The organism is Bradyrhizobium sp. in8p8, assembly GCF_000426845.1.
GTDB classification, from domain to species: Bacteria; Pseudomonadota; Alphaproteobacteria; order Rhizobiales; family Xanthobacteraceae; genus Bradyrhizobium; species Bradyrhizobium japonicum_C.
Window position 1 is genome coordinate 114,959 of record NZ_AUGD01000011.1, and the last position, 113,650, is coordinate 228,608.

Consider the following 113,650-nt stretch of genomic DNA (forward strand, 5'->3'; position numbering starts at 1 on the left):
CAATGTCGCCATCGGCGAGCGTTTCTTGCCGCATGAAGCGCCGGAACGGCGCGCCCTGATCCTCGATGAGAAGGAAGAGGTCTTCCGAACGCTGGTGGCCGGGCAGATTGCACCGCTGCCAGGTCTGATGGCGCTGCTCGATCGTGCCGACAGCGCCGGCATTCCCATGGTGGCCGTGACCAACGCGCCGCGTCTCAATGCCGAGCTGCTGCTCGCCGGCCTCGGCATCACGCATCGCTTCAAGGCCATCGTGATCGGCGCCGAGCTGCCGCACGGCAAGCCGCATCCGCTGCCCTATCAGGAAGGGTTGCGTTTCGTCGGCGCGAGGCCGGAAACCTCGATCGCATTCGAGGATTCCCGCACCGGCGTGCAGTCCGCTGCGGCAGCTGGCATCCCGACCATCGGCATCCGCACCAGCCTCAGCCATGCTGACCTGATTGCAGCAGGCGCCGTCACCTCCGCCGGCGCCTTCGACGATCCGGCGCTGCTCACGCGTCTTGCCGACGCCATGGCCTGGTGAGCACCCATCATCCGTTAACCGTGATCGACGCGCGCATTGACCGAAGGCGCGAACCGCCGCACCATGCATCATTCTGATTTGAGGCCGTTGCCGTGACCGGACTGACCCATCGCCAAGCCGAAATCCTCAACATTGCGCGCGCCTCCGGCCGCGTCATGGTCGAGGAGCTCGCGCGTCGCTTCGAAGTCTCGGCGCAGACCATCCGCAAGGATCTCAATGACCTCTGCGAACGGAGGTCGCTGACCCGCATCCACGGCGGCGCCATCATCGCCTCGGGCGTGGAAAACCTCGCCTATGAGGCGCGCCGCTTCGTCGCCGCCGACGAGAAGAAGGCGATCGGCGCGGCGGCCGCTTCGCTGATCCCGAACGGCTGCTCGCTGTTCATCAACATCGGCACCACGACCGAGGAGGTCGCGAGCGCGCTGACCTCGCACGAGGATCTGCTCGTCATCACCAACAATCTCAACGTCGCGATGTTGCTTTATCGCCATCCCCGCATCGAGGTGGTGGTCGCGGGCGGCACGGTACGGCGTGCCGATGGCGCGGTGGTCGGCTCGACTGCGACGCAGCTGATCGGCCAGTTCAAGGTCGACTATGCCATCATCGGCGCGTCCGCCATCGACGAGGAGGGCGCGCTGCTCGACTTCGACTATCGCGAGGTGCAGGTGGCGCAGGCCATCATCGCCAACGCCCGCAGCGTCATGCTGGTGGCCGATTCGACGAAACTCCGCCGCAGCGCGCCGGTGCGCATCGCCCACATCACCCAGATCCAGACCTTCGTCACCGACCAGGAACTGCCCGAGCGTCTCGCCACCATCTGCCACAGCAAGGGCATCGAAGTGGTGGAGGCGTTGCCGAAAGGGTTGGGCGAGAATGATGAGCCCCAGGCCGATGCGCAGGACGCCGCGCCTGAGGCAGCGCCGGTGGTGCGGCTGCGATAGAGGCATAGTCTGCTTCAGGCCGCAGCGCCGTCGTCCCCGCCGCCAGCATTGGGGGCAAGAGCTTCCGGCATGACCTGATCCCACGCCTGGTTCGACAGGACAGAGAACGCGGGGCCCGGACGCCCCCGGCGTGGCGAGTTCGGCTGGCCCGCTGGCTTCCAAGCGCCCGCGCGCTGCCTTCGCTTTCGCCCCTTCGCCCCAGGAAATACCACTTTCATTTTCTTTCGCTTCTCTTTCGTCTTGCTTTCGTTTCTGGGTGTGATGTAATTAAAAACGAAAGTTGCCGCCCAATGAACGGGCGGTCGCCGGGGGATGCGTCTGTTGGAGCGTATTTTCGATCTCGCCATCATCGGAGGCGGTGTTAACGGCTGCGGCATCGCGCGCGACGCGGTGGGCCGGGGCAACACGGTTTTCCTGTGCGAAATGAATGATCTGGCGAGCGGGACGTCGTCCTGGTCGACCAAGCTGGTGCATGGCGGCCTGCGCTACCTCGAATATTACGAGTTTCGGCTGGTTCGCGAGGCGCTGATCGAGCGCGAGGTTCTCTGGGGCATCGCGCCCCATATCATCCGCCCCCTGCGTTTCGTTTTGCCGCACCATGCCGGCCTGCGTCCGGCCTGGCTGCTGCGCCTCGGCCTCTTCCTCTATGACCACATCGGCGGCCGTCATTTGCTGCCGGCCACGCGCTCGGTCGATCTTCGGCGCGACGAGGTCGGCAAGCCGCTGATACCCAATCGCTACGCCCGCGCGTTCGAATATTCCGACTGCTTCGTCGATGACGCCCGGCTCGTCGTGCTCAACGCGCGCGATGCCGCCGACAAGGGCGCCGAGATCCGCACGCGCACCCGCGCCACCGAGATACGCCAGTCCGACGGGTTGTGGACTGTCGGCATGGTCAACACGCTGACCGGTGAGCGCTCGCAGATCCAGGCGCGCGCGCTGGTCAATGCCGGCGGTCCCTGGGTTGAGGACGTGCTCGGCCGCGGCGCCGGCGTCAACGCCAAGGCAAAAGTCCGCCTGGTGCAGGGCTCACATATCGTCGTGAGAAAACTCTACGACCACGACCGCGCCTACATGTTCCAGAACGCCGACGGCCGCATCATTTTCGTCATCCCGTATCAGGACGACTTCACGCTGATCGGCACGACCGACCGCGACTATGACGGCGATCCGGCCAAGGTGAAGGCAACGGCCGAGGAGATCCAGTATCTCTGCGCCGCGGCGAGCGAATATCTCGCCAAGCCGGTGAGGCCGGAGGACGTGGTCTGGACCTATTCCGGCGTGCGTCCGCTCTATGACGACGGTGCCAGCGAAGCCAAGGCCGCCACGCGTGACTACGTGTTCGAGCTCGACACGCCCGGCGGCGTACCGCTGCTGTCGATCTATGGCGGCAAGATCACGACCTATCGCAGGCTCGCCGAGGAGGCGCTGGAGCGGCTCGCGCCCTATCTCCGCAGCGCGAAAGCGAGGGAGGGCTGGACCGGAAAATGGCCGTTGCCCGGCGGCGACATGAACGTGTCCGACATCGACGGGCTGATAGCCGAGCTCCAGCGCGGCTATCCGTTCCTCAGCCACGAGCATGCGCGACGTCTTGCCCGCGCCTATGGCACACGGGCGATCAAGCTGCTCGGCGATGCGAAATCGGCCGCCGATCTCGGCCTGGCCTTCGGTGCGACACTGACCGAGCGCGAGGTCCGCTACCTCATGGCCAATGAATGGGCCGTCACCGCCGAGGACGTGGTCTGGCGCCGGTCCAAGCTCGGCCTGCGACTATCTGCCGACGAGATTGCGGCGCTCGACGACTGGATCAGGACCCACGCCGTGCAGCAAAGTCCCCTGCTGGAAGCAGGAGGACGCTCATGACGGTGACACTCGATCACGTGACCCGGACCGTCGAGGGTGTCCCGCATATCCGCGACGTCTCGCTGACGCTCGAGAGCGGAACCCTCAACGTGCTGCTCGGCCCGACATTGTCGGGCAAGACCTCGATCATGCGGCTGCTCGCAGGCCTCGACAAGCCGACCACGGGCAAGGTGGTGGTCAACGGCAAGGACGTCACCGGTGCGGACGTGCGCCAGCGTTCGGTCGCCATGGTCTATCAGCAGTTCATCAACTACCCCTCGCTGACGGTCTACGAGAACATCGCCTCGCCCCTGCGCGTGCAGCGCAAGCCGCGCGACGAGATCGAGGCGCGCGTCGCCGAGGCGGCCAAGCTGCTGCGGCTCGAACCGTTCCTGAGGCGCACGCCGCTCCAGCTTTCCGGCGGCCAGCAGCAGCGCACCGCGATCGCGCGTGCGCTGGTCAAGGGCGCCGACCTCGTGCTGCTCGACGAGCCGCTCGCCAATCTCGACTACAAGCTGCGCGAAGAGCTGCGCGCCGAATTGCCGCGCATCTTCGAGGCCTCCGGCGCGATCTTCGTCTATGCCACCACCGAGCCGACCGAAGCACTTCTGCTCGGCGGCAACACGGTCTGCATGTGGGAGGGCCAGGCGCTGCAGATCGGCGAGACGACAAACGTGTACCGCCGTCCACAGACCTTGCGCGTCGCGCAGGTGTTCTCCGATCCGCCGCTCAACCTCGTCGGCATCGAGAAGAAGAACGGGCAGGTCGCCTATGCAGGCGGCACGGCTTCATCGCCGGCCTCAGGTCTTTACGCGGGCCTCGCCGACGGCGCCTATCGCGTGGGCTTCCGCGCCCACCAGCTCGGGCTCGCCAATGGCCAGACCGACCGCCACGCCTTCCACGCCACGGTGACGGTGACCGAGATCACCGGTTCGGAGAGCTTCGTGCACTTGACCCGCGACGGATCGAACTGGGTGGCGGTGCTGCACGGCGTGCACGAGTTCGAGCCCGGCCAGACGCTCGATGCCGTGCTCGATCCCAATGATGTTTTTGTCTTCGATGCGGCCGACCGTCTGGTCGCCGCTCCAGGCTCGTAAGGGGAAGGTGCGCCATGGCCCGCATTGACCTCGTCGATCTCGCGCACTCCTACGGCGGTAATGATGCCGCGCCGGAAAGCTTTGCGCTCAAGCCCGTTACCATGACCTGGCGCCAGGGCGGCGCCTACGCGCTGCTCGGCCCGAGCGGCTGCGGCAAGACCACGCTGCTCAACGTCATCTCCGGCATCATCACGCCATCGCGCGGGAAGATCCTGTTCGACGGCGTGGACATCACGCCGCTGTCAACCCAGAAGCGCAACATCGCCCAGGTGTTCCAGTTTCCGGTGATCTACGACACCATGACGGTCGGCCAGAACCTGGCGTTTCCGCTGAAGAACCGCGGCGTGCCGAAGGCCGAGATCGACAAGCGCGTCGCCGAGATCGGCCGCCTGCTCGACCTCGAACCCTACCTCCATCGCAAGGCGACGCGGCTCACGGCCGATGCCAAGCAGAAGATCTCGCTCGGCCGCGGCCTGGTCCGCTCCGACGTGGCCGCCGTGCTGTTCGACGAGCCGCTGACGGTGATCGATCCCGAGCTGAAATGGCAGCTCCGCTCCAAGCTCAAGGCGCTGCATCGCGAGCTCGACCTCACGATGATCTACGTCACCCACGACCAGACCGAGGCGCTGACCTTTGCCGATACGGTCGTGGTCATGCATGACGGCCGCGTCGTGCAGAGCGGCACGCCGGCCGAGCTGTTCGACAAGCCGGCTCACACCTTCGTCGGCTACTTCATCGGCTCGCCCGGCATGAACATCCTGCCGGCGGAGGTGAGGGGACGCGAGGCGCGAATCGACGGCCACGTCATCTCGCTCAACCGCGCCTACGACAATCTGCCTGCGGGCGCCAAAATCGAGATCGGAGTCCGTCCCGAATTCGTCGAGGCCGTCGCGCCGGCGCCGGGCCTGCTCACGGCGAAGATCGAGCGCATCGACGATCTCGGCCGGATCCGTTTCGCTCGGACGCGTCTGGGCGACGCCAAACTGGCGGCGCGGGCCCCTAGCGGCTTCACCAGCGCGGACGGCACGGCCGGGCTGAAACTCGATCCGTCGCACGTTCACGTCTATGCCGACAGCCTTCTGGTGGAGGGAGCCGCCTGATGGACAAGACCGTCAACCAAAAGGCCTGGTTCCTGGTGCTGCCGGTGTTCCTGGTCGTCGCCTTCTCGGCGGTGCTGCCGCTGATGACGGTGGTGAACTATTCGATGCAAGACACCTTCGGGAACAACCAGTTCTTCTGGAACGGCGTCGGCTGGTTCAAGGAGCTGCTCGATCCCTCGACCGATCTCGGCGGCCGCTTCCTGGCTTCGCTCGGGCGCAACCTGTTCTTCTCGCTTGTGATCCTCGCAATCGAGGTGCCGCTCGGCATCGTCGTCGCGCTGTCTATGCCGCGCGAAGGCTGGACCGTCGCGGCCTGCCTCGTGATCCTGGCGCTGCCGTTGCTGATTCCGTGGAACGTGGTCGGCACGATCTGGCAGATCTTCGGCCGGCCGGATATCGGCCTGCTGGGCTATGCCCTCAACGCCATTGGTTTCGACTACAATTACGTCTCCAACGACGTCGACGCCTGGGTCACCGTCATCGTGATGGACGTCTGGCACTGGACCAGCCTCGTTGCGCTGCTGTGTTACGCCGGCCTGAAGTCGATTCCCGAAGCCTATTACCAGGCCGCCCAGATCGATGGCGCTTCGCGCTGGGCCGTGTTCAAGGCGATCCAGCTGCCGAAGATGAACCGCGTGCTCCTGATCGCGGTGCTGCTGCGCTTCATGGACAGCTTCATGATCTACACCGAGCCGTTCGTCGTCACCGGCGGCGGGCCGGGCAACTCCACCACCTTCGTGTCGATCGAGCTGGTCAAGATCGCGCTCGGCCAGTTCGACCTCGGCAAGGCCGCGGCGCTGTCGCTGGTCTACAACCTCATCATCCTGATCGTCTGCTGGATCTTCTACACCGTGATGACCAATGCCGGCGCCGAGCGCGCCGTGAAGGAAGGAGCCGCGTGATGCATTCGATCCCCGGCCGCCGCCTCATCATGGGGCTGTTCCTGGTTTTCCTGCTGCTGCCGATCTACTGGCTCGTCAACATGAGCTTCAAGACCAACAGCGAAATCGTCTCGACGATGACGCTGTGGCCGCACACCCCGACGCTCCAGCACTACAAGCGCATCTTCACGGACGAGAGTTGGTATTCGGGCTACATCAACTCGCTGACATATGTGGTCCTCAACACCATCATCTCGATCTCGGTGGCGTTGCCGGCGGCTTACGCCTTCTCGCGCTATCGCTTCCTCGGCGACAAGCACCTGTTCTTCTGGCTGTTGTCGAACCGCATGGCGCCGGCGGCGGTCTACGCATTGCCGTTCTTCAACCTCTATTCGGCGATCGGCCTGTTCGATACGCCCTGGGCCGTCGCGCTCGCGCACTGCATCTTCAACGTCCCGCTGGCGGTGTGGATCCTGGAAGGCTTCGTCTCCGGCGTGCCGCGCGAAATCGACGAGACCGCCTTCCTCGACGGCTATTCCTTTCCGCGCTTCTTCATCAAGATCCTGGTGCCGCTGATCGCGAGCGGGATCGGCGTCGCCGCCTTCTTCTGCTTCATGTTCTCCTGGGTCGAGCTCTTGCTCGCGCGCACGCTGACCTCGGTGCATGCAAAGCCGATCGCAGCGATCATGACGCGCACCGTGTCGGCGGCCGGCATGGATTGGGGCCTGCTCGCGGCCGCCGGCGTGCTCACCATCATCCCGGGTGCGCTGGTGATCTGGTTCGTCCGCAACTACATCGCGCGCGGCTTCGCGCTCGGTCGCGTCTGAGGGGGCATCAATGGAATCCATCGCATGGATGGCCTGGACGCTGCCGACCGCGATCTTCTTCGCCGCGCTCGCCTGCACGCTCGCCGTGATGACCTGGCTCGCAGCGGTCTATCCCGAGGCCGAGCGGGTCGGCGTGCTGCGCATCCCGACCACGCGCGGCGATCGCCTGTTCATCTCGCTGATCGCGGCCGCCGTCATCCACCTGGTGTGGATCGGCCTCGTCGGCACCGACCCCATCGCCACGCTCCCGATCGGCGAGGAGGGCTTGGAAATCTCGAGCCTGTGGCTCGCAAGTGGAATTTCGCTGCTGACGGCCGTGCTCATTTTCCGCACGGTCTGAAGCTCGCGAAGGGACGGCCAGATCCGGGCGCAATCCGGGTCTGTATAAAAGTTTGTCGCTGCAACGGAGGAACAACATGCGACAGTTTAGGAGAAGGAAAGGTCCATTGACCAAGAGCAGTTTTCTGACCATGTCGAGCGCTGCCGCGATTGTTGCGGTTTCGTTCGCCCTCTCGGCTCCGGTTCGCGCCGCCGACGAGGCCACGATCCAGAAGTGGATCGCGGAATTCCAGCCCTCGACTCTGTCGAAGGAAGACCAGAAGAAGGAGCTGGAGTGGTTCGCCAAGGCCGCCGAGCCCTTCAAGGGGATGGAGATCAACGTCGTCTCGGAGACCATCACCACCCACGAATACGAGGCGCAGACCCTCGCCAAGGCGTTCTCGGAGCTGACCGGCATCAAGCTCAAGCATGACCTCATCCAGGAAGGTGACGTCGTCGAGAAGCTGCAGACGCAGATGCAGTCGGGCAAGAACGTCTATGACGGTTGGATCAACGATTCCGACCTGATCGGCACCCACTTCCGCTACGGCCAGACCATCGCGCTGTCGGATTACATGACCGGCGAGGGCAAGGACGTCACCAATCCGATGCTCGACGTCAACGACTTCATCGGCAAGTCGTTCGGCACGGGTCCGGACGGCAAGCTCTATCAGCTGCCGGACCAGCAGTTCGCCAACCTATACTGGTTCCGCTACGACTGGTTCACCAACCCAGACTACAAGGCCAAGTTCAAGGCCAAGTATGGCTACGAGCTCGGCGTGCCCGTGAACTGGTCCGCCTATGAAGATATCGCCGAGTTCTTCACCAACGACATCAAGGAGATCAACGGCGTCAAGGTCTACGGCCATATGGACTATGGCAAGAAGGACCCCTCGCTGGGCTGGCGTTTCACCGACGCATGGCTGTCGATGGCCGGCAACGGCGACAAGGGTATCCCGAACGGCCTGCCGGTCGACGAATGGGGCATCCGCATGGAAGGCTGCCGTCCGGTCGGCTCCTCCGTCGAGCGCGGCGGCGACACCAACGGGCCGGCGGCGGTCTACTCGATCACCAAATACCTCGATTGGATGAAAAAGTACGCGCCTCCGCAGGCCCAGGGCATGACCTTCTCCGAGTCCGGTCCGGTGCCGGCGCAGGGCAACATCGCCCAGCAGATGTTCTGGTACACCGCCTTCACCGCCGACATGGTGAAGCCGGGCATCGCCGTGATGAACGCCGACGGTACGCCGAAATGGCGTATGGCTCCCTCGCCGCACGGCGCTTACTGGAAGGAAGGCATGAAACTCGGCTACCAGGACGCGGGCTCGCTCACGCTCCTGAAGTCCACTCCGCCGGATCGCCGCAAGGCGGCATGGCTGTATCTCCAGTTCATCGTCTCCAAGTCGGTGTCGCTGAAGAAGAGCCATGTCGGTCTCACCTTCGTCCGTGAATCCGACATCTGGGACAAGTCGTTCACCGAACGTGCGCCGAAGCTCGGCGGCCTGGTCGAGTTCTACCGCTCGCCTGCCCGCGTGCAGTGGACCCCGACCGGCAACAACGTGCCGGACTATCCAAAGCTCGCCCAGCTCTGGTGGCAGAACATCGGCGATGCGTCGTCCGGTGCGAAGACGCCGCAGCAGGCGATGGATGCGCTGGCCGCTGCCCAGGACTCCGTGATGGAGCGTCTGGAGAAGTCCGGCGTGCAGGGCGCCTGCGGTCCGAAGCTGCACAAGAAGGAGAAGCCCGAGTACTGGTTCGCGAAGGCCGAGAAGGACGGCACCATCGCGCCCCAGCGCAAGCTCGCCAACGAGAAGCCGAAGGGCGAGACGGTCGATTACGACACGCTGATCAAGTCGTGGCCGGCGCAGCCTCCGAAGCGCGCCGAAGCGAAGTGATGTCGTAGATGTCGTGGCCGGACCTGACCCGGCCATCCATCCAAACACGAAAGGCCGGGAGCGATCCCGGCCTTTTGGTTTTGTCTTTGCCTCTCCCATCAACCGGAGAGAGGGATAAGACATCACTCCGCCGGTTCGGCCGCCAGCGTCGGATAGTCGGTATAACCCTTGGCGCCGCCGCCGTAGAACGTGGTCTTGTCCCATTCGTTCAGAGGCGCGCCCTGCTTCAGCCGCTCGACGAGATCGGGGTTGGAGATGAACGGCTTGCCGAAGGCGATGAGGTCGGCCGCGTTAGCGTCCAGGATCTTGGTGGCGAGATCGAAATCATAGCCGTTGTTGGCGACGTAGGCGCCCGAGAAGCGCTTGCGCAAGGATGCATAATCGAACGGCGCGAAGTCGCGCGGGCCGCCGGTGGCGCCTTCGACGACGTGGAGATAGACCAGCTTCAGCGCGCTGAGGCCGTCGACAATGTGCTCGAACAGCGGCTGCGGGTTGCTGTCGGAAATGTCGTTGGCCGGCGTCACGGGCGAGATGCGGATGCCGGTGCGGTCGGCGCCGGCCTCGGCGGCGACGGCCTTGGACACTTCGAGCATCAGACGCGCGCGGTTCTCGATCGAGCCGCCATAGGCATCCGTGCGCTTGTTGGCGCCGTCCTTGGCGAACTGGTCGAGCAGATAGCCGTTGGCGCCGTGGATCTCGACGCCGTCGAAGCCGGCCTCCAGCGCGTTCTTCGTGGCGCGCTTGAAGTCGTCGATGATCCCTGGAATCTCGGAAAGCTCGAGCGCGCGTGGTTCGGAGACATCGGCAAAGCCGCCGTTCACAAACGTCTTGCCCTTGGCGCGGATTGCGCTCGGTGCAACCGGGGCTGCTCCATTGGCTTGGAGATCGACATGCGAGATGCGGCCGACATGCCAGAGCTGGATGAAGATCTTGCCGCCGCGTCCATGCACCTTGTCGGTGACCTTGCGCCAGCCGGCGACCTGGTCCTTGCTGTAGATGCCGGGCGTGTCCTGGTAGCCCTGGCCCTGCTGCGAGACCTGGCTTGCTTCGGTGATCAGGAGACCCGCGGAGGCGCGCTGGCCATAATAATCGGCCGCGAGCGGGCCGGGCACGAAGGTGCCTGGTACGGCGCGGTTGCGCGTCAGCGGCGCCATCACCAGGCGATTGGCCAGCGTGATCGGGCCGAGCTTGTAGGTTTCGAACAATTTGGTCGGGCGGCTCATGGGAGATGCTTCCGGGCAATGAGAGGTCACGAACACTTGTGCATCGTGACTGCGGGCGCAAGGGCGGAGCCATACGCAGCGCGCAGGCATGCTACGCGGCAGGGCCGCGTAGCATGATTCATGCGCAATTCCGGCCGCTGCAGCAGAGTTTCGCTACGCGGCCGTGCGTTTCGGCAAATCAGTTCGCGCCCATGAAATCGCGCTTGCCGATCTCGACGCCGTTATGGCGCAAAATGCCGTGGGCAGTCGCGGCGTGGAAATAGAAGTTCGGCAGCGAGAACGAACTCAGGAATTGCTGGCCCTTCATGGTGGTGGTCTTGTTGGGGCCGGACGGGAAGGTGACGTCTCTGGCTTCAGCCCCTTCGAACTGCTCGGGCTTGAACGACTTCACATAGTCGATGGTCTTGGCCAGGCGTTGCTTCAGCTCCGCGAAGGTCGTCTCGGTATCGGGGGTCGAGGGCACCTCGCTGTGCGTGAGCCGGGCGCAGCCCTTGGCGGCGAAATCGCTGACGAGCTGGACCTGTCTCGACAGCGGCAGCATGTCCGGGAAGAGGCGTGCACCGAGCAAGACGCCGGGGTCGATCTTCTTGGCCGCGCAATGCGCCTCGGCTTTGGTGAGCAGCCCGGTCACGCTGTTCAGCATTTGCAAGTACGCGGGGACGACGGCGTCGTAGAAGGACATGTGATGCTCGCTTCAATGGTGGGAAATCTCAGGAGAAAACCTGAGCCCCTCACATGGGAACCTCATGGAAAAATGCAATCGCGGAAAGAGGCCTCTGCGATACGAAGATTCCACTCTGTCACCCTTCGCGATCCAGTACTCCGAGACGGTCGTGATTGGAGCCGACAGGCTGCGGCGTACTGGATGGCTCCCAATGCGCAATTGCGCACAGCGACGGGAAATGACCACGGATGGATTGTTCAGCGGATAGTCGCGGCCGGCTGCGCCTGCGCCGTGCTGCCGCGCATGCGGGCGAGCAACTCGGCGGTCGGCCAGGAATCGGCGGGCAGCCCGAACTTGATCTGCATCGCCTTCACCGCCGTGCGGCTCTGCTGACCTAGAATGCCGTCGACCTTGCCGACATTGTGTCCGGCGCGCACCAGGAGCTGCTGCAATTCCTTGATCTCGCTGAACGGCAGCTGCGCCACCGGCTGCGCCGGCTTGCGCATCGGCGCGGCACCGGCAATGCGCGAGGCGAGATAGCCCGCCGTGGTCGAGTAGATCAGCGAGTTGTTCCACTCGGTATAGGCCGCGAAATTCGCATAGGCCAGGAAGGCGGGACCATTTCGTCCCATCGGCAGTAGCACGGAGGCCGCGAGATTGTCGTTCGGCAGGGGCCGTCCGTCGGGATAGGTGACGCCCAGCTGCGCCCATGTCGAGCGCGGCTCGCGCACTGTCAGATCGGTCTTCTCCCACGGCAGGTTCGGCGGCACCTTGATCTCTTCCAGCCAGGGTTCGCCGCGGCGCCACTTCAAGCCATTGGCAATGTAGTTTGCGGTGGATCCGATCACATCGGCTGGCGACCGCAACAGGTCGCGCCGCCCGTCGCCGTCATAGTCGACAGCGTAGTTCACGTAGTGCACGGGCAGGAACTGCGTCTGCCCGAGCTCGCCGGCCCAGGAGCCGATCATCTCGTCGGGATGCAGATCGCCGCGGTCGATGATCTTCAGCGCGGCGATGGTCTCGCCCACGAACATCTCCGAACGGCGGCAATCATAGGCGAGCGATACCAGCGATTTCAGCGTCGGCAGATTGCCCATGTTGGCGCCGAAATCGCTCTCCAGGCCCCAGAAGGCTGCGATCACCGCCGGCGGCACGCCATATTCCTTCTCGGCGCGCGCGAACGCGGCGGCGTATTGCTTGATGTGCTGCTGCCCGTTCTGCATGCGGTAGGGCGCGGCCATGCGGCCGGCAAATTCGGTGAAGAGCTGGCCGAACACGCGTTGGCCGCGGTCGCGATTGACGATGCCCTGGTCGTAGACGAGATACGGCGAAGCCTCCGCGATTGTCCGCTGCGACACGCCGGCGGCCACGGCCTGTTGCTTCACGTCGGCCAGGAAGCGGTCGAAGCTCGCCCCGTTGTGGCATGAGGCGGCACGGGGCAGGGCCGCGGTGGGTCTGGGCGCGGCAGTCTTGGCAGGCGGCGGAGCGAGCTGGGCGGAGGCGGGAGCGGAGAGGGCGAAAAGAGCGGTGGCCGCGATCGCAAATCGGGTCAGGAGCATGAGGTTTCCGCTGAGGGAGGGAGACGCTGGGGAGTCTTGCTGAAGCTTAATGGAGCGGTGGCGCTCAGACCAGTGCCGCGGCTCCGCGACGCACCCGGAAACCTTGAATCCCGGCCGGGGTCATCCCTACCTGATGTTTGCCGGCCTGCAGGCGCTTCCAGCGGCCGCGGCCGGCTCCAGGAGACGGCCATGAACTATTTTCGTACCGCAATGCTGCTCGCAGGCCTTACCGCCCTGTTCATGGGCGTCGGCTACCTGATCGGCGGCGCCTCCGGCGCCATGATCGCGCTCGTCGTTGCCGCCGCGACCAATCTCTTCACCTACTGGAACTCCGACCGCATGGTGCTGTCGATGTACGGCGCCCATGAGGTCGACCGTTCGACCGCACCGGAGCTGGTCGGGCTCGTCGCGGAGCTTGCGGGCCGCGCCGGCTTGCCGATGCCGCGCGTGTTCGTGATGGACGAGGTCCAGCCCAACGCGTTCGCGACCGGCCGTAACCCCGAGAACGCCGCAGTCGCCGTCACCACCGGCCTGATGAACCAGCTGAGCCGCGAGGAGCTTGCCGGGGTGATCGCGCACGAGCTCGCCCACATCAAGAACCACGACACGCTGCTGATGACGATCACCGCGACCATCGCGGGCGCGATCTCCATGCTCGCGCAGTTCGGGATGTTCTTCGGCGGCAACCGCGAGAACAACAATGGTCTCGGCATCGTCGGCTCGATCCTGATGATGATTCTCGCCCCGCTCGGCGCCATGCTGGTGCAGATGGCGATCAGCCGCACCCGCGAATATGCCGCGGATAATCTCGGTGCGCGCATCGTGGGACAGCCGATGTGGCTGGCTTCCGCGCTGGTGAGGATCGAGGGCGCGGCACATCAGGTGCCGAACTACGAGGCGGAGCGAAATCCAGCGACCGCGCACATGTTCATCATCAATCCGCTGTCGGGCCATGGTGTGGACAACCTTTTCGCCACCCATCCTTCGACGCAGAACCGTGTTGCCGCCCTCCAGCAACTCGCGGCCGAGCTCGGCGCGCGGGCGATGCCATCGGTCGGCGCCAACGAGAACTATCCGCCGCGCAGCCCTTGGGGCCGCTCCTCCTCGCGCGGTCCTTCGCGAGGTCCTTGGGGCTGACGGAACCGGCAAGCATTTGTGCCCGGCTTTGTGACCTGGCGCACACAGGATGGTCACGGCAGGTGTTAACACCCTGCCGTGACCATTTCTTCGAAAGGGGATGCGCGGCCGGACCTCTGCCGGTCGCCGTCGAAGATGACCCGAGCTGCCGTACTATTTCTGATCGTTCTTTGCGTGCTCGCCGGCCTGTCCACGCACATGGTCGTCAATTGCGGCGACGAGGACGATCCCGACATCTGCTCGGCCGTGATCGGTTTCTCGCCGCTCCGCGGCTCGCTGATTGCCTTCGCCTATGAGGGGCGTGGACGGATCGCGCTGCGCCACGGCGACTTCAAGCGTGCGATTGCCGATTTCGACGAAGCGATCCATCTCAATCCGAACCGCGGCTCGCTCTATCGCGACCGGGCGCTGGCGCGCCGTCTGAACGGCGATCTGGAGCTTGCGATTGCAGACTACGACGAGGCGATCGCGCACGATCCCAAGCGCGCCGCACCCTATCACCAGCGCGGTCTCGCGCTCGCCGCCATGGGCGACCTCGACCGCGCCATCCTGAGCTACAGCACCGCTGTCCGCCTCGATCCTTCCGATGCGCAGGCCCGTCTCGACCGGGGCCTTGCGTTCCTCGCCCGCGGCCAGGCCGATGATGCCCGCGCCGACTTCGAAGCCGCGCTGGCGCTGCCCGCGGGCAAAGAGAGCGGCATGCGCGATCTTGCGCGCGCCAAGCTCGCCGAGCTGGCCAGTGCCGAGCCGACGCAGGTTGCCACGCCACGACGGTGAGGGAGTTGTCGCTGGAGGCTTTCCCCTTCGCCGGCCGGAGAGGGCGGCCGCTTGATTCGCCTACTTCGCCTACTTCGCCTTCTTGGCTTTCGCCTTCGCCTTGGCAGCCTTCTTCGCCGGCTTGTCTTCCTTGGCCTTCTTCTCTGCCTTTACCGCAACCGGCGCGCTGGCAGCCAGGCGCATCGACCGCGCGTAGCTGTCGGCGACGTTGTCGGCGGACATCTGGAGGCGCTTGGCGGCGGCGGTGGCCTGCTCCATCGTGGCCTTGGCCATCATCTTGAAGCGTTCGCCGGTCTCCTTGCCCTTGGCCTTGGCCGCAAGGCCGTTCAAGCGATCCCGCCGCTCCTTGGCGCGGGTCATCAGGCCCGTATGCAGCTGTCTGGCCAGTTGCCGGATCACGACATCCAGGTCGGCGTCCGCCATGTTCTCTCATCCCCTTCAAAAAAAACGCAGTTGATGCGGCGGGACTATGCAGATCGGGCTCCGCCTTGGCAATTGCTGCCAGCCGGTCATCCGCAGCTTCCGGCCTGCGAAACAAAAAAGCCGCGCTGTTGGCGCGGCTCTGATGCGGTCTGGCGCAGGGAGGGCGCCTTCGGCCTCATTTCAGCGAGGCCACCGGTCCGTTCGACGCTGCCGGGGCCGGGTCGAAGCCGAATACGCCGACCAAGTATTTGTAGTAGTCCGGCATCTTCTCCTTGAGCGCCTCGCGCGACTTCGGATCGTGGAATTCGCTCTTTCCGGCTAGGAAGATGCTCGCGGTCACGGCGAAGAACTCCATGGGATTCTTCAGCGCATAGGATTCCTTGGGCAGCATGTCCTTGGACTTGGCCAGCGCGTAATAGGATATCACGCCCTTGTTGGCGTAGCCGTCCGGCAGGAGGCGTGCGTGATAGGCGTGGAGGAGCTCGTGCAGCAGCACGGCCTCCTTCTCGTAACGCATCATGTCCGGCCGCAGCATGATCACGCCAAGGCCCGAATCCACAGCGAGGTCGATGGCGTTCGGATTGGTCCAGCGCTGCTTGTCGTGGTCCCACACCGTCAGCGTCCGCGGCACGCGGCGCTCGACGTTGGGAGCGACGCGGCCGTAGCAGGCCGTCGCGGCACCTTCGTCGAGGCAGGCGAGCTCGCTCGCGATGATGGGCACGGTGCGGAAGAAGCGCAGGACACGCGGCGACAGGCCGGCGGATTCCACGACGTCGATCTGCTGCTTCAGATTGTCGGTGAGCTTGTCGACATCCTTGCGGTCGGAGTTCTCCGACAGGTCGAACATGTAGCCGCGGTAGCTCTGGAAGCCGGGCGGCAACGTCTGCACTGCGTCAGCATCCAGCGACCCGGCATGAGACGGACCGGCGAAGAACGCGCCGACGATGGTTGCGGTCAGCAGCAACGCAATGCGCATGAGTGAGCCCCCTGATGTCACTTTCACCGGCAGAATAGGCCGCCGTCGTTTGCGAAACGTGAGTGGGGCGAGACTAAGGCATCGATGTTGAAGCGTGATTAATCCCGCGTGGCAGATCGTGCGCGAGGATTAGTGCCGAGTTAACCACGACGACTGCCTTCGCCGGAGAGGCGCACTTGCGCAACGGCCGCGGATCCCCGCGGCCGTTCTGCCCCCAGCCGGCTCAATAGTCGTAGCCTGGACGACCGGGATAATGCGCGCGATTGCAGGCCCGTCGTCCCCGGTCAAGGCCGGCTGCGCTTTTGGCGAGCGCGCTGACATATTTCAGGCAACGCACGTAGTTTTCATTGCCGAGCCAGTCGAAACTGCCGGCGGTCGCCGGTTTGAGCTGCGCGGAGCCGGCAAGCGCCACGACGGCGATCAAGGCGGAGCAGGCAAAGGTTGTGATGATCTTCATGGTCCGTATTCCCCTCCGGCCGCCCGATGCAGCCGGTGTGGCCGCAACCATGCCCAAACCCGACTGACAGAACTGTGCTGGCCGTCACGCATGGCATGGCCTGCCACTGCTGCGGCGGACGCGGCGCGCGTGTTCGTCCAGTTCCGGGCGCGCCGCGATCCTCACAGCTCTCGTGCGTTCGAAAAGGCGAAGCTCGAGACCCGCCGCGTCGTCTCGTCCAGGATCAGCGTGCGCGTGATCGGCGGCTCGGCGCGCTGGGCGCAGTTTTCGCGCTCGCAGAGGCGGCAGTTGACGCCGATCGGCGTGCCCTCGGCCTTCTCCAGGTCCATGCCGGTGGCATAGGTCAGGCGTGCGGCGTGGCGGATCTCGCAGCCGAGGCCGATGGCGAACCGGGGCTGCGGCAGCGGGTGCGGCGCAACGGGACGGCGCACCATCTGCGCGATCGAGAAGTAGCGCGTGCCGTCGGGGAGCTCGATCACCTGCTTGAGCAGGCGGTCCGGGGTGTCGAAGGTCGAGTGCACGTTCCAGAGAGGACAGGTGCCGCCGAATTTCGAGAACGGGAAGGTGCCGGAGGAGAAGCGCTTGGAGACGTTGCCCGCATTGTCGACGCGCAACAGGAAGAACGGAATGCCGCGCGCGTTCGGCCGCTGCAGCGTGGTGAGGCGGTGGCAGACCTGCTCGAAGCCGGAATTGAAGCGCTGCGCCAGCACGTGGATGTCGTAATTGAGCGCTTCGGCAGCGGCGAGAAAGGCGGGATAGGGCATCATCACCGCCGCCGCAAAGTAGTTGCCGAGCGTGATGCGGAACAGGCGACGCGGCGCATCGTCGAGTGGACCCGCGCGGCCGATGATGGTCTCCAGGGCTTGCGCGCATTCGCCTAACCCCAGCTGGAAGGCGAGCTGGAACGCGCGGCCGGGCGGGTCGACCAGCTCCGAGATCAGAAGCTGGCGGCGGTGGCGGTCGAAACGCCGCAGCGTTTCGCGCATCACGTCCACGGGCATGATGCGGGTCTGGATCGAATGTTTCTCGCGCAGGCGTGCGGCCAGCGCCGCGTAGAGCCCCTCCGCCGGCACGTTCAGTTCATCGCGAAGGTTCTCCGCGGCCTGTTCCAGCTCCGGAAAGTAGTTGCGGTTGGCCTCGATCAGCTCGCGCACACGCTCGACCGGATTGGCCTCGTAGCGCGTGCCGACGTCGCGGTCGGCCATCTGCGCCGCCGCCAGCGTCTCGCCCTGGCGCGCCTCGGTATAGGCCGCATAGAGCCGTTGCAGCGCATGGGTGACCCCGGGGCAGAGCTCGGCGAGGTCGCGCAGCTCCTGCTTGGGAACGTCGATCTGGCGGAACAGGGGATCCGAGAAGATCTCGTTGAGCTCGGCGAAGAACCGATCCTCGTCGGCGGTGGCGAGGTCGCGCAGATCGAGGTCGTAGCTTTCGGCCAGCCGCAGCAGAATTTGCGCGGTCACGGGGCGCTGGTTGCGCTCGATCAGGTTGACATAGCTCGGCGAGATCCCGAGCCCCTCGGCGATCTGGGTCTGGGACAGCCCCAATTGCTGCCGGATGCGCCGGAAGCGCGGGCCGACGAAGAGCTTCTTGCCGGAAGCGGCGGGCATTCCACGGATCTCCTGAATTCCACATTAGGTCAGTTCAGCTGACCTAATCGTTACAAGATTTACAAAATAACATCTATTACAGGTTCAGATGTTACATGACATCACCAATAAGAAACAAGCCAGCTATACGAAGTTTCCGTTTTCGCGTTTAGCTTCTGACACGCATATCGCAATGCACTGTCAAGAATGTCGATGGCCATGCCATCGTCAGCGAAAGGATCAGGCACATGAACTACCAGCCCCGCGGCATCAGCACCCTCCAGGGCCCGTCTTCGTACCTGGACGAGGTCAAGGCGGCTCAGGCGCTCATCGAGACCCAGCCGACCTGGAACGGGGTGACGGCCGAGGCCGTCGCCCGCATGCGCCTGCAGAACCGATTCAAGACCGGCCTCGACGTCGCCCGCTACACCGCGGCGGTGATGCGCGCCGACATGGCCGCCTATGACAACGACCCCACCAAGTACACGCAGTCGCTGGGCTGCTGGCACGGCTTCATCGCCCAGCAGAAGCTGATCTCGGTCAAGAAGCACTTCGGCAAGACCGACCGCACCTACCTCTATCTCTCCGGCTGGATGATCGCGGCGCTGCGCTCCGAGTTCGGTCCGCTGCCCGACCAGTCGATGCACGAGAAGACCTCGGTGCCGGCGCTGATCCAGGAGCTCTACACCTTCCTGCGGCAGGCCGATGCGCGCGAGCTGAACGACATCTTCCGCCTGCTCGACAAGGCGCGCAAGGAAGGCGACAAGACGCGCGAGAAGGAGCTGATCGAGAAGATCGACAACTTCCAGACCCATGTCGTGCCCGTCATCGCCGACATCGACGCGGGCTTCGGCAATGCCGAGGCGACCTATCTGCTTGCCAAGAAGATGATCGAAGCAGGCGCCTGCGCGCTGCAGATCGAGAACCAGGTCTCGGACGAGAAGCAGTGCGGTCACCAGGACGGCAAGGTCACCGTGCCGCATGACGTCTTCCTCGCGAAGATCCGCGCCTGCCGCCACGCCTTCCTCGAGCTCGGCGTCGAAGACGGCGTCGTCGTGACCCGCACCGACTCGCTCGGCGCCGGCCTGACGCAGCAGATCGCCGTCAGCCACAAGCCCGGCGACATCGGCGACCAGTACAACAGCTTCCTGGATTGCGAGGAAGTCACGCCGGAGAACGCCCGCAACGGCGACGTCATCATCAACCGCAACGGCAAGATGATGCGTCCGAAGCGGCTGCCCTCCAACCTCTACCAGTTCCGTCCCGGCACCGGTGCGGACCGCTGCGTGCTCGATTGCATCACCTCGCTCCAGAACGGCGCCGACCTGCTCTGGATCGAGACCGAGAAGCCGCATATCGAGCAGATCGCCAGCATGGTCGACCGCATCCGCAAGGTGGTTCCGAACGCCAAGCTCGCCTACAACAACTCGCCGTCGTTCAACTGGACGCTCAACTTCCGTTGGCAGGTCTACGACGCCTGGAAGGAGGCGGGCAAGGATGTCAGCAAGTACAACCGTGCCGATCTGATGAAGGCGGAATATGACGAGACGCCGCTGGCGCAGGAGGCCGACGAGCGCATCCGCACCTTCCAGGCGGATTCGGCCAAGCGTGCCGGCATCTTCCACCACCTGATCACGTTGCCGACCTACCACACGGCGGCGCTGTCGACGGACAACCTGGCACGCGAGTATTTCGGCGAGCAGGGCATGCTCGGCTATGTCAAGAACGTCCAGCGCGCCGAGATCCGTCAGGGCATCGCCTGCGTGAAGCATCAGAACATGGCCGGCTCCGACATCGGCGACGACCACAAGGAGTACTTCGCGGGCGAAGCGGCCCTCAAGGCGGGCGGCGTCCACAACACGATGAACCAGTTCGGCTAACGAACCACGCTACTCTCGACAGGAGACTGACAATGACCAAAGGCAGCAATTTCTGGGTGATCGGCGGCGAGTTCGGTTCGATGAACTTCCACAAGCTCGTGGAAGGCTCGGCCCAGGTCAAAGGTCCGTTCAAGACCCGCAAGGAAGCCGAGGACTGCTGGCGCGAGGTGTCGGAAGAGAGCCGCCACAAGGCCGGCGTCCGCTTCTCGATCGTGGAAGAGCCGCAGCGCGCCCCGGCAGCCTGATCAGGCGGCTGCCGAGTTCATCTGAGAAGACGTCCAAGGATGGATGGTCCCATCCAGGCCCTGCCTGGGTGGGATCGTCTGTTTTTGGCAGGGCGAAAGCTCTGTGGGCGCCGTAAGTCTCTGGAATTGTGGGCCTTTGCGGAGGGTGTGGTTGCTGATAGGTTAATGACGGAAAGTCGAGGACGAGGCCGACAATGTCAGAGCCCGAGACCAGCGGGATTCCCGGCCAGCCGCGCCCGGTGCGGCTGCGTGATGCGCTGCTGCGCGCGCGGATCGAGGCTGCTGACCGGACCGGCGTCGTTGTCGATCTCAGGGATGCCGAGGTGGCGCGGCTCGAGATCCTCAACGACGCGCTCGATCCCCTGTTCGCGCAGGTGCCTGATCAGATCGACCTGTTCGACCGCGGGATCAGCCAGGGCGATACGCCGAGACTCTGGATCGACGTCGTCGCCCACATCGTGATGGGGCGCGACAAGCGGATGTACCGCTTCGTCCAGGACACCCGCTTCGGCCGCATCGTGCTCGCCGAATCGCACGACACCGCCGTGATCGTCGAGGCCGTCACGGACTACGTCGCGCGCCGCATGGTCGAGCGCGAACGTGCGATGGTGGTCACGCCCGCACCGCAAGCACCGGTCGCCGAGCCGCCGCGCCGCTCGCGCTTCTGGCCGTTCGTGTTCGGGTTTGTGCTCGGTGCGGCCGCGCTGTTCGGCGTCGCTCTGCTTGCGGTCTTGCGGAACTGGTGAGGCGTCCTCCGCCGTCCTTCCGCGGCGCGCGAGGCGCGAGCCCGCAATCCATCCATCAGCACGTATTGTCGCCCGATGGATTCCGGGCTCATGCTCCGCATGCCGCGGAATGACGGTGAACTAGATCAACCTTACATGCTTGATCTGCCCGACCTGAAACCCCGCCCCGAGGCTCCGCACCGTCTGCTCGCAGCGCCAGCCGGCATTGTCCTTCTCGATGGTGAACAGATTGTACGCCGCCGCCGGATAGCGTCCGTGCGCGAGCGCGGAAGCCGAGGGCACGCCGAGCACGGGAATATTGCCGTTGGGGCCTTCGACCCATATCGTCGAATGAACGTGGTCATGCCCGTGCAGGACCAGCTCGACGCCGTGGCGCTTCAACAGCGCCAGCAATTCCGGCGCGTCCGTCATCCGCTTCTGGCGTGCGTCGGATTTCAGCGGATGATGCACCAGCAGCACGCGGAAGACGTCCTCTTTCGCGAGCCGTTCGAGCACCTCTGCGAGAGCGGCGAGCTGATCGCGCCCCAGCGTACCCGTCGCCATCAGCGGCAGGGTCGGCACCGCCGTGGACAGGCTGATCAGCGCCAGCGGACCGCGCCGGCGTACGGCCGGAAAAGCCGCAGCGCCAGGCGCATCTGCGGCGATGTAGGCCAGGAACGTCTCGCCGAAGCGATGACGCGTCGCGCTGACATAGGCGTCGTGATTGCCGGGAATCGCGGTCACGCGGTCCGGCGGGCCGACGCTTTCGAGCCAGGCCAGGGCCGGCGCGAATTCCGCCTCCAGCGCCAGATTGACGAGGTCGCCCGTCACTGCAATGTGGTCGGGCGCCTGCGCCTTCATGTCGGCGACGAGCGCGTCGAGAACCTCGCGGCGCTGGTATTTGTGGCGGTTGCGCGTCCAGTTGACGTAGCCGAGCGCGCGCTTGCCCGCGAGCTCGATCAGCCGCGGCTTCGGCAAGGGCGCTAGATGCGGGTCGGAGAGATGGGCGAGCGTGAAGGGAGCCATGGCGCGCGATTGCCTCGCTATTGCTCCGCTGTAATGGCAAGCTCGCAAGGAGCACGCAAGCAAAGCCTGCAAGGGTCCGTCGAGGAAGGCTGATGGGTGAACGTCTGAACCGGGTCCGACGGAAAGCCGAGCCGCTGCTGCGGCGAGTCTTCCACGCGTATTTCCTGGTGGTCCGCGGCATGACGCTCGGCGTCCGTGCCGTGGTGCTGGATGCCGACAACCGGGTCTTCCTGGTCAGGCACAGCTACGTCAGCGGCTGGTACCTGCCGGGCGGCGGCGTCGATTTCGGCGAGACCATGGAAGAGGCATTGCGACGCGAACTCAAGGAGGAGGGCGATATCGATCTTACCGGCGAGGCGGTCCTGCATGGCATCTTCCTCAACAGCCACGTCTCCCGCCGCGACCACGTCGCGGTCTACGTGGTCAGGCAGTTCAGGCAGGATCGCCTGCCCGGGCCCAACCGCGAGATCGTCGAGTGCGGGTTCTTCGACAACACCGCATTGCCCGAGGGGACCACGCCCGGCACGCGCCTGCGGCTTGCCGAAGTGCTCGATGGCCGGCCCCCGATTGCGACGTGGCGCTGAGGGTAGCCTGTGCTAGTAACCGGCTCGACGGGTGCCACGGGAAACCGGATGAAGACTGCCAAACTCGCCTTCGGCCTGATCTGTCTTGCGATCCTCGCCAGCAACATCGCCACGATGTCTCGCTGGAGTGAGGCGCGCGGGGTCTATGACGACATCTGCTATCTCCGGCAGGCGCACCTCTTCCAGCGCATGGGTCTCGGTGGGCTCAACACCAATGCTGCCCTGGATGACGATCGCTATTTCGAAGGCAAGCTGAAGCAGATCGCGTTCGCCGAGTGGCGGGACCCGATCCGCTGGCCGTGCCACAACCCGATGCCGAACGGCAAGATCGTGATGCAATACCCGCCGGGCACCGGATTCCTGCTTGCGCTGTTTCCCGAAGGCAACCAGGTGGTGCCGCTCTACATCGCGGCGAGCCTGATCGTATGCGGTCTTGCGCTAGCGGGCATCGCCATGGCGCGCACGCTGTCTTCGGTCGCCGGTGCGGGTCTGTTCGGCGCGCTTGCCGTCTATCTCATGATCAATCCGGCCAAGGCGAGCTATTCCATCGCGCCGACGATGGCGGTGTGCGCCGTCGCAGGCTGTCTGACGGCGTTGTGGCTGACCAGGGACAAGCGCAACGTGCTGCTGATTGCGCTGATTGGCCTGCTGCTAGGCGCGTCCGTCAATTTCAGGCTGCCGAATGCGCTGCTCGTGGCCGGCTACGTCATCTATCTCGGCGTTGCGTTCCTGCGGGTGCGGACGCTGTCAGCCTTCGCGCAGGGGCTCGGCTTCGGCCTCGCTGTCCTCCTCGGCATGGCCCCGACCCTGATCGCGCAGGCGATCAATGCCGGCAGCCCGCTGGCCACGACCTATGGCAGTGCCGACGTGGTCGCGCCAGCCTTCGATCTTGCCGTGCTCGGCCAGTATCTGCGCGACATGCAATTCGTGCTGATCGTGCTCGCGATCGGCTCCACGGCCTGGCTGTTGCGCGTAGGGAAGGGGAGCGTACGGCAGGTGGCCCTGGTCGTCGCCGGCAATCTCACGGTCAACCTCGTCTTCTTCCTGAGTCACCCGGTCTTCACGCCCTATTACATCGTGCCGATCGCGATGCTGTCCCTGTGGAGCGCCTCGTTCGCCTGGCTGATTCAGCCGGGGCAGGCATCGCAGGCTGTGCCGTTCGGGCGCGAGCCGACGGGCCTCGGAGCGACGTCGCGATGACCTCAACGCAACTCCGCATCGCCGTGCTGGTGCCCTGCTACAACGAGGAGGGGACGGTTGCGGCCGTCGTTGCCGGCTTCCGCAAGGCGCTGCCATCGGCGGAGATCTACGTCTACGACAACAACTCGCGCGACCGGACCGCCGCGGTCGCGCGCGAAGCCGGCGCGATCGTGCGCAGCGAGGGACGGCAGGGCAAGGGCCACGTCGTGCGCCGCATGTTCGCGGACGTCGAGGCCGACGTCTATGTGCTGGTCGACGGCGATGCCACCTACGATGCGCCGAGCGCACCACGCATGATCGACAGGCTGCTCGATGATCATCTCGACATGGTGGTCGGCCTTCGCATCGATCAGGTCCAGTCCGCCTACCGGTTCGGCCACCGTGCCGGAAACCGCATGCTGACCGGATTCCTGTCCTCGACCTTCGGTCACGCCTTCAAGGACATCCTGTCCGGGTACCGGGTGTTCTCGCGCCGCTTCGTCAAATCCTTCCCCGTGCTCTCCGACGGTTTCGAAATCGAGACTGAGCTCGCGGTCTATGCGCTGGAATTGTCGCTGCCGGTCGCCGAGCTCGAGACGCCTTACTACGCTCGTCCTGAAGGCTCGTTCTCGAAGCTCAACACCTGGCGCGACGGCTTTCGCATCCTCGGCACCATGCTGAAGCTCTACCGTTCGGAGCGGCCGTTGCGCTTCTTCACGGCGATCGGAATCCTGCTGGCCCTGGCCTCGGTGATTCTCGCAATCCCCATCGTGATCACCTTCATCGAAACCGGCCTCGTCCCGCGCCTGCCGACTGCCGTGCTGTCGATGGGCCTGATGATCATGGCCCTGCTGTCGGCATCGTCGGGGCTCGTGCTGGACACCGTCACGCGCGGGCGGCGGGAGATGAAGATGCTCGCCTACCTGTCCCAACCGGCAGCGAAAAGCAACTGAGCGCCCTCGCTGGCCGATGGACCGCGGTGCGTTCAGGTGCTATCCCGCAATCGACATGAACGATCTCTCACTGACCATCCTTCCCGAAGCCGCCGGAGACGCTCAGGCCATCGAGCGGCTGCACGAACGTACCTTCGGTCCGGGCCGCTTCGTGCTGAGCGCCTACCGGATTCGCGAGCACGTCGATCATCTGCTCGAACTCTCCTTCACCGCCCGCATCGCGACCCTGCTGGTGGGCTCCGTCAGGCAATTGCCGATCCTGATCGGCGACACGCCCGCACTGCTGCTCGGGCCGCTCACCGTCGAGCCGCCGTTCCGCGGCCGCGGGGTCGGTCGTCTCCTGATGGAGCGGGCCTTGAACGACGCCAGGTTGAAAGGTCATCGGCTGGTGCTGCTCGTCGGTGACGAGCCTTATTACGGCCGTATCGGATTCAAGCAGGTCGAAAAAGGCCGCGTCACCATGCCGGGCCCGGTCGACGCCGCCCGCATCCTGGTCTTCGAGCTCGTCGACGGCGCCTTTGAGGGCGTGTCGGGACGAGTGGGGCCTGACTGGAGCAAGGCGCGGAGATAAGAGCCTTGGCCCAGCGTGCGTCTGCCGCGCTTCGTCTCCGCTGGAGCGCCAATTTACGGTTCATGGAGCGGCCATGGCAAAGCACCGCATCTGCACCACCAGCTTCGCGAGCGTGTATCCGCTTTACATTGCGAAGGCGGAGAAGAAAGGACGCACCAAGGCGGAGGTCGATGAGATCATCTCCTGGTTGACCGGTTACGATCGGAGCCAGCTGGAAGCACAACTTGCCAAGCGGACCGATTTCGAAACCTTCTTTGCTCAGGCCCCGCGCGCCAATCCTGCGCGCACCCTCATCACCGGTGTGGTTTGCGGCGTCCGCGTCGAGACCGTCGCAGAGCCGACGATGCGTGAGATTCGCTACCTGGACAAGCTGATCGACGAACTGGCGCGCGGCAAGGCGATGGACAAGATCCTGCGGGAGGCCTGATCCGCATCTGCGGTCGCGTTCCGCCGATGCGCAGCAACGTGACGCTGCCGGATGGCTTGCGAAGGTTCAGCGCCCCTGCGGAGTGTATTGGTTGAGCTCGTGGATACCCATCTGCTGCTCCAACTGAGCGACACGGGCAGCCATCTTCTCGAAGCCATCCTCTCCAAACAGGTCGTGCTCGGTCTTCTCGAAGTCCTCGGCCATGGCGTCGTATTCATGGGCCGAGACCAGATCCTTCAGCTTCGGGAAGAGGTCTGTGTCCTCACGGGCGGCGTGTGGACGGTACATGGTGATGAACGACTGGATCGTGTCGACCAGCCGCGTACGGTCGGCGCCGCTGCTCCTGCTGGTCGGTGCCAGCCTGATGATGGTCTCGGTCAGCTTCCGGCCCGCCTCGTGCTGGCGTTCCAGGGTATCCACCAGTGCGACCATTTTCCCGGCGGTCCTGAAGCGCGGAAAGAGGTGCTTCTCCTCCGTCTTCTCATGGTAGTTGTTGATGAAGTCGCGGATGATCTCGGCTGACCGGGTGATCAGGGCGGGATCGAAGTCCTCGTTCGACGCGTATTTGCGGACCCCCGCTTCGTAGACCAGCAACACTCGATCGAGCACGCCGTGCTCGCGCATGAGATCCTCGGGCGGAGTGACTTCCTTGCCCGTTTTGCCTGTGACCGCCTCCTTCAGTTTCTCGCCGATGCCCTTCTCTTCTGCGAAGGCCCGTCGGGTGAAAACGGCTGGGGCCGCGACGGCGGCCAGCGTGCCAAACAGAAATAGGCGGCGCTTTGCTGGTGTGACGGCTTCCATGATGGACGCTCCCGTGAATGGAAACGCCGTGGATGTCTCTGTCTGAAACGGGGCGATACACGTCCGCGTGCCGACGTGGTCCTTCTTCCCTGGACATCGTGGGCGCTTTCCGCAGCAACGGCCGGTGGAAAGGCTCGTTCCAATTGCGACAGATGGAACTGGTGGCGACCGGTGACCGTCCCCGGCTGTTTCAGTTGAGCCGCGCTGTTCTTGTGCGGATGAGCGACGCAAGGCTTGTTGCGGCGCAACGGTGCTCCGGTATCTCTATGCATCGCCAGGCCGGATCGCTCCAAGCTGCGAGGCAGACTCCAGCGGCTGATGGAGGCATGGCGGCTTCGAGGCGCTCAGGAGCGCACATGGAAGCCGGCAAGGCCCATCCACCATGTGGCCCGCCGGTTTGCTGCTTGAGGCTAGAACTTGAAATTCGCGAACGCCCTGACTCCGATGCCTGGCAACAGCACCTGGTCCTTGTTGAAGGAGACGGCATTGCGGATGTTCTCGTTCAGTAGGTTGTTGCCGACCAAGCCCACATGCATCTCGCGCGCGCCGAACCAGCTTTGATGGAGCTTCGTCCTGTAGCTGACCTCGGCCCTTAGCAGGTTGTAGCCGGGCGTCGGCGTCTCCGCGATAGGTGCGATGTCGTTTTGCGCGAACGCGTGCAGCAGGTTGATCCGGGCAAACCAGTCGGCGTCGCGATAGTACACACCACCGCCCAGCCGCTGGGGCGGAATGCGTGGCACGTTGGTGCCGTCGTCGAAGGTCGCGCGCACGATGTCGTATTGACCCTCGATGCCCCAGATCCCGTTCCAGACCGGCATCACGTCGTACTGGAACTGGAATTCGCCGCCACGAAATGTCGCGTCGCGCTGCGAATAGATCGCCTGATTCAGTTCGAGCCCCGCGCCAAGCTGGCAAACGCCGTCCTCGCACGTGTTGCCGGTCAGGCGCCGGTAGATAAATCCGTTGAACTTGGTGTAGTAGCCGGTGATTTCGAAGCGAAGCGGCCCTACCGCCCGTCGCAGTCCCGCCTCGACCGACTTGGCCGTCTCGATGCCGAGATTGGGATTGCCTATGTCGAATGTGATGGTGGCATCGTGGCCGCCGCGCGAAAACAATTCCGCCGGTTTCGGCGCACGCTCGACATATTGACCGGTGATGCTCGCGACCAGATCCCAAGGAAGGTCGTGGATCAAGCCGATGCTCCCGCTCACGGGCGTGAAGTTGCGGTTGACCGCCGTTGCGGGGCCGATCGCGGCCGGATCGACGGCGAGGTCGAACACATCGGGGACGAAGGCTGGCGCCGTGCCGCTCAACCTTGCGCTCTCGACGCGCCCGGCGATCTGAGCCTTGGCAGCTTCGCTGAACTTGAACTCGTTGAAGATGTACCCGGCGACCTTTGTGTTCTTGTTCGGATCGAACAGTCCGTTGATCGGGTTGCCCGGATCGTCTGGACTCGGCGCGGTCAGCTTCTGGTGCGACGCCTGAACGCCCACGGCAGTGGTCAGCGCAGCAAAGCGGACGTCGAACGGCGCAAGCTGCACCTCGACGCGGCCTTCCTGTTCCTTGCTGGTGAAGGTTTGTCTCACGCCGAGGGAGGTGAGATCTGCAGCGTCGGCGAGCCCGACCTCATCGTGTTTATAGTCGGTGGCCCCCGCCCAGAACCGTATCGCATCGATCGCCGCAGCGTCCGGCCGATATTCACCTTTTGTCGTGAATTTTGTTTGCCGTCCGTCGATCCGCGTGAGGAACTCGCTGCCCTCGATACCAGGAATATGATAGAGCGCGTTGTGCTGCGTGATCGCCGCGCCAACATAGCCGCCATCGAAGATGTAGGAGCCGCCGACAGACCCGCCGTAGCCCTGCGATGCCGAATTCGGCTGGCGTCCGTTGAACGGCAGCGTCGGGTCGGTCAAGAACGGGTAGCTCGGGATGTTGTAATCGCCGGCCTTGCGGCCAAAGGCATCGGCATGGACGGCAAAGTTACCGCCGCCGGCGTCGAGCAGCATGGCACCTTCGACCCCGCGATCGACAGACGTCACCGCCGTCCGTGTTTCCGCGGTGATGCAGCCCGGTGATCCGACGTTCGCCAGCGGCGCCTTGGTCGGGAGTCCGTAAGTCGGAAAGGGCGCCGTGCAGGACGGCAAGGCATCCGGAATTCGATTGTTCGTTGCGCTGACCACGCCGCCGATCGCGGTGGAGCCGTAGCGCAGCGTCGCCGGTCCGCGGATGACCTCGACCTGGTTGGTTGCCAGCGGATCAATCGGCACGAAGTGATCCTCGCCGAGATCGGACGCGCCATTGCTGCCTGTTCCGTTCTCGACGATGCCGACACGGTTGGTGTCGAGGCCGCGAATGATCGGGCGGCTGGATGCGCCGGGTGCGAATTCGGAGCCGGTGATGCCAGGCTTCGAGAACAGGAGATCGCCGAGCGTGCCGCCGCCGTTGCGCCGAATTTCCTCGTTCGGCACCACGGTGACGGTCGCGAACTGATCGGTCACGATCGGCAGCACGCCTTGCTGAGGTGCGGCAGGCACCGGGGCTGCCGGCGCTGGTTCAGCCGCTTGCTCGCGGCTGCGCACCCGCGCGGTCCGCGTGCCGCCGCGCCCTGCGTTGCGGGAGGGCACCACCGCTCTGCGCACGATCGGGCTCGGCGCCGTGACGGTCACGGCCGGGATCTCCGTCGATGATTTGTCCTGGGCCGGATCTTGAGCGAAGACCGGCGTGGCGGCGGCACCGAGCAGGAGCAGGCTTGCTCCGCCGAGACGCTGGGCGCGTCGCAATTGAAATGACATGGTCCTGATTCCAGTCAGGCGCGATCCGCATGTGATTGTTGATCGGAGGCGGCCTGCCGTCGGGGCGCGACGGAATTCGACTTCAACTCTTCCCGGGCATTCGCCGATGCGCGGCGACGCTGGGCGTGATCAAGCGCTGGAAGTCAGGAGGCGGGAGGGGCGCGGGGCTGGAATGCCGTGCCGGCCGACCTCAGATGGATGAATTCGGCGTCCGTGGTGCGGCGGAGCAGATCGATGGCCTGCGGTAGCAGCAGCACGGGCGGCGTTGACGATACGACAGCACCGGCCATCGCGATGATGGCGCAGATCCCGCAATTGTCCTCGCCGTGGTGGTCGCGGTCGGGCCCCGAGGGCGATTGCTTCTGGACCGCGACGCTGTCGATGGACGCAAGGCTCTTGCCGCTGTCCTTGCCGCCCTCGGCCTGATGCAGCGAGGATTGAGCGAGGGGCGCGGCCTGCGCGAACCAATGGCTGTGGCCGAACGTCAGCGCGAGCTGCACCAGCATCGCGAACAACGCGAGCCGGGCGCCGTGCCTGATATTCGACCGGAACCACTTCATCTGGAAACGCCACCCCTACATCGGAGCGTCGATCCCAGGACGCTGCGATGTTATAGTGTAACATCGCCGCATCGGTCCGCCGATGTCAACGGCAGGGGGATCAGCGCGTGCAGACCGAGGAGCCGATGTGTCGTTTGGGCAACTAGCGCCCCTCGCGGACCCAGGTGGCGGCGAAAGCGCCGAGCAGCAGCAACAGGCCGATCAGGCCGGAGAAGATCGGCAACACGCCGACGCCCTTCACGACACTGGCGTCGCGCATCCGCACCCCCATCCAGCCGTCGCCGGCAAAGACGCTGGCCGAACGCACCGGCAGGATACGCGGCAGCTCGACGCTGGAGCCGTCGGCCACGCGCACGGCGTTGCCGCCGGTTGCCTGCGCCAGCGGTCTCAAGGTATCGACCGTGGAGGTGACTTCCGAAAACTCCTTCGGATTGGTCGGGCCGACATTGATCAGCGCTTTCAGCGTGCCGTCGGTCGCCTGCCAAAGGCCGAGCTCGTTCGCCGGCAGGCTGGCGCGCCACTCGCCGGGATCGCCGGGCGAGAGCGTCAAATCCTGCGACACGCCAGACGGTGAGGTCACGCTCACCGGCTGGACGCTGTCCGCCATGGTCTGGCGCACCACGACCAAGTCCTTGCCCTGCACCTGCAGGCGCAGCGCCTCCTCGTCCAGATCAGGCTGCTTCATCAGCCAGTGCGATGTCCGCCTGAGCAGGTCGAGATGCGGGCCGCCGCCTTCATAGCCGCGCGCCCACAGCCAGATGTGGTCGGACAGCAGGAGCGCGACGCGTCCCTCCCCGAAGCGCGACAGGAACAGCAGCGGCTTGCCGTCGACGCCGGTCATGACAGGCGGGTTGACCGCGTTGCGCGTGTCGACCGTGCGGAAGAATCGACTCCAGCGCGGCGGCTCGGATCCCGAGCCCTCCAGCCCGCGCGTGACGGGATGGCGTTTGCCGACGTCGGACAGATGCGCATAGAACGGCTTTTCGGTCACGCCGACCGGCTCTGCCGGCAGCACCGAATCCAGCGGCGTGCGCCAGATGCTGGTGTTGGAGGCGTAGTCGGGACCGGCGGACACCAGCACGGCGCCGCCGCCGCGCACATAGCGCGCGATGTTGTCGAAATAGGCGATCGGCAGCACGCCCTGGCGGGCGTAGCGGTCGAAGATGATCAGCTGGAATTCGTTGATCTTCTGCTGGAACAATTCGCGGGTCGGAAACGCGATCAGCGACAATTCGTTGATCGGCGTGCCGTCCTGCTTCTCCGGCGGCCGCAAAATGGTGAAGTGCACGAGGTCGACGCTGGCGTCGGATTTCAAGAGATTGCGCCAGGTGCGCTCGCCCGAATGCGGCTCGCCGGAGACCAGCAGCACGCGCAGCTTGTCGCGCACGCCGTCGATGGCGACGACGGCGCGGTTGTTCACCGGCGTCAATTCTCGCTCCAGCGGCGAAGCCTCGATCTCGACGATGTTCGGGCCGGCGTGCTTGATGTCGACGTCGACGCTTGCGGCCTGGCCACTTGATAGGGTGCGCTCGTTGATGACCTCGCCGTCGCGGCGGATCGTGACCCTGGCGCGCTCACCCGAGACGCCCTGGTCGTCGAGGCGATAGGAGATTGTCTGGGTCTGCCCAACGATGCCGAAGCGCGGCGCCGCCGTGATCGCGATGCGGCGGTCGCGCTCGTCCTTCTGGCCGGTGACCAGCGCGTGCACCGGCGCCTGGAAGCCGAGCGCGGTGGCGTTCGCGGGAATGTCATGGACGCGGCCGTCGGTGATCAGGAAGGCGCCGGCGACACGGTCGACCGGCACGTCCGACAAGGCCGAGGCGAGGGCGCCGAACAGCTTGGTGCCGTCGGTCTCGCCGTCGGCCTGGCCGGCATCGACGACGCGGACCTCCAGTCCCTTGATCTTCTTCAGGCTGTCGACCAGCCCTTCCTGCGCAGCTGCGGCCTCGCGGTTGCGGCTGCCGAAATTCTGGCTCGGGCTCTTGTCGACGACGACGGCCGCGACCGAAGTGAGGGGATCGCGGTCCTCGCGGGTGAAGGAGGGATTGGCGAGCGCCAGCAGGATCAGCGCGAGCGCAGCCACGCGCACCGCGGCGCCGCGCGCACGCGCCGCCAGCAGCACGATGGCGATGACGACGATCGCGGCGAACGCGAGCCACAGAACGATGGCGGGAACAAGCGGCGTGAACGCGATGCCGTAATTCATGTCGATCCTATTGCCCCAGCCGTTCGATCAGCGCCGGAGCGTGCACCTGGTCGGCCTTGTAGTTGCCGGTCAGCGTGTACATCACGATGTTGGCGCCGGCGCGGTAGGCGAATTCGCGCTGGCGGGGATCATCGCCGGTCACCGGCAGCATGGCCTGCCCGTCGGGCCGCACCGCCCAGGCGCCGGCAAGATCGTTCGAGGTGATGATGATCGGCGAGACGCCGTCGCCGCCGCGCGCAGGCCGCTGCGCGCTGTCCTCGTCGTCGTCTTCGCGCGGCAGCGTCTCGACCCAGGTCTGGCCGGCGGTGAAGCGGCCCGGGAAGTCGCGCAGCAGATAGAACGTCTTGGTCAGCACGTGCTCGCGCGGCACCGGCTCGAGCCCGGGCACGTCGAGCGAGGAAAGAATGTCGCGCAGCGTCTGCATGCCCGGCGTTTGCGACGCGCCGTTCGCGCCAGGCGGTGCCTCGATCGCGTCGCGGGTATCGAACAGCACGGTGCCGCCCTGCTTCATGTAGGCGTCGATCTTGTTGATGGCGTCCTGCGGCGGCTTCGGCGCGCCAGGCACGATCGGCCAATAGATCAGCGGGAAGAAGGCGAGTTCGTCCCGTGCAGGATCGATGCCGATGGGATCGCCGGCCTCCAGCGCGGTGCGCTGGGCGAGGAACAGCGTGAGCCCGTTCATTCCCGCCTTGACGATGGAATCGACGTCGGCATTGCCCGTCACGACATAGGCGAGACGGGTCTGCGACACTGCCTTCATCGCGAACTCGTCCGCTGCGCTGTCGGCACGTGCCGCCGTCGGCGCAAACGATATCAGGCCTGCCAGCGCCAGGGCGAGCACGATCGTTGCGGGCGCGGCGCGGCGCCTCAGCAGCGCGGCGAGGCCGCCGCCGAGCAGCGCGACGATGATGGCGTCGATCAGGAACAGCGCAAGCGCCGTCGACAGCAGCCAGCCGCGTAAGTCGCGCGGCTCCGCATTGGTGTAGGTCGCGTGCCGGGCGCGCAGGCTCGCGGTGTTCAAAGCGGCGATGCGGTCGGCGGCGGCAAGCGTGTTCACGGCGAGCGGTCCTTCTGCCGGACCGTAGAAGCCGGGCGGATGATCGGGGGTGGCGCGGTCGCGATAATCCGCGGGCAGCGGCTTTGCTGTCGCCGGCGGCGGACCGAAGGCGCCGAAGCCGTCGAGAATGTGCAGCGGGGCCACCGTCTCGGCACTCGCTTCGCCGGCAACCCCGGCGCCGGGCTTGGACGTGTAGCCGGACATGTCGACGACCCGCCGCAGCATTTCGACGAAGGTGCCCGACATCGGAAGGTCCGACCAGCGCATGTCGGCGCTGACATGGAACAGGCTGACGAGGCCCTTGCCGCGATGCTCGCCGGTCACCAGCGGCGTGCCGTCTTCGAGCGAGGCCCAGCTCCTGGTGGCGAGAACCGCGTCGGGCTCGGCCAGCACCTGCCGGCTCACGGTGACGTCCTTCGGGACGGCGATGCCTGCGAACGGGCCCTCGCCCGCGAAAGAGGCGAGATGCTGCGGCTTCTCCCAGGTCAGGCTGCCGCCGAGCGTGCGGCCGCCCTTGCGCAGCTTGACCGGCACGAGATCGTCTTCGGCCTGCGCCAGCCGGGGGCCTGCGAACCGCACCAGGACGCCACCCTGGTCGACCCAGGCGTTGAGACGCTCGCGGAGCTCGGGCGATATGGTTCCGACATCGGCGAGGATGATCATCGGCAGCTTCTGGTCCAGAAACTGCGTGATGCCCTGCTGCGGCGAGCCCTTGTCGGCGAGCCGCACGTCGGCGAATGGCGCCAGCGCGCGGGTGAGATAGAAGGTCGGCGCCAGCAGCGGCTGTGCGGTTTCGCTGGTCGAACCCGAGACGATGCCGATGGCGCGGCGGCGCCAGCGCTTGTCGAGCAGCTGCACGGCGCCGGCGGAGCGCTCACCCGAGATCTCGAGCCGGGTGATGTCGTTGCGCAGCTCGACCGGCAGATCGAACGCCGCTTCGGTCTCCTTGTCCTGCGATCCGAACGAATAGCGGGCTTCGCCGATCGGCGCGGCCTTCTGGTCGAGTGCGCGCACGGTGCCGACCGCGATGCCGCTGTCGGTGCGCAGCACCTTCACCGTCATCTTCGCCGCGGCGTTCTCGGCTGCGACCAGGGCCAGCGGGGAAGAGGTGCCGCCTTCGAACACGGTCAGGCTGCGATCGCCGATGGTCTTGCCGAGGCCCTGCACGAAGTCCTCGCCGCGGCCGGTGTCGACGCCGTCCGACAGCCAGGCGATCTCGCAGTCGCCGGTGACCTTGAGGAAACGGTCGACCGCAGTCAGCGTCTCGACGCGGTCGATCGAGTACGGCTTCGGCGCGAGTTGCCGCAGCGCGACGCGCGCTGCGCCCGCCGGCATGAGGGTGATGTCGCGGTTCGGCTCGGACAGCGGCACCAGCGCGATGGCGCGGCCGTCATTGTCGGCATTTGCGATCAGCTCGTCGGCGGTCCTGATCCTGATGTCCCAATGCGAAGCGGCGCTCCAGCCGTCGTCGAACATGATCATCAGCGGCGCCTTGCTGCCGGCCGCGCCGGTTTGCGGATTCCAGATCGGGCCGGCGGCGGCGAAGATCACCAGCGCGGCGGCGAGCAGGCGCAGCGCGGTCAGCCACCACGGCGTCCGTGAGGGCGTTTCCTCCCGCGGCGTGATGTCGAACAACAGCCGCGTCGGCGGAAACTCGATGCGCCGCGGCCGCGGCGGCATCACGCGGAGCAGCCACCACAGCACCGGTAGGCTCACGAGACCGATCAGCAGCAGCGGTTGAGTGAAGGCGAGCGGCAATCCCATCATGCGGCCGGCCCCGCCTTGATCGTCGTGGTGCGGGCGCCCGACTTGCTGACCTGCATGCCGGCATGCAGGAACAGCAGCAGCTCCGCGGCCGAGCGGTCGGTCGCGTGGGTCGTGAACAGCCAGTCGAGCTTGTTGGTCTCGGCGCGGATCTGGTCGCGGTGCAGCGCGAGGCGCGCGGTGTAATCCTGCGCCCAGCTCTCGGCGCGGCCCGCGGTAATGACGCCGAAGCCTTCCGGCTCGACGAATTCGACGCGGCCCGAATAGGGGAACGACTCTTCGGCGGGATCGACCACCTGCACCAGCGCGCCATGCGCGCCCGTGCCGGAGAGCCCTGCGAGCGTCGTCCTGATCTCGGCGATCGGCGACCAGAAATCCGACAGCACGACGATCTCGGCCAGCGCCGCCGGCACGAAGGACGGCGGCAGGCTCAGCCGGTCGGCACCGTCATGCAGCATGGCCTGCGCCATCCTGTCGATGACGCTGCGGCTTGCCGTCGGCGCCATCAGCCCGGGGATGCCGACGCGCTCGCCGCCGGCGACGAGCAGCTCGGCCAGCGCGAAGGCGACGATCAGCGTCCGTTCGAGCTTGGACTCGCGCGCGGTCCTGGAGGCGAACGCCATCGAGGGCGAGCGATCCGGCCAGATCCAGACCGTGTGGGAGGCTTCCCATTCAAGCTCGCGGACATAGAGATGGTCGTCGCGCGCCGATCGGCGCCAATCGACATTCTGCGACGGCTCGCCCGAGACGAAGCGGCGGTACTGCCAGAAATTCTCGCCGGAGCCGGCGCGCCGCCTTCCGTGCAAACCGTGAATCACGTTGGCCGCGATGCGGCGAGCCTCGAGCACCAGGCGCGGCAGCGAAGCGGCGAGCGTGCGGCTTTCGCCATCGGCACGTCGGATCGCCAGTGTCTCCTTCGCCGCGTGCCCGTTCTCTGCTGCCATCAACCGATCCGTGTCTTCAATTGCCGGATCACGTCCGGAATGGTGCGGCCTTCGGCGCGCGCCTGGAACGTCAGGGCCATGCGGTGCTTCAGCACGGGCTCGGCAAGGTCGAGCACGTCGTCGATAGACGGTGCGAGGCGCCCGTCGATCAGCGCGCGCGCGCGCACGGCCAGCATCAGGGATTGACTGGCGCGCGGACCCGGGCCCCAGGCAATGAATTTGCCGGCTTCACCCGCGTCCGGACCCGGGCGGGCCGAGCGCACCAGCGACAGGATCGCCTCAACGACGGAATCGCCGACCGGCAGGCGGCGGATCAGCCGCTGGGCGGTGATCAGTGCATCGGGGCTCATCGCGCCTTTGGCCAGCGTCTCCTCGACGCCGGTGGTCTCGAACAGGATGCGGCGCTCGGCGTCGCGATCGGGATAGTCGACGTCGATCTCCATGAGGAAACGGTCGAGCTGGGCTTCGGGCAGCGGGTAGGTGCCTTCCTGCTCCAGCGGGTTCTGCGTCGCGAGCACGTGGAACGGCTTCGGCAAATCATGGCGGGCACCGGCAACCGTGATGTGCTGCTCCTGCATCGCCTGCAAGAGCGCCGACTGCGTGCGCGGGCTGGCGCGGTTGATCTCGTCCGCCATCAACAGCTGCGCGAACACCGGTCCTGAAATGAAGCGGAAGGCGCGCTTGCCCGCGGTGCTCTCATCCAGCACTTCGGCGCCGAGAATGTCCGACGGCATCAAGTCGGGCGTGAACTGGATGCGCTTGGCATCGAGACCGAGCGTGACGCCGAGCGTCTCGACCAGCTTGGTCTTGGCGAGACCCGGCACGCCGATCAAGAGCGCGTGGCCGCCGGAGAGGATCGTGACGAGCGTATTCTCGATCACGCGATCCTGGCCGAAGATGACGGAGGCGATCGCGTCCTTCGCCGCGCGAATCTGGCTCGACACCTGCTCGGCCGAACGGACGATCCCGTCCTCGAGTTTCTCGACACTCTCCGCCATTCGCTCGCTCCTTCAGCCTGCCACGCGGCTTGCTTGCATCGTCCCGTCACTACGTCGCGTGAGGTCATCACGCCGGATCATGGGCCCCATGCTAGACTTGCAGGGAAGGCCATGTATTCGTTGAATTAACCTATCCCCACCTTATCGGCTTCGGGTTATGTACGGCATCACGAAGTGGCGACCTCCACACCGGACTATCCCGGATGGAACCGCACACGTGAGTACAACGTAGACCTGCACCAATCGTGCCAATCACAAAGTCAGGGCAAACCATGGCGAACCAAGGGCAGAGCGCCGATCGCGGTCTCGAGGGGCTGACGGCTGCCGCCAAGAGCGCTGCCGATGCAGAAGGCGCCACGAAGGGCCTGCCTCCGGTGCATCTGTGGAATCCGCCGTTTTGCGGCGATCTCGACATCCGAATCGCCTCCGATGGTACTTGGTTCTATCTGGGGACGCCAATCGGGCGTCCCGCTTTGGTGCGGCTGTTCTCGACCATATTGAAGCGCGAGGGCGACAAGTATTTCCTGGTCACGCCGGTCGAGAAGGTCGGCATCCGCGTCGATGACGCGCCGTTCATGGCGGTCGAGATGCAGAAACAGGACGAGGGTGATCGTCGCGTGCTGCGGTTCCGCACCAATGTCGACGACTGGGTCACCTGCGACGCCGAACACCGGCTCCGCTTCGAGCAGGCCAGGGATGGCGGCCTGACGCCATATCTGCATGTCCGCGCCGACCTATGGGCCAAGGTTACAAGGGCGCTCTATTACGATCTGGTTGACATGGGCGAGGAGCGGGTGGTCGATGGCCAGCCGATGTTCGGTGTCGAATCGGCCGGCGAGTTCTTCGTCATGGCCGATGCTGAGCAGGTGAGGGCCGCGCTTTGAACATGAACAAGCCTATCCTGACGAACGAGCCCGTCGCGATGGGAGCTGCGGATTTCTTCGCCCGCTCGAAGGCGAAGCTTGGCTTCGACGTGCCGCCGGGCCTTTACGATCCCAACATCATCCCTGCCTCGGGCGATCCCGGCACCGACAAGATGCTCGAGATCATCGCGCGGGAGCAGCCGGTGCGCCCCGCAGCGGTGCTGATCGCGGTGGTCGACCATCCCGAGCCGACCATCCTGCTGACGCAGCGCTCGGCGCATCTCAACGACCATGCCGGTCAGATCGCCTTTCCCGGCGGCAAGATCGACGCGACCGATTCCTCGCCGCTCGATGCCGCGCTGCGCGAGGCCGAGGAGGAGGTCGGGCTGTCCCGAGAGTTCGTGGAGCCGCTCGGCTATCTCGATCTCTACGGCACCGCCTTTGGCTTTCGCATCCTGCCGACGGTGGCCAGGGTGCGGCCAGGCTTCGAGCTCGCCATCAACCATTCCGAGGTCGATGACGCCTTCGAGGTGCCGCTATCCTTTCTCATGAACCCGGTGAACCACCAGGTGCACAGCAAGGAATTCCGTGGCCTGGAGCGATCCTATTACGCGATGCCCTTCGCCGAACGCTACATCTGGGGGGCGACGGCCGGAATGCTGCGTGTGCTCTATGAGCGGATCTATTCATCATGATCCGGACGATTCTGACCGAGATCGGAATCTTCCTCGTTCCCTTTGCCGTCTATGCGCTGTTTCTGGCTGCTGCGCGCTCCGGCGTGTTCGCGCGGTCGTCCTGGCCGGTCACCGTCGTTGCGCGCCTCGCTCTGGTCGCGATCGTGCTGGTGATTGCGGGGCTGATCGGCCTCGCGCATTTCTCCGGCGCGCCGCCGGATTCGACCTACGTTCCCGCCCATATCGAGAACGGCAAGCTCGTGCCGGGCGCGGAAAAGTAGGGGCCTCCCGATGAGTGCGGAGCCGTTACTCGCCCATGCGCCCTGGCTGACCGCAGGCGGGACCGCGCGCGTCCTGGAACTGCTCAGCACCGATGGCGAGGAGGCGCGGGTGGTGGGTGGTGCCGTGCGCAACGCGCTGCTCGGCCTCCTGCCTGGTGACATCGACATCGCGACCACGGCGCTGCCGGACGAGGTGATGCGGCGCGCCAAGGCCGCCGGCATCAAGGGCGTGCCGACCGGCATCGACCATGGCACCGTCACGCTCGTGATCGACGGGCATCCCTATGAAGTCACGACGCTGCGCCAGGATACCGAGACCTTCGGCCGCAAGGCCAAGGTTGCGTTCGGCCGCGACTGGGTGAAGGACGCCGAGCGGCGCGATTTCACCATGAACGGCCTCTCGGCCGATGCGCACGGTGTCGTCTACGACTATGTCGGCGGCATCGGCGATGCCCAAGCGCGCCGCGTGCGCTTCATCGGCGATCCCGACCAGCGCATCGCCGAGGATTACTTGCGCATCCTGCGCTTCTTCCGCATCCACGCCGCCTTCGGTGCCGGCGAGCCCGACCGCGACGGCTATCTCGCCTGCATCCGGGGACGCGCGGGCCTGGCCAACCTGTCGGCCGAGCGGGTGCGCATGGAGATGCTGAAATTGCTGGTGGCCGGCGGTGCAGCTGCGGCCGTCCTCGCCATGGCCGAGGGCGGATTGCTGCAGCCGCTGGTCGGCGGCGTCGCCTATACGGGTCCCTTCGCGGCGATGATCGCGACCGAGCGCGCGCTCGGCCTTGCTCCAAACAGCACGCGACGTCTCGCCGCGCTTTCGGTCGCCGTCACCGAGGACGCCAAGCGCGTCGCCGTGCGCTTGCGGCTCTCCAACGCCGAGACCAAGGCGCTGGATTCGATGGGCCATCGCTGGTGGCGCCTCGCCACCAAGGACGAGGCCAATGCACGGCGGCTGCTCTACCGGCTCGGCGTGGAGCGCTATCGCGATCGCGTGCTGCTGGCCTGGGCGAGGAACGGCGGCGACGTGCATTCGCCGCGCTGGCGCTCGCTCGCCGAGCTGCCGCAGCGCTGGACCGCGCCGAAATTTCCGTTGAAGGCCGCCGATTTCATCGCGCGCGGCATGACGGAAGGGCCCGGGCTCGGACACGTGCTGACGCTCGCCGAGGACGCCTGGCTCGCCGCGGATTTTCCCCTGGACGAGGCTGCGCTCGCTTCGATCGCCGACCAGGCTGCGGCCCGCGTCGGCCGCGATGAGAAAACCTAGGCTCGATGGCGATGATCGCGGCGCCCCGGGATCGCCCCGAGCATCGGACTTTCGCCTGTCTCAGCTAGGCCAACCGGCTTCCCGCGAGCATGATGCGGCGCTCCTCCATCCGTGGCGCCCACGGGTCACCCGAGGGATCGTCACCCAGTCTCTCTGCAAGAAAGTCGATAAAGAGACGAAGCCGGCTCGGCGAGAAACGCCGATGCGGGTAGAGGACATGAACGCCGAGGCTGCCCCAGTCGCAATCCTCCAGGATCGGGACCAGCAGGCCCGCCTCGATGTCCTTGCCGCAGACAAATGACGGAAGCCAGGAGACGCCAAGGCCCGCAACGGCCGCCTTGCGCAACGTATCGGCGCTCGTCGAGGCGAGCCGGGCGGTCATCCTGACCCTGCCGTGCATCTCACGCCGGCGCCAGGACCAGTCCAGACGAGGCGCGGGCTGCGAGAAGGTCAGCGCGGGCAGGGCTGCGAGCATCTCGGGCGTCTCGGGCACGCCGTGCCTGGCCAGGAATTCCGCGCTTGCCACGACGCGAAAGTGGGTTGTCGCGAGCTTGCGTCCGATCAGTGCGGTGTCGAGCGACGGTGCGACCCGGATCGCCATGTCGAAGCCTTCTTGCACGAGATCCACCGGGCGGTTCGTCAGGTCGGCGACGACGGCGATCCCGGGATGCTGCGACATGAAATCGACGAGCAGCGGCGCGAGGTGGTCCTGGCCCAGTTCGACCGGCGCCGTCACGCGGAGCGTCCCGCGCGCCAGCCGTTTCTCCGCTCCGACGGTGCCCTCCGCCTCGTCGACGGCTTCGAGGATTGCGAGCACCTTCTCGAGGTAGAGCTGTCCCTCCGGAGTCGGTCGGACCGAGCGCGTGGTTCTGTCGAGAAGCCGGGCTCCGGTGCGCTCCTCGAGATGACCGACATGCTTGGCCACCATTGCGGCTGACATCGCGCAGGCGCGGGCCGCCGCGTTGAATCCGCCGAGCTCAACCACCCGCACGAAGACACGCATGCTGCTCAGCGTATCCATGGCCTATCGCACACTCCCAGTCATCATCGTTCCTACCACGCGGTGAATTCCCGCAAGCGCCTCGGCGGCGTAGATCGCGCGAGCCCGCTCGGGCCGTTGCGAACAAGAGGTACCACATGACGACATTGCTGCAATTCGACTTCGCGTTTGATGGGCCGTGGGGAGAAGATCTCCAGATCGCCTGCCGCGATCTTGCGGACGACATCGCGGCCCAGCCCGGGCTCATCTGGAAGCTCTGGGGCGAGAACCGCGACGCTGGCCGCGCGGCAGGCATCTACCTGTTCGAAACGCCGGCAGCTGCCGCTGCGTATGTCGCCAAACATCGGCCCCGTCTCGCCGCCCTTGGCGTGACCGACCCCGCCATTTCGTCCTTCAGCCTCAACCTGCCGCTGTCTCGCATGACGCGGGCGCCATTCTGAGAGGGTAGGCGATGTACACGACCATTGCCGAAGTCGAGATCGAGGATCTTGCGCGCTTTCTGTCCGTCTTTGCAACGGATGGCCGCAACAAGCGGGAGGCGCATGGAAGCCTCGGCGCCGAGGTGCTGTTCGCATCGGATGGCTCGGACCGGGTCATCGTCCTGATCGACTGGCGGGACGAAGCGGCCTGCGACGCCTTTCGATCCGATGCCTCGGTGCCGCCGACCATGGCCAAAGGCGGCGCCAAGGGCCGGCCGCGATTCACACCCGTCATCAGGGCGGGCCGGTTCGTCGCATGACGTCGGACGCGGCGGCCAAGCCGGCTGCCGCGTGCCTCGCTGACATCGAGAAGCGTTGAACCTGTGATTGATCAACGATACCCTTGCAAGTGCCCGGCTGGCAGGAAATCAAAGGGGGAGCGTGATGGTCCGCAAGTTGACGGCATGTGCAATCGTTGCGACTGGCATGTGTTTCGCCGGCGTGACAAACGCTGAGGCGCAGCAGCCGGACTTCAACGCGCCTGACCTGATCCTTGTCAATGGAAAGGTTCTGACGCTGGACGAACGATCGACCGTCACGGAGGCCGTCGCCGTTGCAGATGGAAAGATCCTCGCAACCGGAACCAGTGCTTCGATGAGGTTGCTTGCCGGCGCCCGCACCCGCGTGATCGATGTGTCTGGCAAGACCGTCATTCCTGGATTGATCGATACCCACGCTCACTTCAAGGCGGCTGGGCTGGGCGACTATGTCGTAAGCCTGGGCCGGGCCAGGACCGTCGCGGAAGCGCTCGAGGCCATCAAGTCATTCGTTGCGAAGAGGAAGCCGGGCGAGTGGATCGTGGGTGGCGCGTGGCATCCGCCGTCCCAGCTTGCCGAGAAACGTTATCTGACGAGGCAGGAGATCGACAGCGTTGCTCCCAACAACCCGGTCTATCTTCGCACCGTCGGGCATTTCTCCATGGCGAACACCATGGCTCTACAATTGGTCGGCGTCGACAAGTCCACCGCGGATCCGAGTGGTGGAAAGTTCGAGCGCGACGCGGCCGGTGACTTCACAGGCCTGCTCGTGGAATCGGCGATCGATCGGGTCGAGAAGGCCGTGCCGCCCTGGACGGAGGCTGACGAAATACGGCAATTTACCATCGCCCAGGGCGTGCTGAACAGCTTCGGTATCACGAGCGCGGTCGAAGGAGCGACGGAGGCACGCGACATCCGCACGCTGCAGAAGCTCGTCGCATCCGGGAAAGCGACCCTGCGCACCGGCGTGATGTTTCGACCGGAGCCACCTGCCGATCTGACCGCATGGGAAGCGATCATGGCGGGCAATGGGGCCTCCTCGGGGTTTGGCAACGATTGGCTCAAGTTTGCCGGCATCAAGATCTTCTACGACGGCGGCATGACTCTGAAGACGGCGCTCATGCGCGACGTGTATCCCGATTCACATGACAACTACCATGGCATTGCGCAGCAGACGCCGGAGCGGCTGAAGCAGCTCGTCTCCATCTGCAACCGTTATGACTGGCGTGTCGGCGTTCACGTGGTGGGTGACCTTGGTATCGACCATGTGCTCGATGCGTTCGAGTCGGCAGACAAGGAAAAATCGATCCGCGACCGTCGCTTCGTCCTCATTCACGCCAGCCTGATCCGGCCGGAACAGATGGAGCGTGCGCAAAGGATCGGAGTCCGTATCGATTTCCAGAACGCCTTCATGTGGGACAAGGCCGCGACCGTCGAGCGATTTCTCGGGCGAGCGACCGCTGACCGCGCCGTACCGACCAGGACGATGATCGAGAAAATGGGAATCGATAGCCTCGGCGCCGGCACGGACTTTCCCGTAAACCCGATCAACCCCTTCCTCAACATGTATGTCATGGTGACCAGGAAGGATCCCAACGGAAACGCCTACGGCGCGGCAGAGGCCATAACGCGCGAGCAGGCCCTGCGCCTCTACAGCAGCGCGGCTTCGCGCTCAACGTTCGACGAAGCGCGTAAAGGGACCATCGAGCCCGGAAAGCTCGCGGACATCGTGGTGCTCTCCGCGGATTACACGGCCGTGCCCGAGGACCAGATCAAGGACATCAAGGCGGACCTGACGATCGCCGGCGGCAAAGTCGTCTTTCAGCGCTGAATCGACACCGACAGACAAATGCCGCGCGAGGTCCGCACGCTGGGCGTTGACCCGAACAGCGTCGCAACGTCGACGCTTGCCGAACAGGAGTTCGGCGTTAACCAACGCCAACGGTTCCGGTCTGCGCGCGATCGCTTCGAAGTTTCTTAAATTTTGCTGGGTACCTCTTCCAGGCACGGTGACCTGGAGAAAATGATGGGCAAGCGCGCCAAACGTGGAAAGGCAGAGCCGCTCGCCCTGCCAATGGTCGCGAGAGTCGCAATTGGCGCTGTGGCCGTCGCCGCGCTGGGCTACGGTTTGCTGTCTCGCCCGGCGGGGGTGCAGCGCAAACCGTCCGCGCCGCAAGCCATGGCTTCGTCAACTCCGGTTTATGTGGCAGCACCAGTTCGTGCATCAGCGCCAGCTCCGGCTCCAGTCGCGCCCCCGGCGCCGCCGGCGGAACCACCGAAAGCTGCCGACGGTCCCGAAGCTCTTGTCCGGCAGGTGGTGGATTATGCCAGCCGCCAGCCGCCGGGCACCGTGATCATCGATACCAAGAACACATTCCTGTACTTCGTCCTGAACGACACGCAGGCGTTGCGCTACGGCATCGGTGTTGGCCGCGAAGGTTTCACATGGTCGGGTGAGCAGACCGTGGCCCGCAAGGCAGAATGGCCGGATTGGCGCCCGCCCGACGAGATGGTCTCGCGTCAACCTTACCTGCCGCGGTTCATGGCAGGTGGTCCCGGCAACCCGCTCGGCGCTCGTGCGATGTACCTGGGCGAAACCGAATATCGAATTCACGGCACCAACAAGCCCGATACGATCGGCAAGCGCGTGTCGTCCGGCTGTATTCGGCTGACCAATGAAGACGTCGTGGATCTCTATGACCGGGTGAAGGTCGGCGCGAAGGTAATCGTGCTTCCGGCAACCGCTTCCCGCCGGCCATCCCAGGGAGCGCCGTCCGATGCCGCCTCGCGGTCGCCGGACCCGGCATCGCCGTCGAACCGCCCTTCGGCAACCAACGCGCAGATGCTGTCATCCGAACCGAAGATTGCCGAGGTCCGGTAACACCGAAATGCCGCGATCCAAGCCGGAACGCGCCCCTGGGCGTGACTAGTCCCCGTCCTCCTCCTCGTCTTCCTCGTCCTCCTCCTCCTCGTCGTCTTCCTCGACCTGAACGAGCACGGCGAGCGGCAGAGTCTCGCGGAACAAATCGCCCTCCATGCCCATCCACAGGCACAGCACTTCGTCCTGCTTGACCTCCGCGACGGTCAGCGGCTGGCCGCCGGACTTCAGCATCACGACATCGCCGGCTTTCAGATCCATGGATTTTCCTTTCGGTTGATCGACGCAATGACGACGCTAGCAGGCCGTCATGACAGGTCGATCACGCCTGCTGCGCCCGCCGGGAAATTCTGCAGGGCGCGCGTTGCGGCATGGGCTCAGGCGCGCTCGATCGCACTCGCGTGGTTCGGCAGGCGCTGGTTTGGTGATGTGCCCACGCAGAGCATGTCCCGCGCAAGCCTGCGACGGTGACACTATGCCCCTGTTTTGCCCGACGAGTCAAAGCCGCTTCGTATAATCCGTAGGCCCCTGATCTTGCGGCGGCCGGCTACTGTGCATGGGGTTGTTTTCAGTTTTTTGTTTGGGGTCCGGCTGCGCCTGGTCCGGCAGCAGTTCGCCGAGCGAGCGGATGATCCGATCTGGCTTGACGGTCGAGCCTTCGGGCAGGCCGTCGCCATGGACGTCCATCCAGATCGAATAGATGCCGAGGCGCTGCGGCGTCACGACTTCCCATTCCAGATTGTCGCCGATCATCCAGGTGTCCTCGGCGCTGACGCCGAGCGCGTCCATGGCGTGCAGATAGGCGCGCTCCTCGGGCTTGCCGAAGCCGTGCTCGCCTTCGATCTGGATATGGTCGAAGCGGTGCGCCAGCTCGAAGCGCTCGACCTTGGCGCGCTGCATGTCCGCGGCGCCGTTGGTGACCAGCGCCAGCCTGATGCCGAGCGCCTTGAACCGGTCGATCGCATCATGCGCGCCGGGGAAGACGAACATCTCCTCCTCGCGATAGGCCGTGAAGCGGTCGGCGAGACGGACGGCGAGGTCGTCGGGCAGGGCGCGATGGCCGGCCGCCGCAAGCGCGGCAAAGCCGCCCTTGACGGTGAGGTGGCGCGCCTCGGCGAGCCTCAGCCGCCATGCGGCTTCCGCGCTCGCCCAGAAGTTTCGCGCGAATGCCAGCACCGCCGTGGCGACCATCGGCGGCGGCAGCGGCGCCAGTTCGTCGGCGAATTCGGCCGTGATCGTATTCCAGGCGATCTCGGGACGGCCATAGGCCGACAGGATGGTGTCGTCCATGTCGATCAGCATGGCGCGCGGCAGCGGCTTTGATGCGGGCTTCATCGTCGTCACGGCCACTTTACCTCCGGCGGCATCGACGACAGGATCGAATCCACATTGCCGCCGGTCTTGAGCCCAAAGATGGTGCCGCGGTCGTACAGCAGGTTGAACTCGACATAGCGCCCGCGCCGTATCAATTGCTCCTCGCGATCCACCGCGGTCCAGGCGCTCGCGAAATTGCGCCGCACGATCTCAGGATAGATCTTCAGGAAGGCGCGGCCGACGTCCTGGGTGAAGACGAGGTCGGCGTCCCAGTCACCGCTGTCGTGCCAGTCGTAAAAGATGCCGCCGATGCCGCGCGGCTCCTTGCGGTGCGGCAGATAGAAATACTCGTCGCACCATTTCTTGTACTTGTCGTAGTCGGCAACGCCGTTCGGCTGCGCACAGGCCTGCTTCATTGCGGCGTGGAACGAGATGGTGTCGGGATCGTCCTGTGTCCGCCTGCGGTCCAGCACCGGTGTGAGGTCGGCGCCGCCGCCGAACCATGCCTTGGTGGTGACGACGAAACGCGTGTTCATGTGCACGGCGGGCACGTTCGGATTGCGCATGTGCGCGATCAGCGAGATGCCCGAGGCCCAGAACTTTGGATCCTCCGCAGCGCCGGGGATCTGAGCGCGAAATTCAGGTGCGAATTCGCCGTGCACGGTCGAGCAGTGCACGCCGACCTTCTCGAACAGCCGGCCATGCATCATCGACATCACCCCGCCGCCACCCGGCGTGCCGCTGTGGTCGGTGCGCTGCCAGGGCGTGCGCTTGAAGCGGCCCGCCTCGCCGGGATAGAGCGCTTCGGGTGCGTCGTCCTCGAGCCGCTCGAAGCTTGCGCAGATGTCGTCGCGCAAGCGTTCGAACCAGGCGCGGGCGCGGGCCTTGCGATCGTCCATCAAGTTCGGGTTCATTGGGATTTGCGACTCCGTCAACCTTCCGGACCGTAATGGGTGCAGCTCTCGTTGCAACAGTCACGGGTTCTATCTGATGCCCAGCGATTTGTGTGTCTGCACGCTGAGCCGCCATTGCGGATGATGCAGGCAGTACTCGATCGCCCGCGCGGTGTTCTCGGCCACCTCGGGCCCGTCCATCGGCTGCAGCGAGAAGCGCTCGAAGGCGAGATGCTCGAACGTCTCGGGCGCGGCGAGCGGCTGGGGATAGACCAGCTTCAGCTCGTGGCCTTCGCGCAGGACCAATTCGCTGCCGCCCTTGGGGCTGACGCAGATCCAGTCGAGCCCTTCCGGGGCCGCGATCGTGCCGTTGGTCTCGACGCCGATCTCGAAGCCTCTGGCGTGGAGCGCGTCGATCAGCGCGGCGTCGACTTGCAGCAGCGGCTCGCCGCCGGTGAGCACCACGTAGCGGTTGGCAGCCGTGGCGCGCCATTGCCCGGCGATGGTGTCGGCGAGTTCCGCCGCCGAGGCGTAGCGGCCGCCGAGGGTGCCATCGGTCCCCACGAAATCCGTGTCGCAGAACCTGCAGACGGCGTCCGCGCGGTCGGCCTCGCGCCCGCTCCAGAGATTGCAGCCGGCGAAGCGGCAGAACACCGACGCGCGCCCGGCATGGGCGCCTTCGCCTTGCAGGGTCAGGAAGATTTCCTTGACCGCGTAACTCAAGCCTCTCTCCTCGATCTCCTGGTCAGGCCTCGGGGCCTTCATGGTTCCGGATCTGGCGCAGCGCCTCGCCGGCGGCCATCGCCGCGGTCATGGCCACGTTGAGCGACCGCAGCCCCGCCTTGATCGGGATCACCAGCCGCGCATCCGCGGCCTCGATCACCGCGTCGGTGACGCCGGCGCTCTCGCGCCCGAATAGCAGGATGTCCGACGTCTGGTAATGAAAATCGCGGTAGTCGGTGGCCGCCTTGGTGGTGAACAGCAGCAGCCGGTAGCTTCGTGCCGCACGCCATTCCTCGAATTTCGTCCAGGAGTCGTGGCGGGTGAGGCTGACATGGTCGAGGTAATCCATTCCCGCCCGGCGGAACAGGCGGTCGGATACGGGGAAGCCCGCAGGTTCGATGATATGGGCGGCCAGGCCCAAGCAGGCGCAAAGCCTGAGAATCGTGCCGGTGTTCTGAGCGATGTCGGGTTGGAAAAGCGCGATCTGCATGGGCGGTGCGAGGGCTTTGACGGGGCAACGGCGAGCCCGGAATGTCTCAATAAAACATCGCTCGCTCGGGAATTCGTGCATGGCACGCCTCCACGCCGTTAGCGGGCTTGCGCTCGCCGGGCAAGGGTGCCAATAGAACGATTCTGGACTGCTATTTCACCCATTTTGAGGTGGACGGCCAAGTTCTGCCGCCGCGGGGGGCCGCGGGTGCCGGCAGCCATTCCGGGGACCTCTTGGGCGCCCCTCGGAGCGGTTCCACCGGTAGCGCAAGAAGAAAGGGTTGGAATCGTGACGACAGCGTCTTCGGCGGACCATCCGACACGCCGTGATTTCTTATTCGTTGCAACAGGGGCAGCTGCAGCAGTAGGGGGCGCGGCTGCGCTCTGGCCCTTCATCTCCCAGATGAATCCTGACGCCTCGACCATTGCCGCAGGTGCGCCGATCGAGGTCGATCTCAGCCCGATCGCCGAGGGCCAGGACATCAAGGTGTTCTGGCGCGGCAAGCCGATCTACATCAGCCACCGCACCAAGAAGCAGATCGACGAGGCGCGCGCCGTCAACGTGGCGAGCCTGCCCGATCCGCAGGCCGATGATGCCCGCGTCAAATCCGGTCACGAGCAGTGGCTGGTCGTCATCGGCATCTGCACCCATCTGGGCTGCATCCCGATCGCTCATGAAGGCAGCTACGACGGCTTCTTCTGCCCCTGCCATGGTTCGGTGTACGATACGTCCGGCCGCATCCGCCAGGGCCCTGCACCCACGAACCTGGTCGTGCCGCCGTACCAGTTCGTTTCCGACACCAAAATCCAGATCGGCTGAGCCTCGGACCTTCTCCGAAGCTTTGCGCCGACTCGTCGCATTATTTCCTCAGGATCGCATCATGAGCGGACCATCCGACTACCAGCCGAGCAATCCGGCCCTGCAATGGATCGAGCGGCGCCTGCCGATCTTTGGTCTCATCCATTCCTCCTTCGTCGCCTACCCCACCCCGCGCAACCTGAACTATTGGTGGACCTTCGGCGCCATCCTTTCCTTCATGCTGGCGATCCAGATCCTGACCGGCGTGGTCCTGGCGATGCACTACACGCCGAACGCCGATCTCGCCTTCAAGTCGGTCGAGCTGATCGTCCGCGACGTGAACTACGGCTGGCTGCTGCGCAACATGCACGCGGTCGGCGCCTCGATGTTCTTCGTCGCCGTCTACGTCCATATGTTCCGCGGCCTTTACTACGGGTCGTACAAGGAGCCGCGCGAGGTGCTGTGGATCCTCGGCGTCATCATCTACCTGCTGATGATGGCGACCGGCTTCATGGGCTACGTGCTGCCGTGGGGCCAGATGAGCTTCTGGGGCGCCACCGTCATCACCAACCTGTTCTCCGCCGTGCCCTATGTCGGCGAGAGCATCGTGACGCTGCTGTGGGGCGGCTATGCGGTCGGCAATCCCACGCTGAACCGCTTCTTCTCGCTGCACTATCTGTTGCCGTTCGTGATCGCGGGCGTCGTCGTGCTCCACGTCTGGGCGCTGCACGTCGCAGGCCAGAACAATCCTGATGGCGTCGAGCCGAAGACGGAAAAGGACACCGTTCCGTTCACGCCGCATGCCACCATCAAGGACATGTTCGGCGTCGCTTGCTTCATGCTGCTGTATGCCTGGTTCATCTTCTACATGCCGAACTATCTCGGCGACGCCGACAATTACATTCCGGCGAACCCGGGCGTGACGCCGCCGCACATCGTGCCGGAATGGTACTACCTGCCGTTCTACGCGATCCTGCGCTCGATCCCGGACAAGCTCGCGGGCGTCATCGCGATGTTCGGCGCGATCATCATCCTGTGCTTCCTGCCCTGGCTCGACAGCGCCAAGACCAAGTCGTCGAAGTACCGTCCGCTGGCCAAGCAGTTCTTCTGGATCTTCGTCGCGGTCTGCATCCTGCTTGGTTATCTCGGCGCACAGCCGCCGGAGGGCATCTACGTCATTGCCGGCCGGATCCTGACGTTCTGCTACTTCGCATACTTCCTCATCGTCCTGCCGCTGCTCGCGCGCATCGAAAAGCCGCGGCCGGTGCCGAACTCGATCTCGGATGCAGTTCTGGCCAAGACCGGGAGCAGGTCGACGCCGATGGTGTCGACGGCGATCGTGCTGGCGCTCGCCGGTTCGTTGTTCGCGGGCTCGGTCGACAGCGCGAAAGCGTCCGAAGGCGGCGACAAGCCTCCGGGCAACAAATGGTCGTTCGCGGGCCCGTTCGGTACGTTCGATCGCGGCGCGCTGCAGCGCGGCTTGAAGGTCTACAAGGAGGTTTGCGCCAGCTGCCACGGCCTCTCCTATGTCGCATTCCGCAACCTCGCCGAGCCCGGCGGACCCGGCTATTCGGTCGCGCAAGCCGCGGCGTTCGCGTCCGAGTACAAGGTCAAGGACGGTCCGAACGATGCGGGTGACATGTTCGAGCGGGCCGGCCGGGCGGCGGACTATTTCCCCTCGCCATTTCCGAACGAGCAGGCTGCGCGTGCGGCGAACGGTGGTGCAGCGCCGCCCGACCTGTCCCTGATTACCAAGGCGCGCTCTTACAAGCGCGGCTTCCCTTGGTTCATCTTCGACGCCTTCACCCAGTACCAGGAACAGGGGCCTGACTATGTCGCCGCGCTGCTCCAGGGGTATGAGGACAAGGTGCCGGAGGGCGTTACCATCCCGGAGGGCTCCTATTACAACAAGTACTTCCCGGGCCACGCCATCAAGATGCCGAAGCCGATCAGCGACGGCCAGGTGACCTATGACGACGGCTCGCCGACGACGGTCGCGCAGTACGCCAAGGACGTCACCACGTTCCTGATGTGGACCGCTGAGCCGCACATGGAAGCGCGCAAGCGCCTGGGCTTCCAGGTGTTCGCGTTCCTGATCATCTTCGTCGGCCTGATGTACTTCACCAAGAAGAAGGTCTGGGCCAGCTCCCACTGAGCGGCGCGAGACGGGACATGAAGAAGCCCCCGCAAGGGGGCTTTTTTGTTGGTGTGTCATTCCGGGGCGCGCGATAGCGCGAACCCGAATTCATGGGCCGACAGAGTTGGCCGATGAATGGCTTCCAGGCTCGATGCTGACGCATCGCGTCGGAATGACGAGAGTGTGGATTGCGCCGCACGCTTGCACCCGCCAAAATAGGGCCAACCGCTCAAATCTCATCGGAGGACACCATGGGAACCGCCATTACCTTCAAGCGCCCGGACGGCCAGGACGCCTCGGGCTATCTCGCCAATGCCGCGCGCGGTAATGCGCCGGGCGTGGTCGTGATCCAGGAATGGTGGGGCCTTTCGGACCAGATCAAGGGCCTGTGTGATCGCTTCGCGCTCGCCGGCTTCGACGCGCTGGCGCCCGATCTCTACAAGGGCAAGGTGGTGCCGTATCACGACACGGACAGCGCCAACAAGGAGATGAACTCGCTCGATTTCATGGACGCTACCACGCAAACAGTGCGCGGTGCCGCGCAATATCTGTCGCGCAATGGCGCCAAGGTCGGGCTGACAGGCTTCTGTCTGGGCGGTGCCGTGACCATCATCGGCGCGACCAAGATCCCGGAGCTCGCAGCCGGCGTCGTGTTCTACGGCATCCCGCCGGAGCAGGCGGCCAGGCCCGCCGACGTCAAGATCCCGCTCCAGGCCCACTTCGCCAACAAGGACGATTGGTGCACGCCGGAGCTGGTCAACGGGTTCGAGAAGGCCATGAAGGCCGCCGGCAAGTCGCTCGAACTGTTCCGCTATGACGCCGAGCACGCCTTCGTCAACGAGCAGCGCCAGGCCGTGCACGACCGCGAAGCCGCCGAGCTCGCTTGGGGCAGGGCGATCAAGTTTTTCGCCAATCATCTCGACGGCAACAGAGCGGCTTGACGCAGCTGGTAGCCAGGATGGAGCGCAGCGGAATCCGGGACTGTCCCGTCGCTGCGCATCACTGATTGCGCCTCGCTCCAGTCGGGCTACCGCCTTGCTTACCCTTGACGCCGCCCCCGCGCCATGGTGAGTATCCGCCTCATGAGCACCGCCGTCCGCCCAGCCCGTCGTTGGTGGCGCACCTCCTGACGAGGTGGCCGGTGCGATTTTCCTTTCCCAAATCGACTGAGGCCGCCAGCACAGCGCGGCGGCCTGATCGTTTGTCCTGTGTGGCGTTCCCTCGGCAAGTTTCGTAAGAGGACGACATGAACAGGACCGTCTTTGCCCTCCCGCCCAGAAGCGACTACGTGACGCGCGCGGGCCTCGCGATCACGCGCGTGGCCGAGCAGTTCACCGGGGGCGCCAACCGGCTCGACGATCTCGTGAGCCTGCTCGACCGCCGCCGCGGCGTGGTGTTGTCCTCGGGAACGACCGTACCCGGCCGGTACGAAAGCTTCGACCTCGGTTTCTCCGACCCGCCGCTCAAGCTGGAAACCGTCGGCTTCGACTTCAAGCTGGAAGCGCTGAACGAGCGCGGGCAGGTGCTGATCGCCTTCCTCGCCGATGTGCTGCGCGAGCCCTGCGTGGTGATCTCCGAGAAGACGGCCACGCGCCTTGCCGGCCACATCATCCGCGGCGACGCCCCGGTCGAGGAGGACCAGCGCACGCGGCGCGCCAGCGTGATGTCTCTCGTGCGCGACATCATCGCGGCCTTCTCCGCCAACGACGACGCGCTGCTCGGCCTGTTCGGCGCCTTCGCCTACGACCTCGTCTTCCAGATCGAGGATCTCGTGCAGAAACGCCCGCGCGAGGCCGACCAGCGCGACATCGTGCTCTACGTCCCCGACCGCCTGCTGGCCTATGACCGCGCCACCGGCCGCGGCGTTGTACTCGCTTACGATTTCGCCTGGAAGGACAGGTCCACCCAAGGGCTGCCGCGCGAGACCGCGGACAGCCCGTACCTGAAGACGCCGCGTCAGGGCTTTGCCGATCACGGCCCCGGCGAATACCAGGCCACGGTCGAGACTGCGCGCGCGGCCTTCGCCCGCGGCGATCTGTTCGAAGCGGTGCCTGGACAGCTGTTTGCCGAGCCCTGCGACCGCTCACCGGCAGAAGTCTTCCAGCGGCTCTGCGTCATCAACCCGTCGCCCTATGGCGCGCTGATGAATCTCGGCGAGGGCGAATTTCTCGTCTCGGCCTCGCCGGAGATGTTCGTGCGCTCGGACGGTCGCCGGGTCGAGACCTGCCCGATCTCGGGCACGATTGCGCGCGGCAGCGATGCGATCGGCGACGCCGAGCAGATCCGCCAGCTCCTGAACTCGGAGAAGGACGAGTTCGAGCTCAACATGTGCACCGACGTTGATCGCAACGACAAGGCACGCGTCTGCGTGCCCGGCACCATCAAGGTGCTGGCACGGCGGCAGATCGAGACCTACTCGAAGCTCTTCCACACCGTCGATCACGTCGAGGGCATGCTGCGCCCCGGCTTCGACGCGCTCGATGCCTTCCTCACCCATGCCTGGGCGGTGACCGTGACAGGCGCGCCGAAGCTCTGGGCGATGCAATTCGTCGAGGATCACGAGCGCTCGCCGCGGCGGTGGTATGCGGGGGCGATCGGCGCCGTCAATTTCGACGGCAGCATCAACACCGGCCTCACCATCCGCACCATCCGCATGAAGGATGGCCTCGCCGAAGTGCGTGTCGGCGCCACCTGCCTGTTCGATTCAGATCCGGCCGCGGAAGACCGCGAGTGCCAGGTCAAGGCCGCCGCGCTGTTCCAGGCGCTGCGCGGCGATCCCCCGAAGCCGCTGTCGACCTTCGCACCCGACGCGACCGGTTCAGGCAAGCAGGTGCTGCTGATCGATCACGACGACAGCTTCGTGCACATGCTCGCCGACTATTTCCGCCAGGTCGGCGCCAGTGTCACCGTGGTCCGATATGTGCATGCGCTCGACATGCTCAAGCGGAAGAACTGGGATTTGCTGGTGCTGTCGCCCGGTCCCGGCAGGCCGGAGGACTTTGCGATCAAGAAGACTATCGATGCGGCGCTGGAGAAGAAGCTGCCGGTCTTCGGCGTTTGCCTCGGCGTGCAGGCGATCGGCGAATATTTCGGCGGCGAGCTCGGCCAGCTCACCCATCCGGCCCATGGCCGGCCCTCGCGGGTGCAGGTGCGCGGCGGCCGCCTGATGCGCAACCTGCCGAACGAGATCGTCATCGGCCGCTATCACTCCCTCTTTGTCGAGCGCGGCAGCATGCCGGAGGTGCTTGATGTCACGGCCAGCACCGAGGACGGCGTCGCTATGGCGCTCGAGCACAAGACCCTGCCGGTCGCCGGCGTGCAATTCCATCCGGAGTCGCTGATGTCGCTCGGGAATGAGGTAGGACTTCGTATTGTCGAGAATGCGTTCCGGCTGGACGCGCGTTGATTGAGAGGTACCAATGACCTTTGACCACGACCTGAAGGCGAGCATCCGCACCATCCCGGACTATCCGAAGCCGGGCATCATGTTCCGCGACATCACCACGTTGCTTGCGGACGCGCGGGCGTTCCGTCGTGCGGTCGACGAGCTCGTCAATCCCTGGGCCGGCAACAAGATCGACAAGGTTGCCGGCATAGAGGCCCGCGGCTTTATCCTGGGCGGTGCGGTGGCGCACCAGCTCTCGGGCGGTTTCGTGCCGATCCGCAAGAAGGGCAAGCTGCCGCACACCACGGTGCGCATTGCCTATTCGCTGGAATACGGCATCGACGAGATGGAGATGCATGTCGATGCGATCCAGCCCGGCGAGCGCGTGATCCTGGTCGACGACCTCATCGCCACCGGCGGCACGGCAGAAGGCGCCGTGAAACTGCTGCGCCAGATCGGGGCCAACGTGGTCGCCGCCTGCTTCATCATCGACCTGCCCGATCTCGGCGGCGCGGCCAAGCTGCGCGCCATGGACGTGCCGGTGCGCACGCTGATGACGTTCGAGGGGCACTGAGCCGCCAAGCGGTCAGATCATCTCGGCCTTCAGCTCGGCCCGCCAGTGCAGCATGCGCTCCTTCAGGAGCGCATTCCTGACATAGGCGCTCTCCTCATCCTCCAGCCGCTCGCATTCGCCGAACGTCAGGCCCGCCTCGCCGTGCGTGTTCCAGGCGGCCTGAAGGCTGCGGCAGGTGTGGCTGCCCTGGCGCAGCGAGAACCAGATGCGGTTCTGGATCGTTTCGAGGTTCGGCGCTTGGCCGAGCCAGGTCTCGCTTGAGGCCGGGCAGCGGACGACGAAGATGCCCGCAACGGTCTTCCGCTCCTTGTAGGCGGCGATGGCTGCTTTCCGGTCGATGCTCACGGAGAAGACCTCGTTGAAGGACGCAATGAGCGTTCTCCATAAGCGCGGTCTGGCGCGCAGTCAATAATATCCGGGTAAAATTTCTGCCTAGGATCGCTGCAGGATCAGGCTGAGCTCTAGCTCGCGGAAGGCCAGATAGTTGCGCCGAATCCATTGGTGCAGCTCGGTCGAGGAGTCCTTCTCCTGGCGCAGGTAGCCGGTGAAGGAGAAGTTCAACCGGTCGATATAGGTCTTGAGGAAGCCGGGCAGCGCGGGCAGGCGGAACAGCCGTCCGCTGGCCATCGCGGGCGGCAGCTCGCCGCGCACGACATATTCGTTGTCCACCGTGATCAGGTTCATTCGCGGGATCTGCTCGCGCAGCATCCCATGAGCACGGGCGGAGGCGCGGTCGGTGTCGGCGACGAACAGGATCTGTGGCGCGACGTGGCGGCGCGCCGCCTCCTTGAGAAGGCCGATCTCCTCCGTCATCTTGAAGAACTCGTCGAAGGCGTGGAAGCCGAGGTCGATCACCTTGGCAACGCCGTCATCGAGGATGACGCGGTCCATCAGCTGCATCTTGCCAAAGGTGTCGATCACGTCGGCGGTCTCGGTCACCTTCGGCAGGTAATCGAGCAGCGACGGCTCCTTCAGATTGACGTCGAAGGCCGCGACGTTGCCGTTCTTGAGCAGCAGGAATTCAATGAGAAGCCGCGCCAGCAAGGTCTTGCCGACCTGCGGGCGGGGCGAGCAGATGATGAAGACGGGCGTCGCGGGCATCGAGAGCTATATCAGGCCAACTCACTGCCCAATCCAGCCGTATCAGCCCGGGCTTCGCAACTATTTTTCGCTGTTGCGGCTCACCGGCTTGGAGCCGACGATGTCGGTCAGACGGATGCGGTCGAACTCGCTCCAGACATTGGCCAGCCAGTGTCGGACATAGCCGCGCAGCACGAAGGAATAGTTCGCGGCCTCGTCGTTGATGCCCTTGTTGGCGACGAATTTCAGGAACGGGACCGAGGACACCTCGACCTGCTCGTAGGCCATCTCGTTGAGCTTGGGGATGGTCAGCTCGGTCGCGTCCTTGATGCGATGGAAATACGAGTTGTAGGTCGCCTGGTCCCACTGGAAGAACTGGGTGTCGTTGATGAAGTTCTTCACCAGGAAATATTTCGCGCCGGTCATGAAGCCCGCGGTCTCCGCGATCTCCTCCAGCGAGGCGATCGAGGGGCCGAGGATGTGGAACACGGCAAACGTGATCTGGCCGGCCTTGGCGGCATCGAGGAAGCCGATGTCGCGCAGCGATGCCAGGGCCGGAGAGAGCAGGCCGGCGCGGACATCGATGACGGTCACCGACGGGCTCACCGCATTGAGCGTGTCGAAAATCTTCATCTGGTCGGCCGTGGTCGTCATGTCGACGATCTCGGTGATGTCGGGGTGGAAGCGCTTCAGAGTTCCGCGCGGCGACTCGGTGTCGAAGGCGCGCGTCGGAACGTTGTTAGCTGAGAAATAATCGAGCAGGGTGCGCGACACGGTGGTCTTGCCGACCCCGCCCTTGTCCGCGCCCACCACAACCACTGCCGGCTTTGCCATTGCTGTCCCCTAACGCGCGCCCCCGATCGCGAGGTCGCAATCGGCCGGGCCCAGATCGATGTCCCGAGTCTGCTGTTGGGCGCGAACATGGCAGAAACAAGGGAGAATTCAATTCCGCAGGCCCAAGTGACGGCAATTCCCGAGGTTTTTCCCGACAGCTGCGCAAGCTCCCGAGTGTAGCGGCAAATCGCGCCCTCAATGGCGGCCCCAAGGCCCCATCGGGTTGCCCGCGGAGGCTCCCGAGGGGCTTGGTGCGGAGACGGGCGGCAACGGACCAGCCGGGCTGCCGGCGTCGCTCCATGGTCCATGCGGTAGCGCCGGCGGGGCGTCCTCCCCGGGCTGTTCCGTCTCGGGCTGGTTCATCTCTTCGGTGGGGTCCGGCAGCGGACCGGGATCATGGCCACCGGCAAACTTGACCAGTGCGTCGACCCGGGATTGCACGGACGGGTGGGTCGCGAACAAATCGGCGAAGCCCTCGCGCGGATTGTCCACGCAGAGCTCCATCACGGCTGACGTCGCGCCGGGCAGTTCGCCGCGATTCTCGATCTTGCGCAGCGCCGAGATCATGGCGTCAGGGTCCTTCGTCAGCTCGACCGAGCCGGCGTCGGCGAGATATTCGCGCGACCGTGAGAGCGCGAGCTTGACCACCTGGGACAGCAGCCAGGCCACGACGATCAGCACGATCGCGACGATGATCACGATCACCGCGCCGCCGCCGGAGCTCTTGCTGTCGCTCGACGACGAGGACGAGCGCGACGACGAGCCCGAGGACCATGAGCCGCCGGATCCGGAGCTCCAGCTGAAATTCGTGAACAGGCGGAAGAACAATTCACCGAAGAAGCCGACCACGCCCGCGATGATGACGGCGACCACCATGAGCTGTACGTCGCCGTTCTTGATGTGAGTCAGCTCGTGGCCCAGCACCGCCTCGATCTCCTTGTCGTCCAGCGCATCGAGGAGACCGGTGGTGACGGTGATGGAATATTGCCGCGGGTTGAGCCCGGTCGCGAACGCGTTCAGCGCCGGGCTCTCCATGATCTTCAGCTTCGGCATGGTGATGCCGCGCGAGATGCAGAGATTTTCGAGCAGATTGTAGAGCCGCGGCTGTTCCTGTCGGGTGACGCCGTGACCGCCGGTCACGGCATCGATCATCGACTGGTGAAAGAAGTAGGCGATCGCGATCCAGGCGATCGCCGCAATGGTCGCGAAAGGCGCGGCCTTGAGCAGGTCGGAAAAGGCGCGGCTCAGATAATACGCGACCGTCCCGTTGCCGTTAATGACGACCTCGGCCACCAGGGCGCCGGCATAGACCAGCACGTAGACAAGCGCGAACAAGCCGGCGAGCAGCAGCATCGAACGAAACTTGTTCGAGGCGATGTGCGTGTAGAGACCATACGCGGCCATGACGCGATGCCCTGCCGGCCTGTCGGCTCAATTCAGAACTTTACCTGCGGCACCGTCTCGACCTCGGTACGGCTGGCGCCGAGATCGAAGAAGTCCTTTTTTGTGAAGCCGAACATCCCGGCGAACAGGGCCGCAGGCAGCTGCTGAATGCCGGTGTTGTATTCCTGAACCGCGTTGTTGAAGAAACGGCGGCTGGCCGCGATCTTGTTCTCGAGGTCGGAGAGCTCGGATGCGAGCTGCTGGAAATTGGCGTTGGCCTTGAGGTCGGGATAAGCCTCCGAAAGCGCGATCAGCCGGCCCAGCGCGCCGGAGAGCTGGTTCTCGGCCGCGGAGACCTGCGCGGGTCCCTGCGCCGACATCGCCGAATTGCGGGCCTTGATGACGTCGTCGAGCGTGCCGCGCTCGTGCGAGGCATAGCCTTTCACGGTCTCGACCAGGTTCGGGATCAGGTCGTGGCGTTGCTTGAGCTGCACGTCGATGTCGGCAAAGGCTTGGCCGACGCGCTGGCTCAGCGCCACCAGGCGATTGTAGGCGCTGAAGGCGAACAGCGCGAGAACGACGAGGACGCCGAGAACGATCCAGCCGGTCGACATGGAGGACTCCTGAAGAGGGAAGAAGACGGGCGCTAGGGTAGACCAAATTGGCGCAGGATGAGAGCCCGGCTCAGGGGGACAGAGGTAAGACTTGGTCGGATATGGGATCGTTCTCGTTCAAGGCAAAAGCCCCGAACGTGGTTAACTTTCGGCAATGACGGCATCGCCCCAGCGCCAGCGCCGGGCACTTGCATAGGCGGCCTTGTCGCGGCGGGGCACCTTCGCGAGCTCCACGCCCGTCTCCGTGCAGAGCTTCGCGGCGATCCCGGCCTTGCCCACATCGGGCGGCGCCAGCACGCGCGCGGCGCGACTTGCAGGCGGCGTACGGATCAGGGCGACGTAGATGAAGCGCTCGTCCTCGAAGGGCACATCGGCCCCTTTGATCTGGCGATGCGCCTGGGAGCGCGGCAGGCGCTGCGAGAAATGGCACCAATCGGGCGCGTTGAGCGGGCAGGGCCTTTCGTGCGGGCAGGGCGCGGCGACGTGCGCGCCTGCTGCGATCAGTTGCTGGCGCAGGGCAAGGAGGCGGGCATAGCCGGCGGGCGTGCCGGGCTCGATCACGACCAGCGCGTGGCGCGCCTTGGCCCACATGGCATCTGTGAGCTTGCGCTGATCGGCCTCGCTGAGCTCGCCCATGACGTAGCTGGCGATGACGAGATCGGCCTGTGAGACCTCGGCGAGGTTACCGCTGGCATCACCCGGCACATAGCGGCACTCCGCGAGGCGCGAGCTGTCGCGGGCCAGATCAAGCGCCAGGCGGCTCAGCGTGGCGTTGGCGTCGAGCAGGGTGAAGTCGTGTAGCGATGGAAATGCTTCCGCGGCAGCCCAGCTCGCGGTGCCTGGGCCCGCGCCGACGTCGAGCAGCGTCTCCGGGGCGAGATCGAGCACTATCTCCGCCAGCGCATTGAGGCTCGCAGCCACCGCGGCATAGGTTGCCGGCATGCGCGCGAGTGCATAGGCGAGGGCATCGGCTTCCGACTTGATCGTGCCGGAGCCGCGACCAGCGCGATAGGTGGTCGAGATTTTCTGCGACCGCTGCGCAGCGTCGCTCCGCGAGAAGCCCTCAAGCTTGCGATCGAGGGCAGCCTTCAACTCGGCGGGGAGGGTGGGGGCGATCATCGACAACCTCACGTCATCCCGGAGCGCGCGCAGGGCGAATCCGGAATCTGGAGGTTATAGCGCGAGATTCCGGGCTCGATGCTGCGCATGGCCCCGGAATGACGGCTGAAAATCTCACGCCACGTTCTGGTCGAGGATGTCCACCGCCTCGGCGAGGCTCACCGACACCAGCTGCGACACGCCGCGCTCGGCCATGGTGACGCCGAACAGACGGTTCATCCGCGCCATCGTGATCGGGTTGTGCGTGATGATGATGAAGCGCGTGTCGGTCGAGCCCGTCATTTCGTGCAGCAGGTTGCAGTAGCGCTCGACGTTGTGGTCGTCGAGCGGTGCGTCGACTTCGTCCAGCACGCAGATCGGCGAGGGGTTGGTGAGGAACACCGCGAAGATCAGTGCCATCGCGGTCAGGGCCTGCTCACCGCCCGAGAGCAGCGACAACGTCTGCGGCTTCTTGCCGGGCGGCTTGGCGATGATCTCGAGACCGGCCTCGAGCGGGTCGTCGCTCTCGATCAGGTGCAGCGCGGCCTCGCCGCCGCCGAACAGCTCGACGAACAGGCGCTTGAAGTGGTTGTTGACGACCTCGAACGAGGTCAGGAGCCGCTCGCGCGCTTCCTTGTTGAGGCTCTGGATGCCCTGGCGCAGCCGCTTGATGGCTTCGACGAGGTCGTCCCGCTCGGTGACGAGACCGTTGTGCTGGGTCTCGACCTCGCGCAGCTCTTCCTCGGCGCGCAGGTTCACCGCGCCGAGGCGCTCGCGGTCGCGGCGCATCTTTTCGAGGTCTTCCTCGATATCGTGCAGCGGCGGCAGCTCCGCGCCGGGCTCGATCTCGGCGAGGCCGGCGACGGCCTGCGGCTCGACTTCCAGCATGTCGCGGATCTCGCGCTCAATATCCTCGAGCCGGCGGCGAGCGCCTTCCATGCGCTCCTCGGCGCGGGCGGTGGCCTCACGGGCGCTGGAGAGCGCCTCGAGCGTCAGCTTCGCGACGCGATCGGTCTCCGCCATCGCGCTTTCCGCGGTGGCGAGCGCGTCGGCGGCCATGCGACGGTCGTTCTCGGCGTACTCGATCTCGGTGATCAGCGCGCTGCGCTTTTCGGCAAACACGGCCGGCGCGTTTTCCAGTTCGCTGCGCTCGATCGTGAGTTCGGCGATGCGGGCCTGGATGGTGTCGATGTGGGAGGCCGCGCTCTCCTTGCGGTTCTGCCATTCGGTGCGCTCGGCGAGGATCGCCTGCACGCGGCGGTCGGCGAGCTCGGCTTCGCGCGCCAGCGCCTGCGCCTCGGCGCGGACCTGGGCCGCCATGCGACGATGGCCCTCAATGTCGCTGCGCACGGCGGCGAGACGGGTCTCGGTGTCCTCGCTCGACGGCAGCTCCCCGATGCCCGCCTGGGCGTATTCGTAGGCGGCTTCGGCTTCGGCGCGGTCGGCGGCGAGACGGCTGTGTGCTTCCGACAGCGTCGCCTTGCGCGCGGCGTGGCGGCTGATCTCGCGCTCGGCATTGGCGTGGCGCTCGCGCGCGACGTTGAGCTCGCGCTGCGCGGCGCGCCAGGCTTCGCGGCTGGCGCCTTCGGTGCTGGCGGCCATCTGCAGCTCGGACTCGGCGTTTTCCAGCGCCTGGCGCTTGATCTGCGCGTCGATGCGGGCCTGCTCCAGCTCGTTCTCGATGTCGACGAGGCGGGCGCGCTCGGCCAGGCGGCGGGCCGCGCCGGTGGGGGCGTGGGCGGCGGCAACGAAGCCGTCCCAGCGCCAGACGTCGCCCTCGGGCGAGACCAGCCGCTGGCCCGTCTTGAGCTGCGAGACCAGCTCGGCACCGCGCTCACGCGGCACCACGCCGATCTGGGCGAGGCGGCGCGCCAGTTCGGCCGGCGCCTGCACGTGGTTGGCGAGCGGCACGGCGCCCTCGGGCAGTTCCGGATCGCCTTCCGTGTGGCCGACATTGGTCCAGCGCATCGGCGCCGACGGATCGATCGGTGCATCGAGATCGTCGCCGAGCGCGGCGCCGATGGCCTTTTCAAAGCCCTTGTCGACGGTGATGCCGTCGATAATCGGCGGCCAAAGATTCTTGGTCTCGCCGTTGACGATCTTGGAGATGGTGCGCGCCTCGGTCTCGAGCCGCTGTACGCGCTTGTCGGCTTCGACCAGCGGCGAGCGCGAGGATTCCAGGGTCTGGCGGGCGGCAACGTGCGCTGCTTCGCTCGCTTGCGCCGCGGCTTCGGAAGCTGCCAGCGTCTCTTCCGCGGTCTCGACCAGAGCGGTCAGCTCGTCGAGATCGCCAAAGCCGCCAGTCGCCTCAGCGAGCTTCTGCTCTTCCGCTGCGACGTTCGCGATCTCCTGGTCGAGCCGGGCGAGCTTGTCGCGATGGGTGCGGACGTTGGCTTCGAGCTGGTTGCGCTTCGCCGTGAGGTCAGCGAGCGCGGTGGTGAGTTCGGCGAACTGCTGCTCGGTCTCGGTCAGCACCGCCTCGGCTTCGGCAACGCGCTCGTCGACGCCCGAGCGCTTCTCGACGCGCGACTTGATCTCTTCCTTCAGCTCGGCGTCCTCGGTGTCGAGCCGCTGCAGCGCGACGTCGGCGTCCATGGTCTGCTGCTGGGCCCGCGAGATGTCACCCTCGAACTGGGCGAGGCGGCGCTCGAGCTCGGCGACGCGCTCCTTGGCGCGCTCTTCCTCGCGGTCGAGCTGCTCGCGCGCATTGGTCAGGCGCTGGAGCCCCGCCGCGGCGCGCGCTTCGGCATCGCGCAGCGCCGGCATTTCTGCGGCGCGGATGGCCTGGATGCGGGCGGCTTCGGCCTGGTGCTGGGTGCGCTCGGCCATTTCGCGCACCGCGAGGTCGTGGGTCTGAGCGGATTCGTTGACGTCGGCATGCGCGCCGATCCAGCGCAGATGATACAGCGTGGCCTCGGCCTTGCGGACCTTGGCCGCGACCTCGCGATAGCGCACCGCCTGGCGGGCCTGCTTCTTCAGGCCTTCCATCTGGCCGGAGAGCTGGCCGATCACGTCCTCGACGCGGGTGAGGTTGGTTTCGGCGGCCTTGAGCCGCAACTCGGCCTCGTGGCGGCGGGCATGCAGGCCGGCGACGCCGGCGGCGTCTTCCAGCACGCGGCGGCGCTGCTCGGGCTTGGCCTGGATGATCTCGCCGATCTTGCCCTGGTGGACGAGGGCCGGCGAACGCGCGCCGGTGGCGGCATCGGCAAACAGGATCTGCACGTCCCGGGCACGCACGTCGCGGCCGTTGATGCGATAGACCGAGCCGGCCTCGCGCTCGATGCGGCGGGAGATTTCAAGGATCTGGCTGTCGTTCACCGCCGCCGGCGCAGTGCGATCGGCATTGTCGATCGTCATCGTCACTTCGGCGTGGTTGCGCGCCGGACGGTTGCCGGAGCCGGCGAAGATCACCGCGTCCATGTCGGCCGCGCGCAGCGACTTGTACGAGGTCTCACCCATCGCCCAGCGCAGCGCTTCGACGAGATTGGACTTGCCGCATCCGTTGGGACCGACCACGCCGGTCAGGCCGGGCTCGATGACGAAGTCCGTGGGCTCAACGAAGGACTTGAAGCCGTGAAGGCGCAGGCGGGTGATTTTCATAAGCACGCATCTCTGTTGGCAGGCACGAATCCCCCTGCCTGGACAATACCATGGAAGGCAATGTCGCTGTCTGGGTGAGTCGCGCGAGGCGGCTCATGCGGCTGGACAATGGCCGTGGTGCGCCGCAAGGGCAACCAGCGAAAGCCGCTTTTCCCAAGGGATTTGTGCCGGGAAAGATACGGCTTTCGAGATGCGAATCAGGATTGCCGCGTGCGAATCAGCTCTTGAGCAGCGGATTGATCCTCTTGGCGAATTCCTCGAACGAGGTCTCGCCCTTGATCTTCTCGCCGTTGATGAAGAACGTCGGCGTGGAGTCCACCTTCAACACGTCGCTGGCGTATTTCTGGTCGGCGGCGATCTTGTCGAGCAGCGCCTGGTCCTTCAGGCAGGCCTCGACCTGCTGCTGGGTGAGGCCGGCCTGCTTGCCGATCCGCGTCAGTGTCTCGGTGGTGTTCTTCATCACCCAGTCGTTCTGCTGGCGGAACAGCATGTCGGTGACCGCGAAATATTTCGGCGCGTCGCCATTGGCAATGCAGCGCGACAGCATCGAACCGGCCGCGGCTTTGATGTCGAGCGGGAACTCGCGGAAAATGTAACGCACCTTCCCGGTGTCGATGTATTCCTTCTTGATCTTCGGGAACACCTGCTCGTTGAAGGTCGCGCAATGCGGGCAGGTCATCGAGGCGTATTCGGTGATGGTGACGGCGGCATCGTTCGGGCCGAGCGCCATGTCCGGCAGCGACACCGGCTTGGCGACATCCGCGGCCGATTGCGCCATGGCCTCCGAGATGAGACGCAGTGGCGAGAGCCCGGCGAACGCGGCGAGCCCGGTCAGCGACAGCATCGTGGTGAAGGCGCGGCGGGTGATGATCAAGGTCGGCTCCCGGGATTGGCAAGGTATCGCCCCAAGGGTCTACTGAATTCCCGCTCGGGCGGCCTGTCGCTAGCTTGAAACCTCGTTTGAGGCAATGGCGCGCGGCACGGACGGGTCCAGATTGGTCCTGAATTAAGGCTCAATTTCGCTTGATGGCCGCCCCAAGCCGCGCCAGCGCCGTCTTCAGGTCGTCATCCTCGATGTCGGTCAGGTTCTCCGCCGCCTTCGCCACGGCCTTGGGATCGGGGGGACCGGGACGCTTTCGGGCCTGGGGCCGCGACAGGGGGGCTTGGCGGAAGGCGAGCTTGCCAACCGCGCTCCAGCCGAAGAAGCGATTGACCCGCTGGAGGATGACGTCCGCAGAGTGCTGGATCTCCAGCGCCATCGGGCCCTCGACCCGCAGCACCAGGGTTGCAGGCTCCTGCGGCTGGCCCTCCACCGGTCGCGGCCATTGCATCTTCAGCGGCTCGGCATGGGCCGCGATCTCGGGCCCGGCGATCTGCGCCCACCGGGTCACCAGCTCGCGCGCGGCAAAACCCTGCTTGGCATAGGCTTCGGCGAAGACGTCGTCGAGCAAGGTGCCGAGCGGCTTGGCGCTGATGGGGCCGGGTTTGGCGGGGAATTTGGACATGAGGCCTTATAGCACCCTGCGCGACCTGCCAGGAACTGCTGTCGTCGTGGTCAGGCTTGTCCCGGCTATCCACGTCTCGCCACGAAGAAAGACGTGGATGCCTGCGACGAGTGCGGGCCTGACGTGGAGAGGTCGTCCCTACATCGCTACAGTGCGAGCATGCATCTCAAATCGGCCCGCAAGGCGAAATCGGAACCCGTCCCATCGGAACGTTCGGCTCGTCCGGTCGCGCTCCTGCAATGGTACGATCGCCATCGGCGCCGGCTGCCCTGGCGCGCCGCGCCGGGGGAGACCTCGGACCCATACCGTGTCTGGCTCTCGGAGATCATGCTCCAGCAAACCACGGTGAGGGCGGTCGGACCCTATTTCGAAAAATTCGTCGCGCGCTGGCCGGACGTCACGGCGCTTGGCCGGGCATCACTCGATGACGTGCTGCGGATGTGGGCCGGGCTCGGCTATTACTCGCGTGCCCGCAATCTCCATGCCTGCGCGGTGTCCGTGACGCGCGAGCACGGCGGCAGCTTTCCCGACACCGAGGAAGCTCTGCGCGCGCTGCCGGGGATCGGGCCGTATACGGCGGCTGCGATTGCGGCGATTGCGTTCGACCGCCGCACCATGCCGGTCGACGGCAATATCGAACGGGTGGTGTCGCGGCTCTTTGCAGTCGAGGAAGAACTGCCGCAGGCCAAACCGCTTATCCAGCGATTGGCGGCAACGCTGCTGGCGGACAGTCGCGCCGGCGACAGCGCGCAGGCGTTGATGGATTTGGGTGCCTCGATCTGCACGCCGAAGAAGCCGGCCTGCTCGCTGTGTCCGATCAACGAGGACTGCACGGCGCGTGCGCAAGGCACCCAGGAAACGTTCCCACGCAAGGCGCCGAAGAAGAGCGGAGCGTTGCGTCGCGGCGCCGCTTTCGTCGTCACGCGTGGCAACGAGCTGCTCGTCCGTTCAAGGCCCGAAAAGGGCCTGCTCGGCGGCATGACCGAAGTGCCCGGCTCGGACTGGATCGCCGGCCAGGACGACGCGGCGGCGAAGCTGCAGGCGCCCGAGCTGAAGGGGCTGTCGCGCTGGCAGCGCAAGGTGGGTGTGGTCACCCACGTCTTCACGCATTTCCCGCTGGAACTGGTGGTCTACACCGCGAAGGCGGAGGCGCGCGCCCGTGCGCCGGCGGGCATGCGCTGGGTGCCAATCGCGACCCTGGCCGGTGAGGCGCTGCCGAACGTCATGCGCAAGGTCATCGCGCACGGGCTCGAGCTTTCCCGAGACCCATCGTCCTGACAGAACGCTGGCAGCAGGGCTGCGCTATCAGCGCAGGGTATGGAGGCTGCCAATGGTCAAGACCGCGCTCGACAATTTTCCAAGACCGCCCTGCGCCGAGCTGCTGGGCTGGCGGTTGCTCGACGCCCGCCCGCAGGAGGGCTGGATCAAGCTCGGCTTCGAGGGCAAGCCGCAGTTCTGCAACCCAGCCGGATTCATTCAGGGCGGCATGCTCTCGGCCATGCTTGACGACACCATGGGCCCGGCGGTGCTCGTGCTGAGCGAGGGCCGTCTCTACACCACCACCATCAGCATGACCGTGAACTTTCTCAGCCCGGCAAAGCCCGGTCCGATCGTTGGCGAAGCCAAGGTGACGCAGCTCGGCAAGACCATCGCCTTCGTCGAAGGCAAGCTGATGGCCGAAGACGGCACCGTGCTGGCGACGGCCAGTGCGAGCGAGCGGCTGCTGGAAGCGGCGAGGGTGGTGGGAAAGTAACTGGCTCGCGGCCGCTTTCCCTTCTCCCTAAGGTGGCGCGAAGCGCCGGATGAGGGGTTCTGCCCGCACTCACACATGCAGCCGAACGAGCGGAGACATTCCCCTCGTCCAAGTGAGCTTGCGTCCCCAGTGGAGCTGCCCTCTCCCACAAGGGGCGAGAGCGCATCCATGCGCAACTCGCTTCGCACGAAGTCTTAGGCCACCACCCGCTTCGTATCCTTGCTCACGATCGGCGGCTTTGCATTCAGCGCTTCCACCTGGAAACCCGCGACGCGCTTGTAGTTGGCGGCGATGTCTTCCAGCTCCTGTTGCGACAGCACGTCGGTGACGACTGCAAAGCCGTCGGGCGCGCGCTCCTCGACGAGCTGCATCACCTGCTCGGGGCCGTTCTTGCGGTTGAGCAGCACGAGATCGGTGGTCGCGGGCCGCCGCTCGGCCTCGTAGGCGAGCAGCGCGGCTTGCGTCGGTCCATGCGCGAGAATCTCGCGGGTGATGACGCGGGCATCGAGGATCGCCTGCGAGGCGCCGTTCGAACCGATCGGATACATCGGATGTGCGGCGTCGCCCATCAGCGTGACGCGGCCGAACGTCCATTGCGACACCGGATCGCGGTCGACCAGGGGATATTCATAGGCGCGCGGGCAGTTCCTGATCAGGCCGGGCACGTCGAGCCAGTCGAACGTCCAGCCTTCGAACCAGGGCAAGAACTCTTCCAGCCGCGCTGTGCGGTTGTAGTCCTCGCGCCGCCACTGATAGGTCGGGGGCATATGTCGCTCGGCGACCCAGTTGATCTGATAATTGCCAGCGGCATCCGGCGACTTGCTGATCGGATAGCAGACGAATTTCAGGATCTCGTGTCCCGCCATGATCATGGTGCGGCCGCTGAGGAAGGCTTTCGCCGGCGTCACGCCGCGCCACAGGATGCGGCCGTTCCAGATCGGCGGGCCTTCGCCCGGATAGAGCTTTTCACGCACGGCGGAATGGATGCCGTCGGCGGCGATCAGGATCGCACCGTCGTAAATTCCTGCAGCCTTGCCCGTCGCCTTGTCCACAAATTCGGCGCGCACACCACCCGCCGTCTCGGTCCAGCCGGTCAGATGGTGGCTGGTGAGGATGTTCTCCCGGCCGAGCCGTTCGACCGCCGTGTCGAGCAGGATCTGCTGGAGGATGCCGCGATGGATCGAGAATTGCGGCCATTTGTAGCCGGCCTCCAGCCCGCGCGGCTCGCGCCAGATCGGCTTGCCGTGCTTGGAGAAATAGGCGAGCTCGCTGGTCCGCACACCGTTGGCGTCGAGCTTGTCCATCAGACCGAGCTCGATCAGCTCGCGGACCGCATGCGGCAGCACGTTGATGCCGACGCCGAGCGGCTTCAATTCCGCGACACTCTCGAACACTTTCACGGGAATGCCGATTTGATGCAGGCTAAGCGCAAGCGTCAGCCCGCCGATGCCGCCACCGGCGATGAGTACCGTCATGACCAAACCCCTCCAATTGCGGGCGTCTTGGCACAGCCGGATGGTGGTGGGCAACTGCGAAGAGGATGCTGTGCTATGGACGTCGGGGCCGACAGCGGATAATTTCCAGCTTTCCCATGAGGCCCGACATGCTCAAGCTCTACTACGCCACCGGCACCTGCGCGCTCGCCACCTACATCTCGCTGGAAGAGGCCGGCGCCGACTACACGGCCGAGCGGCTGAGCTTCAAGGACAACCAGCAGAACAGTCCGGACTATCTCGCCATCAACCCGAAAGGTCGCGTCCCGGCCCTGGTGACCGATCGCGGCGTCCTGACCGAGACGCCGGCGATGCTGGCCTACATCGCGCAAATGTTCCCCAAGGCGAAGCTCGCGCCGCTCGACGACCCCTTCGATTTTGCCGAGGTGCAGTCGTTCAACTCCTACCTTTGCTCGACCGTCCACATCAATCACGCCCACAAGATGCGCGGCGCGCGCTGGGCGACGCAGGAGAGCTCGTTCGCCGACATGAAGGAGATGGTCCCGAAGACCATGGCAGCATGCTTCAACCTCATCGAGCAGAAGATGTTCAAAGGGCCCTGGGTGATGGGCGATCAGTTCACGGTCTGCGATCCCTATCTCTACACGCTGTCCAACTGGCTCGAAGGCGACAGCGTCGACATCAATGCGACGCCGAAGGTCGCCGATCATTTCAAGCGCATGTCGGATCGGCCAGCGGTGAGCAAGGTGATGGCGGCGCAGAAGGCGTAGAGAAGCGGTTACATGCTCCGCTGTGTCCAGGGCATGCCCGGGTCACCTGCGCGGACCCCTCGATCGCGTTCGGGAGGACCATCGAGTTTGGCAAGCCCCTCTTTACAAAGCCCTTTGCTTGCCCAGCTCTCGTCCCGTCTCCAGCATCAGTCGCCGCAGCCAGATCGAGCCCGGGTCCATCTGCGCCCGCGTCGGGTAGAACATGAACTGCTCGTCGATCCCTGGGTCGAGCGGCGGCGTCACCGTCGTAAGGCCGAGTTGCTTCGACAGCGCGGCGATCAGCCGGCGTGGCACGAAGGCAACAAGATCGGTGCGAGCGGCGACGTGCAACGCTTCGAGATAGCCTGACACCACCAGCGCGATGTGTCGCTCGACATTCTTGGCTCGCAGCCATGTGTCGATCAGGTCCTCACTATTGCCGCGGATGATGACGCCGACATGGCGCGCGGCCAAGAACGCCTCCCGCTGTTTCAGCTTGCCGGCGACGGGATGGCCGCGCCGCACGGCCAGCGCGTCGCTGTCGGTATAGAGCAATTGGCGGTGAAAGCCCTTGAAGGCGTTGCCGATCGAGATCACGAGATCGATGGTGCGGGCAAACTCGGCATGAAAAATCGCGGGTCCCCGCCACGGCACCACGTCGATGCGGACGTTGGGTGCAGCGCGGGTCACCTTCGCCATCAAGGGCGGCATCAACAGCTCGACGGCGAGATCGGGCATCATCAGGCGGAAGTGCCGCTCGCTGCGCGCGGCGTCGAATTCATCAGGCACGAACAGTCCGCGCACCTGGTCGAGCGTCTGGGCCAGCGGCACGCGCAGCGCCAACCCCCGTGGAGTCAGCTCCATGCGCGCGCCGGTGCGCACCAAGAGCGGATCGCCAAAAATGTCGCGCAGGCGCTGGAGCGCGTGGCTCGCTGCCGGCTGCGACAGTCCGAGCCGTAACGCCGCGCGGCTGACATTGGCCTCGCGCAACAATGCGTCGAGCGCGGTCAGCAGATTCAGGTCAAGCGAATTCAAATTCATGAAGTGAATACATATCATATCTTCTATCGATTTGAAGAATGCCGGTCGAGCAGCGATGTTCTTTGCGATGTCACCACACGGAGATGCCGCCATGAATGCTGCCGCCAACAAGAAGCTGATGCAGGATATCTTTGCCGCCGCCGCCGATCCCGATCCGGCCGCGCGCGACCGGGCCCTGTTCACCGCCAGTCTTGCCGAGGACGCTAAGTGGATCGTGACCGGGCAATATTCCTGGTCGCGCACCTTCTCGGGCAAGGAGGCCATCCTCAAGGATCTGCACGGATATGTGCGCACGCGCCTGCGCGACCGAACCCGCACCGTGGCTCACCGCTTCATCGCCGATGGCGATATCGTCGTGGTGGAAGCCAAGGGCGACAACGTCACGCCCGAGGGCGTGCGCTACGACAATGACTACTGCCTGGTGTTTCGCCTCGAAGACGGCAGGATCAAGGAGATCCGCGAGTACTGCGACTCGATCCTGACGGAGCAGGCGCTCGGTCCGTTCCCGCAATCGTCCATGGGGGCCGCGCGCTGACCGGATTGGAAGAGGCTGCGTCCACCGACTGGCCTGCGGCGTTGGTGCGGGCCTGGCGGACGCTGGTGAATCTTGTGGAGGCGCGCCGGGAGCGGTTCCGGGTCCACCGTCAGCTCGCGGTGATGACCGAACGGGAGCTTCAGGATTGCGGGGTCTCGCGATCGGAGATGGAGTACGAACTCAAAAAGCGTTCGACGGAAATAGAGCGCCGGACCCGGGATCTCTGGCCTGTTCGCAGGCGAGCACCGGCGGAACCTTTGCGTTCCGCCGGCGTTTTTTTGTCTCCGGGCGCGCGTCGCCCGCGGCAATCTGCGTCTTCGGGAAATTCATGCTGGCTGGGGCTTCGAACGTTTCAACGCAGGTGGGCCACAGCTTCTCCGGACTCCGCGAACGACTGAGGGAAGCAACGTCGGCTGCGCACCGCGACCTCGACGCGCAGCTTTCCGGGTTCGATCTCACGAGCCCTGCGGGCTATCGCCGCTTTCTTCAAGCCAGCGCCGCCGCGCTGCTTCCGCTCGAGGCCGCGCTCGTTGCGGCCGGAGTCGAGCGGATCTTTCCGGACTGGCTCGAACGGTCGCGCAGCGCCGCGATCGTTGCCGATCTTTGGTGCCTTGGCAGCAGCGTGCCCCGAACGGTGCCTGTTCCGCCGCTGACACGTAGCGGTGTGCTGGGCACCATGTATGTGCTGGAGGGCTCCCGGCTCGGTGCGAAATTCCTGCTGAAGTCGGTCACAGACGCGGCTGATCCGCGCCTGAGCGGGGCGACCGGGTATCTCGGTCACGGCGCCGGCAAACGGCTATGGCAGAGCTTTCTGACGAAGCTCGCAACTGAAGAGCCTCGCGACGGGGACGAGGTGATCGTGGCGGCGCGCACTGCCTTCGCCGCATTCGAGCGGGCGGCGGAGCGGGCATGAACGAAGCGGTCAATCTCACCAATTGCGATCGCGAGCCGATCCACATTCCTGGCAGCGTGCAGCCCTTCGGCTTCCTTTTGGCTGTGCTCTCGGATTTCACGATCTGCATGGCCTCGGAGAACGTCGGCAGCTTTCTTGGAGGCGACGTCGCGGGCCTGATCCAGCGGCCGTTATCGACCGTCATCTCCGAAGCTGCCGTCGAAAACATTCGCGGCCGCGTCGACCATTTGAGCGGGCCGGATGCCACCGAACGACTGTTCGGAATCGAGCTCCAGGCCGGCAAGCCGCTTTACGATCTCTCGATTCATTTCTCCGGTGTATACCTGATCATCGAAGCGGAGCCGAGCGTCCACGAGACCGGCGTCAATTCCGGCGAGCTCGTTCGCTTGATGCTCGAGCGAATCCGCAAGACGCGCGGCATGACGGATCTTGCGCGGGAGGCGGCTCGCCAGCTCAAGGTGCTGACCGGTTTCGACCGGGTCATGGTTTATCAGTTCCATCCCGACGGCTCGGGCGAGGTGATCGCCGAGACCGCGGAGGCCGGGCTCGAATCCTTCCTCGGCCTGCGCTATCCCGCATCCGATATTCCGAGGCAGGCACGGGCGCTCTACCAGCGCAACTGGTTGCGCATCATCGCCGATATCAATGCCGGGCCAGCGACGCTGATGTCGACGGCCACGCACAACGCGGGGCTGCTCGACCTTTCGATGAGCGTGCTGCGCTCGGTGTCGCCAATCCATATCGAATATCTGCGCAACATGGGTGTTGCCGCTTCGATGTCGGTGTCGATCCTGCGCGACGGCAAGCTGTGGGGTCTGTTTGCCTGCCATCATTATTCGCCGCGTTATATTTCGTTCGACAAACGCACCGCCTCCGAGCTGTTCGGACAGATGTTCTCGTGGATTGTGGAGGGGCGCGAGCGCGAGAGCGACGTCGCTTATGAAGCCCGCGCTCACCAGGTTCAGGAGCGGTTGATCGAGATCGCGGCCTCGCACGAGCACAGCCGGCGCGCGATCGTCGATTTCCTCGGCGACTATCGCAGGATGGTCGATAGCGACGGCGTGGCTGTCTGGTCGGACAACAATATCGCGCTCCAAGGCGAGACGCCGACCGAGGACGAGGTGAAGGACCTCGTCGCCTTCGTCAACCGGACTTCGCCCGGGCGGATCTTCGCCACCGCCGAGATCGCCAAGGTCTATGCCGCCGGGCAGGCCTTCCGGGACCGCGCGGCGGGCTTTCTCGCCATCCCGATCTCGCGCACGCCGCGGGACTGCCTGATCTTCTTCCGGCGAGAGGTGACGCAGTCGGTCAAATGGGCCGGCGATCCCAATAAAGTTTATGATGAGGGGCCGAACGGGCCGCGACTGACGCCGCGCAAGAGCTTCGAGCTCTGGCAGGAGACGGTGGCGGGACAGTCGAAGCCGTGGTCGGCCGCCGACATCCGCATCGCCGAGAGCCTGCGCGTCACCCTCCTGGAAGTGATCCTGCAACTGTCCGACCTCGCCGCGCGCGAGCGCCGCGGGGCGCAGGAGCGCCAGGAACTGATGATCGCGGAGCTCAACCATCGCGTCCGCAACATTCTGAGCCTCGTCCGCGCGCTGGTGGCGCAGAGCAAGGATACGGCAACCAGCGTGGAAGAATTCGCCAGCGTGCTCGGCGGCCGCATCCAAGCGCTGGCGCGCGCCCACGACCAGATCACAAACCTGAACTGGGCCCCGGTCGCGCTCCGCACCCTGGTCGAGTCCGAGGCCGGCGCCTATCTCGGCGCCCGCGCGGAACGGGTGAAGATGGGCGGCCCGGACGTTGCGCTCGATCCCAAGGCCTTTGCAACGCTGGCGCTTGTCGTGCACGAGATGATGACCAATTCCGCCAAATATGGCGCGCTTGCCGATTCCACCGGAAGCGTCGAGGTGGTCTGGCGCCTCGATCCGTCCTCGAGCCTCGTCATCGAGTGGAAGGAGAGCGGCGGTCCGCCGGTGCAGCCGCCGTCGCGACGCGGCTTCGGGACCACGATCATCGAGCGATCGGTGCCGTTCGATCTCAAGGGCGATGCCGAAATCCGCTTCGATCTCCTGGGCGTGCAGGCAAAGTTCGTCATCCCGCCAAACTTCGTCGAATTGGTACCGTCCATCGCAGGAGCCGCCATGCGCGTCGAGGAACAGCAATCCGCCCGGCCCAGGATTTCCGACACCGCGCTGATCGTCGAGGACAATCTGATCATCGCGATGGCGGCTGAGGTCATCCTGCTCGATCTCGGGGCCCGCCATGTCGACACCGCCGCAAGCGTCGACCAGGCACTGCGGTCGATCGAACGCTCGCGACCGAGCTTTGCCCTGCTCGATCTCAACCTCGGCAGCGAGAGCAGCATCAAGGTGGCTCATAAGCTGAAGGAGATCGGGGTGCCCTTCATCTTCGCGACAGGGTACGGCGAGCGCGCGCCGATTCCGGAGCAGCTGGCGTCGGCGCCGGTGGTTCAGAAGCCCTACACGCTGGAAGTGGTGGAGAACGCGCTCGGCAAACTGCAGCAGGCGAACGCCCAATAATTTGTCGTCTGGTCGACGTATGCAGTCCCCTGCATGCGGCTGCGCATTGACACGCGAACTTTGCATAGCTGCCGACAAAATCAGCAATGTCGGTGCGCGTTGATCCAACTCGCGCGAATTATTTGAAGGTTCAATTAAGGAGTGTCCCCCATTGTGTTGCGGTGCAGCGTGGACCGCAGAGATGCGACACACGGCTGCCGGGGGTCGGTGACGATTGCCGGAGTCGTTCGGCCCCCGAAGTGAAATGCATCTGGATGGACAGTGGGAATGCCGAAATTGCGTTTGCGGATCAGGGGACGCCTGTACGCAGGCTTCATGGCCCTGGTGGTGGTCGGTCTGGTGATGGCAGTTGTTGCCGTCTGGAATTTGCAGGGCGTGCAGGATCAGGTCGCAAGACAATCCGCGCTCTCGGACAGCACGGCGAGAGTGCTGGAAATATCAGCCCATTTGCAGGCGATCCAGCGGGCCAACCTGCGCTACGTCTACGATGCCAGTGAGCCCGCGATGAAAGAGGCGCAAGAGCGGGAAACCGCGGCGACCGAGCTGTTGCGGGTCAGCGCGAAGGGGGCGCTCTCGGAGGAACGGCGAGCGCTCTACAACGGCCTCATCGACGACATCGCCAAAATGAGACGCCTGCGTGACAATCTCGGCGACGCCGTCAACGAGACCAGAACGGGCAAGGCGAGGCTGCTGCCGAGTGGGGAGGAGCTGGCCGCCAAGACCGGCAAGCTCGTCGACGTGGCGCGCGCCGCCGTGGATGAAGATACGGCGGCCCTCGTTGCCGATCTCGAATCGAGAATCCTGCTCGTGAGGATCGCGAACTGGCGTTTTCTGGCGCTCCGCGATACCAAGGGCCCAGCGACCTTCAGGGCGAGCGTCGACAGGGCAGCGCAACGGCTCGCGGCACTTGAAAAGAGCCCGCAGGCGGTGGAGCTGCGAGCTGCGCTGGCGCCGGTGAAGACCTCGCTCGGAATCTACAAATCGGCCTTCGAAGCCACGTCCGCAGCGATGCTTCAGGCCGACGAGATCTACCACAAGAGCCTCGCGCCTCTCATCGCGGACAGCATCGGCAAACTCAAGGTTGCGGAGACGACGCTAAAGAAAGACTACCAGGAATCGCGGACGAACGCCGACGCCGTGATCGCCGGCACGACCACCGTTCAGGAGATCGCCGGTGGCCTCGCAATCCTGTTCGGCGGCATCGTCGCCTTCCTGATCGCCCGCAGCATCGTCGGTCCCCTGACCTCGATGACGCAAGCGATGGGACGGCTTGCCGGCGGCAATCTCGAAGTCGAGATTCCCGGCCGCGGCAGGGCCGACGAAATCGGCGACATGGCCAAGGCGATTCAGGTGTTCAAGGACAACATGATCGACACCGAACGCATGCGCGCCGAGCAGGCCGAGCTCGAGGCGCGCCAGGCCGAGAACCGCAAGAAAGATATGGCCAGACTTGCCGATCAGTTCGAGCAGGCGGTCGGCGAGATCGTCAACACGGTGTCATCGGCCTCGAACGAGCTGGAGGCCTCCGCAGGCACTTTGACCACGACTGCCGCGCGCGCTCAGGACCTCTCGACGGAGGTTGCCAGCGCGTCGCAGGAGGCTTCCGCCAATGTGCAGGCGGTCGCCTCGGCGACCGAGGAGCTGTCCTCATCGGTCTCCGAGATTGCGCGCCAGGTGCAGGAGTCCGCCCGCATCGCCACCGAGGCCGTCGGTCAGGCGAGCCGGACCAACGAGCACGTCGGCGCGCTCTCGAAGGCCGCCGCGCGGATCGGTGACGTGGTTGAGCTGATCAGCACCATTGCCGGCCAGACCAACTTGCTGGCGCTGAACGCTACGATCGAGGCCGCGCGTGCGGGCGAGGCCGGCCGCGGCTTTGCGGTGGTCGCCTCCGAGGTCAAGGCGCTCGCCGAGCAGACGGCGAAGGCGACCGGCGAGATCGCGCAGCAGATCTCCGGCATCCAGGCCGCGACCGAGGAATCGGTCGGCTCGATCAGGGAGATCAGCGTCACCATCGAGCGGCTATCGGAGATTTCGTCCGCGGTCGCAGCCGCCGTGGAGCAGCAGGGCGCTGCGACGCAGGAGATCTCCCGCAACGTCCAGCGGGCGGCCGACGGCACGCAGAGGGTGTCGTCCAACATCGGCGACGTGCAGCGCGGCGCTTCGGAAACCGGATCGGCCTCATCGCAGGTGTTGTCGGCAGCGCGTTCGCTCTCGGCCGACAGCAACCGGCTGAAGCAGGAAGTGGCCAAGTTCCTGAACTCGGTCCACGCCGCCTGAGTCTCAAACGCAAGAGGCCACGCGCATGCGCGTGGCCTCGAACAACGAAGTGGCGCGATCAGGCGACCTTTGTTGTCAAGTGCTTGAACATGTTGGCGCGCGCCTCATCGTCCATCTCGGCCTTGAAGGTGAACTTGTCCTTCAGCGCGACCGCACGCGCTGCCGCCGGGCGCGCCGAGATCTCGTCGACCAGCCGCTTCACGTTGGGGTAGCGCGCGAACGCGTCGTCGCCGAGCTTGAACGGCACCATCCGCGCCCAGCCCCACAGCGCCATGTCGACGATCGAATAGTCCTCACCGACCATGTAGCGGCGGCCCTTGAGATGATCGTCGAGAATCTTGTAATGGCGATCGGTCTCGTACTGATAGCGATTGTGGGCGTAGTCGTGGTTCTGGTCCTTCGGCGCGAAATGCTTGAAGTGGACCGCCTGGCCCGAATACGGCCCCACGCCGGTGGCCACGAACATAAGCCATGACAGCAATTCGGCGCGGTTCGAGGGCAGGAATTTGCCGGTCTTCTCGGCGAGATAGAGCAGGATGGCGTTGGAATCGAACACGATGGTGCCGTTGTCGTCGATCGCCGGCACCTTCCCGTTCGGATTGATCTTCAGATAGTCCGGCGCGAACTGCTCGCCCTTGCGGGTATCGACCTTGACCGGTTGGTACGGAAGTCCCGCTTCTTCCAGAAACAGCGCGACCTTGGTCGGATTCGGCGATCCGTTGAAATAGAACTTGAGCATCGGGCATCTCCCCAGTGTCTATTGCCGCGCAAACGCAGCGTCATTGCGGCCAGGCGAACTCTCTTGCCTGAAGCTGGTCTGAAAGAGCAACCGGCGACTTTGCCGGGCGGTACCTGCGCGTGGCGCAGACCGGGCGGCGTAACAAAGGCCGATCGGCGCCGTAATGGCCGTCGCCGCCTACGGCCTCCTCCCGGTGGCGGCATTCGGCCCGCGCCGTCATTCCGGGGCATGCCTCTTGGCGCGAACGGCATGGGCCGTGGCTTGACGGAGTCCGGGCTCGCGCGCCTTGCGTGCGCCCCGGAATGTCAGGGGAGGGGAGTTATTCGGCGCCCATACCCGCGCGGATCTCGGCGCGCAGCTCGTCGATCAGCTTGAGTCCCTTCTTGGTCTCGACGTGCCAGAAGGTCCAGCCGTTGCAGGCTTGTGCGCCTTGCGCCACGGCGCCGATGCGGTGGATCGAGCCGACCTTGTCGCCCAGCATGATGGCGCCGTCGGCGCGCACCAGCGCGCCCAGCTTCTTCTTGGCGTCGAACAGCTTCGTGCCGGGCATGATCATGCCGCGCTCGATCAGCTCCGAGAACGCCACCCGCGGTGCTTCGCGCGCGGTCATGAACGGGGCAAGGCTCTCTTCCGGTAGCGGCTCGACCTTGGCGATGCGCGCTTCCGCAGCCTTCGCATAGGTCTTGTCGCGCTCGAAGCCGATATAGGAGCGGCCGAGGCGCTTTGCGACGGCGCCGGTGGTGCCGGTACCGTTGAAGGGATCGATGACGAGATCGCCGGGCTTGGACGAGGACAGCAGCACGCGCGCGAGCAGGCCTTCCGGCTTCTGCGTCGGATGCACTTTCTTGCCGTCGGCGCCCTTGAGTCGCTCCTCGCCGGTGCAGAGCGGGATCAGCCAGTCGGACCGCGCCTGGACGTCCTCGTTGGCCGCCTTCAGCGCCTCGTAGTTGAACGTGTAGCCTTTTGCCTTCTCGTCACGCGCGGCCCAGATCATGGTCTCGTGCGCGTTGGTGAAGCGGCGGCCGCGGAAGTTCGGCATCGGGTTGGTCTTGCGCCAGACGATGTCGTTCAGGAGCCAGAAGCCGAGGTCCTGCATGATCGCGCCGACGCGAAAGATGTTGTGATAGGAGCCGATCACCCAGATCGTCGCCGACGGCTTCATCGCGCGGCGGGCGGCCAGCAGCCAGGCCCGGGTGAAATCGTCATAGGCGGCAAACGAATCGAACTTGTCCCAGTCGTCATTGACGGCATCGACATGGGATTCGTCGGGGCGCTTGAGATCGCCCTTGAGCTGGAGATTGTAGGGCGGATCTGCGAACACCAGATCGACGCTACCTGCCTGAAGCTTCGACATCTCGGCGACGCAATCACCGAGGATGATGCGATGCGACGGGGACTCAAAATTTGTGCGGGGCGCCCTTGCAGACGCCCCGCGACGCGACTCTACCATGACTCAAGAACTCTGACTCAGGCGACGCTGTCGGCGACGCGGGACCAAACAACCGACTGGCCGTTACATTGAAGCGGCAAAGTAAAAATCGGCTTAATCCGCCGCTTTCGTGAGCAGCCCTCGCATCGCCGTTCGTGCGCGCATCGTCGTACGCGTCTGCCGTGTTTTACAGTGTATTTCGCGCTTGCTCGGCTCGCGAACGCAATCGTGGCTGCAAAAAGGCTGCAAAATTCTCTCGGAAAAACTTGCTCGGCGCTCGGAAAAAATTGCTGGCATCGGCAGGCTGCCGCACTAGGCAATTTTTGCCGGCCACGATATTGATAAAAGCAACGGAAATTTTACCTGTGTGGCGCGTTGAGCTTTTGCGTTGCTGTGCGCCGTCGAAACTGAATCAGGGACCCCAGAGGAAAGGCCGCCATGCGCTACGATGACTTCCGCCGCAGCGACGACATCGAGGATCGTCGCGACGAAGGTGGCGGCTTTGGCGGCGGCGGAGGAGGCGGCTTCGGCCTGCCGATGGGCGGCGGCGGGCTCGGCATCGGCACCATCATCATCCTCGGCCTGGTCGGTTACGCCTTCGGTATCGATCCGCGGATCCTGATCGGCGGCGCCGAGATTCTGACCGGCGGCGGCCATGCGCCGAGCTATCAGACCGATCGTCAGGCGTCCTCGGGCAAGCGCGGCGCGCCGACCGACGAGATGGGCAGCATGATCTCCGGAATCCTCGGCGAGCTCGACGATCGCTGGAGCGAGATCTTCAAGGCCAACGGACAGTCCTACACCGGTCCGAAGATCGTGCTGTTCCGCAACGCCACCAATGGCGGCCGCTGCGGCATGGCACAGTCGGCAATGGGGCCGTTCTACTGTCCGCCCGACCGGACCATCTTCCTCGACACGGCCTTCTTCCGCGAAGTCGAGACGCGCTTTCGCGGCTGCTCCGGCAAGTCGGCGTGCAATTTCACCACCGCCTACATCATCGCGCATGAAGTCGGCCATCACATCCAGAACCTGCTCGGCATCATTCCGCGCGTGACGCGGCTGCAACAGCAGGTCGGCTCGAAGGCCGAGGCCAACGCGCTCCAGGTGAAGGTCGAATTGCAGGCCGACTGCCTTTCCGGCGTCTGGGTCAACCGCGAGGCGAAGAAACGTCCGAACTTCCTGGAGCCCGGCGACATCGAGGCCGCGCTGACCACGGCGAGCGCGATCGGCGATGATACGCTGCAGCGCCAGGCGACGGGCCGCGTCGTGCCGGATTCCTTCACCCACGGCTCGGCGGCGCAACGCAAGCAATGGTTCATGACCGGCTACCAGCAGGGCACGGTCCAGGCCTGCAACACGTTCGGCCCGGGAGCGTTGTAGACCAGGCCTCATTCCCCGGACGCTGCGCGAGGCTGATGCGCCGAACCTGGTCCGGGACACGAGAGACGTATCATGGCTTCCATCGACGCGACAAAACAGTTCATCCCGCTCAACATCGCGGTGCTCACCGTATCCGACACGCGCGCGCTCGCCGACGACAAGTCCGGCCAGACGCTGGTCGACCGCCTCACCGCGGCCGGCCATCATCTCGCCGCGCGCGAGATCGTCACGGACGACGTCGAGGCGATCCGGGCCGTGATCCGCCGCTGGATTGCCGATGGCGGAATCGACGTCGTCATCACCACCGGCGGCACCGGTTTTACCGGACGCGACGTCACGCCGGAGGCGATCGAGCCGCTGTTCGAGAAGCGCATGGATGGTTTCTCGATCGCGTTCCACATGCTGAGTCATGCCAAGATCGGGACGTCGACGATCCAGAGCCGCGCCACCGCGGGCGTCGCGGGCGCAACCTACATCTTCTGTCTGCCTGGCTCGCCGGGCGCCTGCCGCGATGGCTGGGACGGCATCCTCGCAGCCCAGCTCGATTACCGCACGCGGCCCTGCAATTTCGTGGAGATCATGCCGCGGCTGGACGAGCATTTGCGCCGGCCGAAGGCGCAAGGCGCGACGGTGTAAATGCGGACTTCTTCCTTCTCCCCTTGCGGGAAAGGTGGCGCGAGGCGCCGGATGACCGGGTCTCCACGCGCGCACCGACGTTCGCGGAGACATACCCCTCACCCAAGCGAGCTTGTATCTTCCGGCGCCGCTGCCCTCTCCCGCAAGGGGCGAGGGCACATCAATGCTCATCTCGCTCGCTGCCATAGACGCCCGGTGAGGGTCACAGGTCCATTTCCCAGGTCTCCCCGATCAAGTCCTGCCCAAAACTATGGTGCGGTTCGGAGGCGACGAGCTTGAACCCCGCGCTCTGATAGATGCCCCGTGCGGCAACCAGGACGCTTTGCGTCCACAGCGTCATCTTGTTGTAGCCCCGCTCGCGGGCGCCCTGGATGCATTGCTCGACCAGCGCGCGACCGACGCCGAGTCCCCGTGCTTTCTTCTCCACCTGCAACAGGCGCAGCTTCGCGGTCTCGTCGGTGGCCTTGACCAGGAAGATCGAGCCGATCGGCTCGCCGCCCGCTTCCGCGATCCAGCAATGCTCGCGCGCGGCATCGTAGTTCTTGATGAACTGCGCGCAGATCTCGGCAACCAGTGCCTCGTAGCTGATGTCCCAGTTGTAGTCCTCCGCGTAGGCGATCGCCTGCCGGGAGATGACCCAGCCCATGTCGCCGACGCGATGGCTGCGCAGCATGAAAGCCGCGGGCCGGCTTTGACGTTGCTCCAGCACGTCCTCGATGGTTGCCATGGCCTGCGTGAGCCGCGTCGCATCGCCGGGCGAGAGCCGAGCCAGCATTGCTGCGACCTCGTTCTGCGAGTTGAGGTTCAGCTTGGTAAAGGCCTGGCGGCCCTTGGCGGTAAGGCTGAGCTGGTATTGTCTGCGATCTGTGGCGAGCGGTTTCCGCGAAATCAGTCCCTTCTCGTCGAAGCCCTGAACGATGCGGCTGAGATAGCCGGGGTCGAGACCAAGCTCGTTTCCGATCTCCTTTGCTGCAAGCTCCTCGCGCTGCGCCAGTTCGTAGAGCACGCGCGCCTCGCTGAGCGAAAAGGGACTCTTGCCGAGGTGCTGGTCGAGCACGCCGAGCTTGCGGGTATAGAAGCGGTTGAAGGCGCGGACGGCTGCGATCTGCGCGATTGCGACCTGTTCGGCCGCCGGATCTGATAGCGGCGATTGGGATGTCATGGGATCACCTCGATGATGATTGCCATTGTCAAACAATTATTTGACTTCGGCAAGTATCTGGTGATTCAGCCGGTCATGACGATCCGGCTGCGCAGCATGGTCCGGGACGACCGGCCGAGCCGCCGAAGCAGCCGTGCCTCGGAATGGCGGGCGTGGGGCGGATAGCCGCCGATGCGGTCGTAATGGTCACGCGCGATCAAAAGCCCCTGATCGCCGAGCGGACCGACCAGCTTGCGCAGTACGCCCCAGAGAATGTCGCGCATTGCGGTATCGCCGTACGGGGAACGGGCATAGCGGAACACTGCCGCCCGATCCCGGCCGCTCGTGGCGACGGCCTGGATGAATTGGGTGGTTTCTTCGATCCAGCCGGTTTCCAGCACGGCGCCGGCCGGCAGGAACATCAGCCACGGCGATCGGGCCTGGAGCGCGCCGGCAGCGAGCGCAGCGCCTTGGGAGGACCCCTCGTAGCCGATGAAGCGGCAGCCGGCGACGTCGGCAACGCGCTCGATGACGCCGTTGCGCGCACCGTCGACCAGAAGGACCTCGCGGATGACACCCGCAGCCGCGCCGGGGACCAGCGCGGCCAGGGTTGCTACCGCCGTCTGCTCGACACCGTCGGTCGGAATGATGACGCTCAGCATGATTGAGGCTTCAGTGTCTGCACTTCGGGAGAAGCGTAGCAATCCATAAAGTTGTCATAAACCCCTACCGTTGCCGAGTGCAACTTTCCGGCGGTGTTTGGGCGTGCGATGGTAAACTGCAGCCTTCATCGCACCCGAATATGTCACGCCGGGGCTGGTATTATTGCCAAATGTTTCGGCACAAGCTCATCCAGGCGCAATTAACCCGGAGTCCCATGGCGACAGTTCGCGGCGCCGGCAACTGGCGTCTCTCAGGGAGCGTCCTGCCAGGTTTGTCGAATGGAAAATGCTTGATCTTGATGCTCCGGGGAGATCTCACATGAACGCCGATCAGCTTGCCGCAGGCACGGCGCCGACGTCGCCGAAGGAGGCCGCGCCGACCTTGCGGATCCGGGCGCTGATGCTGGGCGACCGCATCAATGCGTCGGGCCTGGAAATCGGCACGCTCGTGTCCTCGACGCCGGCTGCCTTTCGCGTCCATGGCGGTCTTGCCGTGATCTTTCGCTACGGCGTCGTCGTGCTGATCGGGCTGCTTCCGTCCGAGGAGAAGGTCCTTATCGACAATCTGAAGCCGCGCGTGACCGGAGAGCTCAGCCCGTACGAGGAGGAGATCGCGCAGGCGCAGCTCTGCAACGACGAAGCCGCAGAGGCGATCCAGCCGGGAGGGCCGATCTGCCTTGCCAAATTCTCCGACGACCGGCTGCTGCTGGTTGCGGATGCGCTCGCCAAGAGCACGTCGCTGGCGCGCGACGAGCGGCGCGTCGCCGCGGTCTTCGACGTGATCGAGCCGTTTGCACGGGAGCTCGCCGAGCATGGCCGCACGCCGCAACGGCGCAAGGGCATCCTGCAATTGATCGGCAACGCGCTGCTGGTGCAGCAGCGCGTCGCCGGCCGCGTCGCCATCGCCGAGAAGCCCGACGTGCTCTGGGAGAAGCCCGAGCTCGACCGGCTCTATTCGCGTCTGGAGGACGAGTATGAATTGAAGGAGCGCCTCGACACGCTCGAGCGCAAGCTCTCCGCGGTGTCGGAGACCGCCAACGCGCTGACCGACATCATCGACACCCAGCGCTCGCTCCGCCTGGAGATCGCCGTCGTGGTGCTGATCCTGATCGAGGTCGCGATGGGGACTTTTCAGCTCCTGACCGGCCGCGGTCACTAGGCATGATCCGGAAAAGTGCGAAGCGGTTTTCTGGAAGGATCATGCGTGAACAAGAACCTAAAGCGCGACGAGGATTCATCAGAATCTCATCGCGCCTCAAGGCGTGGCGGCGCGCCTGTCATGCTGGCCGGCTTGCGCCTGCCACGCCGCAATCTCGGCAAGCGCGGCCTCGGGCCGTGTCCGGATCGTCTCGCAGCGTCCGAGATAGAGCTCTCCGGCGTCGCCTTCGATCGTGATCCACTCGCCTTCGGCAAGTGAGAGATTGCCGAGCTGGGCCCGCTTCGCGACGGGATCGATCTTCAGATCACGGCAGCCGACCACGCAGGGCTTGCCCATTTGTCGCGCCACCAGGGCCGCATGCGAGGTACGTGCACCGACCGATGTGACGATGCCGGCAGCAAGCGCGAAGCCTGCGACATCGGCGGTGCTGGTGTCGGGACGCAGCAGGATGACCGGCTCGCCCCCCGCCGAAAGGCGCTGGGCGCATTCCGACGAGAACGCCGCACGCCCGGTGCCGATGCCGCCCGAGGCGCCGATGCCGGTCGTCGCGGGCCTGCCCGGAGCAACCAATCTGGTTTCTGTGAGCGAGGCGAGGTCGATCGCAGCAATCCGCTGCAATGCCTCCGCCTTCGAGATCAAGCCTTCATGCACGAGGTCGATCGCGATCCTGACGGCGGCCCGTGGCGTGCGCTTGGCCGCCCGGGTCTGGAGGATCCAGAGCCTGCCGTTCTCGACGGTGAACTCGACGTCCTGGACATCGACGAATGCGTGCTCGAGTCGCCTCAGGATGTCGCCAAGCTCCGATTCGAGCTTCGGCAGCTCGCGCTTGATCGCCTCGGCAGCATCAGGCGCGCGTCTCCCGGAAACGACGTCTTCGCCCTGCGCATCGAGCACGAGGTCGATCATCGGGCGCGGCGCGCCGGTCGACGGATCGCGGGAGAAGGCCACGCCCGCGCCGGAGGCAAGACCGCCGTTGCCGAACACCATCGCCTGCACGGTCACCGCGGTGCCCTCGAGCGCTTCGAGATGCTGGAGGCTTCGATAAGTCAGCGCACGCTCGCTCATCCAGGAGCGATAGACTGCCTGAGCTGCGGCCTCCAATTGCGTGAACGCATCATCCAGCAGGCCATCGGCGCGATCCTCGACCAGCGCCTGCTCGCGGCTGGCGAGCCGCTCGAGCGCTTCGCTGTCGAGCTCGCGGTCGCTGTCGACGTGTTCGGCTGCGACGAGCTCCGAGATGCATGCGGCAAAGCTGGCCTGGTCGAGCTCGAGCACTGTCTCGCCAAAGCTCTCCAGGAAGCGGCGCCGGCAATCCCAGGCGAGCCGCGGCCGGCCGGTCGCCCGGATCAGGCCGTGCACGGCGTCGACCGTGCAGCCGACATTGAGAACGGTGTCGAGCATGCCCGGCATGGATCGCGCCGCTCCCGAGCGCACCGACACCAGGAGCGGCCGTCGGCGGTCTCCGAAACGCTTTCCGGTGGCGCTCTCCAGGAACGATATTCCCTCCTTCAAGCCATCGCGCAGGTGCCGCGTGGCATGCGCCTGGCCGGCGATGATCTCGGCGCAGAGCTTGACCGGGAGCACGAAGGCAGGCGGCACTGGCAGGCCGAGCGCTGCCATGCGGGCCAGATTGGCGGCCTTGGCGCCGATCTCTTCGGCAGGCCGCAATTCGGCGGCGTCAGCGCCGATGCGCACGATATGCATGGTGGTCCCCTCAAGCTGCGAGATCGATCATGATGTGACGGCGGAGCAGGTGGCCAAACGCGGCGAAGCGATCGGTGGCGCGCTCGACGGCGCGGGCGAGCTCGATCACCGACAGCGAGGTCGCGACGTCGAAGCCGCCGCAGAAGACCAGTGCGGTCGTCGCGCGTTCGCGGTTGTCGGCGGCGTGTTCGGCGTCGATGAGGCGGGTCACAGCGGAGAGCGCGTCTTCGGAATCGGCGCGCCGACCTTCCGGCACGTCGATCGCAGCGGCGACGCCGCTCGCGGCCACGTCGGTTGCGGTCGCGGCCACTGCGCAAAGCTCGACCAGCGATGCCAGCAGGGCCGGATCAGTCGTTTCCGGCATCAGCGACGCGATGAATGCGGCCTGCTCCAGCTCGTCGACAGCCTCCTCGACGCGATCGATCAATTGGCCGATCAGCGGGCGGGCATTGAGGCGATCGACTTCGTTGCGACTCTCGATCGCGATTCTGTCCGCCTTCTGCTCGATCATGCCGCAGCGTTGCGTCAGCAGCTTGCCGTCGGCGGGCTGACCGGCTTGCAGCGAGGCAATGTGACGTGAGATGGCGGCGACGAGATCATGGGCGAGGCCGATCTGACGCAGCACCGCCGCCAGCAGTGCGCCGTCGACGCGATCCAGGTGCCGCATCAGATCGGCTTCGATCTGGTCGCGCACCGTCCTGACCGATCGGCCCGCAAGCAATGCCTCGGTTGAGGCTCGCAACGATGCCTTCAGAAAATCGATTGCGGCGGTGCGGCCGAGCGCCTGATCGAGCCGCTCGCCGAAGCCGATCCGCGTGGGGGCGGCGTTTCGGACGGCAGATCCCAGCAGATCGTTGCCGCCGAGTTCAAGAAAGCCGCGATGGCCGATCCGCTGACGCGCCGCCCATTCCAGGATGCGTGCCGCGTCGTCCTTGGCAACCCAGGTCCTGAGCAGCTTGCGCGCCTTGTTCCAGTCGATCAGAAAGACCAGTGCGGCACCCAGCGCCGCGAGGAATTCGTTGCGATCGGCAGCGTGGTCCGGCTGATACTGCCCGGTGACGAGATAGAAGGAATTGTCGTCGCCAAGGCCCGCTGCGGTGTGACGATCGAGCCCGCTCCACGTCGCCTCGAATGCGTCGAACAGCGAGATGAAGAACTTCGCCCGCGCCAGATGCACATCGGTGTAGGTGACGGTGACCGCGTTCTTCTTCACCGCGATCACGACGACGTGGGCGTCCGTGGTGCCGATATCGTTCTGGATGAGCAGCCGGCCGCCGGCGCGTGTAGCCATGGTGTCGAGACCGGGATGATCGAACTTGAGACCTCGCGTCGCGTTCAGGCCCTTCATGAAAGCTGCGACCGCCGGCCGGTCCTCGCTGTGCAGGCCGAAGACATGGGCGCCGTCGAGCGCTTCTTCCGAGCAGCTTGCGGCAAGCCTGTTGAGCTGCTTGTGCAGATCCATCACGAGACGATGCAGGCTGTCACCGCCTGCGTCGCCGACGCCGGTCAGGCGTGCGATGCGCGAGAGCTCGATCTCGCCGCTCGCATGGAGCAGACCGGCTGCGCGGATCGCCTCGAGCCGCGCCTGTGCCCTCTCGCCTTCGCTTGCCGCGCCGGCGCTGACGGCGCGGATCATGGCCGCGGCATCGTCCGCAATCTCCTGCATCATCTTCGCAAGATCGGGAGCAGCGAGCCGGCCTTGTCCGATCAGATGGGCGCCGCCGATCAGCGCCGCGATGGCCGCGGGAGCGATGCCTGCAGTCTGACTTTCGACACCAAGGTCATTCGCAGGCCGGCCGGGCTCCTGCGCATGCAGGGCCGCCGCCTGCAACGCGCTCATCCGCACCTTGATGCGGTCGTTGGCGGCCAGCCCTTCCGCCACCAGCGCGGGCAGCAGGATGCCGCCTTGTCCGAGCTCTTCGATGATGTGGGTTTTCATGATCTGTCCGCAACCAGGATTGATGCCGTCTCTTTGCCGCGAAGACGCGGGGACAGCATTGCGGCAGATCATTCATAAAAATGTCACGTGACACGACGTTCACGGATCAGAGCGGCGCAATGGCGCGCGATCGTCATCTCTTCGTCGGTGGGAATGACGAAGACATCGACGTTGCTGCCGCTGCCGTCGATGCGCTCGCGCGCAGCATCATTTGCCGCAACATCGATGCGCACGCCCATCCAGGCGAGGCGCTCGCTGATTGCGCCGCGAATTTCCCTGGCATGCTCGCCGATGCCGCCAGTGAAGACCAGGCAGTCCAGGCCGCCGAGCGTGGTCGCCATCATCGCGACCTGCTGCGCCGCCCGGAAGGTGAAGAGATCGACCGCATCCCGCGCCGCAACCTCGCCGCTCGCGAGCAGCGTACGCATGTCCGCCGAGATGCCGGAAACGCCGAAAAGGCCAGACTCGTGATAGAGCAGGCGCTGGATCTCCTCGACCGACATGTTCTCATGCTGCTGCAGATAGAGCAGCACGCCCGGATCGATCGTGCCGCAGCGTGTCCCCATCACGAGGCCATCGAGCGGCGTCAGTCCCATCGTGGTGTCGACGCTGCGGCCGTCGCGCAACGCGCAGAGGCTGGCGCCGTTGCCGAGATGGGCGATCACCGTGCGCTTTGCGAAGAGTTCCGGCGCGATCTCGGCGAGCCGGCTCGCGACATATTCGAATGAGAGGCCGTGAAAGCCATAACGCCTGACGCCACGCGCCTCGAAGCGCCTTGGAATGGCGAAGCGGCGCGCCGGGGGTGCCAGGCCGTGATGGAAGGCGGTGTCGAAACACGCGATCTGCGTCAGCCCGGGCCGGATCGCTCCGAGCGTGCGGACCGGCGCAAGGCAGCGCGGCTGGTGCAGCGGCGCCAGCGGCGTCAGCCCCTCGAGCTTTGCGGTGATGCCGTCCGTCAGGATCAGCGGGCCCGAATAGTCGGGCCCCCCATGGACGATGCGGTGACCGACGGCGCGGAGGCTGCGTTTGCCGAAGCGGTCCTCGATGAAGGCGAGCACTTCGGCGAACAGATGGCCGCCATCGGCGTCCGAAACCTCCCTCCGGGTCTCGAACAGGTCTTCGTCCGCGGGGCCCTTCACCACGAGCCGGGGTTTTGCGTCGTGCTCGTCGAGAAGCCCCTTGCAGAGCAGGGCAGGCTCGGTTCCCGAGACATCGAACAGGCCGAACTTGATGCTCGACGATCCCGAGTTGAGGACGAGGACCGTGTCCGACATCGCTAGTCGCCGGCTTCGGCCGGCGTGTTGCCGCCGGCACTGTTTTGCCACACCCAGTCGCGGATCTCGGGCATGTCCTCGCCATGCTCGCGAACATAGCGGGAGTGCTCGATCAGCTTGTCGCGGAACTGTTGCTTCACCCCCGCGGCTTTGGTCGCAAGCCCCGGCACGCGTTCGATCGCCTCGATCGCCAAATGGTAGCGGTCCAGCTCGTTGAGCACGACCATGTCGAACGGCGTCGTCGTGGTGCCTTCCTCGGCAAAGCCGCGCACATGCATGCCGGCATGGTTGGTGCGGCTATAGGTCAGCCGGTGGATCAGGTAGGGGTAGCCGTGATAGGCGAAAATCACCGGCTTTTCGCGCGTGAACAGGCCGTCGAAGTCGCGATCGGAGAGGCCGTGCGGGTGTTGCTCCCTTGGCTGCAGAGTCATCAGGTCGACGACGTTGACGACGCGAATCTTCAGGTCCGGCAGCGCCTTGCGCAGGAGGTCGACGGCGGCGAGCGTCTCCAACGTCGGCACGTCGCCGGCGCAGGCCATGACCACGTCGGGCTCACCCTGTCCGTCTTCCGTTCCGGCCCAGCCCCAGATGCCGATGCCGGCAGCGCAATGGGTCGCAGCGTCCTGCATCGAGAGCCACTGCGGCGCCGGCTGCTTGCCGGCGACGATCACGTTGATGCGGTTGTAGGTACGCAGGCAGTGATCGGCGATCCATAGCAGCGTGTTGGCGTCGGGCGGAAAGTAGATGCGGACGATATCGGCCTTCTTGTTGGCGACCAGATCGACGAAGCCGGGATCCTGGTGGCTGAAGCCGTTATGGTCCTGGCGCCAGACATGCGAGGTCAGGAGATAATTGAGCGAGGCGATCGGGCGTCGCCACGGCAGATCCCGCGTCACCTTGAGCCATTTGGCGTGCTGGTTGAACATGGAATCCACGATGTGGATGAAAGCCTCGTAGCAGGAGAAGAAGCCGTGCCGTCCCGTGAGGAGATAGCCCTCGAGCCAACCCTGGCAGAGATGCTCGCTCAACACCTCCATCACGCGCCCGTCCTGGGCGAGGTGCACGTCGTAGGGCTCGGTCGGCTCCATCCAGACGCGTTCGGTGGCTTCGAATACGGCGTCCAGCCGGTTTGACGCCGTCTCGTCCGGTCCCATGATGCGGAAGTTGCGCTCCTTCGCGTTGAGGCGGATCACCTCGCACAGGAATTTGCCAAGTTCGCGCGTTGCTTCCGCAATGACTTCGCCGGGCTGTGGAACGTCCACGGCGAAGCTGCGAAAGTCCGGCAGCTTCAGCTCTTTCTTGAGCAGGCCACCATTGGCATGTGGATTGGCGCCCATGCGCCTGACACCTTCGGGCGCGAGCGCTTGAAGCTCGGGAATGAGCGCTCCGCTGGCATCGAACAGCTCTTCGGGCTGGTAGCTGCGCATCCAGTCCTCGAGGATCTTCAGATGCGCCGGGTTCTCGCGGCACGCTGAAACGGGCACCTGATGCGCGCGCCAAAACCCTTCGACCTTCTTGCCGTCCACCTCCTTCGGACCGGTCCAGCCCTTCGGGCTGCGCAGCACGATCATCGGCCAGCGCGGCCGCTCGACGCTTCTGCGTCCGTCCCGCGCATGCTGCTGGATCGAGCGGATGCTGACGAACGCGACGTCGAGCGCATCGGCCATGGCCTGGTGCATCAATTTGGGGTCGTCGCCTTCGACGAATAGCGGCTCATGGCCGAAACCGCGGAAGAGATCACGGATCTCGCTGTCGGGCATCCGTCCCAGGACGGTGGGATTTGCGATCTTGTAGCCGTTGAGATGCAGGATAGGCAGCACCGCGCCGTCATGGGCCGGGCTCAGGAACTTGTTCGAATGCCAGGACGCGGCCAGCGGGCCGGTCTCGGCCTCGCCGTCGCCAACGACGCAGGCGACGATCAAGTCGGGATTGTCGAACGCCGCGCCATAGGCGTGCACCAGCGCGTAACCGAGCTCGCCGCCCTCATGGATCGAGCCGGGCGTTTCCGGCGCCGCATGACTCGGGATGCCTCCGGGGAAGGAGAACTGCCTGAACAGCTTGCGCATTCCGTCCGCATCGCGCGCGACGTCGGGATAAATCTCGCTGTAGCTGCCTTCCAGATAGGTGTTGGCAACCATGCCGGGGCCGCCATGGCCGGGACCGCAGACGTAGATGACGTTGAGATCCAGCGCGCAGATGACGCGATTGAGATGGGCATAGATGAAGTTCAGGCCAGGCGTCGTGCCCCAATGGCCGAGCAGACGCGGCTTGATGTGTTCGGGCCGTAGTGGCTCGCGCAGCAGCGGATTGTCGAGCAGGTAGATTTGCCCGACGGAGAGGTAGTTGGCGGCGCGCCAATAGCGATCGAGCAGATCGAGGTCGCCGGTCGCGGCGGCCGCTTTTCGTTGAATTGTCATGTTCCCGTCGGCTTTCACCCAGCGATCGTCACCAACTTTGTTCCGGGACGATTGATCCCAGTGCCTGGATGAAACGAAATCGTCGTGACAGGCATGTTGCGAGACGTCAAAGGCGCGCGCCCGAAGTTTGGGCAGCTACTGTGCATGGGGTTGTTTTCACGTTTTTGGTTTGTGTTCTTGATTTGTTCCAATGGCGTGCTATCTTGGCTTCATGAGTCCAGCATCCTCTCATGCTCTCAAGCACCCGCCGGTCACGGCGCCCTCCGAGCCGGCGGGTGCGCCTTCAGATTTCCCGGAGCTTGGCGTCGCCATCGACCGCGTGCGCCGGCGAGGGCGGGGCGCCCAGTCCAACGTCAGCGGCCGCTACGAGCCCGAGGCCCGCGTCGCCTTCGATGACGGCTGGCAGAGCCTGGAACAGCTGCCGCCCTTCAAGACCACGGTCGCCATCGACACCTCACGCAAGGTGATCACCCGCAACGACTCGCCCGACATCGGCTTCGACCGCTCCATCAATCCCTATCGCGGCTGCGAGCACGGCTGCGTCTATTGCTTCGCGCGGCCGACTCACGCCTACCTCGGCCTGTCGCCAGGGCTGGACTTCGAATCCAAGCTGTTCGCCAAGCCCGAGGCGCCGGCGCTGCTCGAAAAGGAGCTCGCCGCGTCAGGCTATGAGCCGCGGATGATCGCAATCGGCACCAACACCGATCCGTACCAGCCGATCGAGCGCGAGCGAAAGATCATGCGCGGCATCCTCGAGGTGCTGGAACGCGCCAGCCATCCGGTCGGCATCGTCACCAAATCAGCCCTGGTGGTGCGCGACATCGACATTCTCGCGCGGATGGCCAAGCGCAATCTGGCCAAGGTCGCAATCTCCGTGACCTCGCTCGATCCGAAGCTGGCGCGCACCATGGAGCCGCGGGCCTCGACACCATCAAAGCGGCTCGAGGCATTGAAGCAGCTCTCGGAGGCCGGCATTCCGACGACCGTGATGGTTGCGCCCGTGATTCCCGCGCTGAATGATTCGGAGATCGAGCGGATCCTCGATGCTGCGGCCCACGCCGGCGTCAAGGAAGCCGCCTATGTGCTGCTTCGGCTGCCGCTCGAGGTCCGCGATCTCTTCCGCGAATGGCTGATGGCGAACTATCCGGACCGCTATCGTCACGTCTTCACGCTGATCCGCGACATGCGTGGCGGACGCGACTACGATGCGAAATGGGGCGAGCGGATGAAGGGCACCGGACCGATGGCTTGGACCATCGGCCGCCGTTTCGAGATCGCCTGCGAAAGGCTCGGCCTCAACAAGCGGCGCTTGAAGCTGACGACGGATCATTTCGCGCGGCCGAAGCGGAACGGCGATCAGCTCAGCCTGTTTTGAGCGGACACGTGCAATAGGTGTCGCATGGTTAAGGAGCTCGCCGTGCCTGTGCCGCGGCTGACCGTCATCACGCTGGGTGTGAGCGACATCCGCGCCAGCATCGCCTTTTACGACGCGCTCGGCTTCTCACGCCGGCTGAAGGTAACGGGGGAGGCGGTCGCATTCTACGATACCGGTGGGGCGGTGCTCGCCTTGTATCCGTGGGATCAGCTCGCGGCAGACGCGACCTTGCCGGACCAGCCGCGGCCGGCGGCCTTTCGTGGCGTGACGCTCGCATGGAACTGCCGGACGCGGGAGGAGGTCGATGCGGTGTTGGCCTTTGCCCTCAGGAAGGGGGCCTCCTTGCTGAAAGCCGCGCACGAGACCCACTACGGCGGCTATTCCGGCTATTTTGCCGATCCCGACGCACATGCCTGGGAAGTGGTGGTCGCGCCGGGCATCGAGGTGGGCGACGACCGGCGTGTGCATCTGGCGGAGTAGGGCGCAGCCTGAATAGCGGGAATTACCCTGGGTTCCCGGTTGCGCTGGCGAAGCGCCTTGCGCACGATCCGGCCATGATTCGGGACAAGTCCGCCAGGAACCCAGCCAAAGACGCGCCCAAGAAGGAGGCTGCGGGGAAGGTTGCGCCTGCGAAGGCGGCCAAGACGCCTGCGGCCAAGACCTCTACGGGCAAGGCTCCGAAGCTTGCTGTTGGCAAGAGAGGGATCATCGCCATTGCTCCCCCCAGCTTCCGGCGTGAGCGCGCGCTGATCAAGCGCGGCATCTGGCCGGTCGCGGGTTGCGACGAGGCCGGTCGCGGACCGCTTGCCGGCCCGGTGGTGGCGGCGGCGGTGATTCTCGATCCCGACCGCATCCCGCGCGGCATCGACGATTCCAAGCGGCTGACCGCCGAGGAGCGCGAGAAGCTGTTCGACAAGATCTGCGCCAGCGCGCAGGTGTCGGTCGCCGTCGCCTCGCCCGCCCGGATCGACCGCGACAATATTCTGCGTGCCTCGCTGTGGGCGCTGAAGCGCGCGGTGGTCGCACTGCCCGAGCCGCCGAGGCACGTCTTCGTCGACGGCCGCGACCGGCTCGACACCGAATGCGACTGCGAGGCCGTGATCGGCGGCGATGGTATCGTGCTGTCGATCGCAGCGGCTTCAATCGTCGCCAAGGTCACCCGCGACCGGCTGATGTGCGCGCTGGCGCAGGACTGCCCCGGCTACGGTTTCGAGCAGCACAAGGGCTACGCCGTGCCCGAGCATCTCGACGCTCTCGATCGTCTCGGCCCCTCCATTCACCACCGCAGCTTCTTCGCCCCCGTCGCCGCCGCCCGCGCCAAGCACATGCCGTGGACCGTCGAGCCGGTGCAGGATCTGTTCTCGGTGGTCGATGCAGAGGTGCAGGTGGAGGCGAGCGTCGAGATTGACGCGGCTGCCAGCCTCTAGGGTCGGCTCGACAGCTTCTCCATCGTCAGGGCCGGGCTTGACCCGGCCATCGCGTCTTTCCGCGGCACGAAGAACGTGGATGGCCGCAACAAGCCCGGGCATGACGAGCAAACCGTCGTTGCCACAGCGTGTGACGCCCTTTATCAAAACAGATGTGAGCGAATAGGGCCGGCTGGACTGGCTGCATCTTTCGGACGTTGCATGCGGTTTACCTCCCTGGTCATCGAGCTCATTCGCGCCCGGCCGCGGCTGATCGTCTGGATCGCCGTGCTGCTGCAGGCCGCGATGTGGCTGTTTGTGGCGCTGGTGTTCTATCGCAGCCCGCCCGGCAACCTCGCGACCCTCCTGGCATTCGGCAGGGAATACCAGGTCGGCACCGATCTCGGCCCGCCGCTGCCGGTCTGGCTCGCTGACATCGCCTATCGCGCCGCCGGCGGCCACATGTTCGGCGTCTATGTGCTCGCCCAGCTCTGCGAGATCGCGACCTTCATCGCACTCTATCATCTCTCACGCGCCGTGGTCGGTTCGCAGCAGGCGGTGCTCGCCGTGCTGCTGACCATGACGGTGCTGGCCTTCTCCTCGCCTGCGCTCGACTTCGGCCCTTTGGTGCTGGCGCGGCCGCTCTGGGCGCTGTTGCTGCTGCACTCGTGGCAGATCATCGGTCAACGTCGCGGCAATGCCTGGTTCGCCTGGTCGATCGAAGCGGGGCTGTTGCTGCTGACCACACCTGCGGCGATCTTTCTCCTCCTGCTGATCGTCGTCTTCGCGCTCTCGACCGCCGGGGGCCGCCGAACGCTGCGCGGGCTCGATCCGCTGTTTGCGCTGATCGTTGTCGCGGTGCTGGCACTGCCCTATGCGGTGTGGCTGGTGCGTGCCGAGACATTGACCATGCCGGCACTGCCGCAAGTATCGGAGCTAAAAGCCCGCGCGCTGCACGCGGCCTGGCTGCTGGGAGGGCTGGCGCTCGGGGCGGCCGCCATCCCGGCGCTGACCTTCCTCAACACCGGCCTGTTCGCCGGCAAGGGCGAGGAGCCGCCGATCATCTACCGCCCGCCGGTCGAGCCGCTTGCGCGCAGCTTCGTCTTTTACTTCGCGCTGGCTACGCCGCTCGGAGCCGTGCTGATCTCGGGCCTGCTAGGGATCGACGCCGTCGTCGGCGGGCCCGGTGTCGTGCTGATCATGTCCGGACTTGCCGTGGTCGTTACGGCCGGAGATCTCATCGCCATGCGCCGCACACGGATGCTGCGCACGGTATGGACTGCGGCCGTCGTGGCGCCCGCCGCCGGCGTGGTGCTCGCCGTCCTGTTCTTGCCCTGGACGGGCGCCAACGAGATTGCGACCTCGATGCCAGCGCGGGCGATCTCGGACTTCTTCGATGAGAGCTTTGCCCGCCGCACCAACCATCGCCTGCGCGCCGTCGCCGGCGAAACCCAGCTTGCCAGCCTGATCGCGCTGCATTCCGGCCGGCCGCACCTCTTCATCGACGCCGACCCTGCGCGCACGCCGTGGATGAATCAGACCAAATTCAGCGAGACCGGCGGCGTCGTGGTCTGGCGCGCTTCCGACACCGCCGGCACGCCGCCGCCGGACATTCTCAAACGATTCCCGGACATCGTGCCGGAAGTGCCGCGCGCCTTCGAATGGCTGGTCACCGGCCGCCAGCAGCTGCTGCGCATCGGCTGGGCCATCGTGCGGCCGAAGGGGACGTAGGCCTGCAGTAGTTACACGGCCCCTTGGGCCAGCACCTTCGCGATCGCGCGCAGATCCTGCCAGGCGAGCCGCTTGTACGATGGCGAGCGCAACAGATACGCCGGGTGGAACGTCGGCAGCGCGCGGATGGTGCGGCCACCTGTGTCGTAGTCGAACCAACGACCGCGGGTGCGCATGATGCCCTCGCGCGTTCCGAGCAGCGTCTGCGTCGAGGGATTGCCGAGCGTCACCAGCACGTCGGGGTTCACGAGCTCGATGTGGCGCTTGATGAAGGGCAGGCAGATTTGCGTCTCCTGCGGCGTCGGCGTGCGGTTGCCGGGCGGCCGCCACGGAATGACGTTGGCGATGTAGGCGGTGGTGCGGTTTAGCCCGATCGCGCCGATCATGAGGTCGAGCAGCTTGCCGCTGCGTCCGACGAAGGGGAGCCCTTCGATGTCCTCGTCGCGCCCCGGAGCTTCGCCGACGAACATGATGCGCGCCTGCGGATTGCCGTCGGCGAACACCAGCCGCGTCGCCGTGTGCTTCAGCGCACAGCCTTCAAAGCCCTGCATCAGCTCGCGCAACGCCTCCAGTGTCGGCGCAGTGCGCGCGGCCTCGCGAGCGGACGCGATCGCGACGTCCGGTGCAGGGGCAGCTTCGCCCCGCATCACTGCGGGCGCGACGACCGGCCGCGGCGCTTCGACCGGAGGTGCGGCACGTGGAGCCGGCGGCGGGACGTCCAATTCCGCCAGGCGGTCGATCGGTTCCTCCGCGAGCGCGCAGTCGACCCCGGCCTCCAGATAGAAGGCGAGAAGCTCTCGGACGGTGGGTGCGGGCTCGGGGATCATGGGAAAGTCTGACTTTTATACCACCTTGGGCGGCCTTGCATCCCAGCGGAATGCATTTCCGAGGTTGTCCTACCCGGAAAAATCGGAAACAAGGAGGCGCTAACGACCGAGGACCGTCTCAAGGGCTGAGATCAGATGAGCATCGAAGAACTTCCCCCGCGCGAATCCATGGAATTCGACGTCGTCATCGTCGGCGCCGGCCCCTCGGGTCTGTCGGCCGCGATCCGGCTGAAGCAGCTCAATGCCGATCTCAACGTCGTCGTGGTGGAGAAGGGCTCCGAGGTCGGCGCGCACATTCTCTCGGGCGCCGTCATCGATCCGGCCGGGCTCGACAAGCTGATCCCGGACTGGCGCGAGGATTCGGACTGTCCGCTCAAGACTCAGGTGAAGGACGACCGCTTCTACTGGATGACGGCAGGCGGTGCGATCAAGCTGCCGAACTTCATGATGCCGCCGCTGATGAACAATCATCACTGCTACATCGGCTCGCTCGGCAATGTCTGCCGCTGGCTGGCGCGCAGGGCCGAGGCGCTGGGGGTTGAGATCTATCCCGGCTTTGCCGCCGCCGAGGTGCTCTATGACGAGGAGGGCAAAGTCAAGGGCATCGCCACCGGCGACATGGGCGTCGGTCGCGACGGCAAGCCGAAGGACTCCTTCACCCGCGGCATGGAATTGCTCGGCAAGTATACGCTGTTCGCCGAAGGCGCCCGCGGAAGCCTGACCAAGCAGCTCATCAACAAGTTTGCGCTCGATGCCAAGAGCGAGCCGCCGAAGTTCGGCATCGGCCTCAAGGAGGTCTGGCAGATCGATCCCGCCAAGCACCAGAAGGGAATGATCCAGCATTCCTTCGGCTGGCCGCTCGACATGAAGACGGGCGGCGGCTCGTTCCTCTATCACTACGACGACAATCTCGTCGCCGTCGGCTTCGTCGTGCATCTCAACTACGACGATCCCTATCTGTCGCCGTTCGACGAGTTTCAGCGCTTCAAGACCCATCCCTCGATCCGCGGCACCTTCGAAGGCGCCAAGCGGCTCGCTTACGGCGCCCGCGCGATCACCGAGGGCGGCTATCAGTCGGTGCCGAAGCTCAGCTTCCCCGGCGGTGCGCTGATCGGCTGCGCGGCCGGCTTCGTCAATGTGCCGCGCATCAAGGGTGTGCACAATGCAATGGGCACCGGCATGCTCGCCGCGGAACACGTCGCCGGTGCGCTCGCGGCCGAGCGCGCCAACGACGAAATCGTCGAGTACGAGAATGCGTGGCGTTCGTCCTCCGTGGGCAAGGATCTGTTCCTGGTCCGCAACGTCAAGCCGCTGTGGTCGAAGTTCGGCACCGTGCTCGGCGTCGCGCTCGGCGGCTTCGACATGTGGTGCAACACGCTGTTCGGCGCTTCGCTGTTCGGCACGCAGTCCCATCTCAAGCATGATCGCGCCACGCTCGATCCGGCCAAGCAGCACGCGCCCAAGAACTACCCGAAGCCCGACGGCAAGATCACTTTCGACAAGCTGTCCTCGGTGTTCCTGTCCAACACCAATCACGAGGAGGACCAGCCGGTCCATCTGAAGGTCGCCGACATGAACCTCCAGAAGACCTCGGAGCACGACGTCTACGCCGGGCCCTCGAACCGCTATTGCCCGGCCGGCGTCTATGAGTGGATCGAGGAAGGGTCCGGCCCGCGCTTCCAGATCAACGCCCAGAATTGCGTCCACTGCAAAACCTGCGACGTGAAGGATCCCAACGGCAACATTACCTGGGTTCCCCCGGAGGGCGGCGGGGGTCCGAATTACGAGGCGATGTAAGCCCAGGTGAACAAGGTGACCTGGCGCACGTTCGCGTGAGGACCCGGCTGCGGCTACCCGCCGCGGCCACGATAAGGCCACAGTAACGGCGTCTTGGGGCGCTCTTGGCGGATTCGCTTGGCCGATTTGGGTATGCGGCGGGAACGCCGGTCCGAATCCTTGCGGCGAAGCGCCAAAAGCGGCATTGTCGGCCTGACGGTTCCGGGTCCCAATGCTACCGGCCGCGTTTGCATGCGATACGGCCTTCTGTTGCAAATCCAGGCACTACCAACTCAAGGCGAGCCCTGATGTTTTCAAATCGTTTCAACCGCTGGACTGTTGCCGCCATCGCTCTCATGGGCACCGCGATCGCGACGCTCCCCGGCGCGGGCCTGGCGCAGACGCCGGATCATCCGGAGAACACGGCGGCACAGTTTCCGACACGAAACGATCTGAAGTCGCTCACCGGCGCCGGCAGCTATCTCGCCGCCCGCCATGCCAGCGTCGAGCGCGATGCCGCCTCGGCCGCCGCATTCTACCGCTCGGCGCTGCGCACCGATCCGAAGAACAATGAATTGCTCGACCGTGCCTTCATCTCTTCGGTCGCCGACGGCGACATCGAGGAGGCGGTCAAGCTGGCCGAACGCATCCTCACCATCGACAGGACCAACCGCGTCGCGCGTCTCGTCGTCGGCGTGCATGATCTCAAGCTGAAGAAGTACGCGGCCGCGCAGACCAACATCAACCAGTCGATCCGCGGCCCGATCACCGATCTTGTCGCCACGCTGCTGTCCGGCTGGGCCGCTTATGGTGCGGGCGATGCCAAGGGTGGTGTCGCCACCATCGACAAGCTGGCAGGACCGGAATGGTATCCGCTGTTCAAGGACCTCCATGCCGGCATGATCCTGGAGCTCTCGGGCAAGGAGAAGGATGCCGGCACCCGGTTCGAGCGCGCCTACAAGCTCGACGACTCAATGCTGCGCGTGACCGAGGCCTATGCGCGCTGGCTATCGCGCCACAAGGAATCCGCCGCGGCCACCGCCGTCTATCAGGCCTTCGACAAGAAGCTCGCGCGCCATCCTTTGATCCAGGAAGGCCTGCGCGAGACCAAGGCCGGCAAGAAGATGCCGCCGCTGGTCGATTCCGCGCAGGCGGGCGCGGCCGAAGCGCTCTACGGGATCGGCGCCACGCTGACCCGCCGCGGCGGCGAGGATCTGGCGCTGGTTTATCTTCAGCTCTCGCTCTACCTGCAGCCAACCCACCCGCTGGCGCTGCTCTCGCTCGCCGATCTCTATGAATCGGTGAAGCGGCCGAAGATGGCGATCAAGGTCTATGAGCGCATGCCGGCGACCTCGCCGCTCAAGCGCAATGCACAGATCCAGCTCGCCATCGATCTCGATTCCGCCGACCGCACCGAAGAGGCGATCAAGATCCTCAAAGGTGTCACGTCGGAGGATCCCAAGGATCTCGAAGCCATCATGGCGCTCGGCAACATCGAGCGCGGCCGCAAGAGGTTCGGCGACTGCGGCGCGACCTATTCGCTGGGAATCGACGTGCTGCCGCCCGGCAACGACAAGGCCAACAGCGTCTGGTATTATTATCGCGGTATCTGCCAGGAGCGATCCAAGCAGTGGGCCAAGGCCGAAGCCGACATGAAAAAGGCGCTGGAGCTCCAGCCCGACCAACCCCACGTCCTCAACTATCTCGGCTATTCCTGGATCGACCAGGGCATCAACCTCGACGAAGGCATGAAGATGATCAAGCGCGCCGTCGAGCAGCGTCCCGACGACGGCTACATCGTTGACTCTCTCGGCTGGGCTTATTACCGCATCGGCAACTACGAGGAAGCGGTGAAGAACCTCGAGCGCGCGATCGATCTCAAGCCCGAGGATCCCACCATCAACGACCATCTCGGCGATGCCTATTGGCGCGTCGGCCGCACCCTGGAAGCCAAGTTCCAGTGGTCGCATGCCCGCGATCTCAAGCCTGAGCCGGAAGAACTGCCGAAGATCGAGGCCAAGATCGCCAATGGTCTCCCCGACGACAATTCGAACTCTTCGGCCGCGCAGGCGGAGAAGAAGAAGGACGACGGCAAGGGCGGTTGAGCTGGCGCATGATCCGGACCGAAGGGCCGCGTTCGCGCAAAGTGCGTCGCGGTTGGCCGGCAAGATCATGCGCGACAAATGAAGTAGGTGGGGGCTGTCGCCGATGCCGGCGTTGACTGAAGAGGGGCGCGCGAAGGTCAATCTCAGCCTTCGCGTCGTGGGCCGTCGCGCCGACGGCTATCATGATCTCGAAAGCGTGGTTGCTTTTGCCGACTGTGCCGACCGGCTCACCCTGGAGCCGGGCGGCGAGTTGAAGCTCAACACGACCGGGCCGCTGGCTGCGGCTTGCGGCGATACCGCCGACAATCTCGTGCTCAAGGCCGCCAGGCTTCTGGCCGAGGCCGTACCCAATCTGAAGCTGGGCGCCTTCACGCTCGACAAGGTGCTGCCCGTTGCCGCCGGGATCGGTGGCGGCTCGGCCGATGCTGCCGCGGCGCTGCGCCTCCTGGCCCGCCTCAACGATTTGTCGCTCGATGATCCCCGCGTTCAGAAGGTTGCGCTCGCGACCGGTGCGGACGTGCCGGTTTGCCTTCTCTCGCGCGCCTGCGACATGACCGGCGTTGGCGAGCAGCTGTTGCCGCTCGCGCTGCCCAGCATGCCCTGCGTCATGGTCAATCCGCGCGTGCCGGTTGCGACCAAGGACGTGTTTCAGGCCCTCGGCCTGCGCAACGGCGAACTCCTGGTCGGCGTCACCGACGTCATCCGCGCGCCGGCCTGGCCGGAGGGGGGCGCTTCGATTGCCGATTGGGTCGAAGTTCTCGAAACGGTCGCCAATGACCTGGAAGCGCCCGCCATGCGCATCGAGCCGGTGATCGGCGAGGTGCTGGAGGCTCTGCACGGCTCTGCCGGCGTCAAGCTCACCCGCATGTCCGGTTCCGGCGCAACGTGTTTTGCAATCTATGGCTCTTCGGCCGACGCGCATGCCGCTGCGGAAAAGATCCGGCGCGATCACTCCGGCTGGTGGGTGCATGCGGGGACGTTGAGCTGAATTCTCTCTCTCCGTCATTGCGAGCGCAGCAAGGCAGCCCAGAAACTGTCCGGGCTGCCGGTCTGGATCGCTTCGCTGCTGTCGCAATGATGTGGCTGGAGCTGAGCTAGTCTAGCCCGCGCTGCTCTCATCGAGCTTGAGGAAGTCCCGGATCTCGCCCAACACCTCGTGCGGCTTGTCATGCTGCAGCCAATGCCCGGCCCCGGCGATGGTCTCGATGCGCGCATCTTGGAAATAGCGCTCCAGGCCTGTCCCCTTCGCGCCCGCCAGAAAACTCTCGCCGGCATTGAGCAGCAGCGTCGGGCAGGCGATGCGTGACCAGAGCTCGATGTGATCGTCCGGCCAAAGCCGGTGCGGCGCGGAGGCGCGCTGGTACGGATCGAACTTCCAGCTGTAGGTGCCGTCCTCGTTCTGCCGCGTGCCGTGGGCTGCGAGATGCAGGGCAAGGTCACGGGACAGCCGTTTGTTGTGAAGCATCATCTGTGCGGCGGCGTCCTCGATCGTCGAGTAGCGGCGCGGGATGCGGTCATGCAGCTTGTCGAGCTGGGTTACCCATTTGCCAATGCGCTCATGCGCCGGCGGCTTCCGAGCGTCCGGCAGCATGGTCACGCCGTCGAGGACGACCAGCTTGGAGACCAGCTCGGGGAATGATCCTGACAAGATCAGGCTGACCATGCCGCCCATCGAATGACCGATGAGGGTGATTTGAGGTGCTGCGATATGACGGACGAGCTGGGCGAGATCGTAGACATACTCTGTCAGCGCGTAGCTGCCGCCCCTAGTCCAGTCGGAATCGCCGTGGCCGCGCAGGTCGGGTGCGAGCACGTGGAAATTCGGCTGCAACGATCGGGCGATATGATCCCAGCTCCGGCAATGATCGCGCCCGCCATGGACCAGGATCAGAGGTGGCGCACTCTCGTTGCCCCAGTCGGCATAATGCAGCCGCAGGCCGTGCGATTCATAGAAGCGGCTTTGCGGGGCGCTAGCCATTGGCCGGCCGCCGCGCCAGTGCGAGCGAGAGGCCGAGGCCAGCGATGAAGACGCCGGAGCCTTGCGTGAGGCGCCGCATCAGATGCGGCCTTCCGATCAGCTGCGTACGTGTCGCGGAGGCCATCGCTACCACCACGACGTCTGCGAGCGTGTTCAGCGTCACCGAGATCGTGCCAAGCATAATGAACTGCAGCGCCGGATTCGTTCCCGCGGGATCGAGAAATTGCGGAATGAAGGCGAGGAAGAACGCCGCGGTCTTCGGATTCAACGCCTCGACGAGCACGCCGTCGCGGAACGCGCGCTTGTCTCCGACGGGCTCGCCTTCGAACGACAGCCCACGGCCGGCGCTGCGATACGTCCTGATGCCGAGCCAGACCAGATACAGCGCCCCGACGAATTTCACGGCGGCGAACAGTTCCGCGCTGGCCAGGATGATCGCGGAGATGCCAAGGCTGCCCGCCACCACATGAACCAGCCCGCCCAGAGCGGTGCCTGCGGTTGACGCGAAGCCGCTGGCGCGTCCCTCGGACAGGGTTCGTGCCGCGACGTAGAAGATGCCAGGACCGGGAACGGCGGCAATGAGACAGGCTGTGGCCAGGAACAGCCAGAAATTCGTTTCGATCATCCTGTTTTCGTAGCGGAGCGAGCGGCGATTGCAAGGCCTCTCGCTTAGCCCATCCGGCGGAAGATCACGCTGGCGTTCACGCCGCCGAAGCCGAACCCGTTGGAGATGGCATGCTCCATCGGCTTCGGCCGCGCCGTGCCGGCGACGATGTCGATACCGTCCGCGCCCGCGTCGGGGTTCTCGAGATTGAGCGTTGGCGGCGCGATCTGGTCGCGCAAAGCGAGAATGGTGAAGATCGCCTCCAGGCCTCCGGCGGCGCCGAGCAGATGGCCGGTGGCCGATTTGGTCGCGCTGACAGCGATGCTCCGAGTACGTCCGAACAGCGCGCCGATCGCGCCAAGCTCGCTCTCGTCGCCGGCTTGAGTCGAGGTCGCATGTGCGTTCAGGTGCTGCACATCCGCGGGCGCAAGCTTCGCTTGTCGAAGCGCGATCTCCATGGCGCGGCGGGCGCCCTCGCCATCGGGCGGGCCCGAGGTCATGTGATAGGCATCCGCCGTCGTGCCGTAACCGACGAGCTCGGCGACCGGTGTAGCACCACGCGCCAGCGCCTGCTCGAGCTCCTCGATCACCAGGATGCCGGCGCCTTCGCCCATCACAAAGCCGTCGCGGTCGCGATCGAACGGGCGCGAGGCGCGTTCGGGTTCGTCGTTAAAGCCGCTCGACAGCGCGCGGGCCGCGGCAAAGCCGCCGAGGCTGACGATGTCGATGCAGGCCTCGGCGCCGCCGCAGATCGCGACATCGGCTTCGCCGGCGCGGATCATGCGCGCGGCATCGCCGATCGCCTGCACGCCGGCGGCACAAGCGGTGACCGGCGTACCCAGCGCTCCCTTGTAGCCGTATTTGATCGAGACCTGGCCGGCGGCGAGATTGGCGAGGAACGAGGGGATCGTGAATGGCGAAAGCCGGCGCGCGCCGCGCTGTTCGGTGATGCGCACCGCTTCCGCGATCGCCGGGAACCCGCCGACGCCGGAGGCGATGATCGTCGCGGTCCGCTCCAGCGCCGCCGCGTCCAGCGGCGTCCATCCGGCCTGCGCGACCGCCTCTGCGGTGGCAAGCAGCGCGAACAGGATGAAGCGGTCCATCTTGCGCTGGTCTTTCGGCGCGGCCGCCTGTGCCGGGTCGAAGCCGCCCTTGGTGTCATCGGCCCTGTCTGGCACGAGCCCCGCGATGCGCGCGGGCAGTGCCTGCGCCCATTCGGGCAGCGGGCGCAGCCCGCTTTGGCCGGCGAGGAGCCGTCGCCAGGACAATTCGACACCGCAGCCGAGCGGCGACACAGCTCCCATTCCCGTCACGACGATACGACGCATCTCAGTCTCCAGCCGGCACGACGGCCGGGTTCATGGCCTTGAGCGAAGCGAGCCGCGCGCGCATCTTGCGGCTGGCCCGGGGGCCTGCGATGACGACTGCATTGGCGAGAGTGATCGGCTGCATGTCGCCGGCATTGACCACGACCGGATCGACCGGGCGAGCGTCACTCCGGTTCGCCAGCAGGATGGATTTGCCTTTAGGGGCGAGATGCTTGTTGCCCCAGGCCAGCAACGCCGCGATCACGGGAAAGAAGTCCCGCGCCTTGTCGGTCAGCACATATTCATAGCGCGGCGGTCGGTCCTGATAGCGGCGGCGCGTGAACATGCCGCTCTCAGTGAGATGCGCAAGGCGCCGCGACAGGATGTTCGGCGCGATGCCGAGGCTTTGCGAGAACTCGTCGAATTTGGTAGCGCCCTGCATCGCATCGCGCAGGATCAGGATGCTCCACCATTTGCCGACCGTCTCCACGGCGCGGCCGACGGGACATTCCTGGATGGAGGGCGATTTGGGCTGCATGAACGGAGGTTAGGGAAGTTACTTTCAAAATGCAAGTGACTAGACGGGTGACGCTGGAGGTCGACAGGGCGCAAGACGCACAGGTTGGGCTGCGATTCGAGACGCGGGCTGCAAATGATGGCCGCGCGTAGGCCGTCATTGCGAGCGCAGCGAAGCAATCCAGCCTGTTGCCGCGGCGGGATTCTGGATGGCTTCGCTGCGCTCGCAATGACTGGGCGGGAGCAGCGGCATCAGCCCGACACCGTCACCTGAGATGCCGGAGCGCAGCGAAGGCCTTGAAGGCGACGGCCATGCTGCAGCTCGCGGCTCCCAGCGACGCAACGCATCGCGCTGCTCCCGCCTCGGGATGACCGAGTCGGCAACGGTGCGAAATCAGGACGTCAGCCCGGTCGGCTAATGCGACCTGGCCAAACAGAACGCCACGACCTGCTCCAGCGCGCTCTTCATCGGCGAGGACGGGAACAGCGCCAGCGCGTCCACCGCCATGGCGCCGTAATGCTGGGCGCGGCTCAGCGTGTCCTCGAGCGCGCGGTGCTTGTTCATGAGCCCGATGGCGTGGTCAAGATCGGTATCGCCGATCTCGCCTCGCTCCAGCGCGCGGATCCAGAACGCGCGCTCGGTGTCGTTGCCGCGGCGGAAGGCGAGCACGACCGGCAGGGTGATCTTGCCCTCGCGGAAATCGTCGCCGGTGTTCTTGCCGAGCTTGGCGCTCTTGCCCCCGTAGTCGAGCACGTCGTCCACGAGCTGGAAGGCGATGCCGAGATTCATGCCGACCGAGCGGCAGGCGGTCTGCTCCGCCTTCGGGCGGTTGGCGATGACGGGGCCGACCTCGCAGGCGGCGGCGAACAGTTCAGCGGTCTTGCCGCGGATCACGGCGAGATATTCGTCCTCGGTGGTCGCGGTGTTTTTGGCGGCGGCAAGCTGCATCACCTCGCCCTCGGCGATCGTGGCGGCGGCTGCGGAGAGGATGTCGAGCGCGCGTAGCGATCCGACCTCGACCATCATGCGAAATGCCTGGCCGAGCAGGAAGTCGCCGACCAGCACGCTCGCCTCGTTGCCCCAGAGCATGCGCGCCGACAGCTTGCCGCGGCGCATCTCGCTCTCGTCGACGACGTCGTCGTGGAGCAGGGTGGCGGTATGCATGAACTCCACGGAAGCGGCGAGCTTGATATGGCCGTCGCCGGTGTAGCCGGCGAGGTTGGCCATGGCGAGGGTCAGCATCGGCCGCAGCCGCTTGCCTCCGGAGGAGATCAGATGGTTGGCGACTTCCGGGATCATGGTGACGTCCGAACCGGTCCGCGACAGGATCGTGGCGTTGACGCGCTCCATGTCAGGAGCGACAAGGGCAACCAGCTCTTCGATCGACGCGCCGGGAGCTTCGAAAGGTACGATGACGGCCACGCCGGTCTCCAATATTTGCCCGGAAGGGCTATTCTGATGCAAAGACAATAGAAACTGGCGGCGCACCCGGCAAGACCTCGGAACCATTGACATCAGCCGCCTACCCCTTTCAGGCAGGAGATCTGCGTTTTGCGTGAACTGGTTCGGACCAACGACATGGTGCTGGTGTCGGCGATCGGCGCGCTGCTCGACGGCGCCAACATCCATCACCTGGTGCTGGACCAGAACATGAGCATCATCGAGGGCTCGCTCGGCATCTTGCCGCGGCGGATCCTGGTTCACGAGGACGATGTCCTGGAGGCAAGGGAGCTCCTCACCGAGGCCGGCCTCAGCCACGAATTGCGCGGCGATGATTGAGGCCGCGGACATGACCGAGGATGCTTTTCTCGGCGGGCAATTGCGGCTCAGGCAGAAGCGGTCCGGCCATCGCGCCGGGCACGATGCCATCCTGCTTGCGGCGGCCACCGACGCCCGGGCGGGGGACCGCGTGGTCGATCTCGGCGCCGGCGTCGGCACGGCCGGATTGGCGCTGGCCCGGCGCGCCGCAGGGATCAGGCTGAGCCTCGTCGAGATCGATCCGGAGCTGGCGGAGCTTGCGCGCGGCAACGCGCTGGCAAACGGGATTGCCGCCGAGACGATCGTGCTCGACGTCACGGCAGATGCGCAGGCCTTCGCGGCAAATGGTCTCGCGCCCGACAGCGTCGATGCAGTGTTGATGAATCCGCCCTTCAACGATCCGGCGCGGCATCGCGGCTCGCCCGATCAGGCGCGCCACGCCGCTCATGTGGCGACGGAGGACACTCTGCATGCGTGGGTGCACGCAGCGCGTCGAGTCCTGCGCTCGAACGGTGTGCTGACGCTGATCTGGCGGGCAGATGGACTGGCGGACGTGCTGGCGGCGCTGTCACGCGGCTTCGGCAGCCTCTCGATCCTGCCGGTCCACGGCGAGGCGGAACGGCCGGCCATCCGAGTGCTGGTGCGTGCGGTGAAGGGCGGCCGTGCGCCGACGCGTCTGCTGCCGGGCCTGATGCTGAATGACGCGTCGCGTTCGTCCGGAAGCGAGGTGACGGAGATTTTGGAAGGGAGAGCGGCCTTGCCGCTGGTGGAACCTCGAGGGCTTACCGGGGAAGCGATTCCGGCTGTTGCTCCTGCGGGGAGGTCAGGCGGATCGCCATGAACAGCGCGCCAATCAGCAGCATCAGCAGATAGATTTTCATGATGTTCTCCGCTGCCTATTGCAGCCTCCAAACGGGAAATCTGCAAAACACGTTCCGGGCACTTCCAATGACACTCGCGTGATAAGAAATGGTTAATCAGAGGTAACGGCATGGCCGAGCAATTGAACGATCGTGAGAGTTCCGGCCTGGCCGACAGACTCATGCAATATCTGCCGGCCCGCTTTCGACCGGGCACGGCGGTGGTCCCGGTGGTGCGGCTGTCGGGCGTGATCGGCGCCGTGACACCGCTGCGCCCCGGTCTGACGCTTGCGGGCATCGCCAAAGTGCTGGAGCGCGCGTTTTCGTATCGACACGCCAAGGCGGTGGCGCTCGTGATCAATTCTCCAGGCGGCTCGCCGGTGCAGTCGCGCCAGATTTATCTGCGCATCAAGCAACTCGCAGCGGAGAAGAAGCTGCCGGTGCTCGTCTTCGTGGAGGACGTCGCGGCCTCGGGCGGTTACATGATCGCCTGTGCCGGCGATGAGATCATCTGCGATCCCTCATCGATCCTCGGCTCGATCGGCGTGGTCGGCGGCAGTTTTGGTTTTCAGGAGGCGATCAGGCGGCTCGGCATCGAGCGGCGTCTCTACACATCAGGCGAGCACAAGGCGATGCTCGATCCGTTCCTCCCGGAGAATCCCGACGACGTCGCCAGGTTGAAAGCGATCCAGCGCGAGATCCATCAGATCTTCATTGCGCTGGTGAAGGAGAGCCGCGGCGCACGGCTGAAGGGAGCGGACGAGACGCTGTTCACCGGAGAATACTGGGCCGGCGATAGCGCCATCGCGCTGGGCCTCGCAGACGGTATCGGCGATCTCCGCTCAACTCTTCGTGCCCGCTATGGCGAGAAGGTTCTCACTCCCGTGATCGCGCAACCGACCGGGCTGCTCTCCGGCTTCTTGGGCCGGAAATCGCCTGGCGCGGGGCAGCTTTCAGCCCTGGAGTCGATCGCCGGCCTGCCGGACGAGCTGATCTCGGCAGTCGAGACGCGCGCGATCTGGGCAAAATTCGGGTTCTAGGCCAAGCCCGCCCGCGCCAATTGGCCCGGGCCGGGCCAATTGCGGCGCAGGCCCATCTGGGTAACAATGTGCGTGGGGGCTGAGCACTAGACGAGGATCGACCGATGCCGCCGTTCGTCGCTTTCGCGGGCGTGCTGGGCGGGCTTGCCGTGGTCCGTTGGGCCTACAAGACCGCCATGAAGATCAACCAGGAGCTGGATGAGATGCGCCTGTCGCGCGTCACCGAGGCCGCTCCCATGGGGGATATCAAGACACTGAAGCGAGACCCCGTGTCGGGGGCCTACCGGCCGGGTTAGGAGCTGCCTTTCACATGCATCGTCATTCCGGGTCGCCCGTAGGGCGGACCCGGGATCGTCGGATTCCGGGTTCGATGCTGCGCATCGTCCCGGAATGACTGGTCAATTAAGCCCTTCGCCTTGATTCCCATCCTTGCCGTCGATACGGTCCCGCGCGATTCAACCCCCCGCGAGAGCCCGATCTGACGATGGACGCCTCATTGCCCGCCCATATGCGCCCGGAACGCTCGTTCCAGGGCTTCATCCTCGCGCTCCAGCGGTTCTGGGCCGAGCAGGGCTGCGTGATCCTGCAGCCCTACGACATGGAGATGGGTGCGGGCACCTTCCATCCGGCGACCACGCTGCGTGCGCTCGGGCCCAAACCCTGGAACGCCGCCTATGTTCAGCCCTCGCGGCGGCCCAAGGACGGCCGCTACGGCGAGAACCCGAACCGGATGCAGCACTACTACCAATTCCAGGTCATCATGAAGCCGTCGCCGCCGAATCTTCAAGAGCTATACCTGAAGTCGCTGGCCGCGATCGGCATCGATTCCGCCGTGCACGACATCCGCTTCGTCGAGGATGACTGGGAGAGCCCGACGCTGGGTGCGTGGGGCCTCGGCTGGGAGTGCTGGTGCGACGGCATGGAGGTTTCCCAGTTCACCTATTTCCAGCAGGTCGCCGGCTTCGAATGCGCACCGGTCGCGGGCGAGCTCACCTATGGTCTCGAGCGCCTCGCGATGTATGTGCAGGGCGTCGACCGCGTCTATGATCTCAACTTCAACGGCCGCGACGGGGACCAGAAGGTCACCTATGGTGACGTCTTCCTGCAGGCCGAGCAGGAATATTCGCGGCACAATTTCGAAGTCGCGGATACCGCGATGCTGTTCGAACAGTTCAAGATGGCGGAAGCGGCCTGCCGGAAATATCTCGATGCGGGCTGGAAAGATGGGAAGCGCGAGGCGCATCTGATGGCGCTGCCGGCCTACGACCAGTGCATCAAGGCGAGCCATGTCTTCAACCTGCTCGATGCGCGCGGCGTGATCTCCGTGACCGAGCGGCAAAGCTACATTCTTCGCGTGCGCGAACTGGCAAAAGCCTGCGGCGAGGCCTGGATCCATACTGAAGCGGGCGGAGCGGCCTGATGCCCGATCTTTTGCTTGAACTGTTCTCGGAAGAAATCCCCGCGCGCATGCAAGGCAAGGCGGCTGACGATCTGCGCCGCATGGTCACCGACAAGCTCGTCGCCGAAGGCCTCGTCTATGAAGGCGCGAAGGCCTTCGCGACGCCGCGCCGCCTTGCGCTCACCGTGCACGGCATCCCCGCGCGCCAGCCGGACCTCAAGACCGAACGCCGCGGACCCAAGGTCGGCGCGCCCGATGCAGCCGTGCAGGGCTTTCTGAAAGCGACCGGTTTGAAGTCGCTGGACGAAGCCAAGATCCAGCGCGACCCCAAGGGTGATTTCTACATCGGATTGATCGAGAAGCCGGGCCGCGACGCGATCGACGTGCTCGCGGAGATCCTTCCCGTGATCATTCGCACCTTCCCCTGGCCGAAATCGATGCGCTGGGGCGCGCGCTCGGGCAAGCCGGGCTCGCTGAACTGGGTGCGTCCGCTGCACGCGATCACCGCGACCTTCGGGCTCGAGACCGAAGAGCCCGATGTCGTGAAGTTCGAGGTCGACGGCATTGAAGCCGGCCAGACAACTTATGGCCACCGCTTCCTGGCGCCGGCGCCCATCTCTGTGCGCCGCTTCGAGGACTACGAAGCCAAGCTGCTCGACGCCAAGGTCGTGCTCGATCCCGAAAGGCGCAAGGACGCGATCCTCACCGACGCCAAGCAGCTCGCGTTCGCGCAAGGGTTCGAACTGGTGGAAGACCAGAACCTGCTGGACGAGGTTGCCGGCCTCGTCGAATGGCCGGTCGTGCTGATGGGCTCGTTCGAAGAAGAATTCCTGGCGACGCCGGCGGAAGTGATCCGCGCCACCATCCGCAACAACCAGAAGTGCTTCGTGGTGCGCGATCCCAAGACGGGCAAGCTCGCCAACAAGTTCATCCTGGTCGCCAACATCGAGGCCACCGATGGTGGCAAGACCATCGTCGCCGGCAACGAGCGCGTCATCCGCGCGCGGCTGAGCGATGCGAAGTTCTTCTACGAGACCGACCTGAAGACCAAGCTCGAGGAGCGGCTGCCGAAGTTCGAGCAGATCGTGTTCCACGAGAAGCTCGGCACGCAGGCGGAGCGCATCAAGCGCATCGAGCGACTCGCGGCCGAGATCGCGCCGCTGGTCGGCGCCGATGTCGCCAAGGCGGTACGTGCCGCGCATCTGGCGAAGGCGGATCTGCTGACGGAAGTCGTCGGCGAATTCCCCGAGGTGCAGGGGCTGATGGGCAAGTACTACGCGTTGGCGCAAGGCGAGGAGGCTTCCATCGCGGTCGCCTGCGAGGAGCATTACAAGCCGCAAGGTCCTGCCGATCGCGTGCCGACCGATCCGATCAGCGTCGCGGTCGCGCTTGCGGACAAGCTCGACACGCTGGTCGGCTTCTGGGCGATCGACGAGAAGCCGACGGGCAGCAAGGATCCGTATGCACTGCGGAGAGCGGCGCTCGGTGTGATCAGGCTGATTGCCGAGAACGACTTGCGTCTGTCGCTCCTGAAGATCGCGACCTCCGCGCTTGCCGGCCTGTCGGTGAAGGCGGCCGAAGCGCAGAAGCTCCCGAGCGACCTCCTCGCTTTCTTCGCCGACCGGCTCAAGGTCCAGCTTCGCGAGCAGGGTGCCCGTCACGATCTCGTGGATGCCGTGTTTGCGCTCGGCGGTCAGGATGATCTCCTGATGATCGTCCGCCGGGTCGAAGCGCTCGGCAAATTCCTCGAGACCGACGACGGCAAGAACCTGCTCGCCGGCACCAAGCGCGCCAGCAACATCCTCTCGATCGAGGAGAAGAAGGACAAGCGCACGTTCGATGGCGCGCCGGATGCTGCGCTTTACAGCCTTGTCGAGGAGAAGGCGCTGGCGCAGGCGATCGGCGAGGTGAAGGCGGAAGCCAGCGCTGCCGTCGCCCGGGAAGACTTCGCCGTGGCGATGAGCGCGATGGCAGAGCTGCGCCCGCCCGTCGATGCATTCTTCGACAAGGTTCGCGTCAACGACGACGATGCAAGGGTGCGCGAGAACCGGCTGAAGCTGCTGAACGAAATCCGCAGCGCCACGCGTGCGGTGGCGGACTTCTCGAAGATTCAGGATTGAGGCGACGATCTTCGATCAAGCGCTGGCGCAGCAACCAACGCTGTCATTCCGGGGGCGCCCGAAGGGCGCGCCCCGGAATGACGGCTGTGGCAAAAAAGCCCCGCCCGGCGGGGGGAGGACCGGGCGGGGCCGGATGCCCGCTTCACTGCTCGCGCCAGCCTGATGCGACGCGCCGGACATCTACTCGATCTCAGTCCACCACCTCGACGATGCGGCGCGAGCGCGGTTCGACCAGCACGGTCTCGCCGTTCACGACGGTGTAGCGATAAGTGGTGGCCCCGAAACGTTGCGGCACGTCATAATAAGTGACGCCCGCCTCGGGTAAGGTGGTGCCGACCACGACGCGATCCGGAATGCTGAAGGGCGGCACACGCTGTTGCACGACATATTCACGGAATGCCGGCCGCTGTTCGGCCGCAATCGTCACTGCGCTGTCGACCGACGCAGGTGCGCGTCCGACCGTGACTCCGCTTTGCGCCTGCGCGGCAAGGGGCGAGCCGATCGCGGTCGCGAGCGCTGCAAGAGCAAGAATCCTGTTCCGCATGGGCAACTCCTTCCACTTGGTTTTGTAGGACGCGCAAGCGGCGCGACCGGTTGCCAATGCATGCCCAAAGCCAATGTTCCGGCAAATGGCCTGCCGTATTCGCGGCAATTTCGGGCAGTTTTCGTGAGCGCGGGGAACTCGCAGCGCGTCTTACGCATCTCTACTCCCGGAACCCGGCCGGGTATGATCCGCGCGCGATTCGCCCCAACTCCACAGAAAGATAGTTCATGCACATCACCGTCGCCCACATTTCGCCGATCCTGTCGTTGATTGCGGGCGTGCTCATCCTGATCATGCCGCGGCTGCTCAACCTCATCGTCGCGATCTTCCTCATCGTCAACGGCGCGATCGGGCTCGGGCTCCTGAAGTGGCTCCGCTTCTAGGCGTTCACTTTTCGGAACTGTTCGTCTTGCGCGGGCCCGCCCAAAGTGGTGTAAGGCCCGCGATTTCCCATTCCTCTCGCAGGTTGTGTGCAAGCTATGGCCAAAGCCGCCTCGAAGCCGAAGAAAATGCCAGCGAAATCAAAGTCCTCTGCCGTCGCCAAAGCCGCGCCGCCGGCCCGCAAGACGCTGGCCAAAAGCGCGCCGAAGCCGGTCGCCAAAGCCGCTGGAAAGCCGGCAGCGAAGCCCACCGCAAAGGCCGCGACCAAGCCGGCTCTGCCGAAGGTTGCCGCAAAGCCAGCACCGAAGAAGGCTGCGCCTGCTAAGGCGCCAGCAGCGGCCAAGGCCGGCAAATGGGTGTTCACATTCGGCGACGGCAAGGCCGAGGGCCGCTCGGAAATGCGCGACCTGCTCGGCGGCAAGGGAGCCAATCTGGCCGAGATGGCCAATCTCGGTTTGCCTGTGCCTCCCGGCTTCACCATCCCGACCTCGGTCTGCACCTATTTTTACGAACACGACAAGACCTATCCGAAGGAGCTGAAGCCGCAGGTTGAGAAGGCGCTGGACTATGTCGGCAAGTTGACCGGCAAGGTGTTCGGCGACACCAGGAACCCGCTGCTCGTCTCCGTGCGCTCCGGTGCCCGTGCCTCGATGCCGGGCATGATGGACACCGTGCTCAATCTCGGCCTCAACGACCAGACCGTGGAAGCGCTGGCCGAGCTGTCGGGCGACCGCCGCTTCGCCTATGACAGCTATCGCCGTTTCATCACGATGTACTCGGACGTGGTGCTCGGCTTCGAGCATCATCATTTCGAGGAAATCCTCGACACCTTCAAGGACAGCCAGGGCTACACGCTCGACACCGATCTGTCGGCCGACGACTGGGTCGAACTGGTCGGCAAGTACAAGGATGCGGTGGCGCGCGAGACCGGCAAGGAGTTTCCGCAGGATCCGCACGACCAGCTCTGGGGCGCGATCGGCGCGGTGTTCTCATCCTGGATGAACGCGCGCGCGGTGACCTATCGCAAGCTGCACGACATTCCGGAATCCTGGGGCACCGCTGTTAACGTGCAGGCCATGGTGTTCGGCAACATGGGCGAGACCTCGGCCACCGGC

Annotated in this window: 104 protein-coding genes (2 of these 104 cut by a window edge); 57 read left to right on the plus strand and 47 right to left on the minus strand. The window is 65.2% G+C overall.

The window, feature by feature from the left end; genetic code table 11:
* From K408_RS0126190 to K408_RS0126230, 9 genes are all read left to right on the plus strand, one after another.
* Window positions 1-520, plus strand: the 3' portion of a protein-coding gene (locus K408_RS0126190; protein ID WP_024341428.1) for an HAD family hydrolase. The gene continues 167 nt to the left of window position 1, outside the view; only the last 520 of its 687 coding nucleotides appear in the window; its start codon lies off the left edge, out of view; it ends in the stop codon at window positions 518-520.
* A gap of 92 nt (window positions 521-612) precedes the next feature.
* On the plus strand, window positions 613-1,461 hold the full coding sequence (locus tag K408_RS0126195; RefSeq protein WP_024341429.1) for a DeoR/GlpR family DNA-binding transcription regulator: 849 nt from the start codon (window positions 613-615) through the stop codon (window positions 1,459-1,461).
* Between the two features lie 312 nt (window positions 1,462-1,773).
* Window positions 1,774-3,324 carry a glycerol-3-phosphate dehydrogenase gene (glpD, locus tag K408_RS0126200; protein WP_024341430.1) on the plus strand — a complete coding sequence of 517 codons (1,551 nt, stop codon included), beginning with the start codon at window positions 1,774-1,776 and terminating at the stop codon, window positions 3,322-3,324.
* Window positions 3,321-4,400, plus strand: a complete 1,080-nt coding sequence (locus K408_RS0126205; RefSeq protein WP_024341431.1) for an ABC transporter ATP-binding protein — start codon at window positions 3,321-3,323, stop codon at window positions 4,398-4,400. Before glpD ends, K408_RS0126205 begins: the two co-directional genes overlap by 4 nt.
* Before the next feature lie 14 nt (window positions 4,401-4,414).
* Window positions 4,415-5,500, plus strand: a complete 1,086-nt coding sequence (locus K408_RS0126210; RefSeq protein ID WP_024341432.1) for an ABC transporter ATP-binding protein — start codon at window positions 4,415-4,417, stop codon at window positions 5,498-5,500.
* Window positions 5,500-6,402: a carbohydrate ABC transporter permease gene (locus K408_RS0126215; RefSeq protein WP_024341433.1), complete on the plus strand. Its 903-nt coding sequence runs from the start codon at window positions 5,500-5,502 to the stop codon at window positions 6,400-6,402. The genes K408_RS0126210 and K408_RS0126215 overlap by 1 nt, the downstream gene beginning before the upstream one ends.
* Window positions 6,402-7,208, plus strand: coding sequence for a carbohydrate ABC transporter permease (locus tag K408_RS0126220; protein ID WP_024341434.1), 807 nt, complete (start codon window positions 6,402-6,404; stop codon window positions 7,206-7,208). Before K408_RS0126215 ends, K408_RS0126220 begins: the two co-directional genes overlap by 1 nt.
* Window positions 7,209-7,218: 10 nt before the next feature.
* Entirely contained in the window at window positions 7,219-7,548 is a 330-nt protein-coding gene (locus K408_RS0126225; protein ID WP_024341435.1) for a DUF2160 domain-containing protein, read from the plus strand.
* 130 nt (window positions 7,549-7,678) lie between these two features.
* Complete coding sequence (locus K408_RS0126230) at window positions 7,679-9,421, plus strand: ABC transporter substrate-binding protein (protein ID WP_024341436.1); 1,743 nt, start codon at window positions 7,679-7,681, stop codon at window positions 9,419-9,421.
* A 122-nt stretch (window positions 9,422-9,543) separates the two neighbouring features.
* On the opposite strand, the gene K408_RS0126235 is transcribed toward K408_RS0126230, so the two are convergent.
* The 3 genes from K408_RS0126235 to K408_RS0126245 all read right to left on the minus strand — a co-directional run bounded on the left by K408_RS0126235 (window position 9,544) and on the right by K408_RS0126245 (window position 12,867).
* Window positions 9,544-10,644 carry an alkene reductase gene (locus tag K408_RS0126235; RefSeq protein ID WP_024341437.1) on the minus strand — a complete coding sequence of 367 codons (1,101 nt, stop codon included), beginning with the start codon at window positions 10,642-10,644 and terminating at the stop codon, window positions 9,544-9,546.
* Window positions 10,645-10,822: 178 nt separating this feature from the next.
* Complete coding sequence (locus tag K408_RS0126240; protein ID WP_024341438.1) at window positions 10,823-11,326, minus strand: DUF1993 domain-containing protein; 504 nt, start codon at window positions 11,324-11,326, stop codon at window positions 10,823-10,825.
* Between the two features lie 239 nt (window positions 11,327-11,565).
* Window positions 11,566-12,867 (minus strand): lytic murein transglycosylase, encoded by a 1,302-nt coding sequence (locus K408_RS0126245; RefSeq protein ID WP_024341439.1) that lies wholly within the window; start codon window positions 12,865-12,867, stop codon window positions 11,566-11,568.
* Window positions 12,868-13,056: 189 nt separating this feature from the next.
* On the opposite strand from K408_RS0126245, the gene htpX reads away from it, so the two are divergent.
* The gene (htpX, locus tag K408_RS0126250) at window positions 13,057-14,004 is read left to right on the plus strand and encodes a zinc metalloprotease HtpX (protein ID WP_024341440.1); all 948 of its coding nucleotides are present in this window, start codon (window positions 13,057-13,059) and stop codon (window positions 14,002-14,004) included.
* Between the two features lie 135 nt (window positions 14,005-14,139).
* Window positions 14,140-14,781: a tetratricopeptide repeat protein gene (locus K408_RS0126255; RefSeq protein WP_024341441.1), complete on the plus strand. Its 642-nt coding sequence runs from the start codon at window positions 14,140-14,142 to the stop codon at window positions 14,779-14,781.
* Between the two features lie 69 nt (window positions 14,782-14,850).
* On the opposite strand, the gene K408_RS0126260 is transcribed toward K408_RS0126255, so the two are convergent.
* The 4 genes from K408_RS0126260 to K408_RS0126275 form a co-directional block, all read right to left on the minus strand.
* The gene (locus K408_RS0126260) at window positions 14,851-15,204 is read right to left on the minus strand and encodes a hypothetical protein (protein WP_024341442.1); all 354 of its coding nucleotides are present in this window, start codon (window positions 15,202-15,204) and stop codon (window positions 14,851-14,853) included.
* A 175-nt stretch (window positions 15,205-15,379) separates the two neighbouring features.
* Window positions 15,380-16,180, minus strand: a complete 801-nt coding sequence (locus K408_RS0126265) for a hypothetical protein (protein WP_024341443.1) — start codon at window positions 16,178-16,180, stop codon at window positions 15,380-15,382.
* Between the two features lie 223 nt (window positions 16,181-16,403).
* A complete protein-coding gene (locus K408_RS0126270) occupies window positions 16,404-16,637 on the minus strand; it encodes a hypothetical protein (RefSeq protein WP_024341444.1) in 234 nt (77 codons plus the stop codon).
* 161 nt (window positions 16,638-16,798) lie between these two features.
* Complete coding sequence (locus K408_RS0126275) at window positions 16,799-18,244, minus strand: helix-turn-helix domain-containing protein (RefSeq protein WP_024341445.1); 1,446 nt, start codon at window positions 18,242-18,244, stop codon at window positions 16,799-16,801.
* A gap of 227 nt (window positions 18,245-18,471) precedes the next feature.
* Here K408_RS0126275 and K408_RS0126280 point away from each other — a divergent pair, with 227 nt between their 5' ends.
* The 3 genes from K408_RS0126280 to K408_RS0126290 all read left to right on the plus strand — a co-directional run bounded on the left by K408_RS0126280 (window position 18,472) and on the right by K408_RS0126290 (window position 21,094).
* Complete coding sequence (locus K408_RS0126280; RefSeq protein ID WP_024341446.1) at window positions 18,472-20,103, plus strand: isocitrate lyase; 1,632 nt, start codon at window positions 18,472-18,474, stop codon at window positions 20,101-20,103.
* 32 nt (window positions 20,104-20,135) lie between these two features.
* Window positions 20,136-20,348: a DUF4170 domain-containing protein gene (locus K408_RS0126285; protein ID WP_024341447.1), complete on the plus strand. Its 213-nt coding sequence runs from the start codon at window positions 20,136-20,138 to the stop codon at window positions 20,346-20,348.
* A 194-nt stretch (window positions 20,349-20,542) separates the two neighbouring features.
* Window positions 20,543-21,094, plus strand: a complete 552-nt coding sequence (locus tag K408_RS0126290; protein ID WP_024341448.1) for a hypothetical protein — start codon at window positions 20,543-20,545, stop codon at window positions 21,092-21,094.
* A gap of 120 nt (window positions 21,095-21,214) precedes the next feature.
* Here the strand turns inward: K408_RS0126290 and K408_RS0126295 are convergent, their stop codons facing one another.
* Window positions 21,215-22,099 carry a metallophosphoesterase family protein gene (locus K408_RS0126295; protein ID WP_024341449.1) on the minus strand — a complete coding sequence of 295 codons (885 nt, stop codon included), beginning with the start codon at window positions 22,097-22,099 and terminating at the stop codon, window positions 21,215-21,217.
* Between the two features lie 92 nt (window positions 22,100-22,191).
* Between K408_RS0126295 and K408_RS0126300 the strand changes: the two genes are divergently transcribed.
* From K408_RS0126300 to K408_RS0126320, 5 genes are all read left to right on the plus strand, one after another.
* Window positions 22,192-22,683: an NUDIX domain-containing protein gene (locus tag K408_RS0126300; RefSeq protein ID WP_024341450.1), complete on the plus strand. Its 492-nt coding sequence runs from the start codon at window positions 22,192-22,194 to the stop codon at window positions 22,681-22,683.
* A gap of 48 nt (window positions 22,684-22,731) precedes the next feature.
* Window positions 22,732-23,883 (plus strand): hypothetical protein, encoded by a 1,152-nt coding sequence (locus tag K408_RS38770; protein WP_051160709.1) that lies wholly within the window; start codon window positions 22,732-22,734, stop codon window positions 23,881-23,883.
* On the plus strand, window positions 23,880-24,815 hold the full coding sequence (locus K408_RS0126310) for a glycosyltransferase family 2 protein (protein WP_024341452.1): 936 nt from the start codon (window positions 23,880-23,882) through the stop codon (window positions 24,813-24,815). The genes K408_RS38770 and K408_RS0126310 overlap by 4 nt, the downstream gene beginning before the upstream one ends.
* 55 nt (window positions 24,816-24,870) lie before the next feature.
* A complete protein-coding gene (locus K408_RS0126315) occupies window positions 24,871-25,386 on the plus strand; it encodes a GNAT family N-acetyltransferase (RefSeq protein WP_024341453.1) in 516 nt (171 codons plus the stop codon).
* 73 nt (window positions 25,387-25,459) lie between these two features.
* Window positions 25,460-25,813: a DUF2200 domain-containing protein gene (locus K408_RS0126320; RefSeq protein WP_024341454.1), complete on the plus strand. Its 354-nt coding sequence runs from the start codon at window positions 25,460-25,462 to the stop codon at window positions 25,811-25,813.
* A 66-nt stretch (window positions 25,814-25,879) separates the two neighbouring features.
* Here the strand turns inward: K408_RS0126320 and K408_RS0126325 are convergent, their stop codons facing one another.
* From K408_RS0126325 to K408_RS0126355, 7 genes are all read right to left on the minus strand, one after another.
* On the minus strand, window positions 25,880-26,614 hold the full coding sequence (locus K408_RS0126325; protein WP_024341455.1) for a hemerythrin domain-containing protein: 735 nt from the start codon (window positions 26,612-26,614) through the stop codon (window positions 25,880-25,882).
* 410 nt (window positions 26,615-27,024) lie between these two features.
* Complete coding sequence (locus tag K408_RS0126330) at window positions 27,025-29,406, minus strand: TonB-dependent receptor (protein WP_024341456.1); 2,382 nt, start codon at window positions 29,404-29,406, stop codon at window positions 27,025-27,027.
* Window positions 29,407-29,549: 143 nt separating this feature from the next.
* The gene (locus K408_RS0126335; RefSeq protein ID WP_024341457.1) at window positions 29,550-29,966 is read right to left on the minus strand and encodes a DUF2946 domain-containing protein; all 417 of its coding nucleotides are present in this window, start codon (window positions 29,964-29,966) and stop codon (window positions 29,550-29,552) included.
* A 142-nt stretch (window positions 29,967-30,108) separates the two neighbouring features.
* Window positions 30,109-32,172 (minus strand): membrane protein, encoded by a 2,064-nt coding sequence (locus K408_RS0126340; RefSeq protein ID WP_024341458.1) that lies wholly within the window; start codon window positions 32,170-32,172, stop codon window positions 30,109-30,111.
* A gap of 7 nt (window positions 32,173-32,179) precedes the next feature.
* Window positions 32,180-34,996, minus strand: a complete 2,817-nt coding sequence (locus K408_RS0126345) for a DUF4159 domain-containing protein (protein WP_024341459.1) — start codon at window positions 34,994-34,996, stop codon at window positions 32,180-32,182.
* Window positions 34,993-35,937 (minus strand): DUF58 domain-containing protein, encoded by a 945-nt coding sequence (locus tag K408_RS0126350; protein WP_024341460.1) that lies wholly within the window; start codon window positions 35,935-35,937, stop codon window positions 34,993-34,995. Before K408_RS0126350 ends, K408_RS0126345 begins: the two co-directional genes overlap by 4 nt.
* Entirely contained in the window at window positions 35,937-36,935 is a 999-nt protein-coding gene (locus K408_RS0126355; RefSeq protein ID WP_024341461.1) for an AAA family ATPase, read from the minus strand. The genes K408_RS0126350 and K408_RS0126355 overlap by 1 nt, the downstream gene beginning before the upstream one ends.
* A 272-nt stretch (window positions 36,936-37,207) precedes the next feature.
* On the opposite strand from K408_RS0126355, the gene K408_RS0126360 reads away from it, so the two are divergent.
* Genes K408_RS0126360 through K408_RS0126375 form a run of 4 tightly spaced genes read left to right on the plus strand, consistent with a single transcriptional unit; the run spans window position 37,208 to window position 40,020 of the window.
* The gene (locus K408_RS0126360; protein WP_024341462.1) at window positions 37,208-37,819 is read left to right on the plus strand and encodes a DUF1285 domain-containing protein; all 612 of its coding nucleotides are present in this window, start codon (window positions 37,208-37,210) and stop codon (window positions 37,817-37,819) included.
* A 2-nt stretch (window positions 37,820-37,821) separates the two neighbouring features.
* A complete protein-coding gene (locus K408_RS0126365; protein WP_024341463.1) occupies window positions 37,822-38,493 on the plus strand; it encodes a CoA pyrophosphatase in 672 nt (223 codons plus the stop codon).
* Window positions 38,490-38,753 (plus strand): DUF6111 family protein, encoded by a 264-nt coding sequence (locus K408_RS0126370; RefSeq protein ID WP_024341464.1) that lies wholly within the window; start codon window positions 38,490-38,492, stop codon window positions 38,751-38,753. The genes K408_RS0126365 and K408_RS0126370 overlap by 4 nt, the downstream gene beginning before the upstream one ends.
* 10 nt (window positions 38,754-38,763) lie before the next feature.
* The gene (locus K408_RS0126375; RefSeq protein ID WP_024341465.1) at window positions 38,764-40,020 is read left to right on the plus strand and encodes a CCA tRNA nucleotidyltransferase; all 1,257 of its coding nucleotides are present in this window, start codon (window positions 38,764-38,766) and stop codon (window positions 40,018-40,020) included.
* 64 nt (window positions 40,021-40,084) lie between these two features.
* On the opposite strand, the gene K408_RS38775 is transcribed toward K408_RS0126375, so the two are convergent.
* Window positions 40,085-41,041: a LysR family transcriptional regulator gene (locus K408_RS38775; protein ID WP_024341466.1), complete on the minus strand. Its 957-nt coding sequence runs from the start codon at window positions 41,039-41,041 to the stop codon at window positions 40,085-40,087.
* A 116-nt stretch (window positions 41,042-41,157) separates the two neighbouring features.
* On the opposite strand from K408_RS38775, the gene K408_RS0126385 reads away from it, so the two are divergent.
* From K408_RS0126385 to K408_RS0126405, 4 genes are all read left to right on the plus strand, one after another.
* Window positions 41,158-41,460: a monooxygenase gene (locus K408_RS0126385; RefSeq protein WP_024341467.1), complete on the plus strand. Its 303-nt coding sequence runs from the start codon at window positions 41,158-41,160 to the stop codon at window positions 41,458-41,460.
* A gap of 11 nt (window positions 41,461-41,471) precedes the next feature.
* Entirely contained in the window at window positions 41,472-41,759 is a 288-nt protein-coding gene (locus tag K408_RS0126390) for an antibiotic biosynthesis monooxygenase (RefSeq protein WP_024341468.1), read from the plus strand.
* A 124-nt stretch (window positions 41,760-41,883) separates the two neighbouring features.
* A complete protein-coding gene (locus K408_RS0126395; RefSeq protein ID WP_024341469.1) occupies window positions 41,884-43,587 on the plus strand; it encodes an amidohydrolase in 1,704 nt (567 codons plus the stop codon).
* 195 nt (window positions 43,588-43,782) lie between these two features.
* Window positions 43,783-44,637: a L,D-transpeptidase gene (locus tag K408_RS0126405; RefSeq protein WP_024341470.1), complete on the plus strand. Its 855-nt coding sequence runs from the start codon at window positions 43,783-43,785 to the stop codon at window positions 44,635-44,637.
* 45 nt (window positions 44,638-44,682) lie between these two features.
* On the opposite strand, the gene K408_RS0126410 is transcribed toward K408_RS0126405, so the two are convergent.
* The 5 genes from K408_RS0126410 to K408_RS0126430 form a co-directional block, all read right to left on the minus strand.
* The gene (locus K408_RS0126410) at window positions 44,683-44,895 is read right to left on the minus strand and encodes a DUF2158 domain-containing protein (RefSeq protein WP_024341471.1); all 213 of its coding nucleotides are present in this window, start codon (window positions 44,893-44,895) and stop codon (window positions 44,683-44,685) included.
* Between the two features lie 237 nt (window positions 44,896-45,132).
* Window positions 45,133-45,969, minus strand: coding sequence for an HAD family hydrolase (locus K408_RS38780; RefSeq protein WP_230646603.1), 837 nt, complete (start codon window positions 45,967-45,969; stop codon window positions 45,133-45,135).
* Between the two features lie 5 nt (window positions 45,970-45,974).
* Window positions 45,975-46,862 carry an oxygen-dependent coproporphyrinogen oxidase gene (hemF, locus tag K408_RS0126420; RefSeq protein WP_024341473.1) on the minus strand — a complete coding sequence of 296 codons (888 nt, stop codon included), beginning with the start codon at window positions 46,860-46,862 and terminating at the stop codon, window positions 45,975-45,977.
* A 69-nt stretch (window positions 46,863-46,931) separates the two neighbouring features.
* The gene (queE, locus tag K408_RS0126425) at window positions 46,932-47,564 is read right to left on the minus strand and encodes a 7-carboxy-7-deazaguanine synthase (RefSeq protein ID WP_024341474.1); all 633 of its coding nucleotides are present in this window, start codon (window positions 47,562-47,564) and stop codon (window positions 46,932-46,934) included.
* Between the two features lie 22 nt (window positions 47,565-47,586).
* Window positions 47,587-48,054, minus strand: coding sequence for a tRNA (cytidine(34)-2'-O)-methyltransferase (locus K408_RS0126430; RefSeq protein WP_024341475.1), 468 nt, complete (start codon window positions 48,052-48,054; stop codon window positions 47,587-47,589).
* 288 nt (window positions 48,055-48,342) lie between these two features.
* Here K408_RS0126430 and petA point away from each other — a divergent pair, with 288 nt between their 5' ends.
* From petA to K408_RS0126455, 5 genes are all read left to right on the plus strand, one after another.
* On the plus strand, window positions 48,343-48,873 hold the full coding sequence (petA, locus tag K408_RS0126435) for a ubiquinol-cytochrome c reductase iron-sulfur subunit (protein ID WP_024341476.1): 531 nt from the start codon (window positions 48,343-48,345) through the stop codon (window positions 48,871-48,873).
* Window positions 48,874-48,934: 61 nt separating this feature from the next.
* Window positions 48,935-51,007 carry a cytochrome b/c1 gene (gene fbcH / locus K408_RS0126440; RefSeq protein WP_024341477.1) on the plus strand — a complete coding sequence of 691 codons (2,073 nt, stop codon included), beginning with the start codon at window positions 48,935-48,937 and terminating at the stop codon, window positions 51,005-51,007.
* A 233-nt stretch (window positions 51,008-51,240) separates the two neighbouring features.
* Complete coding sequence (locus tag K408_RS0126445; RefSeq protein ID WP_024341478.1) at window positions 51,241-51,930, plus strand: dienelactone hydrolase family protein; 690 nt, start codon at window positions 51,241-51,243, stop codon at window positions 51,928-51,930.
* A gap of 305 nt (window positions 51,931-52,235) precedes the next feature.
* Complete coding sequence (locus K408_RS0126450; protein WP_024341479.1) at window positions 52,236-54,395, plus strand: anthranilate synthase component I; 2,160 nt, start codon at window positions 52,236-52,238, stop codon at window positions 54,393-54,395.
* Window positions 54,396-54,408: 13 nt separating this feature from the next.
* Window positions 54,409-54,948 (plus strand): adenine phosphoribosyltransferase, encoded by a 540-nt coding sequence (locus K408_RS0126455; RefSeq protein ID WP_024341480.1) that lies wholly within the window; start codon window positions 54,409-54,411, stop codon window positions 54,946-54,948.
* 12 nt (window positions 54,949-54,960) lie between these two features.
* Here the strand turns inward: K408_RS0126455 and K408_RS0126460 are convergent, their stop codons facing one another.
* From K408_RS0126460 to K408_RS0126505, 9 genes are all read right to left on the minus strand, one after another.
* The gene (locus tag K408_RS0126460) at window positions 54,961-55,293 is read right to left on the minus strand and encodes a GIY-YIG nuclease family protein (RefSeq protein WP_024341481.1); all 333 of its coding nucleotides are present in this window, start codon (window positions 55,291-55,293) and stop codon (window positions 54,961-54,963) included.
* A gap of 87 nt (window positions 55,294-55,380) precedes the next feature.
* The gene (locus tag K408_RS0126465) at window positions 55,381-56,049 is read right to left on the minus strand and encodes a hypothetical protein (protein WP_024341482.1); all 669 of its coding nucleotides are present in this window, start codon (window positions 56,047-56,049) and stop codon (window positions 55,381-55,383) included.
* Window positions 56,050-56,109: 60 nt separating this feature from the next.
* Window positions 56,110-56,862: a P-loop NTPase family protein gene (locus K408_RS0126470; protein WP_024341483.1), complete on the minus strand. Its 753-nt coding sequence runs from the start codon at window positions 56,860-56,862 to the stop codon at window positions 56,110-56,112.
* Window positions 56,863-57,057: 195 nt separating this feature from the next.
* The gene (locus tag K408_RS0126475) at window positions 57,058-58,266 is read right to left on the minus strand and encodes a M48 family metallopeptidase (RefSeq protein WP_024341484.1); all 1,209 of its coding nucleotides are present in this window, start codon (window positions 58,264-58,266) and stop codon (window positions 57,058-57,060) included.
* A 32-nt stretch (window positions 58,267-58,298) separates the two neighbouring features.
* Window positions 58,299-58,859 carry a LemA family protein gene (locus K408_RS0126480; protein ID WP_024341485.1) on the minus strand — a complete coding sequence of 187 codons (561 nt, stop codon included), beginning with the start codon at window positions 58,857-58,859 and terminating at the stop codon, window positions 58,299-58,301.
* A gap of 141 nt (window positions 58,860-59,000) precedes the next feature.
* Window positions 59,001-59,978 (minus strand): small ribosomal subunit Rsm22 family protein, encoded by a 978-nt coding sequence (locus K408_RS0126485; RefSeq protein WP_024341486.1) that lies wholly within the window; start codon window positions 59,976-59,978, stop codon window positions 59,001-59,003.
* Window positions 59,979-60,092: 114 nt separating this feature from the next.
* Window positions 60,093-63,557, minus strand: a complete 3,465-nt coding sequence (smc, locus tag K408_RS0126495; RefSeq protein ID WP_024341487.1) for a chromosome segregation protein SMC — start codon at window positions 63,555-63,557, stop codon at window positions 60,093-60,095.
* A 217-nt stretch (window positions 63,558-63,774) separates the two neighbouring features.
* Window positions 63,775-64,431 (minus strand): DsbA family protein, encoded by a 657-nt coding sequence (locus K408_RS0126500; RefSeq protein WP_024341488.1) that lies wholly within the window; start codon window positions 64,429-64,431, stop codon window positions 63,775-63,777.
* Between the two features lie 139 nt (window positions 64,432-64,570).
* Window positions 64,571-65,062 (minus strand): DUF721 domain-containing protein, encoded by a 492-nt coding sequence (locus K408_RS0126505; protein WP_024341489.1) that lies wholly within the window; start codon window positions 65,060-65,062, stop codon window positions 64,571-64,573.
* A gap of 159 nt (window positions 65,063-65,221) precedes the next feature.
* On the opposite strand from K408_RS0126505, the gene mutY reads away from it, so the two are divergent.
* Window positions 65,222-66,340, plus strand: a complete 1,119-nt coding sequence (mutY, locus tag K408_RS0126510) for an A/G-specific adenine glycosylase (protein WP_024341490.1) — start codon at window positions 65,222-65,224, stop codon at window positions 66,338-66,340.
* A 52-nt stretch (window positions 66,341-66,392) separates the two neighbouring features.
* Window positions 66,393-66,815 carry a PaaI family thioesterase gene (locus K408_RS0126515; protein ID WP_024341491.1) on the plus strand — a complete coding sequence of 141 codons (423 nt, stop codon included), beginning with the start codon at window positions 66,393-66,395 and terminating at the stop codon, window positions 66,813-66,815.
* Window positions 66,816-67,009: 194 nt separating this feature from the next.
* Here K408_RS0126515 and K408_RS0126520 read toward each other — a convergent pair whose 3' ends face one another.
* Window positions 67,010-68,290, minus strand: a complete 1,281-nt coding sequence (locus tag K408_RS0126520; RefSeq protein ID WP_024341492.1) for a flavin-dependent oxidoreductase — start codon at window positions 68,288-68,290, stop codon at window positions 67,010-67,012.
* A 128-nt stretch (window positions 68,291-68,418) separates the two neighbouring features.
* On the opposite strand from K408_RS0126520, the gene K408_RS0126525 reads away from it, so the two are divergent.
* Entirely contained in the window at window positions 68,419-69,039 is a 621-nt protein-coding gene (locus K408_RS0126525; protein WP_024341493.1) for a glutathione S-transferase family protein, read from the plus strand.
* 102 nt (window positions 69,040-69,141) lie between these two features.
* Here the strand turns inward: K408_RS0126525 and K408_RS0126530 are convergent, their stop codons facing one another.
* On the minus strand, window positions 69,142-70,059 hold the full coding sequence (locus tag K408_RS0126530; RefSeq protein WP_024341494.1) for a LysR family transcriptional regulator: 918 nt from the start codon (window positions 70,057-70,059) through the stop codon (window positions 69,142-69,144).
* Between the two features lie 91 nt (window positions 70,060-70,150).
* Between K408_RS0126530 and K408_RS0126535 the strand changes: the two genes are divergently transcribed.
* The 4 genes from K408_RS0126535 to K408_RS0126550 all read left to right on the plus strand — a co-directional run bounded on the left by K408_RS0126535 (window position 70,151) and on the right by K408_RS0126550 (window position 76,327).
* Window positions 70,151-70,594 carry a nuclear transport factor 2 family protein gene (locus tag K408_RS0126535; protein WP_024341495.1) on the plus strand — a complete coding sequence of 148 codons (444 nt, stop codon included), beginning with the start codon at window positions 70,151-70,153 and terminating at the stop codon, window positions 70,592-70,594.
* A gap of 145 nt (window positions 70,595-70,739) precedes the next feature.
* Entirely contained in the window at window positions 70,740-71,507 is a 768-nt protein-coding gene (locus K408_RS0126540) for a biliverdin-producing heme oxygenase (RefSeq protein ID WP_245265915.1), read from the plus strand.
* Entirely contained in the window at window positions 71,504-74,050 is a 2,547-nt protein-coding gene (locus K408_RS0126545) for an HWE histidine kinase domain-containing protein (protein ID WP_024341497.1), read from the plus strand. Before K408_RS0126540 ends, K408_RS0126545 begins: the two co-directional genes overlap by 4 nt.
* Before the next feature lie 267 nt (window positions 74,051-74,317).
* Window positions 74,318-76,327 carry a methyl-accepting chemotaxis protein gene (locus K408_RS0126550; protein ID WP_024341498.1) on the plus strand — a complete coding sequence of 670 codons (2,010 nt, stop codon included), beginning with the start codon at window positions 74,318-74,320 and terminating at the stop codon, window positions 76,325-76,327.
* A 58-nt stretch (window positions 76,328-76,385) separates the two neighbouring features.
* Here K408_RS0126550 and K408_RS0126555 read toward each other — a convergent pair whose 3' ends face one another.
* Together K408_RS0126555 and K408_RS0126560 are read right to left on the minus strand one after the other, a co-directional pair.
* A complete protein-coding gene (locus K408_RS0126555) occupies window positions 76,386-77,066 on the minus strand; it encodes a glutathione S-transferase family protein (protein WP_024341499.1) in 681 nt (226 codons plus the stop codon).
* A 319-nt stretch (window positions 77,067-77,385) separates the two neighbouring features.
* Window positions 77,386-78,516, minus strand: coding sequence for a site-specific DNA-methyltransferase (locus tag K408_RS0126560; protein ID WP_024341500.1), 1,131 nt, complete (start codon window positions 78,514-78,516; stop codon window positions 77,386-77,388).
* Window positions 78,517-78,933: 417 nt separating this feature from the next.
* On the opposite strand from K408_RS0126560, the gene ypfJ reads away from it, so the two are divergent.
* Complete coding sequence (gene ypfJ, locus K408_RS0126565; protein ID WP_024341501.1) at window positions 78,934-79,875, plus strand: KPN_02809 family neutral zinc metallopeptidase; 942 nt, start codon at window positions 78,934-78,936, stop codon at window positions 79,873-79,875.
* Between the two features lie 72 nt (window positions 79,876-79,947).
* The gene (gene moaB / locus K408_RS0126570) at window positions 79,948-80,511 is read left to right on the plus strand and encodes a molybdenum cofactor biosynthesis protein B (RefSeq protein ID WP_024341502.1); all 564 of its coding nucleotides are present in this window, start codon (window positions 79,948-79,950) and stop codon (window positions 80,509-80,511) included.
* 202 nt (window positions 80,512-80,713) lie between these two features.
* On the opposite strand, the gene K408_RS0126575 is transcribed toward moaB, so the two are convergent.
* On the minus strand, window positions 80,714-81,673 hold the full coding sequence (locus K408_RS0126575; protein ID WP_024341503.1) for a bifunctional helix-turn-helix transcriptional regulator/GNAT family N-acetyltransferase: 960 nt from the start codon (window positions 81,671-81,673) through the stop codon (window positions 80,714-80,716).
* A 65-nt stretch (window positions 81,674-81,738) separates the two neighbouring features.
* Window positions 81,739-82,314 (minus strand): glycosyltransferase family protein, encoded by a 576-nt coding sequence (locus K408_RS0126580; RefSeq protein WP_024341504.1) that lies wholly within the window; start codon window positions 82,312-82,314, stop codon window positions 81,739-81,741.
* A gap of 319 nt (window positions 82,315-82,633) precedes the next feature.
* On the opposite strand from K408_RS0126580, the gene K408_RS0126585 reads away from it, so the two are divergent.
* The gene (locus K408_RS0126585; RefSeq protein WP_024341505.1) at window positions 82,634-83,473 is read left to right on the plus strand and encodes an RMD1 family protein; all 840 of its coding nucleotides are present in this window, start codon (window positions 82,634-82,636) and stop codon (window positions 83,471-83,473) included.
* Between the two features lie 96 nt (window positions 83,474-83,569).
* Here K408_RS0126585 and K408_RS0126590 read toward each other — a convergent pair whose 3' ends face one another.
* The 4 genes from K408_RS0126590 to K408_RS0126605 all read right to left on the minus strand — a co-directional run bounded on the left by K408_RS0126590 (window position 83,570) and on the right by K408_RS0126605 (window position 90,807).
* Window positions 83,570-85,177 (minus strand): PEP/pyruvate-binding domain-containing protein, encoded by a 1,608-nt coding sequence (locus tag K408_RS0126590; protein WP_024341506.1) that lies wholly within the window; start codon window positions 85,175-85,177, stop codon window positions 83,570-83,572.
* Between the two features lie 10 nt (window positions 85,178-85,187).
* On the minus strand, window positions 85,188-87,116 hold the full coding sequence (locus K408_RS0126595) for a hypothetical protein (RefSeq protein WP_024341507.1): 1,929 nt from the start codon (window positions 87,114-87,116) through the stop codon (window positions 85,188-85,190).
* 83 nt (window positions 87,117-87,199) lie between these two features.
* On the minus strand, window positions 87,200-88,390 hold the full coding sequence (locus K408_RS0126600; protein WP_024341508.1) for an acetate/propionate family kinase: 1,191 nt from the start codon (window positions 88,388-88,390) through the stop codon (window positions 87,200-87,202).
* Between the two features lie 2 nt (window positions 88,391-88,392).
* Complete coding sequence (locus K408_RS0126605; RefSeq protein WP_024341509.1) at window positions 88,393-90,807, minus strand: phosphoketolase family protein; 2,415 nt, start codon at window positions 90,805-90,807, stop codon at window positions 88,393-88,395.
* A gap of 211 nt (window positions 90,808-91,018) precedes the next feature.
* Here K408_RS0126605 and K408_RS0126610 point away from each other — a divergent pair, with 211 nt between their 5' ends.
* The 4 genes from K408_RS0126610 (at window position 91,019) to K408_RS0126625 (ending at window position 95,319) form a co-directional block, all read left to right on the plus strand.
* A complete protein-coding gene (locus tag K408_RS0126610) occupies window positions 91,019-92,182 on the plus strand; it encodes a PA0069 family radical SAM protein (RefSeq protein WP_024341510.1) in 1,164 nt (387 codons plus the stop codon).
* A gap of 24 nt (window positions 92,183-92,206) precedes the next feature.
* Window positions 92,207-92,662, plus strand: a complete 456-nt coding sequence (locus K408_RS0126615; RefSeq protein ID WP_024341511.1) for a VOC family protein — start codon at window positions 92,207-92,209, stop codon at window positions 92,660-92,662.
* Between the two features lie 74 nt (window positions 92,663-92,736).
* Window positions 92,737-93,609, plus strand: coding sequence for a ribonuclease HII (rnhB, locus tag K408_RS0126620; protein ID WP_024341512.1), 873 nt, complete (start codon window positions 92,737-92,739; stop codon window positions 93,607-93,609).
* A 201-nt stretch (window positions 93,610-93,810) separates the two neighbouring features.
* On the plus strand, window positions 93,811-95,319 hold the full coding sequence (locus tag K408_RS0126625; RefSeq protein ID WP_024341513.1) for a glycosyltransferase family 39 protein: 1,509 nt from the start codon (window positions 93,811-93,813) through the stop codon (window positions 95,317-95,319).
* Between the two features lie 11 nt (window positions 95,320-95,330).
* Here K408_RS0126625 and K408_RS0126630 read toward each other — a convergent pair whose 3' ends face one another.
* Entirely contained in the window at window positions 95,331-96,146 is an 816-nt protein-coding gene (locus tag K408_RS0126630) for a uracil-DNA glycosylase (protein ID WP_024341514.1), read from the minus strand.
* Between the two features lie 135 nt (window positions 96,147-96,281).
* Between K408_RS0126630 and K408_RS0126635 the strand changes: the two genes are divergently transcribed.
* The 3 genes from K408_RS0126635 to K408_RS0126645 all read left to right on the plus strand — a co-directional run bounded on the left by K408_RS0126635 (window position 96,282) and on the right by K408_RS0126645 (window position 101,015).
* Window positions 96,282-97,943, plus strand: coding sequence for an electron transfer flavoprotein-ubiquinone oxidoreductase (locus K408_RS0126635; RefSeq protein ID WP_024341515.1), 1,662 nt, complete (start codon window positions 96,282-96,284; stop codon window positions 97,941-97,943).
* Window positions 97,944-98,230: 287 nt separating this feature from the next.
* Window positions 98,231-100,027 carry a tetratricopeptide repeat protein gene (locus K408_RS0126640; RefSeq protein ID WP_024341516.1) on the plus strand — a complete coding sequence of 599 codons (1,797 nt, stop codon included), beginning with the start codon at window positions 98,231-98,233 and terminating at the stop codon, window positions 100,025-100,027.
* A gap of 103 nt (window positions 100,028-100,130) precedes the next feature.
* Window positions 100,131-101,015 (plus strand): 4-(cytidine 5'-diphospho)-2-C-methyl-D-erythritol kinase, encoded by an 885-nt coding sequence (locus K408_RS0126645; protein ID WP_024341517.1) that lies wholly within the window; start codon window positions 100,131-100,133, stop codon window positions 101,013-101,015.
* Window positions 101,016-101,126: 111 nt separating this feature from the next.
* Here K408_RS0126645 and K408_RS0126650 read toward each other — a convergent pair whose 3' ends face one another.
* From K408_RS0126650 to K408_RS0126680, 5 genes are all read right to left on the minus strand, one after another.
* Entirely contained in the window at window positions 101,127-102,005 is an 879-nt protein-coding gene (locus K408_RS0126650) for an alpha/beta fold hydrolase (RefSeq protein ID WP_024341518.1), read from the minus strand.
* Window positions 101,998-102,630: a LysE family translocator gene (locus K408_RS0126655; protein ID WP_024341519.1), complete on the minus strand. Its 633-nt coding sequence runs from the start codon at window positions 102,628-102,630 to the stop codon at window positions 101,998-102,000. The genes K408_RS0126650 and K408_RS0126655 overlap by 8 nt, the downstream gene beginning before the upstream one ends.
* 44 nt (window positions 102,631-102,674) lie before the next feature.
* Entirely contained in the window at window positions 102,675-103,937 is a 1,263-nt protein-coding gene (gene fabF / locus K408_RS0126660; RefSeq protein ID WP_024341520.1) for a beta-ketoacyl-ACP synthase II, read from the minus strand.
* Window position 103,938: 1 nt separating this feature from the next.
* Window positions 103,939-104,454 carry a winged helix-turn-helix transcriptional regulator gene (locus K408_RS0126665; RefSeq protein WP_024341521.1) on the minus strand — a complete coding sequence of 172 codons (516 nt, stop codon included), beginning with the start codon at window positions 104,452-104,454 and terminating at the stop codon, window positions 103,939-103,941.
* 393 nt (window positions 104,455-104,847) lie between these two features.
* Complete coding sequence (locus K408_RS0126680; protein WP_024341522.1) at window positions 104,848-105,855, minus strand: polyprenyl synthetase family protein; 1,008 nt, start codon at window positions 105,853-105,855, stop codon at window positions 104,848-104,850.
* A gap of 129 nt (window positions 105,856-105,984) precedes the next feature.
* On the opposite strand from K408_RS0126680, the gene K408_RS0126685 reads away from it, so the two are divergent.
* The 6 genes from K408_RS0126685 to glyS all read left to right on the plus strand — a co-directional run bounded on the left by K408_RS0126685 (window position 105,985) and on the right by glyS (window position 111,610).
* Window positions 105,985-106,212 carry a putative signal transducing protein gene (locus K408_RS0126685; protein ID WP_024341523.1) on the plus strand — a complete coding sequence of 76 codons (228 nt, stop codon included), beginning with the start codon at window positions 105,985-105,987 and terminating at the stop codon, window positions 106,210-106,212.
* A complete protein-coding gene (locus tag K408_RS38785; protein WP_024341524.1) occupies window positions 106,205-107,032 on the plus strand; it encodes a tRNA1(Val) (adenine(37)-N6)-methyltransferase in 828 nt (275 codons plus the stop codon). Before K408_RS0126685 ends, K408_RS38785 begins: the two co-directional genes overlap by 8 nt.
* Window positions 107,033-107,182: 150 nt before the next feature.
* Window positions 107,183-108,091, plus strand: coding sequence for a S49 family peptidase (locus tag K408_RS0126695; RefSeq protein WP_024341525.1), 909 nt, complete (start codon window positions 107,183-107,185; stop codon window positions 108,089-108,091).
* 104 nt (window positions 108,092-108,195) lie between these two features.
* Window positions 108,196-108,387: a hypothetical protein gene (locus K408_RS0126700; RefSeq protein ID WP_024341526.1), complete on the plus strand. Its 192-nt coding sequence runs from the start codon at window positions 108,196-108,198 to the stop codon at window positions 108,385-108,387.
* Between the two features lie 188 nt (window positions 108,388-108,575).
* Entirely contained in the window at window positions 108,576-109,511 is a 936-nt protein-coding gene (locus K408_RS0126705) for a glycine--tRNA ligase subunit alpha (RefSeq protein WP_024341527.1), read from the plus strand.
* A complete protein-coding gene (gene glyS, locus K408_RS0126710; protein WP_024341528.1) occupies window positions 109,511-111,610 on the plus strand; it encodes a glycine--tRNA ligase subunit beta in 2,100 nt (699 codons plus the stop codon). The genes K408_RS0126705 and glyS overlap by 1 nt, the downstream gene beginning before the upstream one ends.
* A gap of 190 nt (window positions 111,611-111,800) precedes the next feature.
* Here the strand turns inward: glyS and K408_RS0126715 are convergent, their stop codons facing one another.
* Window positions 111,801-112,154 (minus strand): DUF1236 domain-containing protein, encoded by a 354-nt coding sequence (locus K408_RS0126715; RefSeq protein ID WP_024341529.1) that lies wholly within the window; start codon window positions 112,152-112,154, stop codon window positions 111,801-111,803.
* Between the two features lie 227 nt (window positions 112,155-112,381).
* On the opposite strand from K408_RS0126715, the gene K408_RS41275 reads away from it, so the two are divergent.
* Together K408_RS41275 and ppdK are read left to right on the plus strand one after the other, a co-directional pair.
* Window positions 112,382-112,537, plus strand: coding sequence for a DUF3096 domain-containing protein (locus K408_RS41275; protein WP_008562090.1), 156 nt, complete (start codon window positions 112,382-112,384; stop codon window positions 112,535-112,537).
* 96 nt (window positions 112,538-112,633) lie between these two features.
* Window positions 112,634-113,650, plus strand: the 5' portion of a protein-coding gene (ppdK, locus tag K408_RS0126725; RefSeq protein ID WP_024341530.1) for a pyruvate, phosphate dikinase. 1,908 nt of this gene lie beyond the right edge of the window; 1,017 of the gene's 2,925 nt are visible here — the first part of the coding sequence; the start codon lies at window positions 112,634-112,636; its stop codon lies off the right edge, out of view.

Coding starts and splice junctions, on each gene's coding strand:
- glpD (WP_024341430.1), top strand. CDS start 1,774: ATGCGTCTGTTGGAGCGTATTTTCGATCTCGCCATCATCGGAGGCGGT.
- K408_RS0126205 (WP_024341431.1), top strand. CDS start 3,321: ATGACGGTGACACTCGATCACGTGACCCGGACCGTCGAGGGTGTCCCG.
- K408_RS0126210 (WP_024341432.1), top strand. CDS start 4,415: ATGGCCCGCATTGACCTCGTCGATCTCGCGCACTCCTACGGCGGTAAT.
- K408_RS0126215 (WP_024341433.1), top strand. CDS start 5,500: ATGGACAAGACCGTCAACCAAAAGGCCTGGTTCCTGGTGCTGCCGGTG.
- K408_RS0126220 (WP_024341434.1), top strand. CDS start 6,402: ATGCATTCGATCCCCGGCCGCCGCCTCATCATGGGGCTGTTCCTGGTT.
- K408_RS0126225 (WP_024341435.1), top strand. CDS start 7,219: ATGGAATCCATCGCATGGATGGCCTGGACGCTGCCGACCGCGATCTTC.
- K408_RS0126230 (WP_024341436.1), top strand. CDS start 7,679: ATGTCGAGCGCTGCCGCGATTGTTGCGGTTTCGTTCGCCCTCTCGGCT.
- K408_RS0126235 (WP_024341437.1), bottom strand. CDS start 10,644: ATGAGCCGCCCGACCAAATTGTTCGAAACCTACAAGCTCGGCCCGATC.
- K408_RS0126240 (WP_024341438.1), bottom strand. CDS start 11,326: ATGTCCTTCTACGACGCCGTCGTCCCCGCGTACTTGCAAATGCTGAAC.
- K408_RS0126245 (WP_024341439.1), bottom strand. CDS start 12,867: ATGCTCCTGACCCGATTTGCGATCGCGGCCACCGCTCTTTTCGCCCTC.
- htpX (WP_024341440.1), top strand. CDS start 13,057: ATGAACTATTTTCGTACCGCAATGCTGCTCGCAGGCCTTACCGCCCTG.
- K408_RS0126255 (WP_024341441.1), top strand. CDS start 14,140: ATGACCCGAGCTGCCGTACTATTTCTGATCGTTCTTTGCGTGCTCGCC.
- K408_RS0126260 (WP_024341442.1), bottom strand. CDS start 15,204: ATGGCGGACGCCGACCTGGATGTCGTGATCCGGCAACTGGCCAGACAG.
- K408_RS0126265 (WP_024341443.1), bottom strand. CDS start 16,180: ATGCGCATTGCGTTGCTGCTGACCGCAACCATCGTCGGCGCGTTCTTC.
- K408_RS0126270 (WP_024341444.1), bottom strand. CDS start 16,637: ATGAAGATCATCACAACCTTTGCCTGCTCCGCCTTGATCGCCGTCGTG.
- K408_RS0126275 (WP_024341445.1), bottom strand. CDS start 18,244: ATGCCCGCCGCTTCCGGCAAGAAGCTCTTCGTCGGCCCGCGCTTCCGG.
- K408_RS0126280 (WP_024341446.1), top strand. CDS start 18,472: ATGAACTACCAGCCCCGCGGCATCAGCACCCTCCAGGGCCCGTCTTCG.
- K408_RS0126285 (WP_024341447.1), top strand. CDS start 20,136: ATGACCAAAGGCAGCAATTTCTGGGTGATCGGCGGCGAGTTCGGTTCG.
- K408_RS0126290 (WP_024341448.1), top strand. CDS start 20,543: ATGTCAGAGCCCGAGACCAGCGGGATTCCCGGCCAGCCGCGCCCGGTG.
- K408_RS0126295 (WP_024341449.1), bottom strand. CDS start 22,099: ATGGCTCCCTTCACGCTCGCCCATCTCTCCGACCCGCATCTAGCGCCC.
- K408_RS0126300 (WP_024341450.1), top strand. CDS start 22,192: ATGGGTGAACGTCTGAACCGGGTCCGACGGAAAGCCGAGCCGCTGCTG.
- K408_RS38770 (WP_051160709.1), top strand. CDS start 22,732: ATGAAGACTGCCAAACTCGCCTTCGGCCTGATCTGTCTTGCGATCCTC.
- K408_RS0126310 (WP_024341452.1), top strand. CDS start 23,880: ATGACCTCAACGCAACTCCGCATCGCCGTGCTGGTGCCCTGCTACAAC.
- K408_RS0126315 (WP_024341453.1), top strand. CDS start 24,871: ATGAACGATCTCTCACTGACCATCCTTCCCGAAGCCGCCGGAGACGCT.
- K408_RS0126320 (WP_024341454.1), top strand. CDS start 25,460: ATGGCAAAGCACCGCATCTGCACCACCAGCTTCGCGAGCGTGTATCCG.
- K408_RS0126325 (WP_024341455.1), bottom strand. CDS start 26,614: ATGGAAGCCGTCACACCAGCAAAGCGCCGCCTATTTCTGTTTGGCACG.
- K408_RS0126330 (WP_024341456.1), bottom strand. CDS start 29,406: ATGTCATTTCAATTGCGACGCGCCCAGCGTCTCGGCGGAGCAAGCCTG.
- K408_RS0126335 (WP_024341457.1), bottom strand. CDS start 29,966: ATGAAGTGGTTCCGGTCGAATATCAGGCACGGCGCCCGGCTCGCGTTG.
- K408_RS0126340 (WP_024341458.1), bottom strand. CDS start 32,172: ATGAATTACGGCATCGCGTTCACGCCGCTTGTTCCCGCCATCGTTCTG.
- K408_RS0126345 (WP_024341459.1), bottom strand. CDS start 34,996: ATGATGGGATTGCCGCTCGCCTTCACTCAACCGCTGCTGCTGATCGGT.
- K408_RS0126350 (WP_024341460.1), bottom strand. CDS start 35,937: ATGGCAGCAGAGAACGGGCACGCGGCGAAGGAGACACTGGCGATCCGA.
- K408_RS0126355 (WP_024341461.1), bottom strand. CDS start 36,935: ATGGCGGAGAGTGTCGAGAAACTCGAGGACGGGATCGTCCGTTCGGCC.
- K408_RS0126360 (WP_024341462.1), top strand. CDS start 37,208: ATGGCGAACCAAGGGCAGAGCGCCGATCGCGGTCTCGAGGGGCTGACG.
- K408_RS0126365 (WP_024341463.1), top strand. CDS start 37,822: ATGAACAAGCCTATCCTGACGAACGAGCCCGTCGCGATGGGAGCTGCG.
- K408_RS0126370 (WP_024341464.1), top strand. CDS start 38,490: ATGATCCGGACGATTCTGACCGAGATCGGAATCTTCCTCGTTCCCTTT.
- K408_RS0126375 (WP_024341465.1), top strand. CDS start 38,764: ATGAGTGCGGAGCCGTTACTCGCCCATGCGCCCTGGCTGACCGCAGGC.
- K408_RS38775 (WP_024341466.1), bottom strand. CDS start 41,041: ATGGATACGCTGAGCAGCATGCGTGTCTTCGTGCGGGTGGTTGAGCTC.
- K408_RS0126385 (WP_024341467.1), top strand. CDS start 41,158: ATGACGACATTGCTGCAATTCGACTTCGCGTTTGATGGGCCGTGGGGA.
- K408_RS0126390 (WP_024341468.1), top strand. CDS start 41,472: ATGTACACGACCATTGCCGAAGTCGAGATCGAGGATCTTGCGCGCTTT.
- K408_RS0126395 (WP_024341469.1), top strand. CDS start 41,884: ATGGTCCGCAAGTTGACGGCATGTGCAATCGTTGCGACTGGCATGTGT.
- K408_RS0126405 (WP_024341470.1), top strand. CDS start 43,783: ATGGGCAAGCGCGCCAAACGTGGAAAGGCAGAGCCGCTCGCCCTGCCA.
- K408_RS0126410 (WP_024341471.1), bottom strand. CDS start 44,895: ATGGATCTGAAAGCCGGCGATGTCGTGATGCTGAAGTCCGGCGGCCAG.
- K408_RS38780 (WP_230646603.1), bottom strand. CDS start 45,969: ATGAAGCCCGCATCAAAGCCGCTGCCGCGCGCCATGCTGATCGACATG.
- hemF (WP_024341473.1), bottom strand. CDS start 46,862: ATGAACCCGAACTTGATGGACGATCGCAAGGCCCGCGCCCGCGCCTGG.
- K408_RS0126430 (WP_024341475.1), bottom strand. CDS start 48,054: ATGCAGATCGCGCTTTTCCAACCCGACATCGCTCAGAACACCGGCACG.
- fbcH (WP_024341477.1), top strand. CDS start 48,935: ATGAGCGGACCATCCGACTACCAGCCGAGCAATCCGGCCCTGCAATGG.
- K408_RS0126445 (WP_024341478.1), top strand. CDS start 51,241: ATGGGAACCGCCATTACCTTCAAGCGCCCGGACGGCCAGGACGCCTCG.
- K408_RS0126450 (WP_024341479.1), top strand. CDS start 52,236: ATGAACAGGACCGTCTTTGCCCTCCCGCCCAGAAGCGACTACGTGACG.
- K408_RS0126455 (WP_024341480.1), top strand. CDS start 54,409: ATGACCTTTGACCACGACCTGAAGGCGAGCATCCGCACCATCCCGGAC.
- K408_RS0126465 (WP_024341482.1), bottom strand. CDS start 56,049: ATGCCCGCGACGCCCGTCTTCATCATCTGCTCGCCCCGCCCGCAGGTC.
- K408_RS0126470 (WP_024341483.1), bottom strand. CDS start 56,862: ATGGCAAAGCCGGCAGTGGTTGTGGTGGGCGCGGACAAGGGCGGGGTC.
- K408_RS0126475 (WP_024341484.1), bottom strand. CDS start 58,266: ATGGCCGCGTATGGTCTCTACACGCACATCGCCTCGAACAAGTTTCGT.
- K408_RS0126480 (WP_024341485.1), bottom strand. CDS start 58,859: ATGTCGACCGGCTGGATCGTTCTCGGCGTCCTCGTCGTTCTCGCGCTG.
- K408_RS0126485 (WP_024341486.1), bottom strand. CDS start 59,978: ATGATCGCCCCCACCCTCCCCGCCGAGTTGAAGGCTGCCCTCGATCGC.
- smc (WP_024341487.1), bottom strand. CDS start 63,557: ATGAAAATCACCCGCCTGCGCCTTCACGGCTTCAAGTCCTTCGTTGAG.
- K408_RS0126505 (WP_024341489.1), bottom strand. CDS start 65,062: ATGTCCAAATTCCCCGCCAAACCCGGCCCCATCAGCGCCAAGCCGCTC.
- mutY (WP_024341490.1), top strand. CDS start 65,222: ATGCATCTCAAATCGGCCCGCAAGGCGAAATCGGAACCCGTCCCATCG.
- K408_RS0126515 (WP_024341491.1), top strand. CDS start 66,393: ATGGTCAAGACCGCGCTCGACAATTTTCCAAGACCGCCCTGCGCCGAG.
- K408_RS0126520 (WP_024341492.1), bottom strand. CDS start 68,290: ATGACGGTACTCATCGCCGGTGGCGGCATCGGCGGGCTGACGCTTGCG.
- K408_RS0126525 (WP_024341493.1), top strand. CDS start 68,419: ATGCTCAAGCTCTACTACGCCACCGGCACCTGCGCGCTCGCCACCTAC.
- K408_RS0126530 (WP_024341494.1), bottom strand. CDS start 70,059: ATGAATTTGAATTCGCTTGACCTGAATCTGCTGACCGCGCTCGACGCA.
- K408_RS0126535 (WP_024341495.1), top strand. CDS start 70,151: ATGAATGCTGCCGCCAACAAGAAGCTGATGCAGGATATCTTTGCCGCC.
- K408_RS0126545 (WP_024341497.1), top strand. CDS start 71,504: ATGAACGAAGCGGTCAATCTCACCAATTGCGATCGCGAGCCGATCCAC.
- K408_RS0126550 (WP_024341498.1), top strand. CDS start 74,318: ATGCCGAAATTGCGTTTGCGGATCAGGGGACGCCTGTACGCAGGCTTC.
- K408_RS0126555 (WP_024341499.1), bottom strand. CDS start 77,066: ATGCTCAAGTTCTATTTCAACGGATCGCCGAATCCGACCAAGGTCGCG.
- K408_RS0126560 (WP_024341500.1), bottom strand. CDS start 78,516: ATGGTAGAGTCGCGTCGCGGGGCGTCTGCAAGGGCGCCCCGCACAAAT.
- ypfJ (WP_024341501.1), top strand. CDS start 78,934: ATGCGCTACGATGACTTCCGCCGCAGCGACGACATCGAGGATCGTCGC.
- moaB (WP_024341502.1), top strand. CDS start 79,948: ATGGCTTCCATCGACGCGACAAAACAGTTCATCCCGCTCAACATCGCG.
- K408_RS0126575 (WP_024341503.1), bottom strand. CDS start 81,673: ATGACATCCCAATCGCCGCTATCAGATCCGGCGGCCGAACAGGTCGCA.
- K408_RS0126580 (WP_024341504.1), bottom strand. CDS start 82,314: ATGCTGAGCGTCATCATTCCGACCGACGGTGTCGAGCAGACGGCGGTA.
- K408_RS0126585 (WP_024341505.1), top strand. CDS start 82,634: ATGAACGCCGATCAGCTTGCCGCAGGCACGGCGCCGACGTCGCCGAAG.
- K408_RS0126590 (WP_024341506.1), bottom strand. CDS start 85,177: ATGCATATCGTGCGCATCGGCGCTGACGCCGCCGAATTGCGGCCTGCC.
- K408_RS0126595 (WP_024341507.1), bottom strand. CDS start 87,116: ATGAAAACCCACATCATCGAAGAGCTCGGACAAGGCGGCATCCTGCTG.
- K408_RS0126600 (WP_024341508.1), bottom strand. CDS start 88,390: ATGTCGGACACGGTCCTCGTCCTCAACTCGGGATCGTCGAGCATCAAG.
- K408_RS0126605 (WP_024341509.1), bottom strand. CDS start 90,807: ATGACAATTCAACGAAAAGCGGCCGCCGCGACCGGCGACCTCGATCTG.
- K408_RS0126610 (WP_024341510.1), top strand. CDS start 91,019: ATGAGTCCAGCATCCTCTCATGCTCTCAAGCACCCGCCGGTCACGGCG.
- K408_RS0126615 (WP_024341511.1), top strand. CDS start 92,207: ATGGTTAAGGAGCTCGCCGTGCCTGTGCCGCGGCTGACCGTCATCACG.
- rnhB (WP_024341512.1), top strand. CDS start 92,737: ATGATTCGGGACAAGTCCGCCAGGAACCCAGCCAAAGACGCGCCCAAG.
- K408_RS0126625 (WP_024341513.1), top strand. CDS start 93,811: ATGCGGTTTACCTCCCTGGTCATCGAGCTCATTCGCGCCCGGCCGCGG.
- K408_RS0126630 (WP_024341514.1), bottom strand. CDS start 96,146: ATGATCCCCGAGCCCGCACCCACCGTCCGAGAGCTTCTCGCCTTCTAT.
- K408_RS0126635 (WP_024341515.1), top strand. CDS start 96,282: ATGAGCATCGAAGAACTTCCCCCGCGCGAATCCATGGAATTCGACGTC.
- K408_RS0126640 (WP_024341516.1), top strand. CDS start 98,231: ATGTTTTCAAATCGTTTCAACCGCTGGACTGTTGCCGCCATCGCTCTC.
- K408_RS0126645 (WP_024341517.1), top strand. CDS start 100,131: ATGCCGGCGTTGACTGAAGAGGGGCGCGCGAAGGTCAATCTCAGCCTT.
- K408_RS0126650 (WP_024341518.1), bottom strand. CDS start 102,005: ATGGCTAGCGCCCCGCAAAGCCGCTTCTATGAATCGCACGGCCTGCGG.
- K408_RS0126655 (WP_024341519.1), bottom strand. CDS start 102,630: ATGATCGAAACGAATTTCTGGCTGTTCCTGGCCACAGCCTGTCTCATT.
- fabF (WP_024341520.1), bottom strand. CDS start 103,937: ATGCGTCGTATCGTCGTGACGGGAATGGGAGCTGTGTCGCCGCTCGGC.
- K408_RS0126665 (WP_024341521.1), bottom strand. CDS start 104,454: ATGCAGCCCAAATCGCCCTCCATCCAGGAATGTCCCGTCGGCCGCGCC.
- K408_RS38785 (WP_024341524.1), top strand. CDS start 106,205: ATGATTGAGGCCGCGGACATGACCGAGGATGCTTTTCTCGGCGGGCAA.
- K408_RS0126695 (WP_024341525.1), top strand. CDS start 107,183: ATGGCCGAGCAATTGAACGATCGTGAGAGTTCCGGCCTGGCCGACAGA.
- K408_RS0126700 (WP_024341526.1), top strand. CDS start 108,196: ATGCCGCCGTTCGTCGCTTTCGCGGGCGTGCTGGGCGGGCTTGCCGTG.
- K408_RS0126705 (WP_024341527.1), top strand. CDS start 108,576: ATGGACGCCTCATTGCCCGCCCATATGCGCCCGGAACGCTCGTTCCAG.
- glyS (WP_024341528.1), top strand. CDS start 109,511: ATGCCCGATCTTTTGCTTGAACTGTTCTCGGAAGAAATCCCCGCGCGC.
- K408_RS0126715 (WP_024341529.1), bottom strand. CDS start 112,154: ATGCGGAACAGGATTCTTGCTCTTGCAGCGCTCGCGACCGCGATCGGC.
- K408_RS41275 (WP_008562090.1), top strand. CDS start 112,382: ATGCACATCACCGTCGCCCACATTTCGCCGATCCTGTCGTTGATTGCG.